Here is a 115,343-nt window from a genome sequence, read left to right on the forward strand (position 1 = left end):
TTACTGAATTGAATTCTCTCTACCCATAAAGAAATAGTAGTATCTAACTTCCCGTTTGGAGTATATACATAATCAGATGTTACAAACTTTTCATTCCTCTTATAAGGAATTTCTTCCATTAAATCTGTAATGTGTATTTTCTCGCTAAAAATCAAATTTTCCTCACTGTAAAAATGAATATTATTAGAGAAGTTCCCATTATTACAAGCTCCTAAAATATAAACATCAGTAAAGTTATTTCTTTCAAAAGAGACCTTTAATTCATCGTCTATTGAAATATTATCTAATATACTATCCAGTTCTATTTTAAAAGGAATATTATTGAAATACATATTTTCTTGAAAGTACTCTTTTGGAAATGACAAATTTGCAAATATATCCAGAGATCCCTTTGATGCCTCATCTAAAGTAGTAATGCCTGTACTATTAAAATACTCTTTCAAATTTAGTTGATAAAACATTTTCTTTTCTCCTTAATTTACGCATGTTTTTAAAAAATTGTTTTTAACAATAAAACAGGTTAATTTAAAGAAATTTATCCAACACTTCAAATAATAAAAAGGTAGTTTATTGATAATAAACTGTAATTTAATCCAATACAAGTAAAATGATTATTTTATCTTCATACATTAATTAGATAGATAAATACCGGCACATTTAGGTAAGCAGAACTACCAACCGCCTTCACAACATATACAGCACCCGTACTAATTTATGAATTCAAAGGAACTAGGCAGTAAGACATTTGAAAAACCTCATCGAACAAGACAATAAACATGCAAAAGCATTTTATCATATCCACAGAATTTCAAAATATTCGCTACTTCGAAAAACATTGAAACCTTTCATTCTATAAATAAGTAACCTTCGCCTTTTCGCCTACAATGTACCTCAATTGCTAGCAATCGTATAATTATACTGCTTTTTATCTGTTAAGAAATAATGCAACTGAGTCCGTTCCTAGTATATCCCTCACACCCGTTTATTTCTCTGCTAGTTTCTTCGTTTTGTAGAGAGACTTCACCAATTTCTATCTATCTAAAAGAAAACAGTAGTGAAGTATCCAGAGCCACAAGGTAAGAACAGCAATATCTTCTTTTTCACGACCGAAACGCTCCTTTTGGTTGCATGAGCAGGTTTTAATTAACTCCATCGTACCTGACCAGTGACACACTGTCAAAATGATTTATAGACGATAACGCGCAATGTCCTGATTCAATCGCATGCTTAGTTCATTGTGTCTTTCTGCTTTCGCCACATTGGAGATAGCTGTCACTTGTTCGTCTGTGGATGCAGTGATCTCTTCGATAGCTGCGGCATTTTCTTGAGAAATATGTGCTGCGGCGAGCATGGCTTTAGTAATGAAGTCGTTTTGCTCCATCAATGTATTCAGCTCTTTTGCCATAGCGTTTGTTTCAACGATGGTTTGTGAAATCAATGTAGAGATAGCATTGATCTCATTTTCTGTTGCATGCACCGCTTCATCTAACTCGGCAAAACGAGCCATTGTGCTCGACATGATACCGGCTGTTGCAGCCATTTCTTCTTTAATGCCTTGGATCATTTGCTGAATTTGAACAGCTGGCAGCTTCGGTTTTATATGTTTTGAAGTAAACACTTGTTAAAAGGAGTTAGTCATATGGCTGTTTTTATTCTATTCATTGTATTTGGCTTTCCTATTATCTCTGTGCTGATTGGCATTTTTGGCACACTCCTTTTGAAGAATGTTTGGATGCCTACTTTGATTGTGCTGTTAGCGAGCATGATCTTCATGTTCACCTCTATTGGCGGGAATAAATCCTTTCTCATTTGGGTTATTGTCTATACCGTCTTTACATTCTTTGCTGGATGGATTACAAAGCGACTCAGCGTGTAGACAAACCCTCGCATTCGGTGTCAGGTCTGCGCTCCGGTGCTCACGAATGTCAAATTCGCTCCGCTCCGGTACTCGTCCTTCCTAGACTTCAAAGGTTTTCTATCACGCTGAAAAAAAGAAGACAAAGGGCTAAAATAAAAATCATTTTAGCCCTTTGTCAACAATTTGAAAGAACAGCATCGCTGTTCTTTTTTTAGATCAAATATCCGCACACCATAGTTCAATTTCAATTTTCAGCTCCGGCCATCCTAAAGCTGATACATAAGCAACCGTCATTGATGGGTAAGCTGTTTTGAAGATCGTATCCCACTGAGGATATAGATGGTCCCAGTCGATTTCTTCTGTTGCCCATATATTGACCTTGATCACATGTTCTTCATTTAATCCTTCTGAATCAAGGATTTTTTTGATGTTTTCAAACGTATTCGTTACTTGGTCTTTTAAGCTTGATGGGATTTGCCCATCTATATCTGTCCCTACCTGACCCGATGTAACAAATAATCCCGCGCCCTTTGGCACCCTTGTGATATGACTGTAGTGACCAACAGGTTTCGGCATACTTTCTGGGTTTTTTCTCGTGATTTTTTCCATGTTATGTCCCTCACTCACGTTTATTTTTCTGCTAGTTTCTTCGTTTTGTAGACAGACTTCACCAATTTCTATCTATCCTAAAAGAAAACAGCAGTGGAGTATCCATAGCCACAAGGTAAGAACATCAATATCTTCTTTTTCATGACCGGAACACTCCTTTTGTTTGCGTGAGCAAGGTTTTGATTAACTTCATCGTACCTGACAAGTGATACATCGTCAAAATGATTTATAGACGATAACGTGCAATGTCCTGATTCAATCGCATGCTTAGTTCATTGAGCCTTTCTGCTGCTTTAGCCACATTAGAGATGGCTGTCACTTGTTCGTCTGTGGACGCAGTGATTTCTTCGATCGCCGCAGCATTTTCTTGAGAAACATGTGCTGCGCCGTGCATGGCTTTTGTGATGAGGTCGTTTTGCTCCAGCAGTGTATTCAGCTCTTTTGCCATCGCGTTTGTTTCAACGATGGTTTGTGAAATCAATGTAGAGATGGCATTGAATTCATGTTCTGTTGCATGCACCGCTTCATCCAGCTCGGCAAAACGATCCATTGTGCTCGACATGATGCCGGCTGTTGCTGTCGTTTCTTCTTTAATGCCTTGAATCATTTGCTGAATTTGAACGGCTGATTGTTTTGTCTGTTCAGCTAAATTCCGCACTTCACTCGCCACAACTGAGAAGCCTTTGCCATGCTCTCCCGCCCGTGCTGCCTCAATACTTGCATTCAGTGCCAGTAAATTCGTCTCATTTGAAATGCTTTCAATCGTATCTGTGATTTGAGAAATATCCTGTACTTTTGTAGTTAACTGCTCGATTCCTGCTCTAATGCCTTGAGACGCCTGAATCGATTGTTCATTCGATTGTTTTAATTGCTGTACGATTTGCTGACCCTGCTGTGATGATTGACTTGATTGGTCGGAAATCCGTTTAATGTGATCACTCTGTTCTTTGACATTCTCAATAGATTGATTAAACTGGATCATTTGTTGATTGGCTACTTCAAGATCAGATGCTTGATGAAGTGTTCCAGTCGAAATGTCTCCGATGGCTCGTCCAATTTCTTCACTGCTGGCTGAGGTTTCTTCAGATATCGCTGATAAATCTGTCGCTGATTCCACAAGCTGACTGCTCGTTTCCTGTAAACCGCTCACCAGTGTTCTGAGCTCTCCTGACATATGGTTAAAGCCTTTTGCCAGCTGGCCGATTTCATCCGTTGTTTCCTTTAAGTTCGTGCGTTCAATATTCCCCGCTGCAATTTCCTTTGAAGCAGCAGTGACTTGCTTCAGCAGTCTGACTTTTCCTCGAGCAGCTAAATAAAAGACGCCTAGACTCAGAAGGGCGACACCTGCTGTAATGAGAATAATATAGAGCTTCATCTGCTCTAATTCTTTATAAAATTCGTCCTGGAAGACAGCGATACCTACACTCCAATTCCACGGCGTAAACTGACTCATATAGGCGAGCTTTTCTTTTTCTTCGCCGGTTGCATCGTCCTTATCCATATAGGTCACATAGTGTGCATCCTCACCTTTTGCATTGGCACCAGCGACCATTTTTTCACGATTGGTCGTGTTATCTGGAATGACGCCGATGTCGTTGACCGGATGGACCTGGGTTGAATAGTCAGTGCCATATGCGATCAGATAGCCTTTATTTTTATAGATAAAATCTGATTTTTGAGATTGGTATCCCTTCCCGTTGTCATTTTTGGGTCCGCTCAAGTAAAGCCGGGCTTGTTCTTGCGCCTGCTCAAGCGTCAGTTCTTTTTTCTCCACACGGTCATTCAACTGTTCAAGTGTGGCCATTGCTCCGCTGACGATATGCTTTAAATCTGCTTTCCCTGCATCAATTAATACATGTTTCGCTAACAAATACCCCGTTGTTCCAACAAGTCCGCCCGTTAAAATCGTGATCACGATAATGGCAGACATTAATTGAAAAAAGACACTTCTTGACGCAAACGCTTTCTTTTTCATGTACAAATTCCCCCTTATTTTATATATCGTCAAGCAGGGAAAAGTATTAAAAAAGTCATAGAAAAAATCCCTTTCGCACGTTGGAAAGGGATTTTCTGATTAATGAGCTGCTTCTTTAAGAATGGCTTGATAAAGATCGTCTGCTGGCGAGAGTCCACATACCTCTTCCAGCACACCTTCAATGCCTTTTTCTTTTCGTAATGCCTGCAGACGAACAGCTTCTTCGTCTCCAGTAAAGTCGTAAGCCAAAGCTGCCACTATGCCTTTAATTAAAAACTCTGGCTGTTTGATCTTTTTCGCTGGACCGATTAAACGGTCATTTGCTCCAAGCTTTCTAAGCGGGGAACGTGCGACGCGCGTGACTTCATCAGAGATAAAGGCATTTTCAAATCGTTTGATGATTTTTTGGATATACGCATCATGTTCTTCTTTTTGAAAACCATATGTGTCGATTAAATAACTGCCCGTTTCGTGAAGTGCACCTTCGACCACTTGACGAATCTCTGGTGTATCGACAGCTTCTTTAATCGTTTGCACGCCTTTCTCATACCCGACATAAGCAGCTAGTGCATGTCCTGTGTTGACAGTAAAGAGCTTACGCTCAATATAAGGCGTCAAATCTTGTACAAAGGTCGCTCCATCGATCTGAGGAACGTCTCCAATAAAGCCTGTCTCATCAATGACCCACTCGAAAAATGGCTCGACTGATACTTTCAAAATGTCCTCATGGTGCTGAATGGGGACAATGCGGTCAACCGCAGCGTTTGGAAAACCAACTGTGTGTGACAGCGCTTCTTGTTCATCAGCTGTTAAATGAGAGAAAACAGCTTCCTTTAAATGAGAGCTGCCGCCAATCATATTTTCACATGCCACAATGTTGATGATATGATCAGGCTTTTTCTGTTTTAAACCTTCAGCAATCGATGAAGCAATGATGTTCAAAACAGCTGGTCCAACAGCTGTTGTAATGAGATCAGCTGTTGCAACTGCCTCTGTTAATGCGGCTGGATCTTTTGCGGAATTGATGGCTGACACAGGACCAACCACTTCTTGCTGCTGCCCTGGTGCTGCGAGTTCAACCGTGTATTCTCCTTTTTCATTCAGCTCGTTGATCACCGCTTCATTTACATCGGTAAAAACGAGCTCAAAGCCTGATGCTTTTAACAAAGATCCGATAAACCCTCTGCCAATATTTCCTGCTCCAAAATGAAGTGCCTTCATGTTAGTTCACCTCGTTAAAGATGGCGATCAGTTCATCCTGATCCTTTGCATGAATGATACGCTCTACGTTTTCTTCCTCTGAACAGACAATCGCAATTTGAGAAAGAATATCGAGATGTTCATTGTTTTTACCAGCGATACCAAAAACAACTTTAGCAATATTCCCCTCGCCATATTCAACGCCATCTGGAATTTGGATAATAGAAATTCCTGAATGAAGGACAGCCGCTTTCGCATCCTCTGTTCCATGAGGAATGGCAATTCCGTTGCCCATAAATGTAGAAGAAATGTTTTCTCTTTCAAACATTTTGTCCACATAATCACTTGTGACATAACCGTTTGCCACTAAGACTTCGCCTGCTTTTTTAATGGCTTCTTCTTTAGAGCCCGCTTGTTCGTTTAGAAAAATATTGTCTTTTGAAAGTACTTGTTTCATGAAAGATCACACACCTTTTTTAGAATGGAAAATCAGAAAACAACCAAAACGGGGAGTTCAATTAGGAAAAATTGGACTCAACCCGTTTCGTCATGTTATTTTTTCAATTTCTCAATCAGCTCATCGTATTTCGGGCTGTTTAAGAAATTATCAACTGAGATATGGATAGCTCCTGGCAGTTTTGCCTTGGCTCTATCTGTTAAATCTTTATGAGTAAAGACCACATCGGCATCATCTGGGATGTTGCTGATGGATGTATTTGTCACATCAATATCAAGCTCTGCCTTTTTGACTTTATTCTTTAAGACGGATGCGCCCATCGCACTTGAACCCATTCCTGCATCACAGGCAAAAATGATTTTGTTCACGTTATCTGGATTGATTTCATCTGGAGATGCTACTTGCTCGCTTGCTTCAGCACCTTCTTTTTGTGCTGTAAGAGCAGCAGCTGCTGCACTTTTCTTGCCTTTCATGTCTTGCATTTTTTCTGTTGCTGCTGTTAAGTCTTCATCCACTTCTTTAGACGCTTTTAAAATGACAGAAGCGACAAGGAACGATACGACCGCTGCCACGACAACACCTGCTAGAACGGCAAGGTGACCGCCTTTTGGTGACATGAGCATAAGAGCGATAATACTTCCTGGTGACGGCACAGCCTTTAAGCCTGCATTTAACAGTGTAAAGGTCAGAACGCCGCTTGCTCCCCCAGCAATAACCGCTAAAATGAGCTTTGGCTTCATTAAGATGTATGGGAAGTAAATCTCATGGATTCCCCCTAAGAATTGAATGACAATCGCACCCGGTGCAGACTGCTTTGCCGTCCCTCTTCCAAAGAACATGTAAGCTAGAAGAACACCGAGACCTGGCCCTGGGTTTGTTTCAAGCAAGAACAGAACGGACTGGCCTGTCTTCGCCGCTTGCTCTACTCCTAATGGACCTAAAATCCCTTGGTTAATGGCATTGTTTAAGAACAATACTTTCGCTGGTTCAATGAAGATACTTGCGAGCGGAAGTAAATGTGCATTGACAATGATATCTACACCTGCCGCAAGGGCTTTATTCAAACCTAGTACCACTGGACCGATGGCGTAGAAAGCAATGGCGACTAAAATGGCACCTAGAATACCTGCACTAAAGTTATTAATCAGCATTTCAAAGCCTGATCTGATTCGGTCTTTAAACAGCTGGTCGATTTTCTTAATGAGATAACCGCCAAGTGGCCCCATGATCATTGCGCCTAGAAACATTGGGATATCCGAACCGACAATAACCCCAATCGTAGCGGTTGCACCGAGTACCCCGCCTCGATGGTCATATACGAGCTTCCCGCCTGTGTAACCGATTAAGAGCGGCAGCAAGTAGTTGATCATTGGTCCAACAAGTGTATTTAATTGTTCATTTGGAAAATAACCACTTGGAATGAACAATGCGGTGATGAGTCCCCAAGCGATAAACGCTCCAATATTCGGCATGATCATACCGCTTAAATAGCTTCCAAAGCGCTGTACTTTTACGCGAAATCCGCTTTTTTCCTGCATTTATGAAAACTCCTTTCTTCTCTCCCTTTATTTAGGGCTTTATAGGTCAAAAGATATAAGAACAAGATTCAGTGAAGCCCTTATGCCTATCGTAAAACGCTTTCACTTTCTCTTCAATTGAAACTAAATGTCACTTTGTCATATAGTGTGTGACAAAATTGAAAAATGATGTGACATCACCTTCAGATCCCAATACAAAAGGGGAGAAAAGGTTGATCTGCCGTTGTTTTGAAGCAAAATTCATGGGAATTTCACAACTTTCAAATGGTCTCTTCTTGTTTCCTCTTCTTAAATCGAATAGGCTTATAATTGATCAAACCTATTCAATTAAGAAATGTCTGCGCAGACATGACACAGAAAAAGTGAACCATCTTGCTGTTTGTTTCGTTTACCTTTTAGAGAGGGCGGTACAATAGGAAGAGCGGTTTTTTCTGTGACTCACAGTTTACTGCCGCTTTCTTTCTGATACATGAGACATTTTCATAGGTAGAAAGGCGGTTATTCACCTTGTTTAAAAATAGTAAGTGGCTTCTGCTTCTTATGGTCATGTTCGCTTTTTTCATTCCAAAGGAAGCATTTGCTCACGCATACGTCGTGAGCTCAAACCCAGCGGCAAATGAAGAACTGGATCAGCAGCCTCCTTCAGTCTCGATCACATTTAGTGAAGGGATTGAAAGCGGATTTCATGCCATTAAGGTGCTAAATGCAAAAGGTGATCGTGTGGATAAAGGAGATACGGTCATTAAAGATCAAAAGATCATGGAAGCGGCTTTGAAAAAGAATTTACCAAAAGGAATTTACACCATCCAGTGGAATGCGGTATCAGCGGACGGACACTCTGTCTCTGGCATGATTCCGTTTAGTATTGGAAAAGCGGATGGCGGTTTTGACCAATTAGAGCAAGGTCAAACGAATGAATCCATTGATGTGGCCTCAACTATTGATAAAGCCTTTCTTTATACGTCATTCAGCTTATTCCTTGGGACCATTTTGTTTGGACTGCTTTGGTTTAAGACTGCGATTTCACCTGTATTGGCGAAACGAATGAAGCGGCTTTTGACCGTGTCATTGATGATGATGGGCGGAGCACTTGTGTTCCAGCTGCCGATTCAGACAAAATCAGCGGCAGATGTGTCCTTTTGGGGGGCATTTCAGCCTTCGCTTTTACAAGAAACGATTGCGTCCACTTCTGGCGGTAGTCTGTGGATGATGCTTATGGCGTCATTTGTTCTTCTCACCATCTGGACGATTGTGGCGGTGAGAAAAGGGGATTTCTCTTCTTTTCGGGTTTGGCTGTTTCCACTGCTCCTCTTCACAGTGCTCCTTTGGCTGAAGGCACAAATCGGACATCCAGCCGCAACAGACAATAGAATACTCACAACATCACTTGATTTCATCCATCTCGTCTCTGCTTCGATTTGGGTCGGTGGTTTAACAGCCATTGTCCTTCTATTGATGAAGAAACTGCCAAATGAAGATCAGCCGCTCATTCGGAGTACGCTAGCAGCATTTCATCCTTGGGCACTGCTCTCTGTTGGACTCATTGTGTTTTCAGGATTTGTGAATGCCATCTTTATTTTGCAATCGTTTGACGCTCTTTTCCAATCAGCATACGGACGCACCTTTTTAATCAAGCTTGGTTTATTTATCATCATGGGCCTTCTTGGGCTTATGCATTACTTGATGCTGAGATGGGAAAAGAAGCAGAAACGCAGCATTTCCTTACGAGTTGAATGGATGATCGGGATCGCCATTTTGTTATTAACAGCTGTCTTTACCAATATTCCGAGCCCTCCTCCGCCTGCACCTGAGCCTTTCTTTGGTGCAAATCAGGTCGAGCATCGTGATATTGTGTCCTTGAGCATTACCCCGAATGCCCCGGGGAAAAACTCATTCGAAGTGGCATTTACAAAGAAGAATGGCGAAACGATCACTGATATTCAATCTGTAACAGCCAAGATCCATAAGGTGGCTTTATTCGGTGATGAGACACCGAGTGAATTCCAGCTGAAACGATTAAAAAATGGTCATTTCTCTGCTGAAAATCTCTTATTAAATGAAAAAGGCACATGGAAAATTGAAATCCATGCGTTAACTGGTTCTTTCAAGAATATCGATACCACATTTATTAGAAGAAACTAAAAGGAGTTCATCACATATGAAAAAATACGTTAAAGCTTTATTACCAATGCTTCTCGCTTCATTTTTATTGGCAATTCCTGTGAGTGCGCACGTAACAGTCAAGCCTGATACTTCTGCGACAAATGCTTGGGAGACCTATACATTAAAGGTTCCTTCTGAGAGTGACAGCCCGACGACAAAGGTTGTCTTGTCAATACCTAAAGGCGTAGAATTCCAGCAATATGAGCCAGTACCTGGCTGGAAAACGTCAACTGAAGAGAAAGATGGCAAGGTAACAAGAGTGACTTGGGAAGCAACAGGTAAAGGTGTGCTTGCTGGACAATTCCAGCAATTCGTTTTTGTAGCGAAAAACCCTGAAAAAGCTGGTGAAGCTGCATGGGATGCATATCAATATTATAAGGATGGAACGGTCGTTGAATGGACTGGCGATAAAGATGCTGATAAACCTCATTCCATCACAAACATTGTGGCATCTAATACTGTAACGGATTCACATGGTCAGGAAAAACCAAAAGAAGAGAAGGCCTCTGAAACAGCCTCTGCTTCTTCCTCACCACTTGTCCTTGGTCTGTCCATTGCTGCTCTAGTCGTGGCACTGATTGCACTTGGACTTGCTTTTAGAAAGAAATAAAAGCTGTATTGAGCGATCGTTTTCTCGGAAACGATCGCTTTTTCTTGCACCACAGACTGTTTACTTTTATTAGAAATCAATTATTTTCCATTTTCCCAACTTGTTATTACCAATATAGGATTGAATAGGATAAAGCCGCGTGACATAATGAGACAGATGACCACATAGGAGGCTATGAGATGAACCATGTAATCATATTTGCTCATCCCCAGCAAAGCTTAAATCAAACTTTATTAGATCTTGTTGTGAGCACTCTATTGAACAATGGTCATAAAGTGACTGTTCGTGATGTCTATGCCCTAGGTTTTTCGCCAGAGCTCACCCTTGCAGAAAAGGCTGCCATCAAATGCGGTGATGTCCCAATCGCTATTCAAAGAGAGCAGATACTGATTCAGCAAGCGGATGTGCTGACGTTTATTTTTCCAATATGGTGGACAGGCTTGCCGGCTATGCTAAAAGGATATGTAGAGCGCGTGTTTTCTGAAGGTTTTGCTTATCAGATCAGTGAGGATGGAGAGATTGAAAATTTGCTTCGGCACAAAAAAGGTGTCATTATCAACACCCACGATGCACCGAGGACTTTTCTTGATTCCAATAAGGTCTTCAGCTCCTCACATCACATGACAACCGATACTGAAGTCTTCAATTTTATTGGCGTTCAGCCTGTCGAACGGCTTTTGTTCAGCAGCATGGAGCAGGCATCTGCAGATTACATACATGAAATTTTGAAAGAAACGAAAGAAACGGTGGATCAGCTTTTTCCGCCGGCTGTTTAACATAAAAAAGACTGCCGAGATTCCTCTGACAGTCTTTTTCACGTTTATTCGTCTAAACCAATGGATACATATTTTGTTTCTAAATAAGGTTCGATTCCTTCGATGCCGCCTTCTCGGCCAATTCCGCTCTCTTTCATACCGCCAAAAGGTGCTTGGACAGCCGATGGACCGCCATCATTCCAGCCAATAATCCCATAATCGAGATGTTCTGAAATGTAGAGTCCGTTCCGATAATTTTCTGTAAAGAAATAAGCTGCAAGGCCAAAAGGTGTATCGTTGGCTAATTCAATTGCCTCGTCTAACGTTTTGAATGTCGTAATTGGTGCCACTGGACCAAATGTCTCTTCATGCATGATGTTCATCGAAGGATCCACATGTGTAAGAACCGTTGGCTGGACAAAATAATATGATTTGTCATCGTCGAAATGCGTATCGCCGCCGACAAGAACTTTCGCCCCTTTATCCACAGCATCTTGAATTTGACCGACAATTTTATCAAAGCCGCGCTTGTTGATAATTGGTCCAATAGATGTACCTTCTTCAAAGCCATTGCCTACTTTCAGCTTTTCTACTTCTTTGCTGAAGCTTTGCGCAAATGCTTCATGAATGTCTTCATGCACAATTAAGCGGTTGGCACAGACACAGGTTTGTCCTGCATTCCGGAACTTAGATGCCACTGCCTGTTTGACAGCTAGTTCAAGATTCGCATCCTTGTCTACGATGAGCGGAGCATGACCGCCAAGCTCCATTGATACGTGTTTGACTGTGCTGGCACTGTTTTTGATCAAATGCTTTCCGACGGGCGTTGAGCCTGTAAACGTGATTTTTCGAATCAATGGACTATCTGTGAAGATTTCACCCACTTCTTTTCCATCTCCCACAACCCATTGCAGTGCATCCTCTGGAATGCCGGCTTCATGACCTAATTTTACTAGTTCAATGGCTGTCAGCGGTGTGTCTTCAGCAGGTTTTACAATAAACGTACAGCCTGCTGCAAGCGCAGGAGCTGCCTTTCTCGTAATCATCGCCGCAGGGAAATTCCACGGAGTAATGGCAGCAACAGGACCAACTGGCTGTTTTGTGACGAAAAGGCGTTTGTTCGTCGTATGTGACGGGATGGTTCTGCCGTAGATTCGCTTTGCTTCTTCCGCGTACCATTCAATATAACCAGCCGCATAGACGATTTCTCCTAATGCTTCTTGATACGGCTTTCCGTTTTCTTCTGTGATGATTTTCGCAAGCCTTTCTTTATGCTCAATCATCAGATCAAACCACTTACGAATGATATTGGCACGTTCATGCGCTGACGTTTTTGCCCATGATTTGAATGCTTTGTGTGAACGAGAAATTGCGTCTTCGATCTGTTCTTTTGTATGCTGAGCAACTGAAGCAATTTCTTCTCCTGTTGCAGGATTATATACTTTGAGTTCGTTTGTCATGCTCTACCGTCTCCTTCGTTCTTGGATTCATTACATATAGTATATACCCAATGAGTACCCAACCTAAAAGCAATATCCATTCAGCTGGCCACGATAAGGAAGCCGGCATTCCTGGAAAGTAAAATGAAAGGAAAAGAAGACTCAGTCCGATGGCTAAAACACCTGTCGTCCGCCAATATTTAATGCTGTATGGACGCTCCAGCTCAGGTTCTGTTTTGCGAAGTCTCATAAAGGCAATGGACACGATTAAGTACCCGACGATGATTCCGACACCGCCTGCATTGACAATCCATACGAGGGCAGGACGCCCTAATAATGGAGCGAAAAAAGCTAAAGCTCCAAGAAATAAAATGGCATTTGTCGGTGTTTTATACTTTGGATGAATATACGCAAACCATTTGGAAATCATACCTCTTTCCGCCATAGCATATAGAATACGGCTTGCACCGATAATAAAAGCATTCCAGCTCGTCACAATTCCTGCTACACCGCCAATAACCAGCACTGTTCCAAACGCTTGATGACCGAGAAGCTGTACCATCGCATCTGCTGTTGCTAATGAAGAAGCTTCGAGCTGTCCTTTTGACAGCCCAGCTGCTACCCCAAAGACAATAAGCAGATAAAAAATGACCGCGCTCACGATGGAGATAATCAAGATTCTCCCAATGATTTTTTTTGGTGCGTTAATCTCCGCCGCTACTTGCGGAATGACATCAAACCCAACGAATAAAAAGGGAATCATGACTAACACCGCCATAAGACCGCCAACCCCGCCTTGAAACATCGGCTCAAGGTTTGCAAAATCTCCATTAAATGTTGCGCCGCCTAAAAGGAGAAAACCTGTCAGAATAATCGCCACTGTGAACACGGATTGAAAAATGGCAGCAGGCTTCGCTCCAATGTAATTCAGCGCAGTTAAAAACAATGCCCCGCCAGATCCAATCAATACCCATGTGAAATAAACGTCCCATCCTCCTATATTCCATAAAAAGCCAGCATGCTGTGTTGGAATCACATAATCAATGACGGTCGGCAAGGCGACTGCTTCAAACGTAATCACAGACACATAACCAAATAATACGCCCCATGCTGAGACGAACGCTGCTTTCATCCCAAATGCCCGCTGGACAAAAACGAGCCCTCCGCCTGTCTCTGGAATCGCAGACGAAAGCTCAGCATACGTAAGTCCGATAAAGATGACGAGAATACCTCCTATAACGAAAGCAATCACACTGCCTAAAAATCCAGCTGTTAAAATCCAATCTCCCGAAAGTACAACCCAGCCCCAGCCAAGCATTGCACCAATGGACAAAAACAGCACGTCAGACTGCGACATCGTTTTTGCCATTTGTTGTTTTTGCATACAACCATCCCCCTTTGTTGTTTAGCGTGCTTTGAAGGCGTCCTCGATAATCCCTAGTCCTTCGTGAAGCAGCTCATCTGTGATGACAAGTGGTGTTAAGAAGCGAATGATATTCCCATTAATCCCTGCCGTTAAAAGAAGCAGCCCGTGCTCATTTGCATATGCTGCAATCGCTGCGGCTGTTTTCTTATCCGGTGTACGCGTTGTTTGATCTTCCACAATTTCAATTGCCGCCATTGCCCCTAACCGGCGGACTTCCCCAATGAATGGATACGCCTGTCTCCATTCATTTGCTTTGTCCTCAATGACTTGCCCAATATGTTCAGATCGTTGATTCAGTTGTTCTGTTTCAATGATATCAAGGACAGCCAGTGCAGCTACACAGCCTAACGGACTTCCTGCATATGTTCCCCCAAGCTCCCCTGGATCTGCCGCATCAAGCAGTTCTTTTCTGCCGACGACACCGCTTAGCGGCAGCCCCGCAGCAAGAGATTTTGATACGGTGATTAAGTCCGGCACCACATCAAAGTGCTCAATCGCAAAATATTTCCCTGTTCTTGCAAAGCCTGTTTGGATTTCATCTGCAACCAAAACAATCCCGTGCTGCTGACAGAAGGAAGCAACATGCTGAACAAAACGCTTCGATGGCACAATGAATCCGCCCTCCCCTTGGACTGGCTCCATGACCACACACGCAACGGTTTCTGGTGCAACGGCAGCGACGAAGAATTGATTGAATTGATCAATGATGTACTCATCGTAGGCTGCATCGCTTAATCCTTCTGGCTTCTGATAGTAGTACGGGTACGGTGCTTGATACACCTCTGACGCAAATGGTCCGAACCCGAATTTATATGGCTTGACCTTGCTTGTCATGCTCATCGTCATATTCGTTCTGCCGTGAAAACCTCTTGTAAACGACACAACGGCCTGTCTTTTCGTATATTTACGTGCAATTTTCACCGCATTTTCAACAGCTTCTGCACCTGAATTAAGAAAAATGGCTTTCTTATCATGATCCCCTGGTGTGAGATGGCACAGCTTCTCTGCCAATTCGATATACGATTCGTACATCATCACGTTGAATCCTGGGTGAATCAGGCTATCTGCCTGTGCTTTGACTGCTTCCACAACCTTTGGATGTGAATGTCCTACGTTTAATGTGCCAATGGCGCCTGCAAAATCGATAAATCGTTTCCCATCAATATCGAACAGCTCGGCTCCTTTCCCCTTCGCTGCAAGATGACGGTTGCCATTACTCACGCCTCTTGCGACGTATTGATCTCTTTTCCCTTGCCATTCTTCGGTTGAAAAACGGTTTGTTGTCGTTTGACTCATTGTCATCCATCCCCTTTATATCCTTTTTTATTATTCTGAATATTTTTTGGTATGATAGAAAGTACCAATATCATTTTTTTCATGGTACCAGAGAGGATGGAATAGTGAGATGCTGACAATTCAATTAGATCAAACAGGACAAAACGGATATATTTATCATCAAATTTATATGAAAATCAAAGAAGAAATCTTAAATCGCAACCTACAGCCGCATGATCAATTACCATCTAAACGAGAGTTAGCCGATACATTAAACGTCAGCGTTAATTCAGTGAATGGCGCCTATCAGCAGCTGCTTGCTGAGGGATATTTATATTCGGTTGAACGCAAAGGTTTTTTCGTGGAATCACTAGAAACATTTCATGAATCTGGTCAGCTGAAACCCTCTTCTCTTCCTGTAGATTTAAAGGAAGAACCGATTGCACGAGACGACTGGTATTCCTTTTCACATATCTCCGTCGATACAGCGAACTTTCCGTTTAAAAGCTGGCTGAAAAGTGAACAAAAGGCGATCCATCTCCACCAAGAAGCCTTCGGTGAGCTTCCGCATCCACAAGGTGTGTATGAACTGCGGGAAACGATTGCCCGATTGATCGGACTTGCACGAGGGGTCAAATGCTACCCAGAACAGCTCATTTTAAGTGCAGGCACACAGTCACTGATCCATTCGTTATCAAGCATTCTTCCGGCCGATCAAATATATGGGTTAGAAAACCCTGGCTACCGCCGGCTCTATCAAATGCTGAAAAACAATCATCATCAAATTGAAACGATTGGCATTGACCAAAAAGGTGTGCGGATGAGCGACATTCATAAGAAACAGCCAAATGTGTTGATCATTACCCCTTCACATCAATTTCCAACAGGGGTGATTATGCCGATTTCCCGGCGTATTCAACTGTTAAACTGGGCAGCTGATCAGCCAGACCGTTATATCATTGAGGATGATTACGACAGTGAATTTAAATATGGCACAGACAGCATTCCGGCGCTGCAAAGTCTTGACCGATATGACAAAGTCATTTATATGGGCACCTTTTCAAAATCATTGCTGCCCGGCTTGCGGCTAAGCTATATGGTGCTGCCTCAGCATTTATTGAGACGCTATAAGGAGGAACAGCATTTTTTCATTCAAACAGCTAATCTTTTTACACAATACACCCTTCTTCATTTTATAAAAGATGGGGCGTATCAACGGCATATTAAAAGAATGAATGGTTTATATGAGGAAAAACGGAAGCAGCTCATTGAAGAGCTCAATACGGTTTTTACTGACAATGTGCGGATTATTGGAGAAAATGCCGGGCTTCATTTTATCGCAGAGTTCCGCTCAAATCGAACGCAGCATGAGATTTTACAGCGAGCGAAAGAAAGAAAGCTGAAAATGTACGGAATGGATCGTTTCACCCTTGATGAGCAATTGCCGGGGCATCAGCCAGGCTTTGTCCCGCTCGTCCTCGGCTTCTCACATATGAGGCGAGAGGATATTCAGCCGGCAGTAAAACGGCTGTATGACGCCATTTTCGGGAAATAAAACAGCCAGCTGCTCTTCACAGACAGCTGGCTTACCACCGTTCTTTATCTATAGCTAGAATCGATGACATGAGTCCAGGAAAAGCGGTCTCGATGTCTTCTTTTCTTAAAGAATAGTAACGGTGCTTCCCGTCAATTCTCACTTTCACGACGCCTGCCTCCCTCAGCACTTTGAAGTGATGGGAAAGCGTGGATTTGGCAATATTCATCTCATACGTGCCGCATGTCCTCTCCCCCGCTTCCGCTAAGCAGCGGACAATTTCTAACCGGATTGGATCAGCCAATGCGTGCAGCACAGAAATCAATCTCATATCTTCTTTGTTTGGATGGTTTGGATTCGTCATACAATAAATGTATCGTATTTTGTGCCAACATACAATCTCATTCACCTGGAGCTGACTAGTCAAGTAACGATATGACTTCACAAACGTCCATTATTCATGAGACTGTCTGAAGGGAAGGAACCCGTTTTGATCGTCGAACTTCACGGCAAAACAAAAATATATACCGCACATGCGGAAGGGTAAAATACCTGTCATGCAGACGGGTATTTTTTTAAGTTCATTTTCTTGTCATGGGTCATTGGTTTTGTTATCATAGCAAAAGTGACCACTCGGTTTCCATTGTGACCATATGGTTTTGCCGATTCGGAAAGGACTTATGAAGATGAACGAAAAGCAAGAAGAGATTTTGCGGGTTTCAAAGAAATTATTTTCTCAAAAAGGCTATATGAGTGTCTCCATGCAGTCAATTGCCGATGCCTGTAAAATATCAAAAGCGTCTATTTATAAACTGTTTGATTCAAAGGAAGCTCTTCTACTAGAACTGATTAAATACAATCAGCGCAAAATGAGAGAGATTTCCCGCATCATTCATTCAGAAACGACGCTGTCCAAAAAGGAAAAATTCACAAAGAAGATCAAGCTTGAGCTTGAAGAGTTTAAAGAGAATCATAAATTTTTGAACATGCTGTCCTTTGAAGCTTTTTCTCAGCATTCGCCTATTGTCATTAAACACTTACGCGAGACACGCTCCATTATCATGCAGCGGCACAAAGACATTATTTTGAGCACCTATGGTGAATCTGTCGCTCCTTATGTCTGGGATCTTGTGATTGTTCTCAATGGATTAATGAGAGAATTCATCTTAATGCTGGCGATTGAGCACAAGAACATCAAATTAGAAAATGCTGCTGAGATGATTATCGGTGTGATGGACCGTGTATCGAAAAAGCCTTGCTCAATTGAGCCTGTGTTAACAGATCAGCTCATGGACTCTTATTTGTTTTCCTCACAGGACGGATATGATGAAGAAAAACTTGTCATCTCGTACTTAACGAAGATCAAACAAGAGCTTCACGCACTGTCAAACGGAGAAGAAAAAGACGATCTCCTCTCTGCTTATGAGCTGCTCAATCAAGAATTATCAAAGGATGAACCGAGAACCTTTTTAGTCAGCTCACTGCTCGATTATTTAGGCAAAAACAGCGTTTTATCACAAAACGTGTCACAGCTGAAAAACATCATTTTATAGATAAAGAAGGGATAACATGAACCAATCAACTACATCGTATAATCGATCTGTGATTGTTGGGATTTTCCTCGTTGGGGCATTCGTTGCGATTTTAAACCAAACGCTTCTCATTCCAGCGATCCCGCATATCATGGAAGATTTCAATATTGAGGTCAGCAAAGGACAGTGGCTTACAACAGCCTTTATGCTGACAAACGGGATTCTCATCCCCATTACGGCTTTCCTCATTGAGAAATTTTCAAGCCGTTCTTTAGTTTTAACGGCACTTAGCATCTTTACAGCCGGTACAATTCTTGCTTCATTTGCAACGAATTTCCCGGTGTTACTTGCAGCGCGTATCGTACAGGCAGCCGGTGCAGGGATTTTAATGCCGCTGATGCAAACGATCTTTTTAACCATTTTCCCGAAAGAAAAACGCGGGCAGGCAATGGGCATGGTCGGACTTGTGATCTCGTTCGCACCTGCGCTTGGGCCAACACTTGGCGGCTGGATTGTTGATTCCTTCAGCTGGAAGTTCTTGTTCTATATTGTTCTGCCAATCGGTATCATTGATCTCATTCTTGCTTTCTTCTTAATGAAAAATGTGACGCAGCAAAGAGAAACACGTATTGATGTTTTATCTGTCATCTTGTCGTCGTTCGGTTTCGGCGGGCTGCTTTACGGATTTTCTAGTGTCGGCACGTATGGATGGACGAGTGCGACTGTTCTCATTTCGCTGATTGTCGGCGCCGTGAGCTTGTTCTTCTTTATCCTGCGCCAGTCGAACTTAACAAGACCGATGCTGGAGTTTGGCGTATTTAAATTTGCGATCTTTAGCTTAACAACCTTCCTCGGCATGCTTGTCTTTGCTTTATTAATTGGGACAGAGACGATTCTGCCGCTTTATACGCAGAATGTCAGAGGACTGTCTGCACTTGATACAGGGCTTATCTTATTGCCAGGTGCTCTCTTCATGGGACTCCTGTCACCGATTATTGGACGGATTTTTGATAAAGTCGGCGGAAAAGGGCTGGCATTAGGCGGATTTACGATACTCACCGTTACCACCCTGCCATTTATGCTGCTCACCCTTGATTCATCGATCGCCCTCATTACGGTCGCCTACACGCTTCGGTTAATCGGGGTTGGGATGATCATGATGCCGCTGACAACCGCAGGTATTAACTCTTTACCGCCTCATTTGATCCCTCATGGGACAGCGATGAATAACACGATGAGACAAATAGGCGGTTCCATTGGAACGGCTGTGCTTGTTTCCATCATGAGCAGCTCTGCTGCAAATGCAGAATTGGCCAATCCATTAAAATCGGCCGTTCATGGAATGAATACGTCATTCTTCATTTCTGGTCTGATTGCGGTCATTGGACTCGTCCTCTCCTTTTTCTTAAAGGAAAAAAAACGTGAGAATAAAGTGATGAAGCAGGAGCTATCTTCCTCCTCATCTTCTTCATAAGAAAAAGAGCTCGGCATATGGCCGGCTCTTTTTTCATATACTCACACAATACCGTCCTCTCTGTAAACACATTTGTATTTCTAGTGAAGAAAAACCTTGATAATTTAAAGAAAAGAGTTGATAATAGGAACTATTCAATTTGTGAGAAAATTTTTACTATAGGAGATGTATGCATTGAAGGTCGTTAAATTTGGTGGCAGTTCACTTGCATCTGGCAAGCAGCTGCAAAAGGTATTTGACATTGTAACAGCAGATCCAACTCGAAAAGCAGTCGTTGTTTCCGCACCAGGAAAACGGCATTCAACGGATACAAAGGTCACCGATCTATTAATTAGCTGCGGTGAACAATATTTACGTTTAGGCGAAGCACATGATTTAAAGGAAGCAGTCATTGAGAGGTATGCCTCAATAGCGGATGAACTCGGATTAGGTCAAGACATTATCGATACCATCAGGCAAGATCTAGACACATTATTACAGGCTGATTCATCCCGCCCTGAGTGCTATCTTGATGCCATTAAAGCAAGCGGTGAAGACAATAACGCTAAGCTCATTGCCGCCTATTTCCGCCACCAAGGTGTGGAAGCTCATTATGTGAATCCAAAGGAAGCTGGTTTGTTTGTGAGCGATGAGCCTGGCCAAGCGCAAGTTCTGCCAGAGTCTTATGATCATTTGTACAAATTAAGAGAGCGCTCTGGCATTATTATATTCCCTGGCTTTTTTGGCTTTAGTCTCGCGGGAGACATCGTCACCTTTTCGCGAAGCGGCTCCGATATTACCGGCTCCATTTTGGCGAACGGTTTGAAGGCAGATGTATATGAAAACTTTACAGATGTCGATGCTGTTTATGCCGTCAATCCAACGATCGTTCATGAACCAAAAGAGATTACAGAGCTGACATACCGGGAAATGCGCGAGCTGTCCTATGCTGGTTTTTCTGTGTTCCATGATGAAGCACTTATTCCAGCCTTCCGTGCAGGCATTCCGGTTCAGATTAAAAACACCAACAACCCGTCAGCAAAAGGGACAAAAATCGTAAATCAGCGGGACCATACAAATGGACCTGTTGTTGGAATCGCCTCAGACAATGGATTTTGCAGTATTTACATTAGTAAATATTTGATGAACAGAGAAGTCGGTTTTGGACGAAAGGTGCTGCAAACACTAGAAGAGTATGGGCTTACGTATGAGCATGTTCCTTCTGGCATTGATGATATGACCATTATTTTACGTCAGGATCAGCTGGAGGAGCAGCATATTGAAGAGGAGCTGCTAGACCGCTTGAAGGTCGTGCTTGATGCAGATGAGGTCGTTTTAGAGCGAAATCTCTCGCTGATTATGGTTGTGGGAGAAGCGATGCGTCATAATGTTGGCACAACGGCAAGAGCGGCAAAGGCGCTGTCAAAAGCGAAGGTCAATATTGAAATGATCAATCAAGGCTCTTCAGAGGTCAGCATGATGTTTGGCGTTAAAGCGGCGCAAGAAAAAGAAGCTGTTCATGCCTTGTATGAGGAATTTTTCTCTATGTCTACTGTCCCTGTCTCTCTTTAATCAGAAGGCTGCCAGATCTTTGGATCGGCAGTCTTTTTTCATCTCGACGATCAGAGTGTTTTTGCGCATTAAAGTGTATCTATTTCTTGTTTGATTTTGTATGATAGAGACAAATCAACTATCCGTTCCGGCCTAAGTTCGGAGCTACAAGGAGTCCTAAAACAATGCCTCGTCAACAACTATTAAAACAGTTTCGCAATTTTCATGATGCTTCTACTAGTATTTTAAACATGATGAGTCAATTCATTGATGTGAATACACTGTTTATTGCTAAAAATGATCAAAACACCAATCAAATTGTAAAGGTGCTAAATCATGACGAGCAGCTTCTTGAAGAAGGAGAAGAACTTCCTTACGAAAAGACATTTTGCAAGCTTGCGGTCGATCATCGGGATACACTTGTGATTCCTGACATTTCGAAGGATGACCGTTTTAAATACTTAGAGGTTACGAAAAATCTTCAAGGCGGCTCGTTTATTGGAGTTCCCATTGATTTCACAGATGGGACGAACTACGGAACGATTTGCGGACTTGATTTGAGGCCGAAGCAGTTCACAGAAGAGCATGTGTATATGTTTGAAACGATGGCTTCATTATTAAGCTATGTACTCGAACTAGACCGTGCCAACCGGCAAATTCGGCAATTGTCTGTACCGATCGTACCAGTTGTTGACGGTGTCGCTGTGCTTCCTCTGCTTGGTGATATCGAAGAGACACGTGCTCAGCATATTTTGGAAACCATTTTACAGGAAAGCTACAGGCTGTCGCTCTCTCATTTGGTTATTGATGTATCGGGAACAAAAAGCCTGAATGAACAAAGCATTCAATATTTGGTCAGCTACGCACAAACGCTGAGACTTTTAGGAATTTCGGCAGTTTTAACAGGTATTAAGCAAGACCTTGCTTTAAGTGCGATTCAATCCAATATATCGTTTAAAGACATCACCATCCGGAAAGACTTGCCGCAGGCACTTGCTCATATTGGGTTGACGTTTACCAAAAATGAATAAGTAGTGATTCACCAAAAAGGGCTAAAATGAATTTCATTTTAGCCCTTTTCTTCTGGAAACGGCAGTCGTATGGTAAATGTCGTTCCATTGTTTTTTTCACTTTTCATATCAATATGCCCTTCATGCAGGTCCACAAGCTGCTTCACGATAGACAAGCCCAATCCGTATTCTCCATACGGTGTATTCGTTCTTGAGATATCCGCTTTATAAAAACGTTCCCATATGTGTTTGACTTCGTCTGGCGCAATGCCAATGCCTGTGTCTTCCACTTCGATGATCGTCTCTTGATTTTCTTGTTTTCCTCTTAAGTAAATACGGCCGTCTTCTGTGAATTGAATCGCGTTCTTTGTGATATTGACAAGTATTTGAATGAGCCTGTCATAATCTGCATAAACCTTTAGCTCGGGATCAACGTCCACGATCAGCTGATTGTTTTTCTCTTCGGCGATTCGGCTCAGCTGCTCTTTCATCACTTCAAATGTGTCAATGAGTGGATAGTGAAATTTCTGAAGGGTAATTTGATTCGATCTAATTTTCTCATAATCCATATTTTCATTGACGAGTCGCAGCATACGTTTTGTCTCGTCAGTGATTAAGGCATAGCATTTCTCTTTCTCTTCTGCTGACACATCCGCAGTGTTCAGCCATTCCACCAGTCCTCGAATGGTGGTCAGCGGTGTTTTCAATTCGTGAGACACATCTGCGATGAATTGACGTCTGCGCTTTTCGAGCCGGTCAATTTCCTCTCTTGATTGCTGAAGACGCTTGGCCATCATATTAAAATCCTCACCAAGTGTGCCAATTTCATCAAGGTGTTTGTTTTCAAGCTTGATGTTGTAATCACCTTGCGCAATTTTTTCAGTCGCCTCTCTCAGCTTTTTGATGCGGTTCACATGAAATTTAGACAGGAACAGGCTGAGAATAAAGGTGATCGTCAGCGCCACAAATACGATGATATACAGATAACGATTCATTTGGGCGATGAGCTGTTCAGCGCCTTGAATCGGGGCAATAAGGACAACTCCGCCCTTTAGCTTTCCATCCTCCATGACAGGGAGCGCCACAAGTGATGCCTCTTGATCAAGGCGGCGTGAATCACTTCGTTTCACAATGATTTGCTCTCCTTTTGAGAGTTTGGCCCATAAATCCTTTGTCAGTAATACTTCATGCGGCGGCATCTCTTGCTGCTGAGACAGAATATCTCCTTTTTCATCAAACACGAAAAAACGAATTTGCCTTGTCGAAAGAATATCTTCAAATGGACGCAGACGAAAGGTCATCTCGCTTTTAGGGAGTCGTTTATAATCTTGCAAGATTTCATTCCCATAGGAGCTCATTTCATTCACTCTGTTTTGATAGGCAATATCTTTCACAAAATGAGATAAAAGGGTGCTGATAATGACAATGGCAATGAGCAATAACCCAAGGTGGCTGATCAGCAGCTGATAAAAATATTTAATCTTCATCGAACTTATACCCTACGCCCCATACTGTATACAAAAAGGGCTTAGGCCCGTCCCCAATTTTTTGACGCAGCCGTTTAATATGAACATCTACCGTTCGTTCATCTCCATAAAATTGGTATCCCCAAATTTGCTCAAGCAATTGTTCTCGTGAAAATACTTGCCGAGGATGCTGAATAAAAAAGCACAGCAGATCGTATTCTTTCGGTGTGAGGTTCTCTATTCGCTCTCCATCCAGGAAAACTTCCCTCGTTTTTTTATCCAACTGAAAATGTGCTGTCTCCAGCCGATCGCCCTCATTCACCTTTTCTTGAGTCGTTGTATGAGCAAAGCGTCGTTTCACCGCTTTAATTCTTGCCATCAAGGTTAGTGGACTAAAGGGCTTGGTCACATAATCATCTGCTCCAAGATCAAAACCAAGTACCTGATCAGATTCGGTTTCCTTGGCTGTCAGCATGATAATCGGAATGTCACTGATCTGGCGCACTTTTTGACAAATGGTCAGACCATCCATCGAAGGAAGCATGACATCTAAAATGAGCAGATCCCAATCCTCCTCTTGCTTAAAGCGATTCAATCCTTCTAATCCATCATGAACGAATTCCGCTTGAAATCCCTCTCGTTGAAAAAACATATCCGTCATTGTACAAACGCTCTGATTATCTTCAATCATTAATATTTTCATGATCAGCCTCCGCTGCTACCATTGTTTTTCTTTATGTAGCTTTATTTTACATGTTCCCTTTCAAATCTCAATTGGATTCCACTGTTTTTATGAACTTATCATCGTTTGGTCATCTTTTATTCATACTTTTTGAAAGAACTAATACTGCAGTGAATCACATGAGGTTTTTTTATGATGGCATTGCAGAAGATGGTAAAGATATTAGTTGAAATAGGACAGCGTCATTTACATATATTTATAGAAAGAACTTCCTGACAGTTATATGATAGATCTATTTAAAAAAGCTCATCACTATATCGATGAGCTTTTTTATCATGTCAGCAACTTCAAATAAGCAGTGTCGTTTTCCTCTTCAACCGCCTGTAAAATCTGCTGTGCCTGTGATGCGCTTGTGACGCTGCTTAACTTTTGTATGATGTCTTCTTTCGATAACGCACAGCCTGGTGCTCCCTGAGGAATATCAACCCGCTTGCTCATGGTGGTGCCGTCAGTTAAGGTGAGCTTCACAATCGTAAAGCGTCCTTTTGGAACAGCATCGGGATGGGGTACTGTCGTTTGATCATATCCTCTGCTTACCCGCTTCATCCATGTCCGCATGTCTGATGGAATGTTTTTTTTCGTAAAGGCATCCAGCGTAAGCGTTCGTCCAAACACTGAAAGTGCGATGACGTATTCGACACTGAATCGTCCTTCTTCCCCGGTTAAAGGTGTCCGCTCAATAAGCGCTGCATCTCCGCCTGGCGGGAATATGACATCGACCTGTTTTACCTGCTCCGGCAAGAAAGACCGCTCTTTTATTAAGGATTGGATCGCATCTGCTGCATGGTGGGCTGCTGAGCAGAATGGATATACTTTGAACCACAGCCCCGGCGAAACGATACGCCATGTAGAACCATAGCCCTCTAGCAAACGGCTTTTCGCAAGTTCCAGATCTCCATAGAGTGAAAAGAAACCAAGCGCGCCATCAAGAACCGAGTCATTCCCGCCAAAACCTAAACAAGCTAAATCAATAGACCAAACGGCTGTTTTAGCAGCTAAGCCGGCTTGTAATGGTTTCATATCAGAACCAAACTGCTTTCGCATTCCGGCTGATTGTGCTCCGGCAAAGCCGATTGCTTTCGTCAGTTCTTCCTGCGAGACTTGTTTCAAATAGCCAATCGCACACACTGCCGCAATGGCTCCGAGTGTTCCTGTATTATGCCAGCCCCGCTCATAATGCGCCTTGCCGATGGATTCGCCAAGTCTTGCCATCACTTCAACACCTGTGATGTAGGCACCTAAAAACCGCTCGCCATACCCTTTGCCTTCTGTCAGCTGTGATAGCAGCGCTGGAATGATGACCGCGCTCGGATGTCCTCTCACATCTGAGTGCACATCATCATAATCCAGGGCATGGATGAGGTAGCCGTTCAGCATCGCTGCGGATTGGCGGCTCACCTTCTTTCCTTGTCCAATGACAGGAATCTGAGCGGCTCCGCCTTCCTGTTCAATAAGCTGCATCAGCTGCTGAATTCCTTCATCCTCTTTCGCAGCAAACGCTGATGCCGCAGCGTCTAACAGGCCATTTCTAGCCATTTGAATGGCCCGCTCATCCTGCATTGGATCAGCAGAAAGCACTGCTTCTGCCAGATGTTTTGTTAATTCCATGATCGAGACTCCAATGCCCGAACGGCAAGCTCAGCAAAGAAGGCAGCGGAAACTGGAAGTGCGTCTTCATTTAATGTAAACGCAGGGTGATGCCACTCCTTCGTACCACTAGTCCCCATCCATACAAAAAAGCCTGGAATGCGTTCTTGATAAAGAGCAAAATCTTCTCCGCCCGGTGACTGCTCTGCCTGCACGACATGTAAGTCAAGTGAGCCAGCCGTTTCTTCTACTACCTTTGTCAGACGCTCATCATTCATGACAGATGGCAAATAAGGATGCCATCTTACTTCAGTCTCTGCTCCAAATCCTTCTGCAATTCCGCTGACGATTTGTTTCATAAGCTCTGGAATCATCGCTCTTACTTCAGGCTCAAACGTCCGAACGGTTCCTTCCATCTCAACACGGTCGGGAATCACATTCCATGACGTACCGCCTTGAATGCGTGTGATACTGACAACCGCATGATGCAAGGAGCTGATGCGGCGACTGACGATTTGCTGAAGGGCGCTTATGATCTGCCCGCTGATGGCTATGGGGTCTACCGTGTGATTTGGAATACCGGCGTGGCCACCCGTTCCTTTAATATCGATTTCAAACCGGTCCACACTCGCCATCAATGCTTTTTCTCTAATGCCAATCGTGCCAACTGACAGGTCAGGCTTGTTGTGCATACCGAAAATCGCATCGACTCCATCTAAAACGCCTGCCTCTATGACGTGTTTCGCCCCTTGAGCAACTTCCTCAGCCGGCTGGAACAAAATACGGACCGTTCCTTTGATCTCGTGTTTCCGCTCTTTTAATAAAAGAGCCGCACCAAAAATAGAAGCTGTATGGAAATCATGACCGCATGCATGCATTTTACCCGGCACCTTTGAAGAAAATGGTTCACCAGATGCTTCTTCAATCGGAAGTGCATCAATATCGGCTCTCAGAGCAATCGTCGGTCCCTCTTGTTCTCCCTTGATTTCACAAACAACACCTGTTTGAAGGGCCGGGATATCAAGCACAGTGATCCCTTCCTCTTCTAACCAGCGGCGCAGTTTCTTTGTCGTTTCATATTCTTCAAACGCCAGCTCTGGATGCTCATGAAGCGCTCGGCGAATGTTGATCAAACGTTTGTTTAAAGCTTCATTTCCTATTGATTTCACTAGACACTCACCCCTCTAAAGAATAAAAAGCAGCTTATGCTTCTTCAGCCGCTGCTTCTTTTTGGATAAATCGTTTCGTCCGTTCATTCTTTGTTTCATCAAATAACTCAGTTGGCGTCCCCTGCTCGATAATATGACCATCCGCCATGAAAATCACATGGTCTGCCACTTCTCTTGCAAACGCCATTTCATGTGTGACGATGATCATCGTTGTTTCTTGGATCGCAATAGATTTAATGACTTGAAGCACACCTGAGACAAGCTCTGGATCAAGTGCTGACGTTGGTTCATCCAGCAAAATCGCATGTGGATCAACCGCTAACGCGCGGGCAATCCCAATCCGCTGCTGCTGTCCGCCAGATAATGTGACTGGATAGCTGTCAGCCTTTTGCTCTAACCCTACCTGCTTCAGCAGTTTCATACCGATTTCATTCGCCTGCTGCTTCGTCATTTTTTTCGTTACTAGCAATGATTCTGTAATGTTTTGCAGTGCTGTCTTGTTTTTAAACAAATTATAGTTTTGAAACACCATGGCCGTTTGTTGACGCAGGTGATGGGCTTCTTTACGTGAATATTTGGACGCATCGAGCTTCGCATCGCCAATTTCAATCGTGCCTTCATCAGGTGTTTCTAATAAATTTAAACAGCGCAGCAAGGTGGATTTACCGGAGCCAGAAGGTCCGATAATGGCCACAACCTGCCCTTTTTTCACGTCGAGATTAATTCCGTCTAAGACGACAAGGTCGCCGAATGATTTCTTCAAATTGGTGAGCTTGATCATGTCCACACCTCCTTAATTCCGGTAAGGTTTGCTGATTTTTCGTTCAAATAGGTCCTGCAGGAAACTATAAATGATCGTCAGCACCCAATACACAATCCCTACGGCTAAATAGGTTTCAAAGTATTTATAGTTCGCCGATGCAATCATCTTCCCTTGTGCAAACATTTCTGCCACACCAATCGTAAAGGCAAGAGATGTTTCTTTTAAAAGACCGATAAAGGTATTCCCTGTCGCTGGAATTGCATTTCTGACGGCCTGCGGGAAAATAATTCTAACGTAAGACTGCCATCTTGTCATACCGACAGATAAGCATGCCTCAAGCTGCCCTTCATCCACTGAGTTCAGAGCCGCTCTGAAAATTTCTGCTAAGTATGCTGAGTTCTTAATACTTAATCCGATAATGACCGCTGTTAAAGCATCCATTGAGGTCATCGCAGGGAATAGCTGCGGGAGACCAAAATAAATGAGAAAGAGCTGAACCAAGGTTGGAACCGCTCTGAAGAAAGAAATATACAGCTTGGCAAATTGGTATAAAACAGGTATCCGGTTTTTCGTAATGAGAGCGAATACCACACCAATGATAATGGCAAATACCATGGAGACAATCGCCATGAAGATCGTTATCGGCAAGTATTGAAGCAATGTCGGAAACACCGTCACCATATACTGCCAATCAATTTTGTTCATGTCTGCTCTTCACCGCCGCTGTCGTTATTTTTTAATTGGCACTGTCACATCGTCTTTGAAATATTTCTCAGACAATTTCTTAAGTGTCCCGTCTTCTCTTAATTCTTTGATGGCTTTGTTAAATTCTTCTCTTAGTTTGTCATGCTTTTTATCTTTCGCAAATGGATAGCCTACTTCTTCATACACAATTGGGTTGCCTACGATTTTCAGCGGCAGACCTGTTTTTTCAATTTGAGCAAGTAATACACTGCGTCCGTTGACATAAGCATCTACGCGGCCATTTGCCACTTCATTTAATACGCCGTCTTGCGTTTCATATGTTTTAATCTTAATTTTCTTGTCAGGGTCTTTGCTCTCTAAGTTTTTAGCATGGTTAGAGCCAAGAACCGCCGCCACTGTTTTTCCTTTTAAATCGTCAAGACCTTTGATGTGGTTGTTGTCTTTTTTCACGATGATTTGTGTTCCTGCGTAAGCGTACGTATCTGTAAAGTTAAATGTTTGTTTACGCTCGTCTGTAACGGCAACTTGGTTTGACACTGTATCGAGCTTACCAGATGTCAGCTGTCCCATTAGTCCGCTGAATTCGCTCAGCTGCCAGTCTAGTTTGTAGCCTAGCTTTTTCGCAATGGCTTCTGTTACTTCAACATCGAATCCGACAAGCTTGCCATTGTCTTTATAAGCAAATGGATAGCTTTGTCCTGTAGCGCCTACTTTTAACACTTTTTCGTCTTTGCCTTCACTCTGATTGTTGCCGCCGCAAGCTGCTAAAACTGCCAGCATTGCTGCAAATAGAACGACTAGCCACTTTTTGTTTTTCATGTTTGTAAACCCTTCTTCCTCTTATGGTTGTGTGATATCTGATCTTAATTGTTTTTTGAAATAAACCGTGATATGACCTTTGCCTAAATCCTTTTCACCTGCTCTGACATAGCCTTTACGCTCATACATCTCTATGAGCCATGGATGCTTATCAGCTGTACCGAGCGACACGTACGGCACCTTCAGTGTATCCCTTAGCACTTCGGTTTCAACCCATTCCAGCAAGGCTGAGCCTGTGCCTTTTTTGGCGGCTGGTTCTGAGGCAAACCACCAGATATGAGGGACGCCGAACGGTCCTGGCTGCTCTCCCCAAGGCATACGGAGTGATAAGGTGGATAGAAGCTCTCCGTTTTCTTCCATCACATAGCAAAGATTCTTTTGTACATTATTCTGAACGAGAGCGAAATCAGCATGTGCTGCTTGGAACTGGATGCCTAGCTCACGAATTGGCTCGTAGGCTCTTGTTGTCAGTTCAAGCAGCGCCTCTATATCTGCCTCTGTTGCCAGACGAAACGTGTATCCCAACGTTAGTCACCTCACCCTTATGTCGTGTAGCGATTTTTTGGCTCTGTTAATCCGAGATTTTCTCGCAAGGTTTGTCCTGTGTAATCGGTTTTGAATAAGCCTCGTTCCTGAAGGATTGGGACGACGCGGTCTACGAACACATCCAGCCCTTCTGGCAAGAGCGGCGGCATGACATTAAAGCCGTCTGCTGCTTCTTCAACCAGCCATGTTTCCATCACGTCTGCCAGCTGCTGCGGCGTTCCAATGAAAATATTATGACCGCGTGAGCCGGCAACTGATTGATAGAGCTGGCGAATGGTCAGATTATCCTTTCTCGCCATATTCATCACGAGATCAAAACGGCTTTTCACCGCATTTGACGTGCTCGGATCAATCTCTGGAAGCGGTCCGTCTAAAGGATACTGAGACAGATCAATCCCGCCTAAGTAATTTTGCAGAATGCTCAGTCCAATCTCAGGAACAATCAGCTCCTGTAATTCTTCATATTTCGCTTGGGCTTCTTCCTCTGTATCAGCAATGATCGGGAAGATACCCGGCATGATGCTGACGTCCTCTCTAGCACGGCCAGCAGCTTCTACTTTCCCCTTCAAGCTTTGATAAAATTCCTTCGCTTTATCGAGATCGTTTTGTGCAGTGAAAATGAGCTCTGCTGTTTTTGCTGCAAGCTTTTGGCCATCTTCAGAAGATCCTGCTTGAATGATCACGGGCTGCCCTTGCGGCGTCCGTGATACGTTGAGAGGACCTCTTACTGAGAAGAACTCACCTTTATGCTGGAGCTCATGAAGCTTACTAGATTCGAAGAATTCTCCCGTTTCCTTGTTTCTGACAAGGGCGTCTTCTTCCCAAGAATCCCAGAGACCTTTGACGACTTCGACGAACTCTTCTGCCCGCTCATATCGTTTATGGTGTGCTAAATGCTCTTCTCCGCTAAAATTTTTCGCTGTTTCTTCAATAGAAGATGTGACCACATTCCATGCCGCTCTTCCGCCTGATAAATGATCAAGGGAGGCAAACTGCCTTGCAATATGGAAAGGCTCACTGTATGTAGTGGAAGCTGTTGCTGCTAAACCAATGGTTGAAGTAGACTCAGCAATGGATGAAAGCAGCGTGAGCGGTTCAAATCTCGTTAATACGTTCGGATGAGAGGTTTGATTAATGGATAAACTGTCGGCTAAAAAGAGCAAATCCAGCTTTCCTTCCTCTGCCTTTTTCGCTAATTGTTTAAAATAATCTAGGTTCATGGCTGCATCTGGTACTGCATTCGGATGTCTCCAAGAGGCAACGTGATGTCCAGTTCCTGCGATGAATACGCCTAACTTGAGCTTCCTTTTCGGCTGTGACACTTGTTCTTCATCCTTTCTATATCCTAAATGTATCAAACCGAAGTCCTTAGAAGATACATTTTTCTGATTGAATTAATCGGTTTTATTAATAAAAAAAGGGCAAATGTTGCGAAAAATGAAAAATAATTATTACTATATGCCCTTTTTACAGGATTGTCAACCGCCTTCTGAACCTCCAAAATAAGGGATTTCAAACGCTCATGACGGTGTATCAATCTCAATATTTCCGATGAGCCGGTCTGTGGTATGTGTCACCAATTGACTGCGTTCCAGCATGTTGTGAGCGATGACAGAATGAGTGGAATTTGCGGTGCGGACAGCAATCGCTTTTTGAGGAGATAGATTGATGATGTTATTGCGCAGCACACGGGCTGAGGCGGCCTGGTCAATAAAGATCGCCGTCGGCTGTCCGATCGATCGATTTAAATAGAAACGGTTATCTCCAATTTGTGGTGAACCATTTTTAATATACATCACCACATATAAGGATGTTTCTTCAAAGGAATTATCTTTAATTTCCAATGCCCCCGTCGTGCTGCTGTATACAGCGTAGTTTTGATAGTGCTTAAAGCGATTCTGCCAGATGAAAGCCTTTGCATTTCCAGTGACACTGATCGTATACGAAGAATCTAGCTCCGGGTGTCCTTCTTGAATAAAGTGGTTGCCGTTGAGCCCAGCTTCCCCTTCCTGCACCCAGATTCCTCTGCTGAATTCTTTGAATTGATTGTGCTGGATGAGAATATTCGTTCCTCTCACCACGGCCGCATCGATAACAGAGTAGACCGTATTGTTTGAAAAGACGACACTATCCGATTGATAGATACGCAACGAGGCGCTTCTTTTTCCGGTATTCGTTCCTGATTCAATATGGTTTCCTTCTATTAGAATACGATTCGCCATATAAACGGACACAGCCGCATCTTCAAAAAGACTAATCTTATTGCCTGTAATGTGAACACTGTCTCCCCTCACATCAATCCCTTTTTCAAACCCCTCAATCATATTGCCAATAATCACCACATTGTTTTCCGTTTGACCAAGTGAGACGCCTAAGCTCGTAATCCCTGCTTTTGTCACACCTCCTCCCACTGCACGAATCATATTGTTGGCAATGATCGTTTCGGTGGAGAAGCCATAGGAGATACTGCTATCTGTATGATTGCCTTCAATGATCACACCATAACCGTTAAAGTTATAGATAGAGCTTGCAGCACCTCCTCTGACGATGTTGTTGCGAATCTGAATATTCAAAGGCTCCTCCATATTAACGGCATTTTCTCCATAGCCTTCAATATCAATGCCCATTCTTGGCTCGACCCCATTTACTCCTGCTCTTTCCAAGAGACAGTCCTCCACAATAACCCCATCACAGCCTGTAATCGAAATATTGTTGCGTCTCGAATCTGTGATGGTGCAGCCAGAAATTTCAATAGATGTAGCAGGCGAGTATGGTTCCCCCTCTGTCAACAAACCGTGGGGACTGACAATGATGCCGTCTCCCGTACAATTTTTTATTTGGACATGATTGACCTCTACATGGGAGGCACCTTCAATACATATCCCAAAGCCCCATTCATGGGTTCTTCGTTCAGCTGGGAGCGGCTTGTATACATGCTCATGTCGATCCCCTTCAATACGCCCGCCTCGAATGGTCACATGCTCTACCTTTCCTATATAAAAAGCTGCATACCCCCATGAATCATTTGGTTTCACCTTTATTACAGCGTCTGACGCCATCTCAATGCATATATGACTTGGCACCCGTATACCTGCACCTCGGAAAGGAAAAAATGGATCACCTCTGTACACCGCATCAACTAAATACGTGCCGCTCGGCAGCCAGATATGGGAATACCCCTGTGCTTTTGTCCACTCTAAACATTCATTGAGCTTAGCTGTGCAATCCGTTTTCCCATCAGCAATTACGCCAAAATCTAGTACATTGACAACTGGTTTTTTCAGATCAGCTTCATTCAATTCCCCCAACCTAATCACTCCTTTTCACACATGTTCTCTCGTCATCCTATGCATGTGGTAAAGGTTTGCTTGTACATTGCTTCAAATTTTAAATAAATTCTTTTGAAATAACTTTCCGATAATTTTCACTTCAATGAATTTTTCATTTTTTTGAGTCTTTACGCCTATTGAACTAACATTTTCCTGTTTTAGAATAGTTTTATATTGACACAAGAACTATACAAGAATATCATTTTTCTCATATCTCTTTTTTTAAGAAAGGATCTATGCCATGTCTACAATTGACCACGATAAAATTGTTAAAAGTGTTCCTCAAAAAGGGTTTTTTGGACATCCTAAAGGACTTTACACACTGTTTTTCACTGAATTTTGGGAGCGTTTCTCCTATTATGGCATGCGTGCACTGCTTATTTATTATATGTACACAGAGGTGACAAAAGGCGGTCTAGGCTTTGACCAGACAACAGCCAATTCGATCATGTCTGTCTATGGTGCACTTGTTTATATGTCAGGCGTTATTGGCGGATGGCTCGCCGACCGGGTATTTGGATCATCCAGTACGGTCTTTTATGGCGGAGTTTTCATTATGCTTGGCCACGTGATTTTGGCTTTGCCAAGCGGAGCAACAGCGCTCTTTATTAGTATGGGACTGATTATTATTGGGACAGGTCTTCTCAAGCCAAACGTTTCAAACATTGTTGGCGACCTGTATACAAAAACAGACCCGCGCAGGGACTCTGGATTTAGTATTTTCTACATGGGGATCAATATGGGTGGCTTTATTTCCCCATTAATTGTCGGAACACTCGGTCAAAAAGTGAATTTCCACCTCGGGTTCTCACTCGCTGCCGTGGGGATGCTTGTTGGACTTATTACATTTGTGGTCACAAAAAAACCGAACCTTGGTCTTGCCGGCACGTATGTGACAAATCCATTATCAGCTGCCGAACGTAAGAACTTCAAAATTTACGGATCATTGGTTGTGATTTTGCTTGCAGTTTTTGCTGTCATTGGCATTCAAACAGGCGCACTCACAATTAATCTATTCACTTGGTTTGTTAGTGCCCTTGGTGTACTCATTCCGATTGTTTATTTCATTGTCATGTATTTCAGTAAAAAGACGAGCGCAGTGGAACAATCCAGGGTTCTCGCTTATATTCCATTGTTCCTTGCTGCCGTGATGTTCTGGGCGATTCAAGAGCAGGGCTCAAACATTTTAGCGACATATGCAGATCAACGAACAAACTTGAATTTCCTTGGGATGACACTAGCGTCTTCATGGTTCCAATCATTGAACCCAATCTTTATTGTGCTGCTGTCTCCAGTGTTTGCTTGGTTATGGGTCAGACTTGGGAAGAAACAGCCGTCTACTCCGATTAAATTCTCACTCGGCCTTCTGTTTGCAGGGTTATCCTTCATCATTATGATCATTCCTGCATACATGTCCGGTCCGAACACACTTGTGAGCCCATTATGGCTCGTTCTGAGCTTCTTCCTCGTTGTGATCGGAGAGCTCTGCTTATCACCAGTTGGACTGTCAGCGACAACAAAGCTGGCCCCTGCTGCCTTCTCAGCGCAAACGATGAGCCTTTGGTTCCTTTCAAATGCAATGGCACAGGCGATCAATGCGCAAGTAGTCAAACTGTTTGATAAAGTGCCGGAAACCGTCTATTTCGGTATCATCGGATTCCTTGCCATCGTTTTATGCGTTGTGATGCTATTACTGACACCAGTGATTAAGAAAGCGATGAAAGGCGTTCATTAATAAAAAACTGGACATGAGTACATCATGTCCAGTTTTTCACTTTATTGATGATCATCCTCCATATAGAAATTTTATATCTTACTGCATGATTCATTCGTTTTCATTGGTACTGTCTCATTTATTTCAATATTAAAATAATTCACGGCATTGTGATAACAAATATCTTTGACTATTTTTCCTATAAATTCGTAATCCCTTGGAAGCTCACCATTTTCTATCCAAGTCCCAAATAAATCACATAAGATTCTTCTGAAATATTCATGGCGAGGGAACGATAAAAAGCTTCTTGAGTCTGTTAGCATCCCTACGAAAGTGCTAAGCAAACCTATATTAGATAATGTTTTCATTTGATCTAGCATGCCGTCTTTTTGATCATTAAACCACCACCCAGACCCAAATTGAATTTTTGCTCTGGCATCAGAAGACTGAAAATTCCCTATAGTAGAGGCCACAATCGCATTATGAGCGGGATTTAAATTATAGATGATGGTTTTAGGTAAAAGGTTGTCTTTGTCTAATTCATTCAAAAAACCATTTAAATGTCTTGCTAGGTGGAAATCAGACATAGAGTCGTACCCACTATCTTTCCCCGTTAACTTGAACATTCGTGTGTTATTATTCCTTAAAGCACCTATGTGTAATTGCATGGTCCAATGAAGAGAATGATATTTTTTACTCAGGTGAAGAAGAGTGTTTGTTTTAAATTTATTGATATCCTCTAGGGATAGTGTTTTTCCTTGCAGAGCACGTACAAATATAGAAGACACTTCTTGTTCAGTAGCTGGTGAAAATGGAAATATTTCAAAACCATGATCAGACATTCTGCATCCATTCGCGTGAAAATAATCAATTCGTGAATGTAATGAAGCGATAAAGTTTTCATATGTTAAAACAGCGCCGTTGATTGAATCACCTAATTTTTCTATATAGTTTACAAAATTTGATTGTTCAATATTTAAAGCATGATCCGGTCTAAATGTAGGTAGGACCCTAGTTTTAATTCCTACATCTTTACGTATGATTTGATGAATTTCTAAAGTATCGATTGGATCATCAGTCGTACACACAACTTTTACATTAAATTTTTCTAAAATTCCATTTGTGGACATGTTCCTTTCATTTAATCTCTCATTACAAATATCCCAAACTTGATGTGCATTTTTTTCTGAGAACAACTCATTTATATTGAAATAACGACTTAATTCTAAATGTGACCAATGATAAAGAGGGTTTCCTATTGTATATGGAACCGTTTGCGCCCAAGCTAAGAATTTTTCCTTGTCACTTGCATTCCCCGTGATCAATCTTTCTTCTACGCCTAACCATCGCATCGCCCTCCATTTATAGTGATCTCCATTAAGCCAAATATCAGTCATATTTTCATATTTTTTGTTAGCAGCAATGTCATCAGCCATTAAATGCGTATGAAAATCATAGATTGGCATATTTTTCGCGTAATCATGATAAAGAACTTTTGAACTTTCATGATTAAGCATCATATCTTCGCTTAGGAATGTAGACAATATCGTCACCTCTATACATTTTATCGTTTCTTTATCCTTCAAACTTAGTTTAGAAAATCTCAATTAAATGAAATAAGGTGTTATTAACAAAAATAACACCTCACTTTTTTAGATCTTACTTAATTCAAACTCCGTATTTACGTAGATTGCGTCTCGTTGTGCAATTAAGCAAAGTTCTGCGGCTTTAAAAGTATGTTCTTGAGTCATAGCATTTTCAGTACCGTTTAAACAATCTAAAATAAGTTCACCAAAGTAAGGGAATCCTACTTCTCCATTTACAGAAAAATGCTGCTCTGTCTGTTGATTTACTAAGTATAAATGGTCTCCTGTTTTATCCCTTGCGATGTCTACGTATTTGCGAATTTCAATATACCCATCTGTTCCAAGAATGAATGTGCGCCCATCCCCCCAAGTGCTAAGGCCATCAGGAGTCAGCCAGTCTACTCTAAAGTAGTTTGTAGCCCCATTATCAGCAATCAAAGTAGCATCACCAAAGTCTTCTAATTCTGGATATTGATGATGCTTATAATTGCCCACTTTACTATGTACAACTTTTGCATCTTTTGCGCCAGAATAGAAAAGGAATTGTTCAATTTGGTGACTGCCAATATCACATAGAATACCTCCATAATATTCCTTTTCAAAAAACCAGCTTGGTCTACTTTCCACATTACTACGATGTGGGCCAGTTCCAAGAACTTGTACCACTTTTCCAATGGCTCCTTGTTCAATCAATTGACCAGCAAATACGGCACTCTCCACGTGCAAACGTTCACTATAATAAACAGCCCATTTAAGTCCCGTTTCAGCTGTTTTTTTACGAGCAAGCTCCAATTGTTCTAACGTTGTAAAAGGTGATTTATCCGTAAAGTAATGCTTACCATGATCTAAAACACGCAGCCCTAAATCACAGCGTTTAGATGTAATGGCTGCGCCTGCCACGAGCCTGACATCTGGATCTTCGAGGATTTCTTTCTCACTTTTGGCTGCCTGTACCTCCGGATAAGCTTTACAAAATTCTTGTACTTTTTTCTGATCATGATCATAAACCCATTTTAATGTAGCCCCAGCCTCAGTTAATCCATTGCACATTGCATAGATGTGTCCATGATCAAGACCTATTGCCGCCATGACGAATTGTCCTTCTGTAACAACAGGGGCACTTTTTCCCTTAGGAGCATAATTCATTCCATCACTTTTCTGCATGATTGTTCCTCCTCTAGCTAGCTTCCAGTTTATTTTTAATAATTTAATAACGTTAGACTCATAGTTTCTCGTAATTTCCTCCAACGGTTATCGTATCGTCTGAAAAATTTTCTACACTGCTTTGTTTTTCATAAAAATGCTTAACGTTCGCGAGCATTCCTTCACGTGTATAAAAAGGATCGTCTGCTGAAAGAGGAAGCTTCACATGAACACCTTGGTTTGCAGATTTATAGATGGCTGTAATAAGTTCTAGTGTTTTTCTTCCTTCTGTTCCATCAATTAAAAGCTTCTGGTTACCCTTGATAGCCATTAAAAAATTATTTATTTGTCCTTTATGCCCTTCAAATAGTAATTCCGGATATTGATGAAAAGCTTCCTGAATACGATTTTCTAAATCCTCATCATTTTTCTCTTGAGGAAACCCATTTTCTTTAGCTATTTGAGCATTTACTTTCCATGGGACAGATACTCTAGCTTTTTCACCTTGAAAAATCAATTGTTGTTCTTCTCCATGATGAACAACAGAACTGGTTACTTGTGCTAAGCTGCCATTTCCATATCGAAGTACAGCAATAGAAAGGTCTTCAACCTCTGCATTATCATGCAAGGTATTACTAGTTGCTGCAAAAATGTCAACCGGCAATCCTAACATCCATTGCAACATATCAATATGATGGACAGCATGATTAAGTGTACAACCTCCACCTTCTTTTTCCCATGTACCGCGCCACCATAAATCATAATAACTATGACCACGCCACCAAAAAGAATCAACTTGAGTATGAGCGATTTTTCCAATTAGGTTTTGATCAAGGACATGTTTTAATCTCATAATGGGCGTCATAAACCTGTTTTGAGCAACAACGGATAAAAGCTTCTGGCTTTCAATAGATGCTTTTATCATTTCGTCACATTCTTTTAGAGAAGAAGCCATAGGTTTTTCTACTAAAACATGTTTGCCTGCTTTAAGAAAATCGATGGCAATGGTTGCGTGCATATAAGGAGGTGTACAAATGGAAACGGCATCAATCGTAGGATCATTCAATAATTCTTGGTAGTTAGCGACAACTCGTGCTTCCAGGTTATATTTTGTTGCTGCAGACATTGCTTTTTCAGGATAAATATCAGCTAAAGCTACAATTTTACTGATTTCAGGCATTGCAAGATAAGCCTCGATATGGGCAGTTGCAATAGATCCAGTTCCTATAATGGCGATGTTGGACATATCAATCTTTCCCTTCTGCAATAAGATAAATTTTCACTTCTAATAATGAGATAGCGCTTTCAAAAAACTGAATGATTCACCTAGCTGATAGATCAGAGTACCGTTCGTTTTATTAATATTCTAGTTATACTAGTATGGTAGCTCAAAAACATTATAACTTAATCTTTTTGAATTTTGTATAGTTTTTGAATTTTCTTTAAGATCCTACACTTTTATGATTGATTATAGCTTACATAGTGGAATCATCAAGAGATGTTCACATTGAAAGTATTCAGAAAAATGAAATTAATGTCTACCATTCTAATCTACTTGTATGGTAGTATGTTAGAGAAAGGAGATTAGAATAATGAATATTGATTTTAAAAACCAAAACCTCTCTACGAGGGAACAAGTTTACAATATGCTAAAAGATCAAATATTAAGCCTGAAGCTTCCACCTGGGACAAATATTTCTGAAAAAGAAATATCCGTTCAATTTAATGTTAGTCGAACTCCTGTAAGAGAAAGCTTTTTAAAATTATCTCAAGAAGGATTATTAAGTATCTATCCTCAACGAGGTACTTTTGTTTCTTTAATTGATTTGAACCTTGTGGAGGAAGCACGATTTATGCGAGAACATCTCGAGAAGGCAGTGATTAAACTAGCCTGTAAGGAATTTTCGGAAGAGCTGATTAATGATTTAGATATGAATTTAAGTATGCAAAAAATTTGCGTTAAGAAAAAAGACTATAAAAAAATGTTTGAATTAGATGAGGAGTTTCATAGAACGATTTTCAAACGGTGTAAAAAAGAAAAAACATGGTTAGTTATTCAACAAATGAATGTACACTTTAATAGGAGTCGCATGTTAAGGCTAGTAACAGATTACAATTGGGATAATATTCTTTCTCAACATGTAAATATCTTCAAAGCTATACAAGATCAAGATGCTGTTAAAGCTGAAAAAATCATGGAAGAGCATTTGAAAATTGCACTTGTTGATAAAGAATTATTGAAGAAAGAATATCCAAATTATTTTAAATAACATTAGGGGTGATGGTAGATGAGGATGACATTCAGATGGTTTGGAGAAGGAAACGACACGATCACACTGGAACAAATAAAGCAGATTCCAGGAGTGGAAGGAATTGTTTGGGCACTGCATGATGTGCCCGTAGGAGAAGAGTGGCCAATAGAAAGAATGTTAGAAATGAAAAAATTAGCTGATAAACATAACCTTCATATTGAAGTAGTTGAAAGCGTGAATGTTCATGAAGACATTAAGCTTGGACTTCCAACTAGAGATCGATACATAGAAAATTATAAGAAAACAATTCAGAAGCTAGCAAAGGTGGGTGTTAAAGTCATATGTTATAACTTTATGCCTGTCTTTGATTGGATCCGTACAGACTTAAATAAAACACTTTCTGATGGATCTACAGCTCTATTTTATGAACATAGTCGAATTAAAGATATTGATCCGAAAGAATTAGTAAATAAAATTAGTGAGAACTCCAATTTAACCATGCCAGGTTGGGAACCAGAGCGGTTAAATCACCTCCACCACCTTTTTGAAGCCTACAAAAATATAACAGAAGATGATTTATGGGCCAACTTGAAATATTTTTTAGATCAGATTATTCCAATTGCAGAACTTCATGATATTAAGATGGCTATTCATCCTGACGATCCACCTTGGCCTGTCTTTGGTTTACCACGAATAGTAACTAACCAAAAAAACATCAGAAAAATTTTACAACTAAATAGCAGCCCATCTCATTGTATCACGCTCTGTACAGGATCTTTAGGAGCAAATTTAGAAAATGATTTAGTTTCTATGATTCACGAATTTATTGATAGAATACCATTTACTCATATAAGAAATGTACGTGTATATGATAACGGGGACTTTGTTGAAACATCGCATCGATCAAAAGATGGATCAGTAGATGTTTCAGCCATTATACATGCTTATTATGAAAGCGGATTCAAAGGTTATTGCAGACCCGATCATGGAAGACACATTTGGGATGAACAATGCAGGCCTGGATATGGTCTTTATGATAGAGCACTTGGAATTATGTATTTGTGGGGAGCTTGGGATGCTTTAAAAAATAAACAGTCTGGACAAAAAAAGCAAAGGAGGAAGCTACATGGTAAACATACAAGAAAATAAACATTTAGCTGGTAAAGTAGCTGTCATCACAGGAGGAAGTGGCGTACTTTGCAGCGCTATGGCAAAGGAACTTGCTAGACATGGCGTGTCTGTGGCTATTTTAAATAGAACAGTCGAAAAGGGCGAAAAGGTAGCCGAAGAAATTAACCTTATGGGCGGGAAAGCGATTGCGATTAAATGTGATGTGATGAATAAAGATAGTGTGGAACAAGCCGAGAAGATTGTAACAGAGGAATTAGGCAATTGTACCATATTGATAAATGGAGCTGGTGGTAACCACTCCAGTGCAAATACAACCAACGAAATATTTCAAACAGAAGACCTTACTAATCCTGAGGTAAATACTTTTTTTCATTTAAGTACAGATAGTGTGCAAAATGTATTTGATTTAAATTTTATGGGGACTTTCATTCCTACACAAATTTTCACTAAACATATGGTTCATCAAAAGGGAGCAGTTGTCATCAACATGTCATCTATGAGTGCCCCTTCTCCAATGACCAAAGTGCCTGCTTATAGCGCCGCAAAAGCCGCAATTGAAAATTTCACCAAATGGTTAGCTGTTCATATGGCCGAGGCAGGAATTAGAGTAAATGCTATTGCACCGGGCTTCTTTTTAACCTCACAAAATAAAAACCTTCTCCTAAATGAAGAAGGAGATTATACAGAAAGGTCTCATAAGATTATTTCGAACACACCAATGAGAAGGTTTGGTACGCCAGAAGATCTTCTTGGAACCCTATTATGGCTTGTTGATGATCATATGTCAGCATTTGTTACCGGCGTGACAATTCCTGTTGATGGAGGTTTTATGGCGTATTCAGGTGTTTAATATTTTTATTTTTTTCCTTGTCATACATCTTTATTTTATATGTTTTTTTAAATTTATAAGTAGGCTTGGAAAGGAGACATAAGAATGCAGAATGAGAACAGGAAACTAACACTCAAAAATTATATTGGTTATGGAACAATGGATTTATTTGGAGGGGGAGCATTCGCTATAATAGGCGCATGGATGTTATATTTTTTCATTACATACTGCGGTCTTACCCCTGTTGAAGCAGGATCTATTATTGCAATTGCACGTATTATTGATGCGATAGCAAGCCCAATTATGGGCCATATCACGGATAATTTCGGTCGTACAAAACTTGGGAAAAAATTTGGAAGACGCAGGTTCTTTTTGCTAGTTGGAAGCCCTTTGATGATTATTTATTCCCTTCTTTGGATTTCTGATATGAATTACTGGTACTATTTAACGGTTTATATTTTGTTAGAATTCCTTGCAGCAATGGTATTAATTCCATTTGAAACTCTTGGAGCTGAAATGACGAATGATTTTAATGCACGGACCAAGCTCTCAACAATAAGATTAATCTATTCAGGACTAGGAACATTTTTAGCTACCTTTATTCCAGGCAGATTATTCGAAATATTCGGAAAAGATTCACCTCAAGTTTTTCTTTACAATGGGATTATCTTCACCTTTATTTTTATGGCTGCATTATTAATTACACATAGAACAACATGGGAACGCAAAATAGAAGAAGACATGATAGAACCTGATGGTGTAGAAAAAGTACCTGCTATAGAATCCATCAAAAAAGTCATCATTGACTTAACATCTACTTTTAGAATAAGAAGTTTCCGTCAGCACCTCACGATGTATATTTGTTCGTTTACGGCCATGGATATTTTAAACGCTGTCTTTGTCTACTTTGTTGTGTTTTCTTTAAATAAAGATGCAGTGCTGGCAGCCGATTTATTATCTATTGGTTCATTACTTCAAATGGTATGTACAATATTGTTTGGTTGGCTCGTGATTAAAATAGGTCCTGCGCCATCTTTGAAAATATCTTATATTGCGATTATTACATGTATCAGCGGTTATATATTTTTATACTTCACACAACCAGCTTATATGATTATAGCGCTGTATGCTTTCTCTGTTATCTTAGGCATCGGAAAGAGTGGATTATATTATATACCATGGAATATTTACACTTTCATTCCTGATGTAGATGAAATGGTCACTCGTAAAAGAAGAGAAGGAATATTTGCAGGTATTATGACGTTTACACGCAAGAGTACTACAGCTTTAGCCACATTTTTGGTAGGAGTTATTTTACAGGAAAGTGGATTCGTTGCAAGCGCGACGACACAGTCTACGACAGCAATAAATGGGATTGTAGGTATTCTATTTTTCGGAACTGTAGGGCTAGTCGGGATTAGTTTAGTTATTTCATTTAAATTTAAATTATCTAAGAAAACTCATTCCATTATGATAAATGAAATTAATAGGTTAAAGAATAATGGTTCAATGGAACAGGCTGATGATGAAACAAGAAGTGTTTTGAAAGCGCTAACAGGATGGGATTACGAGAAGCTTTGGGGTCATAATAACGTAGGATATCAGAATAAGCGCCAACATTTTGAACAACAAGATTTTAAACAGGATATGAACTAACTTTTGTTGTTAGTTGCACTTCAAAAAAAACACCTTCAGATTGATATCAGAGGTGTTTTTAAATATCTTACATTTAGTGTTTTTTGATTTTAAAACCGGATCTCATCATCTCCATGAATTTGCAGCTTCAGCGGTTCACTTTTCGCCTGATGCTTTTTCACATAGCGGTGATAGACTATATACCCAATGATCATGAGCGGTACCCCAACATATAGCCCGATGCGCTGCTCTTGATCAAAGGCAAGGCTGACCAACACGATGGTATTCAGTGTGATTGCAATGATTGGCAGCACCGGATAAAGAGGCGTTTTAAATTTTAAGTTTTCCAGCTTTCCGCCTGCTTTCAAGTATTTTCTACGGAAAAGCAGCTGTGATAATGTAATCGTGATCCAGCCTGTCTGTGCACTCATGCCGGCAATGGACACGATCCAGGCAAATACCGTTTTCTCTGCAAAGAAGCCGGATAACAGCGAAATCCCTGTAAACAGGAACGTGAGCAGTAAGGCATTCATCGGAATACCGCGCTGATTGACGCGTCTAAATGCTTTTCCTGCCATTCCTTCCTTCGATAAGGAATACAGCATTCTCGTTGATGCATACAAGCCAGAGTTCGCAACAGATAATAAAGCAATGATAATGACAAAGTTCATGATGTCTGCCGCAAAAGGAATACCCGTTCTCTCAAACACAGTAACAAATGGGCTTTGCAGCACACTAGCTTCCTTCCAAGGCACCATACCTGCTAAGACGAAAATAGATAAGACGAAAAAGACGAGTGTACGCCATACGGTTTGATGTATCGAACGGGGAACGGTTTTCTCAGGGTTTTCACTTTCTCCTGCCGCAATCCCGATCAGCTCTGTTCCTTGAAACGAAAAATTCACCGTGATCATCGTGACCACAACAGCGAGCAGGCCATTTGGAAACAGCCCGTCACTCACAAAATGGCTGAAGTAAGGGGCGGGTTCACCGCTCGTTGTTTCAATAAACCCAAACATCGCCGCTCCGCCTACGCCAATAAAGAGTAAAATTGCAATAATCTTAATGGTGGAAAAGAAAAACTCCGACTCCCCGAACGCTTTCGCTGACCGGGCATTTAATAAGAAAAGACAGAGTCCGAATATGAGACACCAAATCCACACATCCACTTGCGGGAGCCAGCGCCTCATCAGCTGCCCTGCTGATAAGAACTCAAGGGCGACCGTTGCTGCCCAGCCGAGCCAATAAATCCAGCCAACAGCAAAACCTGCTGCCGGGCTGACAAATTTCGTCGCATACGTATGAAACGACCCCGACACAGGAAGTGCAACCGACAGCTCACCAAGACACAGCATGGTTAAATACATGATCAATCCGCCCACAATATATGAAAGAACAGCTCCGACCGGCCCTGCTTGTCCAATCGTATAGCCCGTTCCTAAGAAAAAGCCTGTCCCAATGACACCGCCAAGTGAAATCATAAATAAATGGCGGGAGGTCATCGCCCTTTTCAATTGTTCAGGCTGATTTTGTCCAACATCCACAATGATGCCCTCCTTCTTCTAAGATGCTCTGTTATCAAAACATGTCTCCATGTGATTCATTCCATTTTCAAAACAACCTACTAATTATACATCTTTTATAATAAATATGCTTCCTTCTATGGTCACTGTCTCAAAGTCTTTATTTTAGTAATGTTCGCACAACTATGTGGTGGATCAAACCATTTGATAGGATGCCATATATCTAAAATATTGCACAAAAAAACCAGCATGAAACTTTATCGTTGCACACTGGTTTCGTTTCATTCTTTTCGAGTCTCATTTTAGACAGTTCTTATGATCACTTTTGTCACAAGTCATTCTGCTTTTAACAAACACACTTTGATAAATTCATCTATTTTCTGAAAGCAGCGCTTTTTAGATTCAGCGTGAAAGGCCGCAGAATATGAATTGGCGAATCCATGCTCACCCTCTACTATTGTCACGCAAAGCTTTTCCTTTTTCTCCAAAACACTCGCAATCTCCCTTGGATGAAAGGATGCTTCGATCTCCGGGAAAAATAACAGCGTTTTGCAGGCGGGCACAAGATCGACGTCATCTCTGATCCTTGAACCATAAAATCCAATAACTCCTCTAAACAGCTGATCATTTTGGCTGCATCGCCAGGCAATTGTTGCCCCCACACTAAAACCTAGCAGAAATATGTCTATCGCGGCATTCTTCGTTTTTAACTCTTTTGCCAGATTCAGTACACTCTTTACCGGCTTATCAAAACCAACTTTATTCATAAAGTAGTCGTAAGCCTCATTTTCACTGACATAAGGGAAGTGCTTCGCCTGTCCCAATAAATGAGGACAATAAACCTCAAAACCAGCTGTGTCGAAATAATGGATCATACTCTTCATATGATCATTTATTCCGTATATTTCGTGTATTAAGATCATGACAGGTTTTTGTTTCGATGTATGCAAATGTTCACACTTCCCTTTTGTTTCTTAGAAGTCAATTGAATCGATTGGAAAATTTCGTTGGGATGATCATAGCATATTTTACCCGAATCGTTTATCTAACGTTCCTCCAATCAAATCATCTTAATCATCTTGAACTTGTGATTGGTTTTATTCACCTTTTAACTTGGGTATAGTTCTATCGTTTGTCCGTTCGACCGTTTGAGGGCATAAAGTTGGTGAGATTCGCTCAAGCTAGTTTCAAATGCTTTACTTTTAGGTTGCTTCTCTGTAAGATCATATGTTGTAAATACCAACAAGAAAAGTGGGGAATAAAATGAAAAAAATGTTCTTTGCCATTATTTTAGGCGTTTGTGTTGCATTGATCACGGCATGTGGATCTGGTGCAAGCGACAACGCGAATAAACAATCTGGGTCTAAGGAATCAGGCGACCTTTGGAAATCCATTCAGGATAAAGGTGTATTAACCATAGGAACAGAGGGAACTTATGCTCCTTTCACCTTCCATGACAAAAAGACAGATAAATTAACTGGCTATGATGTAGAAGTCATCACTGAAGTAGCAAAACGCCTTGACTTAAAACCTGAATTCAAAGAAACACAATGGGACAGTATGTTTGCTGGACTGAATGCAAAACGTTTTGACGTGGTAGCGAACCAAGTTGGGAAAACTGGACGTGAAAATCAATACGATTTCTCTGATAAATACACGACATCTCAAGCTATTGTTGTGACAAAATCAGATAACAACGACATCAAGAAACTATCTGATGTCAAAGGCAAAAAAGCAGCACAATCGTTAACAAGTAACTACAATAAATTAGCAACAGATGCTGGCGCTAAGATTGAAGGCGTTGAAGGTCTTGCACAATCCATTCAATTGATTCAGCAAGGACGTGCTGATCTAACGTTCAATGACAAATTAGCTGTATTGAATTACTTGAAAACAAGCGGTAACAAAAACCTAAAAGTTGCATTTGAAACAGGAGATCCTCAAGAAACGTATTTCGCATTCAGAAAAGGCAGCGGCGAAGTCGTTGACAAAGTGAATGGCGCATTAAAAGAAATGAAGAAAGACGGTACACTTGCTAAGATTTCTAAGAAATGGTTTGGTGAAGATGTTACAAAATAATATCCTAGGAGTCGTCATTCCTTGGGATCTTCTTCAGCAATCTTTTTGGCCAATGGTGATGCAGGGGATTTATTATACAATTCCCCTCGCCATCATTGCCTTTATTATTGGTATTTTTATCGCGCTTGTGACAGCTCTTGCTAGAATGTCTAAGATTAAAGCCCTCAGATGGATTTTCTCCATCTATGTGTCGGCCGTTCGCGGAACGCCGCTTTTTGTGCAATTGTTTATTATTTTCTATTTCTTTCCGACATTTAATATCACACTTGATCCATATCCAAGTGCCATTATTGCTTTTTCTTTAAACGTAGGTGCGTATGCGTCTGAAATTATCCGTGCATCTGTCCTGTCTGTTCCAAAAGGACAATGGGAAGCAGGTTATTCCATTGGGATGACACATCGCAAAACGCTCGTCCGCGTGATTTTACCGCAGGCTGTGCGTGTATCGATTCCACCGCTCTCTAATTCATTTATTAGTTTGGTGAAGGATACATCCCTTGCCTCCCAAATTCTCGTGGCAGAGATGTTCCGTAAATCACAGGAAATTGCTGCGGCGAACTTGGATCAAATCTTGTTTATTTATATGGAAGCAGCCCTCATCTATTGGGTATTCTGCTTCATTCTATCGCTCGTTCAGCATCAAATTGAAAAACGACTTGATCGATATGTCGCAAGGTAAGGAGGGAACGACATGCTAACAGTCAAAGGTCTCAAGAAATCCTTTGGTGAAAATGAGATTTTAAAGTCGATTGATTTTTCGATCAACAAAGGGCAGGTTGTGGCCATTCTCGGTCCATCTGGTTCAGGAAAAACAACGATGCTTCGCTGTTTAAATGCACTTGAAATACCAAATGGTGGCTCCTTTACCTTCGATGATTTCTCGATTGATTTTTCGAAAAAAAATAAATCAGCTGATCTCCTGAAGTTACGCCGGAAATCAGGAATGGTGTTTCAGGATTATCACCTGTTTCCTCACCGTACAGTGCTTGAAAATGTGATGGAAGGTCCTGTCCAGGTGCAGCGCCGTCCAAAGGAAACAGTTCGAAAAGAAGCCATTCAGCTCTTGCAAAAGGTCGGTCTGGAAGATAAAAAGGATCTGTATCCATTCCAGCTCTCAGGCGGTCAAAAGCAGCGTGTCGGGATTGCCCGTGCACTTGCCATTCAGCCAGAGCTTATGCTTTTTGATGAACCAACCTCTGCGCTTGACCCTGAGCTTGTCGGGGAAGTCTTAAAGGTCATGAAGGATCTAGCGAAGGAAGGCTGGACCATGGCAGTTGTCACACATGAAATCAAGTTTGCCCAAGAAGTAGCAGACGAAGTGATTTTTATTGATGGCGGCGTCATCGTCGAACAAGGTCCTCCAGAAGAAATCTTCAAACGACCAAAGGAAGAACGAACAAAACAATTCTTAAACCGGATTTTGAATCCAGTATGATGAAAAAAGGCTGTTCTCACGTGGTGAGGACAGCCTTTTTTTATCTTTTTAAAAGTAAGCGATTACAATTGAACAAAGCCATTTAAAGGGGCGCGGTAGTATGTTACGATGGAACTCGAGTGTTTAAGAAAGAAGGGAATGCTTTTGAAGCGGGAACATCTTTTACGTTGGTTTTTTTATTTTGTTGGATTGATCGTACTAGCTTTTGGACTATCGCTGACAGTGAAAGGGAAGATCCTTGGGATTGGTCCTTGGGACGCTTTCCACTACGGACTGTTTCAGCATTTTGGACTCACAATTGGACAATGGTCCATTATTATTGGTGCACTGATTGTGACACTGACTTCTATTTTTACGAAATCATTTCCAAAGATCGGCGCTTTACTGAATATGGTGCTGATTGGCGTGTTTATTGATTTCTTTAATGCGATATTACCTGCGCCACACGGATATTTACCGGCCTTATATGTATTTATTACAGGTGTTGTTGTTTCTGGATATGGCGTTGGCATTTATGTTTCAGCTAATCTTGGCGCTGGGCCACGTGACTCATTAATGTTGCTCATCTCAGCGAAAACGGGACTGAACGTACAGTGGGTTCGAAATGGTATTGAGTTAACAGTGCTTTTGTTTGCATGGATGCTCGGTGGACCGATCGGCATTGGAACGATTTTGACTGCGATCTTCACAGGTCTTGTCCTTCGTTTCTCCTTGCCGCAATCAACACGGCTTCTGGAGCTGCTTATTACTAAAACAGCCGAAAAACCTGTTCAAACCCTGACTAGATGAGAACAAGCCATTCTATAATTAGAATGGCTTTTCTTGTGCTAAAATAAATAAACAGAATATTCACACACAGGAGATGGAGACTATGCAGCTTTTCCACTATCATTACTGGACACCATTTGTTGAAGAGACAGAGCAAGCATATCGTTCGCTAGGCTTTGAGGTAAAAGGTCGTTTCACAAAAGATGGCTCCTTTCATCCCCCGCTCACTTGGGAAGATTTTAGAGAAGAGCAGCCGACCTTTCGAATCATCGAAATGAGAAAAGGCCAGATCAATATCACTTTTGGCTATAGCAAAAAAGTCATGTTTGATCACATCGGCTTTCTTGTCTCAGACGAAGAATATGATCAACTGCTTGCACAAGCTAAAGAACTAAACTGGCCAATCCAAGCTGGGGAACGAAGAACGTTTCTTTCGACACCTCTTCGTTTAAGGCTTGAGTTACAGCGGCGTACAGATGTCATTGAAACGGGAACCGATGCGCTGCACGCTATGACAATTGCTGCTGCTGATTTGTCACAGACACCTAAAGTAGATCAGCTGCTATCACCTTTGCATCAGCCCATTCACTGGCAAAAAGGAGAACAGCTTTCCTTGCTTAACGTGAACATGACGGATGTTGATGAAATGAATACAATTGATCCGAATGGTGTCCACATCGTGAATCAGACGTAAAAGCAGCGAGGCTCGCTGCCTTTTTACGTTAATGGACCCTTTTACGCGGCACTCTCCAATGGTACAATCAATGTAAAAAATTAGAGGTTCGTTATGAAGATATTTGCTATCCAATTACAACACTTAGATGAAATCAATGCACGACAACAAATAGAGCGTCTGAAACCCTTTGTGTCATCTGAAAAGCGAGCTGCCGCTGAACGCTTTCGTTTTTTGATCGATGCAAGAAGAACCTTATTAGGTGAAGTGCTGGTTCGTCAAACGATCCATGATATGTACGAGCTGCCTATGGATCAGATCGTTTTTGAAACAGAGGGCAATGGAAAGCCTGTCGTCCGGCATCTTCCTTCTTTTCATTTTAATCTTTCTCATTCTGGCAATTGGGTCGTTTGTGCAGTAGATGATGCACCTGTGGGCATTGATATTGAGGAGATCAAACCTATTGATCTGGCGATTGCCAAACGATTTTTTTCAGCGGATGAATATCAGGATTTACTCTCACAGCCAGCAGAACGACAGGAAGCCTATTTCTTTCATTTATGGTCAATGAAGGAGGCCTTTATCAAGCTGACTGGAAAAGGATTATCCTATGGGCTTTCGTCCTTTACAGCCCGTCTGTCAAAGGATGGACAGGCTGCGTTGACATTACCTGATCATGAAGCGCCTTGCCTTGTTCAAACATATTCACTTGACCCTGCCTACCAAATGGCGGTATGCACACGAAAGTCTGCTGCGGCTGAAAGCGTTGAGAGACTTACTTGCAGTGATATACTGTCCCGCCTTTAATAACGCGTACTTTGCTGAATTACCGTCTTTAATAGATCGACTCCCCGTGTGATCTGCTCTTCTTTCACCTGCCAGATATTCAGCTGAAGAATGGGATCCTTTTGATAGGCCTGCAGATAATTACGGTCAATTGGCTGAATGGAAACAGATGCCTTTTTCAGCTGCTGAATGAGCTGGTTCATGGAAATCGATCGATCGACTCGTACATGTGTATGGGTAGCCGGCTCCTGTTCTCCCAGCTGATAAGCGCTCTGATCATTTTTTAAACTTGCCACGAGCTGCTTGGAGCGGTTTCGATAGCTCGCCCGCACCCTGTCTCTATGCCGCTCAAACATCCCGCTTTTTAAATAGATTTCTAAAGCTGCCTGGGACAGCATGGAGCTGTCGATATCAATCAGCCGTTTGTGTTCGCTAAAAGGTGTAATCAGTTCTTCAGGTAAAACGACAGCTCCTGTTCGTAGCCCCGGAAAGATGATTTTAGAAAAGCTTTTCAAATAAATAACCTTTCCTGCCTGATCGTATGAATAGATCGGGTCTCTTTTTGTATCGAATTCTAAATCTGCTAGATAATCATCCTCAACAATGTAGACATCATATTTCTCAGCAAGGGCTGCAATCGCTCTTTTTTCTCGTTTTGATAAACTCGTTCCAAGCGGGTTTTGAAATCTTGGCATCGTATAGAAAAAACGAATCTCCTCTTCTCGAAAGATACGTTCTAATTCGATCAGATCGATCCCTTTTTCCGTCCGTTGAATTCCACGCACAGGCAATTGGTTTTTCTCTAAATATTGGAGATATAAGTGATACCCCGGCTGTTCGACTAGTATGGTTTGTTTTCCATTCGGAAAAGGGATGGTGCTTAAAATGGATAAAGCGAGCTGAATACCAGAGGTCATGACGATCTGTTCTGGATGAGCAAACACTTGATAATCCATTAATCGCTTTGAAATGACTGGCAGCAGGGATGGTAAACCGTTGGATGTGCCATAAATAAATAAGTCATTTTGATACAAATCGATCGCTTGGTTGATACAGTGCTGGAAATCGACATATGGAAACACAACGGGATCAGGTGCAGATGAAGCAAAATCAATCCATGTGCTGTCCTGCTTACCTGCTGATTGCTTCGTTTTCACGACATAATAGCCGCTCCTTTCTACAGAATACAGCAGATGTTCACGCTCCAATGTGTCTAGCGCTTTGATGACAGTGCTTTTACTCACTGCATATTGAGCCGCTAAGTGACGAATGGATGGAATTTTCATCCCAGCACTGTACTCACCAGAATCCATTTTTTCTTTTAAGCTCAAGACAAGCTGATCATATTTCCTCACGCCATTTCCTCCTTGTACCGGTACAGATATCATGTTCTCTTATTGTACACGTTAGATGATCCGATTACGATAGAAGAACAGAACCGGTCAATTCATTTGAAGCATGCATGCTCATGTAAGGAGTCACGTTATGAATATGTCAAAACAAAAAGCGTATGCTGCCGCGATCGCATACGCCTCTATCATTGGTTTTTCCTTTTTGTTTGTCAAAATCGCATTAGAATCAGCAAATCCAATCGATTTATTGGCACACCGCTTTACCGTTTCTTTTGCAGCCGCTCTATTGCTGTATCCGTTTCTACGAAAAAAGTATCGCATATCCATTCAATGGCGTGATCTCATTTATATCGTACCGTTTTCCTTGCTTTACCCTGTTTTGTTCTTTGCTTTTCAAGTGTGGGGATTGATGTATACATCTTCTTCAGAGGCTGGCATCATTCAAGCGACGATTCCCATTTTAACGATGCTGCTGGCAGCCTGGTTTTTAAAGGAACGTGCGACATGGATACAAGTGCTGTTTACCTTCCTTTCTGTGTGCGGGGTAATGCTTCTCTTTGTCATGAAAGGAATTGATGTCCAGCATTCTCACTTCATCGGCTATGTGCTGATTTTACTTTCAGCCTTGTCATCCAGTGCATATAGTGTGTTTGCCAGAGTGATTACAAAACGATTCCATGTGATCGAACTCACCTTTGTGATGACCTTCTTTGGCTTTGTCTTTTTCAATGCCGCCGCGCTTATCCGGCATTCGATCAATGGATCATTGCCTCAGTTTTTCAGTCCATTTACAGAAGCATCCTTTGTATGGTCGATGCTCTTTTTAGGTATTCTTTCATCTCTTCTTACCGCATATTTATCAAACTATGCACTCTCGCAGCTAGAAGCGGCAAAGGTCAGCATCTTTAACAATTTATCCGCGTTTATCACGGTCGCCGCCGGAGTTCTCATTTTACACGAAACGATTGATTGGTACCATCTCCTCGGAGGGGTGCTAGTCATTGGCGGGGTGATTGGCGGGAATGTGGTGAAGAAACAGCATTCATAAGAAAAAGCGGCCTCTTTATAGAGAGCCGCTTTCTTTTTTAATGTCTGATCAATTGCTGCTTGGCTGTAAGCTCAATCACCTGTCTCATCTGCTCTGCAAATGGCTCAAGGTGTGTGTTGATGTACATGTGGCCTCCATCGAAATTGGTGCGTTCGATGGTTTTTGCCCATTTTAACCAGCCGCTTGCATCCTGCATGCATTTCTCATCTTGCTTTCCATTGAATAAATAAACAGGTGTGTCGATAATCGATTGATCTGTGTGCTGGAAGGTTTCTAGTGCCTTGTAGTCTGCACGCAATGACGGTGTAAAGTAATCCATCATTGGTTTGTTCTCTAGTAATTCCTTTGGAATCCCGCCCATTTCGGCAATATGCTGTACAAATGCTTCATTGGATAAATGCGTCAGCATCTGCCGTTTTGTTTGCGGAGGCTGAATGGCTGAGATCACCACTGCTGCAGGATAAATTCCTTCCTTTTCTAGCAGCTGGGTTAGTCTGTATACCACAAGCCCTCCCATTGAATGTCCAAACAGAATAAATGGGCGGTTCAATTTGTCCGTAAGTCCTTCTTTATACAGCTCTGCCAGCCGGTCAATGCTTGATTCAAGCGGCATGAGATTGGTGCCGTGCCCTGGGGGCTCTGCTGCTGTGACTTCGGCCACGTCTTTTAGCTGTTCAAAGAGCGGACGGTATGAGGCGGAATATCCGCCGGCAAAAGGAAAACAAATAAGTTGAATGAGATCTGATTTTTTTTCAAAGGTTTTCAATAACTGATTCATACGTCTTTACCCCTTTATAATCGTTTGAAGAATCCGTGCCAGTTCATCTGCCTGCGGCCTTTTCATCATGGTGACATGATCGCCTTTGATGTGGTAATACGAGCACGACTCTTTCGTATAAGCCTCCCAATCTGCGAACTTCTTCTGGAAATCGCTTGCGTGATCACTGCTTTGGACAATATAAAATGGCACAGGGAATGGTTCTTTTTCTAATTCAATGGCTTGTGACATGATCGTATTATGCGTTTGCATTTGCAAATATTTATCTAAATATTGATCATTCATGAATTGATGAACAACTTCATCCTTTTCTGCCTCTTTGAGTATTTTCTGCTTTACTTCTTGGAAGCTCAATCCTTGTAAAGCTTCTGGCTGAATGCCGACCAGATTCCCCATTCCAAGGACAAGTGCGAGCATTTTTACTTCTTCTTCATTCATATCGGCATGAAGTGCCTGATCTGCCTCATCTCTTAGCACTGGGACCGTATCTAAAATGATGAGTCCTTTCGGCGCTTTTCCTGCATGACAGAGCCGCTGATTCATTCCGTAGGCAAGATGCCCGCCCATTGAATGCCCCGCGAGATAGTCAATCCCCGGACGGTAGAACGTTTCAATGGCTTCTATAAAAAGGGGCACAAGCTCCGTGTAATGGAGGAATTGCGGCTCTTCATCCTCATATAGACCAGGAGACTGCAAGGCATACACAGCACCTTGATGTGTCATGAGCTTAGCAACATCAATATAGCCCATCACCGTTCCACCAGCAGGCGGCGCGAAGAATATGCTCGGTTCGGCTGGATCGCCTTTTTTCAGCTCGATCACGTAGTCCTTCGGAGACCTTTCGACGTTCTCAGCGGCTTCTGGCACTGCATCCAAATGTGCGGCTAATTGCGCAGGCGCCGGGTGCATGAAAATCCATTTTGGATCAACACGAACACCTTTTTCTTTTAATTTGGCCACAGCCTGAATACTCATAATGGAATCGCCGCCCAGATCAAAGAAGGAGTCATGCATACCTACTTGCTTCACACCAAGCACTTCCTTGAAAGCTGCGACAATCCGCTCCTCCGTTTCGGTGACCGGTTTGTCGTCATCATGGGAAAGGGAAATTGTTTCTGTTGGCTCTGGCAGTGCTTTTTGATCAACCTTTCCGTTCGTTGTCACCGGCATTTCATCCAGTACGATAAAGTAACTTGGAATCATATAGCCTGGCAGGCTTTCCTGCAAAAAGGCTTTCCAGCCCGGAACAGGGTTTTCTCCGTTTGTTACAAGGTAGGCCGCCAGCCGTTTTGAGCTGCCATACGTTTTGGCGATGACTGTACATTCTTTGACTTGTGGATGCTTGAGCAGGGCTGTCTCAATTTCTCCGCATTCAATTCGGTAGCCTCTAATTTTCACTAGATGATCTTTTCGGCCGAGATATTCAATGGTGCCATCTGATCGCCATGTACCAAGGTCGCCTGAACGATACAGCTTGTCTCCCTTTAGTTCAGGAAAAGGATTGTCAATAAACCGCTCCTTTGTCTGCTCTGGATCATGAAGGTAGCCTTTCGCAAGACCAGTTCCGCCGATATAAATTTCTCCTTTGACGCCTGCTGGTACTGGGTTGAGCGCATCGTCCAGTATGACGACAGTTGAGTTCGACACCGGCACACCAATTGGAACTGATTTTGCGCCTGCTGGCACGTGTGTGACTTGATGTGTTGTGGCTAATGTCGTATTTTCTGTTGGACCGTAAGCATTGACGAGCGCACCTTCCATATGCGGCAGTGCCTTTCGTGCATGCTCACTAGACATGGCTTCCCCGCCAACGAGTAATGTGCGGTAGCCTGCCACACTTTTCGGATCGTGCTCCACCAGTCGATTAAATAAAGCGGTTGGCAGACAGTTGGCTGTCACTTGATACGTTTTGATGAATTGCGTTAATTCTTCCATATTCAGTGCTGCATATTTTGGGAGGAGAATCAGCTGACCGCCATTCAGCAGCATCCCCCATAATTCAAATGTAAAAGCATCAAAAGCATAGTTTGAGAGCTGAAGCATTTTGTCATCTGGACCGAGCTTGATATAGTTTGTTTCTCTAACTAAGCGGACAACTCCTGCATGAGGAAGCATCACGCCTTTTGGTGTACCTGTTGAGCCTGATGTGTAATTGACATAGGCGATCTGGTCTTCACCTATAATCGATGATTCTCTTTGATAACCTGCATTTGTTTCTGGTATTGGCTTGTCCATGATAATCCTTGTACCTGTAAAGCCTACTAGACGATCTGCAAGATGAGACTGGGTGATGATCACATCGCTTTGCGTATCACGAACGATGAGACGGATGCGTGCATCAGGATATTCAGGTGACATCGGAACATATGCAGCACCAGATTTGATGATTCCTAGGACCGACACAATCATGTCAAAGGAGCGATCAAATAGCATCGGGACAAGGGAGCCTGGTCCAATTCCTTTTGACTGTAAGTAAGCAGCAAGCTTTGTCGCCTTCTTATCCAAAGCTTCATACGTCATATGCTCATCCATATAGGACAAGGCAATACGATGCGGATCACACTTCACCTGTTCTTCAAACAATTCTTGAAGCGTACGTTTTGGATAAGGCGTTTCCGTTTGATTTTTCCCTAGAATCATCGCCGCCTGTTCCGTTTTGTCCATTAAGCAATAATCCGCAAATGTACGCTCAGGCTGTGCCGTCATACCATCTAGCACATGGAGATAATAGTTCATATAACGATGAATGGTCTCTTGATCAAATAAATCCGTATTGTATTCCACATGAATCGACAGCTGCTCTTCCTGTTCAAATACATGCAGGGTGAGATCAAATTTAGATACTGTATGATGGACCATCACATGTTCACTTGTCAGCCCTTTAAGGTTTACATCGAGCGAATCGGTGACATACCCCATGGCCGCCTGAAAAATAGGGGACCGGCTTAAATCTCGATCTAACGAAAGGTCATCGACAAGCTTGTCAAATGGATAATGCTGATGCTCAAACGCTTTTAACGTCATCTCTTTCACGTTTTCCAAAAGATCGGCGAACGTCTCTGCTGTTGAGACGTCCTGTCTCAGCGCAAGTGTATTCACAAACATCCCAACGAGCTGTTCTGATTGCTTGGCATCCCGGCCCGCGATAGGCGATCCAATGATGATATCTGTCTGTCCGGACAGCTTGTGAAGCAGAACGTAGTACGCGGACAGCATCGTCATGAACAATGTCGTGCCCTGCTGCTTGGACAAAGCCTGCAAGCGGCGGATAAGCGGTTCATCCAGTACGATTTGCTCTGTAGCACCGTTAAATGTTTGAACCGGCGGACGAGGACGGTCAAACGGCAGCTCCAGAACTGGAAGTTCACCTTGTAACGTATTGAGCCAATAGGCTTGGTCTTCTTGATGATGCTTTAATTGTTCATTTTCCCAATGTACATAGTCTGTCCATTCGATTTCTAAGGCTGGGAGCTGCGGCGTTTCATCTGCAAGCAGCGCTTCATATGCCACTTCTAATTCCTGAATGAGCAGGCTGAGTGACCATGCATCTGAAATGATGTGGTGCTGCGCGCAAAGGAGATAATACTCCTCCTTGCCCATATCTACTATCGTCCACTGCGCAAGAGGTCCTCTTTCTAAATCATAAACGCGGTCTGCCTCTTGCTGAATGAGCTGCTTGAGTCTTCTCGCTCTTGTTTTTTCATTAAATAACGAGAAATTTGCCACTGTCACAGATGGCGGAAGGTCTTCACGAATGAGTTGAACCGGCTTGCCGCCAAGTGATTTAAATACTGCCCGAAGTGCTTCATGCCGCTTTGTTAAAAGACCAATCGCTTTTGTTAATGCTTGAATGTGTAATGGTCCTGTCAGCTTCCAAGCACCTAATATATTGTAATGATGGCTCTTTTCTAATGTCGATAAGAACCAAATACGCTTCTGAGCATGTGACAGTTCATAGCTTGTTTGCTTTTTAAGCTTTGGAATTTTAGCTTCCTGAACGGCTGGCGCCCCTTTGATGTCATCAACCATTTGCGCCAGATGTGCCAGATGTTTGCTTTCAAATAATATTTTTAAAGGCGCCTTCATTGAAAATTCATGATTGATCCGGGAAATGGTTTGAGTCGCCTTTAGTGAATGTCCGCCAAGGTCGAAGAATTGATCCTCTTTATACACGCGATCTACATCTAAAATGTCCTCCCATATGGCGGCAAGAAGCTGCTCTGTCTTCGTTTCTGGCAATTGCTTTTCAAGGCTTTGTCCATTTTTGTCATGATTCAATTTGAGTGCTTCATGATCAATAGAGCCATCTTGCTTTTTCGGTATTTCCTGTACTTGTTGAATCTCCCATTTGCCTTCTGCGACGCTCTTAATCTCTTCAACATGCACTTCTTTGCCAGGCTGAACGGTGTAAAAAAGCTTTTTCTCAAAGACCGGTATTGGAGCTGGTTGAAGATACCCGGCGATGTCTGGATTTGCTCCGTCCAGACCAATAAATAGATGCGCTTCATTGAGCCGGACACCTAAACATAATGAATGGAGACCTTGTTTCTTTCCAATCAATTGAAATCCCTTGCGAACGGTGAGAGCTGCTCCGGTATGCCCCTTAGACAAACCGAGATTATCCCACATACTGAAGTTCAAAGAGATCGCTCGTCTTCCTTCTTGAAAGGTGAGAGCGTGCGCGAGTCCATCTAAAAAGCTGTTGGCCGCAGAGTATGCCCCAAATGTTGTGCCGCCAAAAAAGCCATTGACCGATCCAAAAAAGACAAACGGTACTGTCGGATCATACTTAAAGGCTTCCTGCAGGACCCATGCCCCGTCTGCTTTCCCTGACATTTCTTTTGTGAAATCCTCTTCTGACGTATGAGCCAGTGTATACTTGTCCGCCTGCTGAAAATGCTCAGACACATGACCAGCACCGGCCAAATGCAGCACACCCCGGATCGATTGTCCAAAATGCTTTTCTGCTTGATAAATCGCCTGTTCAACGTCACGTAAGTTGGTCACATCTGCTTGGATATAAATGACGTCACCAACATCTTTTAGCTGTGAGTAGGCTTCTTTCTTTTCCAAGCTGTCTTCCAGAGATGTCCGTCCAATCAATACGAGCTTTAAGCCAAATTGGAGCATTTGCTTAGACAGCTCAAACCCAATTCCGCCAAGTCCTCCAGTCAATAAATAAAGACCTTCATATTCTAAAAATCCTTCTGTTTGAGGCGCTTCGATCATATTGACTTTTTCCAGCTTTGGTACGAATCTGTCTCCATTTCGGTAAGAAACCTCTGCTTTTATATGAATCGCAGACAATTCTTCCGCAATATGCTTGGCATCCTGTTCTACATTCTCCGCTTCAATATCAAGATGAGACACCTCTGCTCCTTCCCATTCTTGCGGAATGGTTTTTAGCAGACCTGCAAGCGGCGTTTTCTCCACATGAAGATCGTCTTCAGGCTTCACAAATTGACCACCTTTTGTCACAACGACAAGACGGATGGGCTCTTTATTTGCTTGTCTCAATGCTTGATACAAGTACAAAATGGATTGATTGGTGCTGGCATGCAGCTCTTTGAACTGCGCAGGATCAACGATGTCTTCTTTGTCTGACACATTCCACAGATGGAGCATGCGGCCGATCTTTAGTTCATCTGCTTCAAGTGCGGCAACGAGCCTAACGTAATCCCCCTTGATTCTCGGATTTATCTGGTACATCCCTTTGGACAGACGCAAAAATTCATGCCCTTTTCTCACAGAAACATATGGCTGATTCTTTTGCTCAAATTGTGTGTAAAGCGATTGATAAAGACCTTTTTCATCCTCGAAAACGAGTACATGGTCAGCAAAAGGCTGAGTTGGACCGATATGCTCCTTAGTCCAAATGCGTTTGAAAAACCAATCTGGGAGTGTTTGTTCATTTTCAGAAGCAAGATCCAGTGCCTGTTCAATGTCACGGAAGGCTCCATCTTTTAGTGCTGCGCCTAACTGGGCACGCTGAATTTTCCCACTCTCCGTTTTTGGAAATTGGTCTTTTTTCACCGGAATGATGTGATCAGGCTCTATGCCGATTTTTCGAATGATGGCTTCTCTCATCTGTTGAATTATCGTGATTTGTTCCTCTATTGAATCTCTTTGTGAGACAAAAAAGACGGCAAGCGTGTCATTGCTTGATTCGGGATTATAAATGCCGTACGCAGCGGCGAAGGTGACTTCAACCCCGTCCACCTCTTCTACAACCGCTTCAATTTCGTAATTCAAATAGTTAGCGCCGTTGATCACAATGATGTCTTTTTCTCGACCGGTCAGAACGAGACGCCCTTCATGAATAAAACCTAAATCCCCTGTGTGAAACCAGCCGTTTTCCGCAAAAACTTCTTGATTGGCTTCTTCATTTTGATAGTAGCCCATCATAATTGTTGGACTCTTCACCTGCAAGCGCCCAACCTGATCTTCTGGCAGCACCTCGTGATGCTCATCTACAATTCGAATCCATACAGAAGGAATCGGCGTGCCGACTTCTGTAAACGTCATCTTGTTCGGATGATCGTGCGTCACATATTCGATCTCACTTGTTAACGAGGTCTGATCAATCGTCAGCTGTCCATCCTGTTCACTGTTCCGCATAAATTTCTTTGACTGAACAATGGCTGAGGAAGTTTCTGACATACCGTAAGCAGGTACCATCGCATGACGGCTTAATCCGTGCTGCCCCATGATGTGCATGAAGCGCTGCGTGACTTTCGGAACAACCGCTTCGGCTGCATTCATGATATAAGTCAGAGTGGACAGGTCCCAGTTTCCCTTACGAATGTCGTCTTCATATTCATTCATCATGGCAAAGGCAAAGTTTGGTGCCCATGTCCTTGTGACACCGTATGTTTCTACCCAATCCAGCCACACCATCGGCCGCTCGATAAATTGATCGATGGATGGACTTATCTGCTGGCAGCCAAGGTAGACGTCATGTACATGAAACATGACAATTCCACCAACATGATCAAGCGGCATCCAGTTAAGCGACACATCCTCATGTGTAAAGCCGTTTACCTGCTCAAAGGCCATAATTCTAGATAAAATGCTTTGATGATGATGACGGATACACTTTGGTACACCCGTACTTCCTGAAGACAGCAGCTGCAACACAGGCTCATCCGGCTCTGGCTCATAATGCTGTTCATCTGGTTCATACGCCAGCAATGCTTCAATTGTTAAGATAGGCACGACCTTTGCTTCAAATGTCTCACGCAGCCCAGCAATGTCCTCAGCACTTGCTTCATTCGTAATAATGAAAGGTTCATTTTGCAGCTGAAACACGCCCTTCAGCTTATTCACACCTTGATTCACTTCATCATAAACAGGCGGCACAGAGACTGGGGTCGGAATGATTCCTCCGAGAATACAGCCCCAGAACACCGTGATAAAATCTTGATGGTCTTTCAATTGAAGTAACACTTGATCACCGTTTGACAGTCCTGCTGCCCTTAAACCGGACAGAACCCGTTCAGCGCTAGTTAGTAATTCAGGATAGGTTTGGGTCAACGTATGCCCGCCTTCTTTCAAATAAGTCACCCCGCGGTCTGGTGACATAAAGGCTGATCGAATCAGCACCTCTGTCAGCGTGACAGGTGTGCCTGGTTTTTTGATCACATCTCCGCCATACACAAGTGCGGGCGGCTTCTCATGTAGAGATGATGGTTTTGTTTTGCCCGCTTCACTTTTCGAAAGCGGTTCGTTCCCTTGAGTACGCTGTCGATCAGGAAACAGGTCATCTAGGTGATAGGGCGTTTGTTTTTCTGACTGACTTTCAATGAAAGCGGCCGCTTCCGCTACTCCATCTATAGCTTTGGTGCGCTCTTCTATCTTTCTTAATTCCTCTTGATCTATGATTTCAATTGAAAGCAGTACCTCTTTGTCGACTGCTCCACTTTCTGTCTTTGGCAAAGAAGGTAATAAGACGAGAGCGGCTGGCACTTCATGAGGATGAAGCGGACCTTTCTTCAGATCCTCTCTTGTCAACGAAGCGTCCTTCGCCTGTGCAAATAGCACAAGCGATAGACTGCCTTCTTGATTTTTCTTCGGAATGATGGCACATTCCTTAAACGGAAAATGAAGCATCATGACTTGCTCTAATGCTTTGAGATCTATCCGTTTTCCGTTGATTCTGACGATATGATTTGCTGCATGTCCTTTTCGTCTACTCACTAACATCGTTCTTCTCCTCCTACATCCAATCCAAAATCTGAATCTTGTTTTCTTCAGTCCAAACGCCGACATCCCCTGTCGGATAGAGGTATTCGCCAGTTTGATGTTTGAATGGATGCGGAATTTTATGCGTTTCCATCCAATCGGCAAGCTCCCCGCAAATTGCTTTGATGTCCTTTGCACCGATAAAAATATCTCCAGGAAATCCTACCGGCATGAGCTGATGCTCTTCGCTCAGGACATATATTTCCGTCTCACAGGAAGGATCATGCACACCTGAATAGACCTCTTCTTGATCTGGGTACAGCACGCTGACTTGTGCATTTTTCGCCCAATCGGTGATCATCCGCTCTTTTTCTTCATTCGTCACGATCGTGAAAGAAGAGAGGGGTGTCTCCATTTGTTCTGTCATCGCTTCAAGTGTATGGATCAGCTGCTGCATCAGCGCTTGTATTTGCTTTTCTGTATATTGATTAAAGCGATATGTGACCCGAAGCTCCAGCGTATCTCCCGGAACTGCCACAAGGGTCAGGTCATAGTTCGTTTCTTCATGACTCGCAATGTCTAAAATGCGCACTCCGTATGGCTCGATAGATTCAATTGGATAGTTTTCAAACACGACAATGCTGTTAAACAATGAATCTCCATTCGGGATGTGGGTCAGCTGCTGAATATCTGGCAGTACGGTATATTCGAATTCCCGCATCTGAAATACTGTTTCTTGTGTATGTGCCAGCAGCTGGGAAATGGTCCACTCTGGCGTGATCGGCAAACGGAGCGGCAATGTGTTAATAAAGAGCCCTGTCATGCTTTCAACCTGTGGTAAGTCCGCCGGCCGTCCTGATACTGTCACTCCGAACACAACATCCTCTGATCCTGAATGAAGATGCAAAAGCATCCCCCATGCTGTTTGAATCAAGGTGCTCATTGTCACCTTCTGCGTGCCTGTCATCTTTTCGAGTTTCTGCTGCATCTCGGGCGTTAGTTTGATACTTAGCTGATCAACACCTGCTTCTTCATCCGAAGCATGCCCGCCGTCTCCTGGTAGCGGTGTAGCCTCCTCTACTCCTGACATATAACCTTTCCAGAACTCTAGCGCCTTCTCTTGATCCTGCTTTTGCAGCCACTCGATAAAATCTTTATATGGACGGACAGCAGGAAGATCCACCTCCCGTTCATCCACAAGAGAGCGGTACAAAGAAAAGGATTCTTCAATAAAGCTGAACAAGCTCCAGCCATCGATTAAAATATGATGAAAGCTAAAAATAAACGTGCATGTGTTTTCATCACGATGGAATAAAGCAATACGAATCAGCGGTTCATCCGTATCTTCTAGTTTGAAATCCTTTAAACGATCCGTTTGCAAATATTGCTGGATAGCTTCCTTCTGATCCGTTTCACTCAGGTGGCGCACATCGTGCTGAGTGAGATGAATGCTTCCTTCTGATTGAATCAACTGAACAGGCTCCTTTAGCCCTTCCCAAGCAAATGTTGTCCGCAAAATCGAATGACGCTCTACAAGCAGATTCCAGGCTTTTTCATAGGCTGCGCCGTCCGTTAAGCCTTCGAGCGTCATATGCACTTGACCAAAATACGCCTGTGACGCTTGATCTAACAGTGCATGAAACAGCATCCCTTGCTGCATCGGAGATAGTGGGTACACATCCACTACATTGTCTGGAAGCTCATCTATTTGCTTTTGTGTCAGCTGAACCATTGGAAAATCAGATGGTGTAAAGCCGCCTTTTGTCTCTACACAATGCGTCAGAATATTCTCCATTTTTTCTTTGAACCGTTCAGGTAACAGGCGCATCTCTTCATACTGAAGCAGTTCACGATTGATCATAAAATTCATCTGAAGCTGACCGTTCACAACATATCCGTACACATCGATCAAATGCTGTCTTTCTGCTTTTGGATCATGTACAAGTCCATTTCGTTCATCTGCTAAATAAAGATGTGCTTCACCGTCTATTTGATCTAACTGTCCAAGATAATTAAAGCTCATCTGCGGCGCGGCCTTTTTGAGTAAACGAGATGCTGTCATGTATTGAAGCAAGCCATAGCCGATTCCCTTTTGCGGCACAGCTCTTAAGGTTTCTTTGACATCTTTGATTTGTCTCTCAATATCGGTTTGAATAAAAGGAATAAAAATAGGATAAGAGCTTGTAAACCATCCGACTGTTCGTGACAAATCCATCTGTTCAAATAAATCCTCGCGCCCGTGCCCTTCTAACGTGATGAGCAGCGGCTTTCCAACGGCTTGCGTGAGTCCTGATAAGAGTAAATCGTTTACCTCTGTTCGGTACGCTTGTGATGCCTGTCTTAATAAAATATCTGTTTGATCCTTCGTCAATTGAATAGACAGGATCTCTGCATGTTCTTCTATATTGAAAAGCGCAGGTGTTTGAAAAGGAGAACCCTCTTCCTCTTGACTGATGATATTTTGCCAAAAAGGAACCTGCTCTTGTAATTGATCGGTTTGTGCATATTCATAAAGAGCATCTGCCCACTGCTGATAGGACGCAGTTTTCTTTGCAAGCTCGATTTCCTGCCCTGCCGCAAGCTGCTTCAGTCCATTTAATAGGTCTTCCTGTATGATGCGCCATGAGATTCCATCCATCACAAGATGGTGGGCAGCGATAAAGAGTTCTGACGTACCATTACTTGTGTGAAAAATGATGGCTTTGATCACTTCTCCTCGCTCTAATGACAACGTTCCTTGACAAGCGGCGGTCTCCATGCGGATTTGTTCCAGCGCTTCCTTCTGAGAAACACCCGTCAAATCAAAGAAGGAGACACAAGGGGTGATGCCAGGCTGACGAATGGTTTGAATCCACGAGCCATCTTCTGCTTTTGTATATACCGCTCTCAGCATATCGTGATGATCGACAACTTTTGAGAGAACCTGTGTCAGCTGCTTGAGCTGTATGGTTTCCTTGAATTCCATATGCGCTGATAAATTCCAATAATCTTGGTTTGTCATTGATTGCTCAAAGAACCATGATTGGATTGGAAGCAGACGAACAGCTCCTGTGACAGGCGACTGATCATAGAACGCAGCAGCATCTGACCTTTTCATAGCAAGTGCCAGCTGTGAAATCGTCTGTTTTTCAAATACATCTCTCGGCTGAATGACATAGCCTTCCTGTGCTAAGCGCGCCACCATTTGTATGACAATAATTGAATCTCCGCCAAGCTCAAAGTAGTTATCATGTACGCCAATCGAAGGCGTACCGAGCAGCTGAGTCCATACTTTTTCCAGTACACGCTCTTCCTCACTGAGTGCCCTGTCAGCCGGTTTCTCCACTTCTTCCTGTCTCCACTCTGGCGGCGGGAGACGTTTTTGGTCTACCTTGCCATTTGCCGTGAGCGGGAGTTCCTCCAGCTCTATTAATAGGCTTGGCACCATATAATCTGGCAGTATTTCTTTTAATTGATGGCGAATGTCTTGCGTGGTCATGCTGCCCTTTTGGACAAAATAACCGATCAATCGCTTATGACCACTCTCATGCTGATGCGGAATGACCGCACATTCTATGATGTCTTCAAAGCGCAGCATAGCAGCTTCAATTTCTCCGCATTCGACGCGGTGCCCGCGAATTTTCACTTGATGATCGATTCTTCCAAGGCAGTCGATGATGCCGTTTGGCAGCCAGCGGCCCATATCGCCTGTTTTATATAAACGCGCTCCTTCTTGGAAAGGATGCGGGATAAATGATTGCGATGTTTTTTCTTCATCTCCAAGGTATCCGAGTGCAAGCCCTGTACCTCCTACGTAAATCTCTCCAATGACACCTTGCGGAACCGGCTGTAGCTGGTCGTCTAGTACATAGGCCTGAGAATACGCAATTGGTTGACCGATAGGAACCGCCACCTGCCCCTCATCCATTGCCCGAATGTGATGCACACAGGAGAACGTCGTATTCTCAGTTGGTCCATAGCCGTTTAAAAGGCCTTCAGGTAAATACGGCAGCGCTTTACGGATATGAGCAGCTGACAAAGCATCACCGCCGACCAATAAGGCATCGAATCCAGATAAAGCTTCTGGATGTTCCTCTGTTAATCGGTTAAACAGCGGCACTGTCAGAAATCCTGTTGTGATCTTGTAAGATGTCAGCGTGTCAGCGAGTGTATCCATTGATAAGATCGTATTTCGATCAGTCAGTATCAGCCTTCCCCCGTTGAGCAGGGCTCCCCATATTTCATACGTAAAGGCATCAAAGGAAAAGCTCGCGATTTGTAAAATACGCGTTTGTTCATTAAGGGTGACATAATCTGTTTCGCATACAAGCCGGATGACCGCTTGATGTGGAATTAAAACCCCTTTTGGCTGACCGGTTGATCCTGATGTGTAATTGATATAAGCGAGTCCATCAGGTTTTAAAGCAGCAGGTTTGAATTCTGCCTCTGATAAAAACTCTTCATACCCCTGATCAAGACAAATGAGCTCGGTTTGACTGATCGAGACTTGTTTCAGCCATTCATTTTTTGTCAGTAACAGCTGAATACCTGTATCCCTCAGCATATAATCAATGCGTGCATCTGGATATTCAGGATCAATTGGGACGTAGGCCCCGCCTGCTTTCACAATCGCCAGCACCCCAAAAATCATTTCAGGCGACCTGTCGATCAGAAGCCCTACTGGTTCATGCGGCTTCACTCCTCGCTGCTGCAGATAAGCAGCAAGCCGGTCGACTTTCTCTTGTAACTCCTGATACGTCCACTGTTTTCCCCCAGATTCGAGGGCAATCGCATGAGGTGTCTTTTTCACCTGTGCTTCAAACCGTTCTGTGATGAGAAGCGGGCCTGCTGGTTGTTCTGTTTTGCCGCTCCATTCATAGAGCAGCTGCTGCCTCTCTTTCTCTGGCAGATAATTCATTTGTCTGATCGGCTGTGCTGGATTTTCACAAATACATGCAAGCAGCTGCTCGTAGTAACAAAGGAACCGATCCATCGTGTCGTCAGAAAATAAATCTGCATCATACTCCAGTTTTAATTGAAGACCCTCCGCTCCTTCAAAAACAAACAGAGATAGATCAAATTTAGCCGTATCGTTATCCTCAATGGCTAAAACGGATGTCGCCTCACCCATTGGAGAAGCTTCAAGGGGCAGGTTTTGTAGAACGAACATGACCTGAAACAGCGGCTGCTTGCCAGCCTCACGTAAAATATTCAGCTCATCTACGACCATCTCAAACGGCACATCCTGATGCGCATAGGCGCCCATTGTTGTTTCCTTCACTCGCTCTAATAGCTCTGTGAAAGCCGGATTCCCGCTATGATCGATCCGAAGTGCCAGCGTATTCACGAAAAATCCGATAAGCTGCTCCATCTCCGTCCGATTTCTCCCGGCAATGACGGATCCAATAACAAACTCATCCTGTGAAGATAATCGATGCAGCAAGGTAGAGAAAGCCGAAAGTAATGTCATATAGAGGGTGCTGTCTGTATTTTTAGAAAGAACAGCCAGCTGCTCTGATAGCGGCTTCGACAGTCGGTATTTTTTCGTCTTTCCCCTGTAGGATTGGACGGCTGGACGCGTGTAGTCATACGGCAGCATCAACTCTTCCACAGGTACCGCAAATTGCTCCTTCCAATAGGAAAGCTGTTGATACAGTGTTTCTCCCGTCAAATACTCCTTCTGCCATAGTGCGTAATCTGCATATTGAATCGGCAGCGGTGAGAGATCAGGCTCCCTCCCTTCGATCATCGCTGTATACCATTCGGACAGCTCCCTTGCGGCAATGCCAATCGACCAGCCATCTGACACGATGTGGTGAATGGACATCAGCAGCAAATGATCTGTTTCTGACAGTCGAATCAGCTTCGTGCGAAAGAGTGCATCATGCTCTAAGCGGAAAGGCGTGTCCGCTTCTGTTTTCGCCCACTCAGCCGCTTTTTGTTCTTTTTCTTCCTGTGATGCCAAATCTGATACATCGACCACCTCAAGCGCTGGAAGAGTCATATGCTCATGTATGATTTGTACCGGTTCATCGCCGTTCATCGCAAAGGATGTTCTGAGTGATTCATGCCTTTGCACCATTTGCTGCAGGCTGCGCTGAAGCACCTTTACATCTAAAGGTCCATTCATCCGAAAGGAAATCGTATTATTGTATAATGGCAGATCAGGCTGTAATTGATAGAGAAACCACTGTCTTTGCTGGGCATAGGACATCGGAAGCTCCTGTCCCTTTTCTATTTTCCGTATCAGAATCGCTTCATCGGCTTTGGCATGTGAATCAATCCACTCCGCTAACTCTCCAAGTCTCGTATGCTCAAAAAGAACAGCGAGCGGCACGTCAAATCCCGTTTTCTGTCTAACAGCAGACAGCATTTGCGTTGCCTTGAGCGAATGACCTCCGAGTAAAAAGAAGTGATCACCACAGCTGATGTTTGAGACATCAAGCAGTTCGGACCAAATGTGTGCCAAAAGTTTTTCCGTCTCGGTTTGAGGTGCTCTGTCCTCTGAAGCATGTCCACTTTCCTCTATTAATTCATTGAAATGCACTTCGTCCGGCATCCCATCCTCTGTTTCTTTCCAGTATTCTTCAGGATATAGATGGACGGAATATTCACCAGAGAGACGAGACTGTATACACGTATAAATGGACTGATACAGCCTTTCTTCAACAGCCTTTGATGTTTGATCGGTTTTGAAAAAGACATATATGACCTGCTCTGTTTGGGTCTCCCCCTGTATCATCTCTTGAATTTCCTGCTTCGACCGATCCAGCCCGATATAAATGAGTGGAGCTTCTGTCATCATGCATGCAAGCATTGTTTGAATGCCCGCCCGTTTTGGAATCGAGAGATAGCCCCTTTCTTTTAGCATGCCTTTGATCATCGAGCCTTCACTCATTCCGGTCTCATCCCACATGCTAAAGCTAAAGCAATACGGTTTTACTGTAGATGTCAGCCTCTGATAATGAGCAAATTGTTCAACGAACTCATTGGCCGCACAATAAGCGCCAACGGTCATCCCGCCCTTTAACGTTCGAGCTGACGAGCTAGAAAGGAATAAGACATTCTCCCGTTTAGAGGCTGCTTCATGAAGCGCAATCGTGCCATATACCTTCGCTTCGTACATCGCATGTAATGACACAGACGTCATATCACGAAGCAGCTCTTCTTGAATGATGCCAGCGAAATGAATAACGCCATGCAGCCTTTTACCTAATGCCGTCTCCTCTCTTGAGATCAGGGCTTCAATGGCTTGTGCGTCAGTGATGTCCACCTTTTCATATAGAACTGTACCTCCGTGCTTTTCCGCTTGATTCTCAAGTGAAATCAATACGTCTTGCTGCTCCGCAGATAAAGCCTCTCGCGCTTTTCTTCCAACTAGCACTAGATGCGCTTGATAGGATGTCAGCAGGTGCTCACTCAGCAACCGTCCAATGCCGCCAAGGCCGCCTGTCATCACGTAAAGCCCGGATGATTCAAATGGCGGTTTCTTCATCCTTTGTTCTTTTTCCAGATGAAGCGGTGTTAAAAGAGGAGTATAACGAACACCTTCACGATAAGCGGCGATATGATGGCTTGTGTCATGTGTGAGCTCTGTCATGATCGATGATGCATGAGAACGGCCAGCATCCGGTTCTGTCAGAGAAAAATCAAGACACCGCACCTTGATAAACGGCCATTCATGCTGAACAGCTGTCATCAGTCCTGCTGTCGTTGCTTTCTCCACATCATGTGTTTGATCTTCCGGCAAATTCATCGCATGGGCAGAGACAAAGGTGATCTCTACCGGCTCCTCATAGGCAGCGACCGCTTTAGTTACATATAATGCACTCATACTGCCTGTTTTCTGGGCTTCTTTCGCCAACGCTGCATGAAGTGTGTCTTCTTGAGTTGTGTAGTTCCAAAGGTGAATGATTTGTTTCACCGAAACGCCATACGAACGGAGCGTCTCAAAGAGTTGTTCGTAGTCAGACGGCCGATTCGGGTGGATGATGAAGTGTGTTTGTGTGAGTTGTGTGAATGCTTGCCCCGGTTCAACCGTAATATAAGTTTGTTCATTGCTTGAAAGGGATCTCAATTGATCTGCCAGCCCTAATGTGTCTGCAAAGATCACCGTGTCCCCTTCTGTTTGTTTTTCCGCTTCATGAAGCGGAGCAGGTGTCCACTTCTTTTGTAAACTCCAATCAGGCAAGGTGTGCTCATTTTCAAGTCTGATGTCCAGCTCCTTGATGATTTCATCGAATTCGCCTTCCTGCCATCGCTTCTTGAGCTGTGCCCTTTCTATTTTTCCAGAGCTTGTTTTCGGAAAGGCGTGCTTCTGGACAGGGATCACACGCGATGCAGACAACCCCATTTTTGTTGCAATATTGGTTTTGATATTCTGACTTGCCCTCATGATATAAGAAGGTTCATACAGCTTCGGTGTAAAAAAGAGAATCAGCTCGTCGGATGCAGATGCTTCCATCCGGGCGGAACAAGCGGCTACAAAGCTCGTTTCGACGCCGGGTACTTCCTCTGTAATGACTTCTATTTCATAGTTGTGATAATTTTTCCCGTTGATGATGATCATGTCTTTTTCTCTTCCGGTTAATGTCAGCCTTCCTTTGTGCAGAAAACCTAAATCCCCCGTGTGAAACCAGCCGTCTGTTTGAAAGACTTCTTGATTCGCTTCGTCATTCTTGTAATAGCCCTTCATTGTCGTCGGCCCTTTAATTTGCACACTGCCAATATGATCTTCGGGAAGAAGTTCATGCTGATGATTAACGATACGAATCGTGATACCAGGAATTGGTCTTCCCAGCTCTGTAAAGCTGACAGTTCCTGTCTCACGTGCGTCCGCTGGTCTTAGCTGCTCTATGAGTGATGTTTCCTCAAAGGTTAGAACCCCGCTGCTTTCATCTCCCCGCTCTATCGCAAAAGAGAAGACAACGGCTGAAGAGATTTCAGACATGCCGAATGCCGGTCTCATGACGTCTCCCTTTAAGCCGTGCGGAGCCAGCAAGTGTAAAAATCGGTGAATCGTCTTCGGTACGACCGCTTCAGCCCCATTGATCATACAAGTCATAGCAGAAAGATCCCAAGATCCTGATGAAATGTCTTTCTCATAATCATTGATCATCGCAAATGCGAAGTTAGGCGCCCATGTCTTCGTTGCACGGTAGCGGTCCATCCAGTCAAGCCAGCGCAGCGGCTGAGCGATAAAATCATCTGTTCTTGCCCGAACCTGTTCACAGCCCGTGTACACATTGACAAGGTGAAACATCACAATACCGCCAATATGATCTAAAGGCATCCAGTCTAATGACACATCCTCTTGTGTAAACCCATTGGCTGCCACTGTTCCTTTGACATTCGCCAGCACGCTTCGATGAGAATGCTCTACGCATTTGGGCATCCCTGTACTTCCAGACGTTAAGATAAAAAAGACTGAATCATCCGGTGTCGCGGGATAAGCTTTTATATCTCTTGCTAAAGAAAGCATCGGCTCAACGGCTGCGACACGTAACTTGTCTGTATGCCACAATAAAGCTAAGCCTTGCACCTCTTCAATCAGCGAGTCATCTGTTAAAATGAGCGGATGCTCCAGCAGGTTCCACGCATGATGAAGCTTCTTCACAGAGGCATTCATTTCACGATAGGTCGGTGCAGCGGACACTAATGTTGGAACAAATCCGCCTAACACACACGCCCAAAAGGCTGTTACCATTGCATGATTGGATGAAAACTGAAAGAACACTGGATCACCTGGTTCAAGTCCGAGCGCCCTCAAACCTGTCAGAACCCGCTCGGCATCCTCCTTTAACTGCGCGTAGGATTGTGTGAGTTCATTTTCACTATTGACGATATAAGTCAGCCCATTTGTCGTTTTTGCCGCCTCCATTAAGGCGTCCTGCAAAGTTTGGGCTCCTGCCTTAACATCTAGATCCCCTCCATAGGAAAGGGCGGGCGGCATGTCCGCTAAAGCAGGGGAAGCCGTTTGCGTCTGTATCGATTCAGATGCGGCCTCCTGCTCCATGTGATTGTCGAGAAATAAATGAGAGAGGTGATATGGCCGCGGTCGAATGGTTTTTTCACGAGAAAAAACAGCGAAGCGTTCGATTTCGTTGGTTTGTAAAATGGTTCTCTGTACATCTTGTAAAATCGTATCCATTGATTCATGTACATTTGATTGGTTCATAATTGATGGTTTCATATGAGTTCCTTTCCTTTTTTATCAGGCAGGACTGCTAATGTGCACCCCTGCCTGATCTAAAGTTTACAAAACGGCTTCTCTATTTTTTTGATTGACGATCTTTTGGATCAGCTGGGCATTTTGGGCTGCACATTCTTTGTTTTTGAACATGTCAGCATGCTGACCATAGCCTTGATAATAGCGATAAGCACCGGTCGTCGCTTCTTCCCAATGATCCATCCAGTCTGGAATATCAATTTGCTCTTCTGATTGGATGAAATCAATATCTGCTTGTATCTTTCCTTGATTCACCCCCTTAACAAATGTTTCATAATAGGCCCGCGTTTTTTGAGCAAGCGCTTCTTGAACGAGCTCTTCTTTGGCAAGTTCACTTTGCTTTGATTGATGGACAATCGCTGCGATATCGTCATCAATGGATCGTCCTTCTAAATCACTTTCACCAATTTTCTTATAGGAATCGATCATGATGACCTTTTCCACCGTCCGTCCTGCTTGTTCAAGCGATTGAACGAGCTCAAAGGCCAGATAGCACCCGCCAGAGTAACCCATCAAAGTCAGCGGTCCTTCAGGCTGAAGGTGCTGAATATGCTGAACGTATTGCGTCATGCGTTGATCAGCTTCAATAAAGTCAAAGGCGATCAAACGAACGCTATCAAGCGTTTTGGCAGCTTCCTGATAGATAAAGCCGTAGCCCGGTAATGGCGGAAGAGCAAAGACTGTTGGCGTTTGAGATTCATTGAATACAAGATAGCCGGCAGCTTGGTGATCCTGCTGTTGAATATAACGGCTGATGGCTTCGATTGTCGGCGTCTCAAACAGCAAGTGAATAGGCACCTGAACATCGAATTCCTTCGACACCTTTGATAAAAGTGACATCGCTTTTAAAGAATGTCCGCCAAGCTCAAAGAAATGGTCATCTGTACTGATATCATTTCGTTCAAGTACTTCACGCCACATGACAAGCAGCTTTTGTTCTATCTCATTTGCCGGAGGCTTCACATGGCGGTTTCCTTGAGGCGCCTCTGGCTTTGGCAGCTGACGTTTATCAACCTTTCCGTTTGGTGTCAGCGGCATTTTCTCAAGTCTGATCAGCTCATGAGGCTGCATGTAAGCCGGAAGTTTCTCCTTCAGCCCTGACTTGATCACATCAACTTTGTCCTTCCACTCCTCCTCACACGTCATATAGGCGAGCAGCCTTGTATGCTGCGAGCCATGCTGATCAGTTATGAGGGCAGCTTGCTTTACGCCTGGATGCATGAGAAGGTGGGCTTCAATTTCTGTCAGCTCAATTCGGTGGCCGCGAATTTTCACCTGATCGTCCACTCTGCCTGCATACTCAATCAGACCGTCTGCTCGAAAATAAGCCAAATCACCCGTACGATACAGCCTTTCTCCCGCAGCAAATGGATGTGTGATAAAGGCTTCTTTTGTCAGATCAGGACGATTCAAATACCCCTTCGCAAGCCCTTTGCCGCTGAGACAAAGTTCTCCGACCATTCCAATCGGCTGAAGCTGTCCGTGCTGGCTCAATATATAAGCACCCGTTTGGTTAATCGGCTTTCCGATGGGAATAGAATGCGCTTCGATCGGAGGAGCTTCATCTACAGGATAATAGGTGGCGAAAACCGTTGATTCAGTTGGGCCGTAGACATTGATTAGTCTGCCTTTCCCCATAACATCAAAGGCTTTTCTCACATGCTGTACAGATGCACGCTCACCTCCGAACAGCACCTTGCGCACACTGCGCATCCAATCGGTTTCTTCATCAATAAGAAGATTAAATAAAGCAGTTGGAACAAACATGACAGAAATGCTTTCTCTTTTAATCAGCTCCGTCAGCTCATGCATATCTAAAATGGTTTCTTTTTTCGGCAGGACAAGCTTTGCTCCGTTTAAAAGTGCACCGTATACATCAAAGGTAAAGCCATCAAATACGCTGTTGGATAGCGACAGTAGTGTATCTGTTTCTGAAATGGTTAAGTAGTTCGTATTTTTGACCACCCGGGCAATATTGGAATGGGTTGTCATGATGCCTTTTGGCTGACCCGTTGTGCCTGATGTATACATGATATATGCCGTATCGTGTAAACCTGCTTCTAGCGGCAGATTCTCTGAGCTCATTAGTGAAATCTCCTGATCATCTGCAAACAGATACGTGCCAGCAAACCCGAGCCCCTTCGCCTGACCAATAAAGGATGAGTGAGTCAGAAGATGCGTCGCTCCGCTGTCTTTAAGCATGTATTGAATGCGGCTTTCTGGATAGTCAGGATCAATTGGCACATAGGCTGCGCCTGCTTTTAAGACAGCAAGCAGACTGACAATGAGTTCAGGCGTTCGATCGGCTAAAATGGCGATGACCGTTTGATGTTCGGCTCCATTTTTTTGCAAATGTCGTGCCAATCGATTGGCTTGTTCATTCAGCTCAGCATATGTCATCGTTTGCTCTTCTGCTGATAGCGCCACTGCATTTGGCTGTTTGCGGACATTATGCTCAAACCATTTCGATAAATACAGCTGGTCATGCTCAAGCTCAGGTGCATTCCATTCCTCAAGAATCAGCTGTTTTTCCTGATTCGTGACGAGTGGGAGTGTATGAACCGATTGATCGGGATGCTTGACCGCCTCATGTATCAATAGGCTGAGCTGTTCCTTTAACTTATGAACAAATTGAGGATCAAACGCTCTTTGGTTAAAGGCCAGCTTCAATAGTAATTCTTCTCCAGGCGATGCGAGCAGATTCAAATCATAGTTTGATTTTTCATAGACATTCATGTCCTCCACCGTGAACCCTAATCGTGCCTCTTGCTCGTCCTTCTTTGCGGCTGGGACATTTTCAAACACAACAATATGATCAATGAGCTGCTGCTGGCCTGACTTTGCCTGAATATCATAAATCGGAATATATTGGTGCGGCTCGGCTGCAAGAGACTGCTGCTGTGTTTCTGAAAGGAGTGCACGAAATGTCATGTGATCTGTCAGCTGAATTCTTCTTGGGATGACATTGATGAACAATCCAACCATCCTGTCAACGCCAGCCAAGTCTGCCGGACGTCCTGACACAACTGTTCCAAACAGCACATCATTTGACCGTTGATATCTGCTCAGCAGAACCGACCAGACGGATTGAAGCGCACTGCTTAACGTTGCATTTTGCTGCAGCGCTAACTCTGATAAAGCGGCCGTTTCTTCTTTGCTCATGGACCACTCAATTTCGCCTAATTCATGTTCATTCGTTTGTTTCCGCTGCTCTTTAAAGGTCGATTGTCCATCAAACCCTGCTAATGATTGCTGCCAATATTGAAGTGATGCTTGCTTATCTTGTTTTTCCAGCCACTTTATATATTCTTTATATGGTTTGACCGGCTCTAACTTGTAAGGGACGTCATGTAAAAGTGCATGATAAATCGCAAATAACTCCTGCACCACAAGTCCAAAGCACCAGCCATCCAGAAGGATATGATGATAGCTCCATATCCAGCGATAGCTGCCAGGGCCCGTTTGGAAAACAGACGCCCGCATGAGAGAATCCTTCGAAAGGTCAAATCCTCTCAGCTGATCCTGTTGTTTGAATTTCTCTATACGTTCAAGCTGTTCGTCTTCAGAAAGATCTTGCAAGTCCACAACATCAAGTGTAAAAGGACGTTCTTTTAGTACAACTTGGACAGGGCGCTTTACTTTTTCGTGGAGAAACACGGTACGAAAAATATCGTACCGCTCCACGATGATATTCATGCTTTTCTCAAGTAAGTCATAACGCAATGTGCCCTTAACGTTCATATCCATTTGCTCTACATAAAAGCCCTTTTCCTGATGATGGAGGGTATGAAACAGCATTCCTTCTTGCATCGGTGACAGATAATACATGTCTTGAACTTGATCCCTTTTAAATTGACTCATCTATTTCATCCTCCCTTCCTTTTTTATGATTCATCTCGTGTTGTTAAGTCAATTTCTCCTCAAGCATGTCAAAAATGTCGTCCATTTCATCCATTTCAAGGTCAGCCGCAGAGAAGTCACTTGGCGTAAATTCCCGTTCTTGCTGCGCTAAGCAATGGGTGATGATGGATTGAATTTTCCCCTTCAACAATGCCATGAACTGCTGTATCGTCTGTTCTTCATATTCACTTGCACAATAGGAACAAGACAAAATGAATCGATTGTGTTGAACAAGACCACTAAGGTTCAGCTTATAAACAGCTTCCGAATCAGGGCTTGCTTGTCGTCCCATATCATAAGTCGACGGCCCAAAGAGTTCTGTCGTCACTTCCTGATCAATCTGTCCAAGATAGTTCAAACTGATTTCAGGCTGTACGTGCTGCCCTGACGGTTCAGTGGCTGTCATGTATTTTAAGATCCCGTAGCCGATTCCTTTATTTGGCACACGCCGCAGCATTTCTTTCGTTCCTTTAATAGCATCAGCTATGGTCTGATCCGGCTTCGCTTCAAGTACAACTGGATACATACTCGTAAACCAGCCAATCGTGCGAGAGACATCCAGCCCTGATAAAATATCCTCTCTACCATGACCTTCAAGCTGCACATGTACATGGGACTCACCTGTCCACTCTTGAACAGCAAGACCGAGAGCACATAAAAGAATATCGTTCATTTCCGTAGTGTACGGCAGATGAATATCGGTCAAAAGATGTTCAGTTTCTGTTTCTGTCAGCTGCATTTGAACTGATTTGGTTTCGGCAACTTTTCTTTTTGTCACTTCATGATCAACAGGTAATGCGGTTAATGGTTTGCTTTCAATTTCTGCCCAATACTCCTGCTGATTTTTTAATGGCTGTGACTGTGCATAACGTTCAACGGCCTCTGCCCATTCTTTAAAGGAATGAGTTTTCAGCGGCAGGACAAGCTTTTGTCCCTGAGCTGCCTGCTGATATAGAGACATAAAGTCCTCTAGTAAAATTCGGCATGAGACACCGTCAATGACTAAATGATGTGTCACGATGAGTAAATGATCGCCATCTTCTGCATGGAAACAAATCACTTTCATTAACGGACCTGTTTCGAGGTTCAGCTGACGCTGATACTCATTGGCATATGTGGAAATCGCTTTTTTCACATCGTGCTCTTTTGAGACATCATGAGAAATAATCGCCAGCGGTTCCGTGAGCTCCCGCTGGTTGTATTGCAGGATGCCGCCATGTTCCTGCTTGTATACCATACGCAGTGCATCATGATGTGAAAGTAGTTTTTGCATGACTTGTTCTGTAATGGAAAGGTCAAATCCATTTGGCGCATGAAGCATCATCGAGAGATTCCAATGGTGCTGATCGCTGAATGCTCGTTCAAAGAACCAGCGCTGAATTGGTGTTAAAATGACTTCTCCTTCGACAGGTGATTGGTCAGCTGTGAGAAGATCGGCTTCTTCAATATATGGGCGCAGCTCCGCAATCGTTGGGTACTGGAATAGAAGTTTCATATCGAGCTTCCAGCCTGCTTGCGTGAGTCTGCTTGCCATTTGAATGCCTTTAATCGAATCTCCGCCAAGGAAGAAGAAGTGATCGTGAATGCCGACTTGGCTGACGCCAAGGACATCTTCCCAAATGCCGCAAAGCAGTGTTTCCACTTCATCTCTTGGGGCTTCGTATACCGTTTGGTTCGCTTCCATATCAGGAGCTGGCAATGCTTTCAGATCGACCTTTCCATTGGCCGTCATTGGAAATTGGTCTAGTTTTATGATCCATGATGGCACCATGTATTCTGGTAACGTGCGTTTTAGGCTTTCTTTTAAGTCCTCTGTATCGTTCTCCGTAATCACGTAAGCGGCAAGGGCGTCCTGATCACTCGCATCTTTGACCGTTGTCACGACGGCTTCTTTGACCGAATCCAGCGTCAGGAGCTGCGCTTCAATTTCTGACAGCTCAATACGGAAGCCGCGGATGTTGACCTGATGGTCTATTCTGCCGAGATAAATCAGCTCTCCATCCTCTGTCCATTTCACTAGATCGCCTGTGCGGTACATGCGCTCGCCTGGATAAAATGGATCTGGGACAAATCGTTTGTCGGTTTCATCTGGAAGATTCCAGTAGCCTCTTGCCAGTCCTTTTCCTGCAATCACGAGCTCACCTGGTACGCCTGGGGGCGACAGGTCGTATAAAGAACCCATGATGTAAAAACGTGTATTGGCAATCGCTGTTCCAATCGGAATCGTGCCTTGTTCTGGATCGATCATTCCGCTTGTCGCTACGACTGTATTTTCAGTTGGACCGTAGTTATTGACGAGTTTGTATGGAACAGGCTTCACTTGTTTCAGCTTGTCTCCGCCTGTTAGTAAATAGCGTAAAGAATGGTTGTCCATTGACATAAACTGCTCACATAACTGCGTTGGCAGGAAGGCAATGGTGATGTCTTCTTCATTGAAATACGCATTGAGCTTGATCATATCTAAGCGAATTGCCTCATCAATAATGTGCAGCTCTGCGCCGGCGATCCACGTCGGGAACATCTCCCAAATGGAGGCGTCAAAGCCAAAGCCGGCATATTTCGCAGTTCGATCGTCTTTCGTCACTTGGAAGGCTTCATTGTGCCAGAATGCAAGATTCACAAGGGACTGGTGCTCGACCATGACACCCTTCGGCTGTCCCGTCGTCCCAGATGTGTAAATCATATAGGCGAGATCTGTTGGTTTGATATGAACCTGAATCTCGTGAGCATCTCCCTCTACCGCATCTTCTATGAACAGGACATGACCTGTGAATGAAGATGGCGCAGTGAGTCCTTTTTGCATTAGAAGTACTTCTGCCCCGCAGTCTTCCAGCATGTACGCAATACGCTGCGCCGGATAATCTGCATCAATTGGGACGAATGCCGCACCTGCCTTGAGAACGCCAAGAACAGCTGCCGTCATATCAAGGGACGGACGGGTGAGAATACCGACGCGGTCGCCTGGTTTTGTGCCGTTTGCGATGAGTCTTGAAGCGACTACATTCGCCCGGCTGTTCAGTTCTTTATACGTCCAGCTTGTACCGCAGAAGGTCGCTGCTTTTTGGTGCGGTGCTTCATGTGCCTTAGATTCAATCAGGGCATGAACGGTTTCATCTGACGGGACGTCAAGGTCTGGTCCTGACCATTCATTGATCAGCTCTCGTTTTTCCTCTTCAGTTATGAGAGATAGCGCTGAAATCGGCTGATTCAGCTTCGCCAGCATATCGTCTATGATTTTTTCAATATATCGGCTCCAGCGCTGAATGGTGCTCTTTTTAAACAGGGCCGCTGCATACTCAAAGCGCAAGCCCACTTGGTCATTTTCTTCAAATACACCGAGCGTTATATCAAATTTTGCATGAACGGTATCTTGCTGCTTTTGCGACAGCTTGAGTCCATTCAAATCCGGTAACGTCAGGTCACGTTCATCTGTTGTCAGCATGACACTAAACAATGGATTGCGGCTTGTGTCTTTCGGAAGATCTAGCTGAGCCACCAATTCCTCAAACGGGAATTCTTGATGTTCATAGGCTGATAGGCTGCGATCTTTCATTTTTTCAAGCAGCTGTGCTGTCGTTTCTTCTGGCTGCACTTCGTTTCGAAGAGCCAGTGTATTGACAAACATGCCTGGAACCCGCTCGATTGAAGCATGCGTACGTCCTGCGGTCACAGCGCCTATGACGATATCTGTCTGCCCAGTTAACTTGGAAAGGAAAATGGCAAATGCCGTTTGCATCACCATGTTCAAGCTCACACCTTTTTCCGCCATGAGCGTTTTGATGGACTGCACCTTTTCAGCAGACAACCATCTATCGACTCGGCCCCCTTCAAATGACTGAACATGAGGGCGCGGAAAATCAAGAGGCAGCGCTAAGTCTTCCGGCGGCTGTGCATATTGCTCCAGCCAATACTGCCGCTGTTTCTCAAGCAGCGCCTGCTGCTTTTCTTCCTGCTGCCATACCGCAAAATCCTTGTAATGCAGCTGAATTGGCGGTAACGTCTTTTTCTCATACTGCTCTGCGAGTTCTTGAATGAGCAGGCTGCGTGTGACACCATCTGCAATGATATGGTGCATATCCATCATGAATACATATTTCTCATCAGAAAGCTTCGCCACTTTTGCCCTCATTAATGGAGCTTGATGTAATGAGAATGGTGTAATGAATGACTCGATGACAGACTGCTCCTGATCGCCCTCTATTTCATCAACCTCTAATGTAAACGGCACTTGGCGATAGACTTTTTGAACGGGTACGCCGTCAATTTCTACAAAGGCTGTCCGAAGTGATTCATGTCTGTCGATCAAGGCTTGAAGTGCTGCTTCCAGCTGCTTCACATCAAGGCTGCCTTCCATCATTAAAACGGCTGGCATATGATAAGTGACTGCTTCTGGATGCAGCTGCTGCAGTACATACATACGCTTTTGAGCAGAAGAGACGGGATAGAAATCTTGCTTTTCCGCTGGCTGAATGGATGTCACCACCGAAGAATCTGTTTCTTCCAAGTAGGCTGCCATTGCCCGTATGGTTGGTTTTTCAAAAAGGACTTTGAGCGGCACATGCTTGTTCAGCTTTGCCTGCACCTTCGAAATGAGCACCATGCCCTTGAGGGAATGACCTCCCAATTCAAAGAAGTGGTCAAGAACACCTATTTGTTGAACCCCAAGAACTTCTGACCAAATGTCACACAGCGCCTGCTCAAGTTCCGTTTCTGGTGCCACATATGCCGCATGGTTCATATGCACCTCATGCGGAAGCGGCAGAGACTTCGCATCCACCTTTCCGTTTTGGGTGAGTGGAATGTGATCGACTTTCACAAAGTACGTTGGAATCATATAATCCGGCAGTGTCTCCGCAAGATTTTCTCTAAACGTCAGTGTTCCAATGTGTTCAGGCGCTGTGTAATAGAGTGCAAGCTCCGGCAAACGGGACAGGTGCAGGACTTTTACATAGACTTCTTGAATAGATGTCAGAGCACGTGCGGCATGCTCAATTTCCTGTTTCTCAATGCGATAGCCGCGGATTTTTACTTGATCGTCGACTCGTCCAAGAAACTCAATATCTCCATTTGCATGCTGTCTGACCAAATCCCCTGTGCGATACATTCTCTCTTGAGGATCATATGGATTTTCAAGAAAACGTTCTGCTGTTAATTCAGGCTGATTCAAATATCCTCTCGACACGCCTTCTCCAGATATATAAAGCTCTCCCGGCGCGCCATAAGGGACAAGCCGCTGCTGCTGATTGCATACGAGCGCTCTGGTGTGAGCAATTGGCTGTCCGATCAAAGATCGTTCCTTCAAAGCGTCCAGCTCTTGCGGTGTGATCAGCTTGGTCACTGTACCAATGGTTGTCTCAGTCGGACCATAATGGTTCATGACTGCCACGCATGGATGCTGCATCATAAATGTTTCAACATCCTCAGGGATCACCGGTTCTCCTCCAAGTACCACCAGACGTAAAGCATTAAATGAATGTTCCTTAGAATCTGCCATCATATGAAATAAGGATGGTGTCATTTTGATATAAGTCAGCTCTTGTTCATCAATCAACCGCATCAGACGTACAGGGTCTGTATACACGTCTTCATGAGGAACATAGAGTGTCCCCCCTGCTTTTAAAACAGGGAAAATGCTTGTGTAACCAAGATCATATGCATAAGAAGAAAGCAGTGCCGTCCGATCACATTCCTGCAATGTCATTTCATTTATCAGCCAGCTGACATAGTGTGATAGATTACGATGCGTAAGCTGTACACCCTTCGGCTTCCCCGTTGTTCCAGATGTGTAAATGACATAAGCGAGCTGATCAACCGATACTTCCGGCAGTTCTAGTGAGTGGCTTTGATGCACTGCTTGTTCAACCTGCACCACTTGAATCGACTTGTGATTCTGATAGGAATCTGCAAGAGACTCATTTGTGACGATGACTTGTGCATCTGAATCCTCTAATGTGTAGCGGATTCGTTCAGCCGGAAAGGCCGGATCAATCGGGACAAACGCTCCTCCTGCTTTCATCACACCAAGCATGGAGACGATGACATAGATAGAGCGGTCAAGGATCAGTGCCACAGTTTGTTCCTTCTCGACGCCTCGTTTCTTAAGCTCACAGCTAAGTGCATATGACATATCCTCAAGCTCGCGGTAGGTGAGTTTTCTTTGATCATCCATGACAGCGATAGCATCCGGTGTTTCCTTCGCCTGACGTGAAAATTGGACATGGAATGGCTCATGACGATTCGTCTGCCCTTCGGTTTTTTTCTCCAGACGCTCTATTTGTTCATGCTGATCCAGTATATGGAGCAAGCCAATCTGTTCCTCTGGATGACGAACCGCCTCCCGAATAATCGCCAGAAGATGAGTTCCGAACCGGCGGACGGTCTCTTCTTTAAATAACGCCGCTGCATAGTCAAAGCTCAGCTTTAATGCTCCCTCGCGTTCAAATGCTTCTAAAGATAGATCAAATTTGACCGAGTGATGCTGAATGGCATAAGGCGAAATGTGCAGATCGCCGAGCTTTAGCGCTGGTACCTCCATGTTCTGCATGTTAAAAGACACACTAAAAAGCGGGCTCCGAGTTGTATCACGGTCTAATGGAAGATGTGCAATTAACTCTTCGAGCGGATAGCTTTGATGTGCAAAAGCATCAACACTTGTTTCTTTTATTTCTTCAAGCAGCTGTAAAAATGTTTTGGTTTGTTCTGGTTTTCCGCGCATCGCAATGGTGTTGATAAACATCCCCGGCATGTCCTGGATATCAGGGTGTGTCCGTCCAGCAACAGGCGAACCCACAATGATATCTTCCTGCCCGCTATAGGAGGCAAGCAGCACCTGAAAGGCGGATAACAAGAACATATACATGGTCGTATCGGTTTTCTGAAGCAGTTCCTGAATTCGCTGAGTCGTTGCTTGATCACAGCCAAACATGAATCGTTCTCCAGTAAAATCACGTTCTGCTGGACGAGGATAATCAGTTGGCAGCTCTAAAATCGGTAAATCTCCTTCAAATTGCTTCAGCCAATACGCTTCATGCTCCTTCTGTTTCTTCGTTTCTTCTTCACTTAACTGCCAGACAGCGAAATCTTTATAATGAATGGCTCTTTCTGCAAGAGCTTCTCCATCATAGGCTTTCGCCAAATCTTGAATGAATGTCTTCATGGAGCTGCCATCTGTAATGAGATGATGTGCTTCCAAGACGAGAAGGTGACGGTTCTCACTGACTTTCAGCAGCTGAGCTCGCAAAAGGGGTGCCGCTGTTAAATCAAATGGCGATTGACGTTCAGCAAGAAATGCCTCCGCCTCTTCTTCCTTGATGTCATGAACAGGAAGGTCAAATTCAGTCCATTCATGCACCCTTTGGACAATGTCTTCTCCGTTCATATGAAAGCTCGTTCTTAAGATTTCATGTGTTTGGATTAACTGATTAAATGCTGATTTGAGCCGCTGATATTCAAGTGTTCCTTCAAGCGTTAAGACGATCGGAATATGATAATTCGTGCTGTCAGGTTCAAGTGTCTGCAAAATATATAAACGGCGCTGAGCTGGTGATACCGGATATTCGTCCGCCTGCTCTGCTGGCAAAATAGGATGTCCGGTTTCTTCTTGACCATCCTGATCGATGTAAGCCGCTAATGAGCGAATCGTCGGCTTCTCGAAAATCACTTGAATCGGCACTTCCTTTTGAAGCACTTCTTGAACCTTCGCAGACATCATCATCGCCTTGAGCGAGTGCCCGCCAGCCATAAAGAAATGCTCGTCTATCCCAATCGTTTTCCCAAGAAGCTCCTCCCAAATGTCAGCGAGTGCCTTTTCTGTCTCAGTCTCAGGCAGAATGATTTTGATTTCCTCGCGATGCACTTCGTCAGGCTTAGGTAAAGCTTTTCGATCTACCTTCCCGTTCGATGTCAGTGCAAAGGTATCCAGCTTCATCACATGGTGCGGCACCATATAAGCTGGCAGTTTTTGATTGAATACATCTCGTACCTCTTCTTCTGTCAGTGTCCCTGTGAAGTAAGCGATGATTTCCTTTTCATCTGAAGAAAGCTGCTGAACAAGTACAACTGCTTCATCTATGCCCACTTCTTGGTGAAGCACTGATTCAATTTCACCAAGCTCAATACGGAAACCACGAATTTTCACCTGATCATCGGCACGGCCGAGGAATTCAATCTGACCATCTGCACCATATCTAGCCAAGTCCCCTGTTCGATACATCCGTCCTGACGGCTTAAAAGGATCTGCCATGAATACTTGATCAGTCAAATCTGGACGTTTGATGTAGCCTCTTGAAACACCATCTCCGCCAACATACAGCTCTCCCGGTGCTCCAATTGGCTGCAGTCTTTGATAGTCATCTAAAATATAAGCTGACGTATGATTGATCGGCTGACCAATTGGGATCGGGCCCATTTCATCTCCTCTTACTTCGTAAATGGTCGAGATGGTTGTATTTTCAGTTGGGCCATAGACATTCAGCAAGGTAAGTGCTGGATGATGCTTTTTCACAAGCTCCGCACTTTTCACATTGATCACATCACCGCCCGTGAATAATGTTTTTAACCCTTTGAACATTTGCGGCCGCTGCTGAGCGAGCTGATTAAATAAACCAGTCGTTAAAAAGAGCGCTGTGATCTGATGTGTTTGGATAAATTGTTCAAATCGGTGAATATCCAACAAAGTATCACGGTCAACAGGATAAAGCGTCGCCCCATTCAGAAGCGTAGTGAAGATTTCAAGGGTAATCGCATCAAAGCTGACAGCTCCTGTATGCGCCATACGATCCGACGTGTTCAATCCTATTTTCTCCTGAGAGCATGCTAACCTCACAATATGCTGATGCTCAATTTGAACTCCTTTTGGCCGTCCAGTTGATCCCGAAGTGAACATGATATATGCCAATTGAGATGGAGACGTCTCGACTGATAACTCCGCTTGTGAGTGATGAGACATGCCGGTCACATGAACAGCTTTGATGCTTTCATCAACTGGCGGCTGGCTGTCAGCATAGAGCAAAACGGATACGCCGCTGTCTTCAAGCATCCAACGGATTCTCTCCTCAGGCTGAGCTGGATCAATCGGTACATAAGCAGCCCCTGCATGTAAAATGGCTAAAATAGAGATCACCGCATCTGCTGATCGGTTCATATATACCGCGACAGCATCCCCCCGCTGAACGCCGTTTTCTACAAGACTGCTCGCTAAACGACGGATTTCCTGTCCAAGCTCTTCGTATGTGAATGTTCGCTCGCCTTCGACTAATGCCGGATGGTCAGGCTGCGCCTTGATACGTTCATTGAGCAGCTCAGGAATGGAAAGGTGCTTCGGATAATCTCGCTCCGTCTGGTTCCACGCTTCAATCTGCTGCTTTTCTTCTTCTGTAATACATGTCACTTCATGAAGACGTACGTCAGGATTGTGAATGATTTGCTTCATGAGGTTGGTCAGATGTTTTGATATGTTTTCAATGACCTTTTCTTCAAAAGCCATCGCATTGTATTTGAATTTCAATGTCCACGTTTCACCAGGATAGACAAGGACATTGAGATCGAAATTCGTTTGTTCAAATCCGTCCTTTACATCAATGGCAAAACCGAGACGTGCAGACATGGTGTCACCAGACAGCTCCTGATCTAAAGGATAGTTTTCAAACCCAACCAAATGATCAAAGAGTTTTCCTCCAGCAGCTGTTTTCTGCTGAATGTCATAAAGCGGCATAAAATCATAGTTTTCCGCTTCCAGTGCATGCTGCTGAACCGTTTGAAACAGCTGTTTAAAGGTCTGCTCCTGATCTAATGTCACCCGAACAGGTATCGTATTGATAAACAGCCCTGCCATCCGCTCAATCCCAGACACACTTGGAGGTCTGCCTGATACGACTGTTCCGAATGTGACATCATCTGCTGCATGATAGGTGCCTAAAAGAACGGACCAGACAGCCTGAAAAAGGTTCGGTGCTGTCACTTGGCATTGTCTTGCCGCATCTTGAATGGCTTGTACGGTTTGAGCGTCCCATGTAAACGTCCATTCCTGATGGTCATATTGTCCGTTCGCTTCTTTTTGCTGCAGCAGCCCTTGGTGCTGAACAGCACCATCCAGCCGCTCCGTCCAATAGTCTTCCGCTTCTTGTTTGTTTTGCTTTCCAAGCCACTGGATATAGTCCGCATAAGGCTTACCTTGTGAGCGATCCGGCGTTCGGCCGTTCCGATAAGATTCATAGTAATGAAACAGTTTTTTCATTAAAACACCCATGGACCAACCATCCATAATAATGTGATGGTTGCTCCAAATCAGGTGCCAGTTTGTTTCATTTAATTGAAAAACAGCGACTTTCAACAACAGATCATTCGTTAAGTGAAATCCTTGCTTTCTCACTTGCTTTTTATATTGATCCAATACCTTTTTCTGCTCTTCATGATTCAGATGAGATAGATCTTCTCTATACACATCTATATGACGTTCAGCCAGTACAACCTGACGAGGCTTTTGTAATTGCTGATAGACAAAGGCTGTACGCAGAATGTCATATGTCCGTACGAGTTCATTGAGACTCTTTTCAAAAAGATCGAGATCAAAATCTCCGCTTATTCCAAGCTCAAGCTGTGTGAAATAAGAGGAGGAATTAGGGTCTAGCATGGCATGATACAGCATGCCCTCTTGCATTGGTGTTAAAGGATATACCTTTTGAATTTTCTGCTTGCTCATAAGTCCACCTCTTCATTTTTGCTTAAAATAGATCCATTAGCTTTTCAAGTTCGTCCATGGTGAGATCCTCATCCCCCACATCACTAGGTGTGATCTGACTCTCATCCTGTGATAGACAATGTGAGATCAATGCCTTCACATTCTTTTCCAAGAGTTCCTTGAACTGTTCGATCGTACGTTCTTCGAATTCAAGGTGATGATAGGATATCGTCACATGGAGCATGGCTTGTTCTACGAAACCAACAATATCCAGCGCATGAGGTTTCTCAGATTCAGGGCTCAGCGATTGTCCTGCATGCCATGGAGAACGCCTCAATTCACCGCCGCCGATCTGTTCATCAAATTGACCAAGATAGTTAAAGCTGATATCTGGTGTGACTTGAAAATCGATATCGTCCTTCATCTTGTCAGGCGTTAAGTATTTTAAAACGCCATAGCCGATGCCCTTGTTCGGAATGTGTCTGAGTTCCTCTTTTAAATACTTGATCTGATAAGAAAGATCGTCTGCATGCGACATATCCAATAACACAGGATACATACTAGTAAACCAGCCGATGGTCCGTGATACATTGACCGCAGGAAGGATGTCCTCTCTCCCGTGTCCTTCAAGATGAATAAAGTGTCTGTCTTCACCTGTCCACTCTTTCATGGATAACCCTAATGCCGTCAGCAAAATATCATTGATTTCTGTTTGATAGGCTTCATGTACATCCGTCAGCAGACTGCGTGTTTCCTCTTCAGACAATGCAAAACGAATGGTCTGTGTATGAAGCATTCGTTGATCCTCCGTGACATGGTCCTTTTGAAGCGGAGGAACGGAATACGCAAGCACCTTTTTCCAATAATCTCTTTCCGATAGCAGCTCATCTGACACAGCGTATTCAGTCAGCTTCTGGGCATATTCTTGGAAGGAGTGTGTTTTTTCAGGAAGGGTAAGAGTTTCCCCGCGTTTCGACTGTTCATAAAGAGCCATGAAATCTTCAAGGAAAATGCGCCATGACACACCATCAATGACAAGATGATGTACAGCCAGCAATAAATGATCCCCTTGATCGGTTCGGAAAATGGCAGGTCTCACTAAAGGCCCGTCTGCTAGCGATATACTCGCCTGCACTTCATTTGCCAGCTTTTCTACCTGCTGTATCTGCTGTGACAGCTCTCCTTTTACTTCCACCACATCAATTGCCACATTATTTTCCTCGATTCCTCGATGACGTTGGATGACGCTCCCTTCTTCGAGCGGATACACCATTCGCAATGCATCATGATGAATCATGAGCTGTTCCAGTACTTGCTGAACGTTTTTCTCATTTAAACCATTTGGCGCATGAAGCATCATCGATTGGTTCCAGTGATGCTGATTCGTAAAGTTTCGTTCAAAGAACCAGCGCTGAATTGGTGTTAAAATGACTTCTCCTTCGACAGGTGATTGGTCTGCTGTGAGAAGATCGGCTTCTTCAATATATGGGCGAAGCTCCGCAATGGTCGGATACTGGAATAGAAGTTTCATATCGAGCTTCCAGCCTGCTTGCGTGAGTCGGCTTGCCATTTGGATGCCTTTAATGGAATCTCCGCCAAGGAAGAAGAAATGATCGTGAATGCCGACTTGGCTGACGCCAAGGACATCTTCCCAAATGCCGCAAAGCAGTGTTTCCACTTCGTCTCTTGGTGCTTCGTATACCGTTTGGTTCGCTTCGATATCAGGAGCTGGCAATGCTTTCAGATCGACCTTTCCATTGGCCGTCATTGGAAATTGGTCTAGTTTTATGATCCATGATGGCACCATGTATTCTGGTAACGTGCGTTTTAGGCTTTCTTTTAAGTTCTCTGTATCTGTATCGTTCTTCGTGATCACGTAAGCGGCAAGGGCGTCCTGATCACTTGCATCTTTGACCGTGGTCACGACAGCTTCTTTGACCGAATCCAGTGTCAGGAGCTGCGCTTCAATTTCTGACAGCTCAATACGGAAGCCGCGGATGTTGACCTGATGGTCTATTCTGCCGAGATAAATTAGCTCACCAGCGTCTGTCCATTTCACTAGATCGCCTGTGCGGTACATGCGCTCACCTGGATAAAATGGATCTGGGACAAATCGTTTGTCGGTTTCTTCTGGAAGATTCCAGTAGCCTCTTGCCAGTCCTTTTCCTGCAATCACGAGCTCACCAGGTACGCCTGGCGGCGACAGGTCGTATAAAGAACCCATGATGTAAAAACGTGTATTGGCAATGGCTGTTCCTATCGGAATCGTGACTTGTTCTGGATCTATGACTCCACTTGTCGCTACGACAGTATTTTCAGTTGGACCGTAGTTATTGACGAGTTTGTATGGAACAGGCTTCACTTGTTTCAGCTTGTCTCCGCCTGTTAGTAAATAGCGTAAAGAATGGTTGTCCATTGACATAAACTGCTCGCATAACTGAGTCGGCAGGAAGGCAATGGTGATGTTTTCTTTATTGAAATACGCATTGAGTTTGATCATATCGAGACGAATCGCTTCGTCAATAATGTGCAGCTCTGCGCCGGCGATCCACGTTGGGAACATCTCCCAAATGGAGGCGTCAAAGCCAAAGCCGGCATATTTCGCAGTTCGATCGTCTTTCGTCACTTGGAACGCATCATTGTGCCAGAATGCAAGATTCACAAGGGACTGGTGCTCGACCATGACACCCTTCGGCTGTCCTGTCGTCCCGGACGTGTAAATCATATAAGCGAGATCCGTTGGTTTGATATGAACCTGAATCTCGTGAGCATCTCCCTCTACCGCATCTTCTATGAACAGGACATGACCTGTGAATGAAGATGGCGCAGTGAGTCCTTTTTGCATTAGAAGTACTTCTGCCCCGCAGTCTTCCAGCATGTACGCAATACGCTGCGCCGGATAATCTGCATCAATTGGGACGAATGCCGCACCTGCCTTGAGAACGCCAAGAACAGCTGCCGTCATATCAAGGGACGGACGGGTGAGAATACCGACGCGGTCTCCTGGTTTTGTGCCGTTTGCGATGAGTCTCGAAGCGACTACATTCGCCCGGCTGTTCAACTCTTTATACGTCCAGCTCGTTCCGCAGAAGGTTGCTGCTTTTTGGTGCGGTGCGTCTTGTGCCTTAGCCTCAATCAAGGCATGAACGGTTTGATCTGACGGGACGTCTAGAACAGGACCTGACCATTCGTTCAGCTGTTTTTGCTGCTGCTGCGGTGACAATAATTGCATTTGATCTAACGATTGATCTGGCGCTGACACCATTTGTTCCAGCAAATGAAGAAAATATTCTTTCCACTTTTCAATTGACGTCTTTTGAAAGATAGAACAATTAAAATCAAACACGAGTTCAATTTGATCTGCGGATTCGTTTCCAGTTAAGGTCAAATCAAATTTGGCAATATTCTCTTCGAATGGCTGTGGTACAATGTGAAGCCCATCCATTGATAAATCACGAATATCCGCATTTTCCATTGAGAATACCACGTCAAAAATTGGATGACGGCTTGTGTCGCGAACCGTTTGCACCTGATCTACCAATTCTTCAAATGGGTACAGCTGATGCTCATTTGCTTCTAACACAAGCTGATGAACATTTGACGCAAATTCAGCAGCTGTCTGATGTCCTGATGGTCTTGTTCTAAGTGCCAGCGTGTTCACAAACATGCCGATCACAGATTGAATATCAGGATGGGTTCTGCCAACAACCGGAGAACCAATGATGATATCCTCTTGTCTTGAAAGCTTGCTTAAAAGAATACTGTAGCCAGCAAGCAGGACTGTATAGGTCGTACTGTTGAGCGCTCTAACGAGTTCGTCCAATTTCGCTTTAAGCGAACCTTCGATTGTAAATGAGACACGATCTCCTGCGAATGTTTGCACTTTTGGCCTTGGCAGATCTTCTGGCAGTGCCAGCACAGGCAGCTCCCCTTGTAATTGATCCAGCCAGAAAGCCTCTTCAGCTGCTTTTTGCACAGCAGATGCCTCACTTTTTGACCAAACTGCATAATCCTTATATTGAACAGGTAATTCCTCTAGTTTGTCTCCTCGATACAGGGCTGATAGCTCCTCAATTAAAATGCCAACAGACGCACCATCTGAAATGATATGATGCATATCAATCAGTAAATAATGGACATTTACAGAAACGGAAACCAGCCCTATTCTGAGTAAAGGCGCTTTTTCTACATCAAATGGCCTGATAAAGTCATTCATTAATTCCTGTATGTCCCGGCCGTTCTGTTCAATTTTTTCAATGTCTACAGAGACATTTGTTTCAATCCGTTGAACAGGTTCATTCTCAACAAAATCAAAGCTCGTTCGGAAAGCTTCATGACGTTGGACTAGCTGATCAATTGCCTTTTCAAATCGTTTTTCATCAAAGGCGCCTTCTAGCTTTAAGGCAGCCGGCATATGATAGCTTTGCTCCACATCAGTCATTTTCTCCAAAACAAACAGTCTTTTCTGAGCAGATGTCACTGGATAATAGGACGCCTCTTTGGCAACTTCTACTCGATTGATCTCCGTTTGATCCGCTTGATCAACCGCAAGGGCGAACGCTTCTAAAGTTGGGGATTCAAATAAAGACTTCAAAGTGAGCTCCACCTGCATCTCTTCATATAGCCTGTTCAGCATTTTCATGCCGCGCAGCGAATGGCCCCCGCATTCAAAGAAATGATCGCGCCTGCCGATTCGCGGCACTTCAAGAACTTCCTCCCAAATGTTCGCCAGCAGACGCTCTGTTTCTGTTTGAGGAGAGGTGTATTCATTTGCCCCCTGCTCACTGAGATCAGGTGCCGGCAGCGCCCGCCTATCGACCTTGCCATTATTCGTCAAAGGAAGCTCGTCTAATTGCATGAAAAATGCCGGCATCATATATACAGGCAGTTCACGCCCTGCTTGCTCGCGCAAATCAGATAATGAAACAGATCCTTCTGCTGTGAAATACGCACATAAGGTGTCATTCGAAGCAGCAATGACGACAGCTTCCTTCACCTGAGGATGCTGCAGCAGCTGGTGTTCAATTTCCCCAAGCTCGATACGCTGTCCGCGAATCTTCACTTGATGATCGATGCGTCCAATGAATTCAATATCTCCATTCGGCAGCCAGCGTGCAAGATCGCCCGTTTTATACATGGCCTCTCCAGGACGGAAAGGATTGTTGACAAACTTTTCGCTTGTTAGTTCTGGCTGCTTATAATATCCTTTCACCAGTCCATCACCAGCGACACATAGCTCTCCCGCCACACCCGGCGGCTGAACATGTCCAAACTCATCTACAATATAAACAGCCGTTTGACTCACTGGCTTTCCGATTGGGATGGATAACGCCTGCTTCTCAATATGATTCACAGGATAATATGTGGTGAAAATTGTGCTCTCAGAAGGTCCGTACATATGAACAAGTCTGTCTTTCCCAACTGTCTCAAGTGCAGTCACTACATGAGGCACAGAAGCACGTTCTCCGCCAAACAGCACTTTTCTTACGTTTTTCAGGCTGTCTTTTTTCATATCGATGAGTAAGTGAAAAAGAGCTGTTGTGATCATTAAAATACTGACTTTTTCCTTCTCAATCGCTCCCGAGAGCTCATTCATGTTTAAAATATGATCCTTTGGCAGAACAATGAGTTTCGCTCCGTTTAATAATGCACCAAACACATCAAACATAAAGGCATCAAATACATAGTTTGAGAGGCTCATCACCGTGTCTTCATGATGAATGGTGAGATAATTCGATTGCTTCACCGTTCTCAAAATGTTCCGGTGTGTCACCATATTTCCTTTAGGCTTACCGGTTGTACCTGATGTATAGGTCAAATTCGCCAAGTCCTCAGGTAAAATATGAGCATCTATAGGGCTGTCTGACTGCTGAGCAATCGCTTGATCTTCTGTTTCTATGATGGTTCCCTCAAATGCAGTGAGCACCGAGCGATGGCGCAGCACTTGATGTGTCAGTAAGAATTGTGCACCGCTGTCTGTTAAAAAGTGCTTCACGCGCTCATCAGGGAAATCGGGGTCAATTGGTACATAGACACCGCCAGCCTTAAGCACAGCCAAAACAGAGAGCACCATTTCATTGGAACGTTCAAAGAATAAGGCCGCTTTCATCCCTTTTTCAAAACCATTTTCACGCAAATAATGAGCAAGCTGATTCACTCGGTCATTCAGCTCTTGATAAGAAAGAACCACATCTTCACATTTCAATGCAGGCTGATGACCATACTGCTGCACCTGTTTTTCAAACTGCGTCATAATGGTTTCTTCTGCTGGATAAGGCGAAGGTAACGGATTCCACCTATTTAACTGAGCTTCTGCTTCTTGTTCAGACAGTAATCGATAGGATTGAATAGCTTCCTGCGGCGCTTGAACCATCTGCTCCAGCAGATAAACATAATGTTTCATCATCTGCTCTGCCGTACTTCGTTTAAATAGCGCCGTACTGAAATCAAGTACAAAGGATAAACCTTGATCGGACTCCATCGCTTGCAGTGTTAAATCAAATTTCGCAATATGGAAATTGGTTTCTTCAACCTCGACCAGCATGTCTCCAATATGCTGGGCTGCTCCATGATCCGGCGCGAGTGTAAAGACGGTGTCAAACAATGGATGACGGCTAAAATCTCTTGGCACATTCAGCTTTTCAAGCAGCCGTTCAAATGGATATTGCTGATGCTCAAATGCCTGCATTGTCTTTTTCTTTACTTGCTCAATCAGCTCAGACATGGTTCCATTCGGATCTACCTCAGACCGCAAAGCAAGTGTCTGGACAAACATACCGATCATGTCATTCAAATCTGTATGCACACGCCCTGCCGCCGGTGTTCCGACCACGAATTCCTTTTGACCTGTATATTTGGCAAGCAGTGTATAGTAAGCAGAAAGCAAGACTGTATACAGTGTCGTGTGATGGTTTGCTGCAAGCTCCTGTAATTGATTCTTTAACGCTTCATCTATTTCTTTGATGACACGATCACCTGCGAAAGACTGGACAGCTGGACGCTGATAATCAGTCAGCAGCTGTAAAGCCGGAATATCACCCGAAAATTCTTGCAGCCAAAATGTCTCTTCTTTTTGAAAGCCTTGGTGCTGTTGCCAAACAGCATAATCTTGATATTGAAGCTTCAATGGTGCTTTATCCGATCCCTCGTAAGCATCTGACAGCTCACGCAGCATCAAATCGATCGAAAGACCATCTGAAATCAAATGATGCATATCGAAAAAGAGCAAATGCTCCTGATTATGCAATGACTGCAAACCAATTCGAAGAAGCGGCGCACACTCAAGATCAAAAGGTCTGACAAATTGCTGCATGTTTTCTTCCATCGTACCGCCTGTCAGCTGTTCTATTTGAAAGGACACTGATGAAACGATCCGCTGACGAGGAACACCTTTTATCGTATGAAAAGAAGTGCGCAGCATATCGTGACGTGAAATCAGCCTGTCAAAGGCTTCAGTCAGCTTCTCAAGCTGCAGAGTTCCTTTTAACCTCACAACAGCAGGCATATGATATGCAGTGCTTTGCTCCAATTGACTCACCATATAGACGCGCTGCTGTGGAGGCGACAATGGATAATGATCAGCAGCCGGCGCTTTTGGTATCACCGTTTCAGAAGACCTTTCTGCTTGCTCAATATAAGCAGCTAGAGCAGCAATTGTCTGCTGTTCAAATAAAATGGAGAGCGGCACCTCCACTTCAAAGTCTCGCTGAACCTTGGTAAGTACGGTCATTGCTTTGAGCGAATGCCCGCCTCGATCGAAGAAAGAATCATATACACCGATCTTCTCTTGATCAAGAATGTCTTCCCACAAATGAACAAGCTTCGTTTCTATATCGTTTCTAGGTGCCGTAAAAACAGCATGTACCGCTCTATCACCTTTTAACGCAGCAAGTGCACGACGGTCGACTTTGCCGCTGACTGTGAGTGGAAAAGCATCGAGCTCCTTGAAATAAAGAGGCATCATGTACGCTGGAAGCTGATGTTTGATAGCCGCTTGCAGCATGTCAACAGACACACCTTCATGACGAGCTTGATAATAAGCACTTAACGCTTTTTCTCCATCCGCTTCGTCAACCACTAGCACGACTGCCTTATCAACTCCATCTACCTGCTCCATCACAGCTTCAATCTCGCCTGTTTCTATCCGGTAACCCCTTATTTTCACTTGATCGTCCATTCTGCCAAGATAATCAATCGTGCCATCTGGAAGCCATCTGACTAGATCCCCCGTTCGATACATCCGCTCATGTGGAGAAAACGGGTCTGCTGTGAATACCTTCTCCGTCAATTCAGGCTGATTCACATAGCCTCGCCCAACACCTATACCGGCAATGCACAGTTCTCCAGCAGCCCCATGCAGCTGCAATTGATCATGTTCATTTAAAATATAAATGCGATGATGACCAAGCGGTTTTCCAATCGACACATAGCGCTGTTCAGTTGATTCGCTCAGCTCACTGAGATTCAGGCGATGCACCGCCGCATCCACACACGTCTCAGTTGGACCATACACATTCCATAGAGTAAAATCAGGCTGACTCATACGAACTGCTTCAATGAGTGAACGTGCTGCTTTCGCAGGCAGCGCTTCTCCCCCAATCAACATGTGCGTCAATGACAGCCCGTCCAAATCCGCAGCAAGTAAAAGCTGCACATGCGCCGGTGTTCCATCTGCCGCTTCAATTTGATGTTTTCTGTAATAAGCCGCTAGCTGCATGCCATTTCTCGTCGTTTCTCGCGGGATGATATGAAGCGTATGTCCAAATAAAAGGGCAGCAAAGATTTGTTTGACCGATGCATCGAAATGGAATGGGGCTATAAGCGCCATTTGTAGCTCATTCGCCCCTTGATACATCTCATGATGCAAAGCATGGACCAAATGATGAAGCTGAAGATGCTCAATCATGACGCCCTTCGGCTTTCCAGTTGTACCCGATGTATAAATCATGTAGGCTAAATCCTCCGGCTCCGTCTGATCTACAAGCTCAGGCAGCCGTCCATCATCTAATAATATTTGCTGCAGCACGATCAATTTTTCCGAAAGGGCTGGGTACTCTTGAATGAACGATTCCTCTGTTAACACAATAGAAGCACCTGAATCCTCCACAATAAATTGAATGCGCTCCTCAGGTAATGCCGGATCAATTGGTACATATGCCCCGCCAGCCTTTAGTATGCCGAAGACTGCTGCCATGGCATCTGTCTTACGCTCCATCAAAACAGCAACAGGCACATCACGTGAGATACCTTTCATTTGTAAAAAACGAGCCAGCTTTTCTGCCTGTTGTTGCAGCTCTCCATAAGTAATTGTTCCATCTTCCGCTACAACGGCTGTCCGGCCTGCATATTTGTTGGCTGTCTCATCAAACAGGTGATGAACCGGTTTTGCTGCTGGCCTTTCAAACGATTCTCCTTCAGATAATTGCAGCAGCTCCTTTTGTTCACCTGCTGAAAGTAAAGGCAGTGTCCCGATCAGCTGATCAGGCTGAGAGACGGCCGCTTCTAGTAATATCAAGAATCGATCAAACATCTTACTCATTTCTTCTTCTGTGAATACATCTGTACGGTAATCCAAATCAATGGTCAATGTATCAGTATCCCAGCGGTCTTTCACATGTATTGAAATATCATTCATTCCGCTCCCGCTAAAAATCGGTTCAGTAATGAACGACAGATTCTCTTTTTTCTGCCACTGCATCACCTGATACTCTAAAGAAATATCAAAAAGGCGTCCTGTAAACCCTTCTCTTTCCCGCAAATCATTCATGAGCAAATTGTAAGGGTACTTTTGGTGTCGCAAGATCTTCATTTGATCCGCCATGACCTGCTTGACGAAATCAAGAAACGATTGCGACCCTTGTACAGATGCACGCATTGGAATCGTAGATACAAACATCCCAATCATCTTTTTTTCTTTGGCATTCGTCCGGTTGCCCATAAAGGTTCCAAGAACGACATCCTCCATACCGCTAAAGCGATGTAAGTAAATATAGACAGTGGACATAAACATCGAAAGCATACTGACTTTCTGTTCTTCACAAAAAACACGAAGCTTCTCCTTTAAAGAATCTGGAACATCCCCTGAAAATCGCTCCGCATGCAAACTCATCTCGTATCCCTTATGCGGTTTTAAAGATGCGAAGTCTGGAATATGAGCAAATTGCTCATTCCAAAAAGCTTGGTCTTTTTGAAAACGTTTAGAAGATTCATAGGTCTGCTCACTCATGATGTGATCAACGAAGGAGATCTCCTCAACTGGCGAGATGTCTACTCCTTGCAGCATGTCATGATATAAATCAATAATGCGATTTCCCATTAAAATGATGGAAATACCATCCGCGACAATATGATGTGCTTTACAGAACAGCCAGCACTCTTGATCACTGATTTGAAACACCGTAAATTCAATCAAAGGGCTGTCAATCAATGGCATCGGCTCACGAATCTGCTCGTTTGCCCAAACCCTTACTTCCTCTTCACTCCAGCCCTTTTCCATGCGAATCGGCTGTTTTTCATAAGGTTTGATATATTGAACAGGCTCCTCTTCTTCATCTCGATACACGAGCCTCAGCCGAAGAGAGTCAGTTTGTCGAATGTACGCTTGAAGCACATCGACGACCAAAGTCGGATCGAGACCAGATGCTGATCTCAACCTGGCGAATCCACCCAAATTAGAAATACTTGTACCTGGATAAAATCTTTCCGTGTAGAATACTCGCTTTTGCGCATGTGTTAAGGGGTAATAAACTATATTCATTCTCATCCTCCGCCTCTTCTATGTTTTCTCCACCAATTTCACCCTGCACCCTCTATATCAAAAGAACCAAGTCTATTTCATTAAAATAGACGGTTAAACAGAAAAGGAGCCCACCCCGAATAAAACGGAGGGACTCCCATTTTCATTCGGTAGCCTGCCGACCTTAGCAAAAAAAGAATCATTTACCTTAGGACATGGCTTTGCGTCTCTATGTTTCCATAGATTTGCCTTTTTCTTCTTTTCTTTTAGATATTTTCTATTTACGTCCACTTTATATGAAAATATTGTTTTTTTCACCGAAAAATGGGTGTAAAGATTCATGCGTTATACCGAAGGGATCCTGTGAGAATTGACGATATTTACCGAAAATAACTAATAATAGTTGCGTTCAACCGAAAATAATCGACTAAATACCGCAAAAATTTCATATTTTCCCTTAAATTTTGAAAATATGACCGAAAATGTAGGATAGAGGTCTCCTTGCGTTCCCCGCAAATTCTTAAATCTTAAGAACTATATTCCCTAAAAAAATGAATTTTTTTACTGTAAAAACAACAAAAAAAAGAGTTGTCATTTCAAATGACAACTCCTTGTTTCTTCATTATATTTACATCACCTTAGACAGACCAATCGTTTTTTCAATAATGAGCAGCGCAATGATAGAAATGATAATAAATATGACAGATATCGCATTGACACTTGGATCAAAGGTCTGCTCAATGTAATTAAAGGTCCTGACAGGAATTGTAATGGTTTGAGGAGAGGAAACGAACAAACTGATCGATATTTCCCCAAATGACGTCACAGCTGAAAACACCCCTCCTGCAATGATTCCCGGCTTAATCAAAGGTAATGTGACTCGAAAAAACGTGCGAATGGGTCCTGCGCCAAGATTCATCGAAGCCAGCTCAAGCCGCGGATCTAAATTCGAAACACTCACGCCTACTGTTCGAACCACATAAGGAAAACCAATGATGACGTGACCAATGACGAGCGCCCACAAAGACCCTGTAAAGCCCATAGCCGTAAACAAGTAAAGCATTGCAATCCCTAACACCACCTGAGGAATCATGAGAGGTGACAGAATGAAAGCTTGGACAGCCTCCTTTCCCTTAAAGGAAAGCCTTGCTAAAGCATACGATGCCATTGTCCCTAAAAGAACCGTGAGAGGCGTCACGATGAACAGCAGAAACACACTGATCCGAAGAGATTCCATCCATTCTGGATTTGACACGACCTCATGAAACCAGCGCACAGAGAACGAAGTCGGTGGAAATTCAGGAAAGGCATTTGGACTAAAAGCAGATAGGACGATCACAAGAACAGGTATGGTTAAAAAAAGATAAACCAATGACCCAGCAGTCCAAATCAGGATGGAAAGCAAGCGGTCACCTATTGACTTATTACGCATGCATCCTCGCCTCCCAACGCTTCAATAAATAGCTTAATAGACTGACTACCACAAGCACACAAACCAATAATGTAAAGGACATAGCCGCAGCAAGAGGCAGATTATACACCTGCATGACCTGCTGATAAATTGACAGCGGCAGCAGCGGCTGCATCCGTCCGCCGACTAACAGCGGGGTGATATAACTTCCTGCTGCCAGTGAGAAGACGATGATCGCGCCAGTCACCATGCCTGGAATGGTCAGTGGTAAGGTGACATGAAAAAAGGTTCGAATCCGGCCAGCTCCAAGACTCATAGAAGCCGGTCTTAAGTGACGATCCATATCGGTTAAGCTTGTTGCGATCGGCAGTACTGCAAATGGCAGCATGACTTGGACATAGGCAATAATGACCGCATTCATATTCCACAGCATCGAGAGCGGCTTCTCAATCACCTGTAAATCTAATAACATGCCATTGATCAGACCATTTTGCGAAAGAAGAACAATCCATGCAAATGTCCGAATCACAACACTTGTCAAAAGCGGCGACACAAGTAGGATATAGAAAAATGCCCGCAGACGCGGATTAGGTGCTTTGACGAGCACGTATGCTGCGGGGTATGCCATCAATAAACAAATCACCGTTGTCTGCAAAGCCACCCACACAGTACTTCCAATCGCCTTTACATATGCATCTGTCGTGAACACATGAATATATTGAGAAAAGCTATACGTTTGTAATGTATTCATCATCGAATCGACATCGCGAAAACTGAGAACGAGCATCATCACCAGAGGAGCTAGTAAAAATACTACAAGAAACAAACAGGCTGGCAGCAGCATAAACCAATGAAATCGTTGATTCTTTTTCTTGATTCGCATCACGTATGCACCTTCGAATCTAAGAAAACGATATCTTCAGGCTGCCAATGGATATGGACGGTTTCTCCAACTTCAGGCAGTTCGGGAAATGCCGCATCAGAAGCATGGACAATGATTTCACCATTATCAAGCCCCACAACCAAACGTAATGAATGCCCAATATAGCTCACATCTGACAGCACGCCTGATACATGGTTCGGCTTTACTTCCTCCCGCTCAGAAGAGATGCTAATTCTTTCAGGACGCAGCATAAGCAGTTGCTTTTCCCTCTTCTCTTGATGTGCAGCAGCCTGCAGCTGAAGATGCTGACCGCTTGAATGGGTTACATGCGGAACTGTAAATGCCGCATCAGCTTCATTGTACACGGCCTCAAAGATGTTCACCTGTCCGATGAATTCAGCTACAAATCGATTGTTTGGCTGGCGGTACACCTCTAAAGGCGTCCCAATCTGCTGAATTCTTCCCTCTCCTAAAATTCCAACCCGATCAGAAAGGCTTAAGGCTTCCTCTTGATCATGTGTCACAAGAATGGTTGTAATCCCGACATCCCTTTGAATATTTCGCAGCTCTGTCTGCATGTTTTTTCTTAGTTTGGCATCTAGGTTGCTGAGCGGTTCATCAAGAAGGAGAACAGACGGCTGAATCGCCAGCGCTCTTGCAATCGCTACCCGCTGCTGCTGACCACCGCTTAATTGGTGGGGCATCCGTTTCGCAAATGCCTCTAATTGAACAAGAGACAAGCTTTCCATCACCTTCTCTTTAATTTCCGCCTTCTTTTTCTTTTGAACCTTTAGCCCGTACGCCACATTATCAAATACAGTCAGATGTGGAAAAAGTGCATAGCTTTGAAAAACCATACCTGTTTTTCTTTGGTAAGGCGGCAAAGCTGTCACATCCTGATCGCCAATATAGACGACGCCTTTTGTTGGTTCTAAAAAACCGCCAATGATGTTTAATAATGTTGATTTTCCGCAGCCGCTAGGACCAAGAAGGGAGAAAAACTCTCCCTCATTCACCGTAAGACTGACATCGTTGAGAGCAATCTGCTCACCGAAGTGCTGACTGATGTGTTCTAAATGAATTCCACTCATGCGATCACCTATTTTCCTCCGCCTAATACTTCGTTCCATCGATTTGTCCAATTGCCAAGCTCAGAGGTCGCTGTTTCATAATCTACCCACGTCAGCTTGCTGTAATAATTTTCTCCAACTTTCACTTTCCCCTTAATCTTGTCATCGTATTTCACATCAGAATTCGACATGCCATAATAAGATTTTTCCGAGAAAGCCTCCTGAGCTTCTTTTCCACTTAAGTAGTTTAATAGTTTGTACGCCGCTTCTTCATGCGGACTTCCCTTCGTTAAAGCCCAGCTCGCAACAGCTGCAACAGCACCTTCTTTCGGATATGAAAAACCAATATCCATGCCTTCTTCTTCAAGTGCAAATACTCGTCCGTCCCAATATGGAACAGCCGCAACATCCCCACGTTCTAACAAGGTTTGAATCGATCCTGGGTTATCTGGAAAAGCAGCAACATGACCTTTTAACTGCGCGAGACTTTTAAATGCTTTATCAATATCCTTAGGATTTGATTCTGTCCCCCCTTGCGCATGAACAAGTGCAGAGAAAAATTGCAAACCGGCTGAATAAGTCGGAGATGAAATGGCTACCTTCCCTTTCAGCTGACTGCTCCATAGGTCAGTCCAGCTGTTTGGTTCCTGCTTGACGAGGTCTTTTCTATAAGCAATACCAAGCTGCCCCATACTAAAACCTGCTGCATATTGTTTTCCATTCACAGTAAGCTTCTTTTGGACAGAACGGTAAAGCTTTTTGACGTTCGGCGCTTGATCTTCATCAATAGGCGCAAGAACGTTTGCCGCGATACCTCTTTGAATCGTATCAGGCTGTAAGATTAGTAAGTCATATGGTGGATTTTTCCCATTTGACGCTTTTAATTTTGTAAACCATTCAGAATCCGCCCCAGAGACGGTTTGCACTTTAATTCCTGTATCTTTTTCAAACTTTTCGAGGATTGGTTTGATATTCTTTTCCCAATCGCCTCCATATACGCCAACAATCACAGTCTGCTGCTGTTTGCCTTGATCCTTTCCATTTCCACCACAAGCGGTCAGCAGTACAACGATTGATAGGATGCCTGCAAAAATAGCGATTAATCTTCTTTTCATGATTCATTTCCCCCTTTTTGTCCATTCATTTGACGAAGTGCTTGAGTAATATCTTTCGTTGTTAACGGCTCTTTTCTATGACTGAAATGTTGATGAACTGCATGTTTATAGTGCGTACGTTCATTAGCCGGATAGGAACGAAGCTTAACGGCTAGCTCACTGCTGGCTTCGTCCGTCCATACTTTCTCATAAGCTGCTCTTTGTTCTCCGAAATCCCACACGTCAGTAGATGGAGAATGATTAACCTTTTCACGTACCCTGCTCGTCTGCTCCTCATCAATCTTCCATTCATTTTGGTCTAAATATATTTTCACACCATATTGCTGCAGCGCTCTTTCTTCACTTAATAGACCTGCTTCCACTTCCTGAAGGACTTTTTCTTTCTTCCTGTCAAATGGATTCCCCCAGCCGCCTCCACTTGGTGAAATCAATTGAACGATATCGCCTTTATCAAGTCGCAAGACATCTATTTTGGGCTGGTCTTGTTTCTCACCATTAGCTGTGATCAGCTTGACCTCACCAACCGCTCCTGCTCGGCCGCCCATTAATCCCCAAGGCTGAAACTTCATCCGTTCCATTCCTCGTGCTGTCACCATCGATTCAGGCTTCATCATTTCAAATTCCAAACCAATCGCATGTCCGCCTCGATTTTCACCAGCTCCACCTGTATTCGGCAGAAGCTCATATCGGTGAACATGAATATCAATATGCTGTTCCAAACTCTCAATTGGGGTATTCTTCAAAAAGCCTGACGAATGATCAATACCGTCCACTCCATCAGTACCATTTTGAGCACCTCCGCCTCCGCCTAATGGTTCGACAACGGACATTTTCTTGCCACCCGTTTGATCATCAGGTACAGAGAGAACCACAATGGCAGATTGACCTGCACCTGCTGCCGGCACTGCTTCAGGTAACAGCTTACCAATGGCGCCTAGCACGACATTGTACAGCCTCATCGTAATCGAATGACGAATCCCGACAGAAGCTGGGTATTCTGGATGCACCAGCGTTCCTTTAGGAGAGATCACGTCAATTGGATACGTTATTCCACCATTAATCGGTATAAAAGGGTCCTTACTAATGATGTAATTAATCAACCCTTGATAAAGAAAGGAATGCTTCTGACCATTTGTAACAAGGTTAAAGGCTGTTTTTACTTGCGGGTCACACTCAGAAAAATCGAGCGTCAGCCTTTTTCCTTTGATCGTTAGCTTGATTTTCAACCGAATAGGGACGTCTGAAATCATATCATCATCTAAATAATCAGCAAATTCACTCGTTCCATCCGGAATAGCTTCAATGACCTTTCCAGCACGATCCTCGGCTTGCTTCAGCAAGTCTATCATTCCTTGTTTCACTTCGTTTTTTCCGAATTTCTCAATCATTTCTTTTAACCGAATATCTGCTGTATTCACTGCAGCAATCATCGCATTGATATCACCATCATTTAGATGACTAGCACGGCTGTTAGCTCTTAAAAAGGTACGTACGACCTGATTCTCTTTTCCGCCTTCATAAATTTTTACTGGCGGAATTCTTAATCCTTCTTGATGAACATCCGTTGCTGTCGGTGAAATACTCGAAGGCACAAGTCCACCCACATCACTGACATGAACAAAAGACCAAGCATAGCTTACGATTTCATCATCTACAAAAATCGGCTTAATGATATGGACATCTGGCAGGTGAGTCGCCAAACCATCTGTCGTATAAGGATCATTAGTGATGATAATGTCTCCTGGCTGCATCGGTCCGCTTTCTTCAATCGCTTTTTTTAGACTCAGCCCTAAAAAGATCGTCACACCCACTGTCTTCGGATAAACAAAGAAATCTCCAGAAGGCGTGGCTAATGCTGTCGCAAAGTCAGCAGATTCTTTGACGAAGGTCGTAAATGACGTTCGTTCAATGACATGTCCCATGCCTGATGCAATCGCATTAAAATAACTGCGCATCATCTCAAGCTTTGCTGGATCAGTTCTCATAAAGCTGCCTCCTTTGAAATCACTAAGTTACCTGATGGATCAATGCTGCCTGCCCAGTTTGGCAAAATTAATGTTGTTGTATCATCCTGCTCAATAACAGCTGGTCCATTTACAATAGAACCTACTGACAGAGTATCCCGGTTATAAACCGATGCTTCGTATTCTTTTTCCTCTATAAAGATTCGTCTATATTCATATGGTTTCAAAGACTGTCCGCCGCTTTCATGAACAGGTGAAAAAGGCAGCGGAGGCGTCTCGCCTATGACTCGAACGCGTAAATGAGTAAACTCGATGTTTGCCTGATCATCCCTATGACCATATTGTCGTTGATGCAGTTTGTGAAAGGCTTCAATGAGTTGGTGGATGTCTTGTTCTTGTTTTAGCCAATCAATCGATAATGGCAATTCAATCTCAAATGCCTGTCCTTGATAACGTGCGTCTGCTAATAATAGAATGGATGTCTGATTGATATGCTGAATGTCCTGCTGGCTGACCCAATCAGCCGCTTTTCGCGACAGCTTCTCATAATCTTGTTTTAGTTGGTTGATCGAATAGTCTTGTAAGCATATTTTCTTCGACAGCACCGCATCATGAATAAAGTCAGCGGTCAGAGCACCTAATGCACATAATGTACCCGGACTCGGAGGAACAACCACATTTTTCGCATGAATTTCTCTCGCAAGAAAATTCGCCACAACCGGCCCTGCTCCGCCAAACGCCAGCAAACTAAAATCTCTAGGGTCAAATCCTTGCTGCTCCATCACATTGCTTAATTCTGTGTACATATTGGCTACGGCTACTTGAATGAGCTGGTCAGCCGCCTCTTCAACCGTTTTGTTGAGCTGATCAGCAATTGGCTGAAAGGCCTTTTTCGCCGCAGACAACTGTAATTGTAAATGTCCTCCGGCAAAACGTTCTTGATTGAGATAACCGCATATAAGAAACGCATCAGTTAAAGCTGCTTTTTCTCCCTTTCCATACGAAGCTGGTCCCGGATTTGAGCCAACTGATTCTGGCCCCGCTTTTAGAAGTCCGCCCTGATCAATCCATGCTACCGAACCTCCTCCTGCTCCTATTGAATACATCGCAACAGATGGGAGAATAATCGGAAAGCCTGAAAGCTGATTGGATTGCGCCATTGTAGGCTGTCCATTTTGAATAATCGAGATATCTGCACTCGTCCCCCCGACATCAAAAGTGATCAGGTTGGGTTCACTAGCTGATGCTGCAATTCTCGCCGCACCGATGACACCAGCTGCCGGACCAGAAAAGAGAGTCTTAACAGGCGAAGTTGCCGCACTTTCTGCATCCATTAAACCACCATTTGATTGTGTAATGTATGGAGAAATTGGTACACCTTCTTCCTTCAAACGACTTTTCAGTGTTTGTAAATACTGTTTCACCTTTGGTTGAATGTACAAATTAACAACAGACATCACTGTACGCTCGTATTCCCTCATTTGAGGCCATAATTCAGATGAAGTAAGGACTTCTAACTGTGGATAATGATGATTGATATAGGCTTTTGCCTGTAATTCATGAACTGGGTTTTGATAACTATGTAAAAAAGAAATGACGATGCCTGCTAGATTTTTAGATATAACATGCTGGACTGCATCATCTAACTGCTGCAGATAGAGAGGGTTTTTGATCGTACCATCGTGTATCAACCTTTCAGAGATTGGATATACATGCTTCCGAGGTATCAATGGTTCTGGCAAACGAGAATTGAAGTCATAAGGAATGGGTAGTCGTAAACGTTGAAGTGACAATATATCTTGAAATCCTTCTGTCACAAAAAGGGCTAAATCTGCTCCTTTTCGCTGCAATAATGTATTAAGACCGATTGTCATTCCGTGAACGAGGTATTGGATGTTGGATAAATCAACACCTCTTTTTTTTAGAAGATTTAACCCATTGATAATACCTTGGGCTGGGTCATCAGTCACTGTGGGTGTCTTGAGTTCAGTCAGCTCCCCTGTTGCTTCATTTATCAACGATAAATCAGTAAATGTTCCGCCTATGTCTATTCCGAGCCGGTATGAGACATCCGCCATTTGTACTTCCCTCCTACAATGTAATTAGAATCATATTTTGATAAATTACGACATTTTTTGATATTTGACTCCATATTATTAAAGCAGATCGGTCTAGTCAATTTTATTTTTTTGAAATTTCTGTGTGTTAAATTCTTGAAATTAGCTCAAAAAGCAGTGATAAAGCCATTTTGGATGAGCATAATCGTTTTATGATCTACAAAATTAAAATTTTTATGAATTTCTACAAAAATGAAAAACAAGAAATCAAGTAAAATCTGTTTTTTGAATTTTAAAAGGCGTTTTTTCAAAACCAGGAGAAATTGGTAAGTAATTCTGCTATACTTCTGTTTACAAAATACGCAAACAAGAAAGAGAGCCAGCACCTATGAAACTTCTTAAAATGATTCTCTTGCTTTTATTGATTGTTATTGGTGTAGCAACAGGCTATATCCAGCTGGAGCAAGGGAAACAAGAGACAGCGAATTCATCTTATGACAAAACGATTCATTTTCCATCAGACCGCTATCCCGAAACAGCCAAGCACATAGAAGAAGCCATTGATGAAGGTCATTCATCCATTTGTACAATTGACCGTAAACATAGTGATGAGCAGAGGGATCGATCATTACATGGCGTTCCAACAAAGCGCGGGTATGATCGTGACGAATGGCCAATGGCAATGTGCAAAGAAGGAGGCACAGGAGCTTCTGTCAAATATGTACGCCCTTCTGATAATAGAGGCGCAGGCTCGTGGGTAAGTCATCAATTATCGGATGATCCTGACGGCACAAGAATTCAATTTATCATCGATTAGCAGCCTTTCCCTTTTCTATATTAAAAAAATTTTCACATGACTGCATGGAGGTATTTTAAACACTTTTTTCATGCCGATAATCCTTAAGGAGGGATATCCTACCTTATACCTAAAGGAGTTAAAAAGCATGAAGAAAAAGGGAAAACTGAGGCTTGGCGCCAAAATTTTGCTGATCTTTTTAAGTGTCCTCATCATCTTTTCAGCAGTTGTTGGTTATGTGGTGAATCGCGAGATGACAGAAAACATCAAGCAAATGGCAACTGAAAAAGCAAAAGGTGATTTAAAACTAGGCTACGCCTACCTGAATGAAAAAGTAGAAGGCGCGTGGCAGATTAAAGAGGACAAGCTATTCAAAGGAAATACGCAAATGAATGATCATGACACATTGGTTGACCAATTAGCCGAATATACCGGTGATACAATCACGATTTTTCAAGGAAATACCCGCGTTGCTACGAATGTCATGTTAAACGGGAAACGAGCTGTAGGTACAGAAGTCTCTCCTGAAGTGAAGACCACTGTTTTAGATAAAGGAGAAAACTATTACGGCACTGCAAATGTTGCCGGGAAAGACTATCAAACGGCTTATATGCCGATCAAAAATGAAGCAGGCGAAACAATTGGTATTTTTTATACTGGCGCCAATCAAAGCATGATTTCACAAATGCTTCAGTCATTCTATATACAATTTGTCATCGTCCTTTTGTTAAGTCTGATCGTTTCGGTCATCATTATTTCTATTTTCACTAAACGGATTCAGGCACGCCTCAAGCATATGGCTTCTGCGATTAAGATTGCAGGCGAAGGTGATTTAACCATCAATGTGACGGATACTGCTGGTGATGAATTGTCTGATCTGGCTGGCCATTTCAATAAGATGCGTGAAAAACTAAATCAAACCATTCTAAATGTCATGAACACGTCTGAATTAGTGGCCACATCCTCTGAGCAGCTGTCAGCTAGCGCAGAAGAAACGAGTGCAGCATCAGAAAAAATCACCTACACGATTCAAGAAGTGGCACAATCTTCAGAAGAACAGTCCACTCAAATGACAGCCAGTGAGCACACGATGATTCAAGTATCAAACGAGCTGGCAAACATCACTGAAAATGCAGGACAAATGGCTTCAAGAAGTCACTCCGCACAAGAAGTGGCCCAAAAAGGTGTACACAATATCAGTGAAGTTCATTCACAAATGACGTCTATTGCAAAATCAATTGAAGAAAACGGTACAGCGATTCAAGCGTTGGAAACACGTTCAGCTGAAATTGATCATATTTCCAAAGTCATTACAGATATCGCCAGCCAAACTAACCTGCTTGCTCTTAATGCAGCAATTGAAGCAGCACGGGCAGGTGAGCATGGAAAAGGGTTTGCTGTAGTCGCAGACGAAGTGAGAAAGCTCGCTGAAGAATCTCAAGCATCATCAAACATGATTTCCCATCTCATTTCTGAAATTCAAAAAGAGATGACTCATTCGACGAATGCCATCAAACGAGTAAGAGAGGAAGCGGCTCAAGGGGCTGTACTTATCTCTCATACAGAGGAATCATTTCATGATATCCAGCAGTCGATGAGAGAAATGGCGAATGGCATTAAGCATTTATCAAGTGCATCACAAAAAATCGCAGCTTATACAAACGATGCGAAACAGTCTTTTGCGTCTATTACAGAAGGCGTGAAACGAACGAGTGAACATTCACAGCAAGTAGCCGGTTTAACAGAAGAACAATTTGCTGCAATGGAAGAAGTAACAGCTTCATCAGAAGCGCTTGCCCATTTAGCAGGAGATTTAAAAGCAATGGTCTCGCAATTTCACATCTAGATCCCACACCAAATAGCGCAAGACGGCGACAATCGTCTTGCTGCCTAACTTTCTCCTCAAGAATCACTCTTTAACCATTCACGTTCCAACGAAAATCCATAAATAAAGGAGTTTTTTATATGAATCACTTAAATCAAGCCTATTCCCTATCTATCTCCTACCACCAAATCACGGTATACACCGGAAGCGAAACACCACCTGTTATTGATTGGACAGATGAGGACATTCTTCAAGGATTTGCAACAGGAGATCAAGGAGTTTCCTTTGAAGGGATCAATAATGGAAAGGCGTCTATTATTGTGACATTAAATAGCGATGAGCCCCAAGTCTCGGTTGATAGAGCCATAACAGTTCCCTTTACGCTTACAAGTGACCAAGTTTATATCACAAGCGTCATGGCCAATGTGCTGTCTTTTTCCATTCCAAAAGGAAACTATCAGCTTACCTGCTACACCTCACAGCAGCCTGATCAAGACGTTTATTATGTAAATTTCCAAACAGTGTAGATTACGACTGATCGTATAGATCAAGCCACTGTTCCGCATAGTCTACCGATTCTCTCATGGGCAGTAAATATGAACTGGCAAGTCCAATTTGATTGTGCTGATGGATGCCTCCTGATTGCAGAAAATCACGGCCAATCTGTTCAAATAGTTCTTCTCTTGTGATGATATCTTGGTACTCTTTCCATACCCTCCACCCATTCTCTAAAATAGGGGCTCCTCTTGTCATGAGGTCCTGCTGAGGGATTCGGTATTCAGCTAGATGAAAAGCTGTCATGCTCTCAAATGATGCGCCAAGCAGCAGCACTTGAGCATGAAGATCATACATGCGGCCAAGAGGCGACTGCTCTCCTAATCCAAAGGAAAGTGCATGGTGTTTCAGAATTTCATGTTTTCTTTTCCCCCAGGCGGTGAATGAAAAATGGGGATGATTGCTTCTCGCCACGCCTGGGTATTTCCAAAATGTTTCCGCCACCTTTCCCATTGCTGCTGGTGTCGTGTAAGCTGGGTCAAATGCGGGCATTGTTTCTTTGATCGATTTCCACCATGAATAAGGAACAGGCGGATCGATCCAATCGGCGGGATCAGAAAGCTCTAACGTTTGTGCCGGCATAATCAGTGTCCCTTCTTCTGTTAAGGTTTCCATCAATGCTTGTATGACGGCTACAGCGCCTCCGTTTACCCAGCCGATTGATGATAAAGATGAATGAACACATAAAATCATGCCCTTTTTCACACCAAGTTGAACCAAGTCTGCTTTGATTCTTTCCTTTGTCATCGGTTCAGCTTGATTTTCGATTAATTTTTGCATCGTTCCTTTTCCTCCTGCGTCTCTTCTATTACTGATGAATGAGACGTTTAACCGCAATTGACAGTTTGTAATTTGCGTAATTCGTCAGCTCCGTTAAAAACTGATCAAGTTCATCATGACTGGAGAAATGTCCTTCAGCCATATAACAGCCTTCACCACTTATTTTGAACAAATTTTTGATTTCTTCCTTTTTATAAAGAAACGACAGAAGTGGTTCATGATGATGACTACGGGTATATAGCTGCAAAAAGGTTTGAATCGTCTTTTGTGTCTGCCAATCAATTGAAATGGTATATGCTTCAATCACGCCTTCTTCTTCTAGCTTTAACACCCGATTTGCAACAGCTTGGCCGGTTAAATGAACTTTTTCACCTAGAGCTTTCATCGTTAATCGGCTGTTCTTTGATAGTTCTTTTAAAATATTCATATCTGTTTGGTCTAGCATTGGCTCACCTCTTTCAAAAATCAAGCCCTTCTGCCAAAAGACTTTCATAATCCTCTGTCACGTAGAACTCTTTTAATATACTGTAAACTTAATCAGAAAAAAAGGAGGCCTTTTTATGAAAATTACACTCATTCGCAATGCTACTTTATACCTTCACTATGGTCATGCAACTTTTTTAATCGATCCCTTTTTAGCAGCAAAAGGAACATATCCACCGTTCCCTCATACAGCCAATCAACATTTGAACAATCCTATTGTGGAGCTTCCTGTAAATATAGATTTAGACAGTCTGTTACACCCAGATGCTGTCTTACTCTCTCATTTACATGTGGATCACTTTGACGACGAGGCCAAAAGGAAATTAGCTCAGGATCAACCAATTTATACTCAATCGGAGAAGGATCGAAAAGAAGTTGAAGAAGCTGGATTTCAGCATGTCACGTGCATTGAAGATGAAATGGACATTTGCGGCGTTCATATTAAACGTACAGGCGGACAGCATGGGACGGGAGAAACGGCGAAGCGGATGGGGCAGGTGAGCGGTTTTGTTTTCTCTCACCCTGATGAACCTACCCTTTATATTGCAGGTGATACCATTTGGTGTGATGAACCGAAAGAGGTTGTGAATACAAGCAAGCCAGACGTCATTGTGGTCAATAGCGGGGCTGCTCAATTTTTAGAAGGCGATCCTATTACAATGACCAAGGAAGAGATTCTAGACATTCACCGTTCTCAGCCAAAAGCTCAAATTGTCGTCTGTCATCTTGAAGCAGTGAATCATTGCCTGTTAACAAGAGCTGCTTTAGAAGCTTACGTTCAAGAGCATCATGCAGATCAAGCCATTTTTGTCCCTCAAGATGGGGAAAGTCTCACCTTCTGATCGACAATAAAAAACCGGCACTTAAAGCTGCCGGTTTCATCATTATCATGGGCGATGGTGCTGTGGTTTTTTCAGCAATGGAACAAATCCGTTCTTTTTCAAATGAGTGTAATGCTCATCCATTCGTTTCGTGATGTGTGTGCCTTGTTCCTTTGTTAACACGCCGTACTGTACATATTTCTCAATGACTTCTTTTCGCTTAGAAAGAATTTGCTGCTCAAGGATTTCAATTTGTTTTTGTTGTTCTGCTGTTAATTTCACTTGATGTGTCACCGGGCGCTTTTCCATTTGAGGTGTTTCTCCATGAGCCGTTTCTATATGAAAACCAAATAACAGCATCATCGACAAGATGATCAAACTACTTATTTTTTTCATCATTGTTGTTCCCTCCTTTATTCGCCTTTATTTTGCGCTCGCTTTCCTTTTTTATACATTATTTCTAACACGCAAATTGCTTATAATATTCTTACTTTTTCACTTTTCTTCTGAAAACGTTGTCCTTATAGAGAAAGCGTGCTATGTTTTGTTTTGTATAAAAAATAGAGGAGGATTCTTAAATGAGTCGTTTTTATCATAAAAAACCTATATGGTTCATGCTTGTTGTATCTGCTTTCATCCTTATCATGTCTGCTTGCAGTCAATCAGGCTCATCTCAATCTGAAGACACAAAGTGGGATCAGATTAAAAAGAAAGGGAAAATCGTGGTTGCAACTTCAGGCACCCTTTATCCAACTTCTTATCATGATACTTCTAATGGCAAGGATCAATTAACTGGCTATGAAGTAGAAGTCGTCAAAGAAGCGTTTAAACGTCTTGATGTGAAAGTAGAATTTAAAGAAATGGGCTATGATGGGATGCTGAGCGCCATTAATTCTGGTCAAGTGGATGCCGCTGCAAATGATATCGACATCACAGATGACAGAAAAGACAAGTTTGCCTTTTCAACCCCTTATAAATATTCCTACGGAACGGCTATCGTTCGGAAAGATGATTTATCTGGCATTAAAACTTTAAAAGATTTAAAAGGAAAGAAAGCAGCAGGGGCTGCCACAACGATTTATATGGATGTTGCTCGTAAGTACGGTGCAAAGGAAGTCATTTATGATAATGCGACAAACGAGCAATACCTAAAGGATGTTGCAAACGGCCGTACAGATGTCATTCTAAATGATTATTACTTGCAGACACTGGCTCTTGCTGCATTTCCTAAACTAAATATTACGATTCACCCTGACTTGAAGTACATGCCGAATGAACAAGGTTTTGTTATGAAGAAGGACAACAAAGAGCTTCAAAAAGAATTAAATCGTGTATTAGGCGACATGAAAAAAGACGGAACAATGAAAAAGATTTCTGAGAAATTCTTTAATCATGCAGACGTCTCTAAGAAAATTGATGCTGATGTCGAAGATGTCGACATTTCCAAATAAGGAGCTGCAATCGTGGGAGATATTCATTTAGAATATATATTTAATCCTGCACTGGCAAAGGCGTCATTTCCGTTTGTTATGAAAGGCATCTGGCTGACGCTGCTCATTTCCTTTGTGAGCATGTTTTTTGGTACCATTCTTGGCTTTTTTATCGCTCTTGCCAGGATGGCGAATTCATGGATTCTTCGGCTGCCTGCACGACTGTATATCTCATTCATGCGAGGCGTGCCCATTCTGGTGATTTTGTTTATTCTCTATTTTGGATTCCCCTATATCGGCATTGAGTTCACAGCGGTCACTGCCGCCATTATTGGGTTCAGCTTTAATAGTGCTGCCTATATTGCAGAAATTAACCGGGCGGCTCTCTCCTCTGTTCCAAGTGGACAGGTGGAAGCTGCTAAATCATTAGGTCTCAGCTATTGGCAAACGATGCGTGGTGTCATTTTGCCTCAATCCGTCCGCATCGCCCTGCCGCCATTGACCAATGTCATGCTCGATTTAATCAAAGCTTCCTCACTGGCAGCAATGATTACTGTACCAGAGCTCTTCCAGCAAGCAAAAATTGTAGGCGGACGAGAATTCGATTATATGACCATGTATATTTTGGTCGCACTCATTTACTGGGGCATTTGCAGTGTCGTCTCATTGCTTCAGGACTTTTTAGAAAAACGCTATGCGAAATATCTGTAGCAAAAAAAGAGCAGATCTCATGGATCTGCTCTTTTTCAGCGTGATAGAAAACCTTTGCAGCCCTAAGCACCGGAGCGCAGACCTGCGGGCGAATGCGAGGATTTGTCTGCACGATAATTAATGAATAAGCCATAACCATACATATAACCCGAGTAATGTGAGAATCAAGGTTGGGATGGTCAGGATGATCCCGGCTTTCATGTACGCCCCCCAAGAGATATGGACGCCTTTTTTCTTTAAGACATGAAGCCACAGCAATGTCGCCAATGAGCCGATTGGGGTCATTTTCGGTCCAAGGTTGGAGCCGATGACATTGGCATAAATCAGTCCGTCTCTCATGACACCTGCTGTATCTGTATGTCCAATGGCAATCGCATCAATTAAAACGGTCGGCAGATTGTTCATCACAGAGGACAGCACTGCGGCAAGCACGCCCATAAACATCGTTCCTGCAAGCAAGCCATGTGAAGCCCCTTGTTCAATCCATGCCGCCAATATTTCTGTAAGACCGACATTTTTCAGTCCATATACGACGACATACATACCGATCGAGAAAAACACAATGGACCACGGCGCTTCTTTGATCACTCGCTTTGTCGCTACTTGTGGACTTCTTCTCGCCAGCCACAAGAAAGCAAGGGCAATCCCGCCTACGATGATGGACACTGGAATACCGATCAGCTCCCCCGCAAAATAACCCACAAGCAGACAGCCGAGCACATACCAAGACAAGCGGAACATACGGATATCTCGAATAGCTGACGCCGGTTCCTTTGCCTGTGACAGATCGTAGGTTTTTGGGATAAGCTTTCGGTAAAATACATACAGAACCAGCATGCTCGCTCCAAGCGACACAAGGTTTGGCACGAACATATTCGCTGTATATTCTAGAAAACCAATATGAAAATAGTCGGCTGATACGATATTGACCAGGTTACTAATGACAAATGGCAAGGAGGTTGTGTCTGCAATAAAACCGCTTGCCATCACAAAAGGCAGCACCATGCGCTCATCCAGCTTCAACGCTCTCACCACAGATAAAACGATTGGGGTCAAGATCAATGCCGCTCCATCGTTGGCAAAAAAAGCAGCTACAACAGCGCCGAGCAATGTTAAGTAAATAAACATGCGGACACCGTTGCCTCTTGCGGCTTTTGCCATATGCAGTGCAGCCCATTCAAAAAAACCGATCTCATCTAAAATTAACGAAATGATAATAATGCCAATAAAGGCAAAGGTCGCGTTCCATACAATTTGCGTGACTTCCCACACATCGCCTAGATGAACGACACCAAAGGCAAGTGCAAGAATGGCGCCTCCACACGCTGACCATCCTATGGTGACACGTCCTGGCTGCCAAATGACAAGGACGAGGGTCATGATGAAAATCAAAATGGCTAAGGTGACTGATCCCAAAGGTGGCCCCCCTTTCACTTTTCTCATAAAATCTTTATCTATCATACAACGAAATGCATCAGTTGTATGCCATTTTCGCATG

General features: G+C 43.4%; 70 protein-coding genes and 1 riboswitch. Of the genes, 27 read left to right on the plus strand and 43 right to left on the minus strand.

From position 1 onward, the window contains the following. Positions 1-461, minus strand: a 461-nt coding sequence (locus tag JJ692_RS00005; protein WP_206534092.1) for a hypothetical protein, incomplete at its 3' end; no start/stop codon positions are given. Positions 462-1,186: 725 nt separating this feature from the next. Further along, positions 1,187-1,618 carry a methyl-accepting chemotaxis domain-containing protein gene (locus JJ692_RS00010; protein ID WP_241258004.1) on the minus strand — a complete coding sequence of 144 codons (432 nt, stop codon included), beginning with the start codon at positions 1,616-1,618 and terminating at the stop codon, positions 1,187-1,189. Between the two features lie 21 nt (positions 1,619-1,639). Between JJ692_RS00010 and JJ692_RS00015 the strand changes: the two genes are divergently transcribed. Then, on the plus strand, positions 1,640-1,876 hold the full coding sequence (locus JJ692_RS00015) for a DUF2651 family protein (RefSeq protein ID WP_206534093.1): 237 nt from the start codon (positions 1,640-1,642) through the stop codon (positions 1,874-1,876). A gap of 198 nt (positions 1,877-2,074) precedes the next feature. Here the strand turns inward: JJ692_RS00015 and JJ692_RS00020 are convergent, their stop codons facing one another. The 5 genes from JJ692_RS00020 to JJ692_RS00040 form a co-directional block, all read right to left on the minus strand. Beyond that, the gene (locus tag JJ692_RS00020) at positions 2,075-2,467 is read right to left on the minus strand and encodes a RidA family protein (protein ID WP_206534094.1); all 393 of its coding nucleotides are present in this window, start codon (positions 2,465-2,467) and stop codon (positions 2,075-2,077) included. Between the two features lie 226 nt (positions 2,468-2,693). After that, positions 2,694-4,442 (minus strand): methyl-accepting chemotaxis protein, encoded by a 1,749-nt coding sequence (locus JJ692_RS00025; RefSeq protein WP_206534095.1) that lies wholly within the window; start codon positions 4,440-4,442, stop codon positions 2,694-2,696. A 99-nt stretch (positions 4,443-4,541) separates the two neighbouring features. Beyond that, positions 4,542-5,663: a mannitol-1-phosphate 5-dehydrogenase gene (locus tag JJ692_RS00030; RefSeq protein WP_206534096.1), complete on the minus strand. Its 1,122-nt coding sequence runs from the start codon at positions 5,661-5,663 to the stop codon at positions 4,542-4,544. Between the two features lies 1 nt (position 5,664). Then, positions 5,665-6,099 (minus strand): PTS mannitol transporter subunit IIA, encoded by a 435-nt coding sequence (locus JJ692_RS00035; protein WP_012008933.1) that lies wholly within the window; start codon positions 6,097-6,099, stop codon positions 5,665-5,667. A gap of 95 nt (positions 6,100-6,194) precedes the next feature. Further along, on the minus strand, positions 6,195-7,637 hold the full coding sequence (locus tag JJ692_RS00040; RefSeq protein WP_103132450.1) for a PTS mannitol transporter subunit IIBC: 1,443 nt from the start codon (positions 7,635-7,637) through the stop codon (positions 6,195-6,197). Positions 7,638-8,144: 507 nt separating this feature from the next. Between JJ692_RS00040 and JJ692_RS00045 the strand changes: the two genes are divergently transcribed. The 3 genes from JJ692_RS00045 to JJ692_RS00055 all read left to right on the plus strand — a co-directional run bounded on the left by JJ692_RS00045 (position 8,145) and on the right by JJ692_RS00055 (position 11,186). Beyond that, positions 8,145-9,779: a copper resistance CopC/CopD family protein gene (locus tag JJ692_RS00045; protein WP_024425542.1), complete on the plus strand. Its 1,635-nt coding sequence runs from the start codon at positions 8,145-8,147 to the stop codon at positions 9,777-9,779. Positions 9,780-9,795: 16 nt separating this feature from the next. After that, positions 9,796-10,410 carry a YcnI family copper-binding membrane protein gene (locus JJ692_RS00050; RefSeq protein WP_024425541.1) on the plus strand — a complete coding sequence of 205 codons (615 nt, stop codon included), beginning with the start codon at positions 9,796-9,798 and terminating at the stop codon, positions 10,408-10,410. A 179-nt stretch (positions 10,411-10,589) separates the two neighbouring features. Continuing rightward, positions 10,590-11,186, plus strand: coding sequence for an NAD(P)H-dependent oxidoreductase (locus JJ692_RS00055; protein WP_024425540.1), 597 nt, complete (start codon positions 10,590-10,592; stop codon positions 11,184-11,186). 44 nt (positions 11,187-11,230) lie between these two features. On the opposite strand, the gene JJ692_RS00060 is transcribed toward JJ692_RS00055, so the two are convergent. From JJ692_RS00060 to gabT, 3 genes are read right to left on the minus strand one after another with little or no spacing between them, the layout of a single operon-like run. Further along, positions 11,231-12,625 carry an NAD-dependent succinate-semialdehyde dehydrogenase gene (locus JJ692_RS00060; protein WP_024425539.1) on the minus strand — a complete coding sequence of 465 codons (1,395 nt, stop codon included), beginning with the start codon at positions 12,623-12,625 and terminating at the stop codon, positions 11,231-11,233. Further along, a complete protein-coding gene (locus tag JJ692_RS00065) occupies positions 12,600-13,988 on the minus strand; it encodes an APC family permease (protein ID WP_044335515.1) in 1,389 nt (462 codons plus the stop codon). Before JJ692_RS00065 ends, JJ692_RS00060 begins: the two co-directional genes overlap by 26 nt. Positions 13,989-14,009: 21 nt before the next feature. Then, positions 14,010-15,326, minus strand: coding sequence for a 4-aminobutyrate--2-oxoglutarate transaminase (gene gabT, locus JJ692_RS00070; RefSeq protein ID WP_073203811.1), 1,317 nt, complete (start codon positions 15,324-15,326; stop codon positions 14,010-14,012). A 109-nt stretch (positions 15,327-15,435) separates the two neighbouring features. On the opposite strand from gabT, the gene gabR reads away from it, so the two are divergent. Beyond that, on the plus strand, positions 15,436-16,860 hold the full coding sequence (gene gabR, locus JJ692_RS00075; RefSeq protein WP_206534097.1) for a MocR-like transcriptional regulator GabR: 1,425 nt from the start codon (positions 15,436-15,438) through the stop codon (positions 16,858-16,860). Positions 16,861-16,891: 31 nt separating this feature from the next. Here gabR and JJ692_RS00080 read toward each other — a convergent pair whose 3' ends face one another. After that, positions 16,892-17,203 (minus strand): ArsR/SmtB family transcription factor, encoded by a 312-nt coding sequence (locus JJ692_RS00080; protein WP_024425536.1) that lies wholly within the window; start codon positions 17,201-17,203, stop codon positions 16,892-16,894. Positions 17,204-17,525: 322 nt separating this feature from the next. Between JJ692_RS00080 and JJ692_RS00085 the strand changes: the two genes are divergently transcribed. From JJ692_RS00085 to JJ692_RS00100, 4 genes are all read left to right on the plus strand, one after another. After that, the gene (locus JJ692_RS00085; RefSeq protein ID WP_225315557.1) at positions 17,526-18,392 is read left to right on the plus strand and encodes a TetR/AcrR family transcriptional regulator; all 867 of its coding nucleotides are present in this window, start codon (positions 17,526-17,528) and stop codon (positions 18,390-18,392) included. 16 nt (positions 18,393-18,408) lie between these two features. Then, positions 18,409-19,845, plus strand: a complete 1,437-nt coding sequence (locus JJ692_RS00090) for an MDR family MFS transporter (protein WP_024425533.1) — start codon at positions 18,409-18,411, stop codon at positions 19,843-19,845. Positions 19,846-20,019: 174 nt separating this feature from the next. Then, positions 20,020-21,396 carry an aspartate kinase gene (locus JJ692_RS00095; RefSeq protein ID WP_073203806.1) on the plus strand — a complete coding sequence of 459 codons (1,377 nt, stop codon included), beginning with the start codon at positions 20,020-20,022 and terminating at the stop codon, positions 21,394-21,396. Between the two features lie 164 nt (positions 21,397-21,560). Further along, a complete protein-coding gene (locus tag JJ692_RS00100) occupies positions 21,561-22,406 on the plus strand; it encodes a GAF domain-containing protein (RefSeq protein WP_073203804.1) in 846 nt (281 codons plus the stop codon). 38 nt (positions 22,407-22,444) lie between these two features. On the opposite strand, the gene JJ692_RS00105 is transcribed toward JJ692_RS00100, so the two are convergent. The 10 genes from JJ692_RS00105 to JJ692_RS00150 all read right to left on the minus strand — a co-directional run bounded on the left by JJ692_RS00105 (position 22,445) and on the right by JJ692_RS00150 (position 33,490). Further along, positions 22,445-23,872 carry a sensor histidine kinase gene (locus JJ692_RS00105; protein WP_041106553.1) on the minus strand — a complete coding sequence of 476 codons (1,428 nt, stop codon included), beginning with the start codon at positions 23,870-23,872 and terminating at the stop codon, positions 22,445-22,447. Then, a complete protein-coding gene (locus tag JJ692_RS00110; RefSeq protein ID WP_073203801.1) occupies positions 23,862-24,554 on the minus strand; it encodes a response regulator transcription factor in 693 nt (230 codons plus the stop codon). The genes JJ692_RS00105 and JJ692_RS00110 overlap by 11 nt, the downstream gene beginning before the upstream one ends. Positions 24,555-24,866: 312 nt before the next feature. Next, positions 24,867-26,201 (minus strand): MmgE/PrpD family protein, encoded by a 1,335-nt coding sequence (locus JJ692_RS00115; protein ID WP_073203800.1) that lies wholly within the window; start codon positions 26,199-26,201, stop codon positions 24,867-24,869. Further along, positions 26,192-27,349, minus strand: a complete 1,158-nt coding sequence (locus JJ692_RS00120; protein WP_073203797.1) for an amidohydrolase — start codon at positions 27,347-27,349, stop codon at positions 26,192-26,194. The genes JJ692_RS00115 and JJ692_RS00120 overlap by 10 nt, the downstream gene beginning before the upstream one ends. Positions 27,350-27,383: 34 nt before the next feature. Further along, positions 27,384-28,130, minus strand: a complete 747-nt coding sequence (locus tag JJ692_RS00125; protein WP_073203794.1) for an amino acid ABC transporter ATP-binding protein — start codon at positions 28,128-28,130, stop codon at positions 27,384-27,386. Between the two features lie 12 nt (positions 28,131-28,142). Beyond that, positions 28,143-28,817 carry an amino acid ABC transporter permease gene (locus tag JJ692_RS00130; RefSeq protein WP_024425525.1) on the minus strand — a complete coding sequence of 225 codons (675 nt, stop codon included), beginning with the start codon at positions 28,815-28,817 and terminating at the stop codon, positions 28,143-28,145. A gap of 24 nt (positions 28,818-28,841) precedes the next feature. Next, positions 28,842-29,636, minus strand: coding sequence for an amino acid ABC transporter substrate-binding protein (locus JJ692_RS00135; protein WP_073203792.1), 795 nt, complete (start codon positions 29,634-29,636; stop codon positions 28,842-28,844). Between the two features lie 21 nt (positions 29,637-29,657). Continuing rightward, positions 29,658-30,161 (minus strand): GNAT family N-acetyltransferase, encoded by a 504-nt coding sequence (locus JJ692_RS00140; RefSeq protein WP_024425523.1) that lies wholly within the window; start codon positions 30,159-30,161, stop codon positions 29,658-29,660. Positions 30,162-30,178: 17 nt separating this feature from the next. Beyond that, the gene (locus tag JJ692_RS00145) at positions 30,179-31,504 is read right to left on the minus strand and encodes an LLM class flavin-dependent oxidoreductase (RefSeq protein ID WP_073203789.1); all 1,326 of its coding nucleotides are present in this window, start codon (positions 31,502-31,504) and stop codon (positions 30,179-30,181) included. A 198-nt stretch (positions 31,505-31,702) separates the two neighbouring features. Next, positions 31,703-33,490 (minus strand): right-handed parallel beta-helix repeat-containing protein, encoded by a 1,788-nt coding sequence (locus JJ692_RS00150; protein WP_052503018.1) that lies wholly within the window; start codon positions 33,488-33,490, stop codon positions 31,703-31,705. Between the two features lie 262 nt (positions 33,491-33,752). Here JJ692_RS00150 and JJ692_RS00155 point away from each other — a divergent pair, with 262 nt between their 5' ends. Then, the gene (locus tag JJ692_RS00155) at positions 33,753-35,246 is read left to right on the plus strand and encodes a peptide MFS transporter (RefSeq protein WP_056765124.1); all 1,494 of its coding nucleotides are present in this window, start codon (positions 33,753-33,755) and stop codon (positions 35,244-35,246) included. Positions 35,247-35,317: 71 nt separating this feature from the next. On the opposite strand, the gene uxaC is transcribed toward JJ692_RS00155, so the two are convergent. The 3 genes from uxaC to JJ692_RS00170 form a co-directional block, all read right to left on the minus strand. Beyond that, positions 35,318-36,769, minus strand: a complete 1,452-nt coding sequence (gene uxaC / locus JJ692_RS00160; RefSeq protein ID WP_073203786.1) for a glucuronate isomerase — start codon at positions 36,767-36,769, stop codon at positions 35,318-35,320. A 108-nt stretch (positions 36,770-36,877) separates the two neighbouring features. Further along, positions 36,878-37,975, minus strand: coding sequence for a Gfo/Idh/MocA family protein (locus JJ692_RS00165; RefSeq protein ID WP_073203784.1), 1,098 nt, complete (start codon positions 37,973-37,975; stop codon positions 36,878-36,880). 58 nt (positions 37,976-38,033) lie between these two features. Beyond that, on the minus strand, positions 38,034-39,200 hold the full coding sequence (locus tag JJ692_RS00170; protein WP_073203781.1) for a Gfo/Idh/MocA family protein: 1,167 nt from the start codon (positions 39,198-39,200) through the stop codon (positions 38,034-38,036). A gap of 346 nt (positions 39,201-39,546) precedes the next feature. Here JJ692_RS00170 and JJ692_RS00175 point away from each other — a divergent pair, with 346 nt between their 5' ends. The 4 genes from JJ692_RS00175 to JJ692_RS00190 all read left to right on the plus strand — a co-directional run bounded on the left by JJ692_RS00175 (position 39,547) and on the right by JJ692_RS00190 (position 43,822). After that, positions 39,547-40,224 (plus strand): GntR family transcriptional regulator, encoded by a 678-nt coding sequence (locus JJ692_RS00175; protein ID WP_206534098.1) that lies wholly within the window; start codon positions 39,547-39,549, stop codon positions 40,222-40,224. Between the two features lie 18 nt (positions 40,225-40,242). Continuing rightward, positions 40,243-41,355 carry a mannonate dehydratase gene (gene uxuA / locus JJ692_RS00180; RefSeq protein ID WP_206534099.1) on the plus strand — a complete coding sequence of 371 codons (1,113 nt, stop codon included), beginning with the start codon at positions 40,243-40,245 and terminating at the stop codon, positions 41,353-41,355. Then, positions 41,333-42,187, plus strand: a complete 855-nt coding sequence (locus tag JJ692_RS00185) for an SDR family oxidoreductase (protein WP_206534100.1) — start codon at positions 41,333-41,335, stop codon at positions 42,185-42,187. Before uxuA ends, JJ692_RS00185 begins: the two co-directional genes overlap by 23 nt. A gap of 84 nt (positions 42,188-42,271) precedes the next feature. Continuing rightward, the gene (locus JJ692_RS00190; protein WP_206534101.1) at positions 42,272-43,822 is read left to right on the plus strand and encodes an MFS transporter; all 1,551 of its coding nucleotides are present in this window, start codon (positions 42,272-42,274) and stop codon (positions 43,820-43,822) included. A gap of 89 nt (positions 43,823-43,911) precedes the next feature. On the opposite strand, the gene JJ692_RS00195 is transcribed toward JJ692_RS00190, so the two are convergent. Together JJ692_RS00195 and JJ692_RS00200 are read right to left on the minus strand one after the other, a co-directional pair. Beyond that, entirely contained in the window at positions 43,912-45,345 is a 1,434-nt protein-coding gene (locus tag JJ692_RS00195; RefSeq protein ID WP_025093653.1) for an amino acid permease, read from the minus strand. Between the two features lie 314 nt (positions 45,346-45,659). After that, the gene (locus JJ692_RS00200) at positions 45,660-46,274 is read right to left on the minus strand and encodes a dienelactone hydrolase family protein (protein ID WP_024424284.1); all 615 of its coding nucleotides are present in this window, start codon (positions 46,272-46,274) and stop codon (positions 45,660-45,662) included. A gap of 313 nt (positions 46,275-46,587) precedes the next feature. Between JJ692_RS00200 and tcyA the strand changes: the two genes are divergently transcribed. The 6 genes from tcyA (at position 46,588) to JJ692_RS00230 (ending at position 51,086) form a co-directional block, all read left to right on the plus strand. Beyond that, on the plus strand, positions 46,588-47,403 hold the full coding sequence (tcyA, locus tag JJ692_RS00205; protein ID WP_024424285.1) for a cystine ABC transporter substrate-binding lipoprotein TcyA: 816 nt from the start codon (positions 46,588-46,590) through the stop codon (positions 47,401-47,403). Further along, entirely contained in the window at positions 47,390-48,082 is a 693-nt protein-coding gene (locus JJ692_RS00210; RefSeq protein WP_024424286.1) for an amino acid ABC transporter permease, read from the plus strand. Before tcyA ends, JJ692_RS00210 begins: the two co-directional genes overlap by 14 nt. 12 nt (positions 48,083-48,094) lie before the next feature. Continuing rightward, positions 48,095-48,838 (plus strand): amino acid ABC transporter ATP-binding protein, encoded by a 744-nt coding sequence (locus tag JJ692_RS00215; RefSeq protein ID WP_024424287.1) that lies wholly within the window; start codon positions 48,095-48,097, stop codon positions 48,836-48,838. Between the two features lie 144 nt (positions 48,839-48,982). After that, positions 48,983-49,627, plus strand: coding sequence for a YczE/YyaS/YitT family protein (locus JJ692_RS00220; RefSeq protein WP_024427289.1), 645 nt, complete (start codon positions 48,983-48,985; stop codon positions 49,625-49,627). A gap of 82 nt (positions 49,628-49,709) precedes the next feature. Then, positions 49,710-50,300: a hypothetical protein gene (locus tag JJ692_RS00225; RefSeq protein ID WP_044332655.1), complete on the plus strand. Its 591-nt coding sequence runs from the start codon at positions 49,710-49,712 to the stop codon at positions 50,298-50,300. A 93-nt stretch (positions 50,301-50,393) separates the two neighbouring features. Next, positions 50,394-51,086, plus strand: coding sequence for a 4'-phosphopantetheinyl transferase family protein (locus JJ692_RS00230; RefSeq protein ID WP_073203763.1), 693 nt, complete (start codon positions 50,394-50,396; stop codon positions 51,084-51,086). On the opposite strand, the gene JJ692_RS00235 is transcribed toward JJ692_RS00230, so the two are convergent. Continuing rightward, positions 51,083-52,420, minus strand: a complete 1,338-nt coding sequence (locus JJ692_RS00235; protein ID WP_206534102.1) for an aminotransferase-like domain-containing protein — start codon at positions 52,418-52,420, stop codon at positions 51,083-51,085. The two genes, JJ692_RS00230 and JJ692_RS00235, sit on opposite strands and share 4 nt — an antisense overlap. 130 nt (positions 52,421-52,550) lie before the next feature. Between JJ692_RS00235 and JJ692_RS00240 the strand changes: the two genes are divergently transcribed. Beyond that, positions 52,551-53,465 carry a DMT family transporter gene (locus tag JJ692_RS00240; protein ID WP_044332660.1) on the plus strand — a complete coding sequence of 305 codons (915 nt, stop codon included), beginning with the start codon at positions 52,551-52,553 and terminating at the stop codon, positions 53,463-53,465. Between the two features lie 37 nt (positions 53,466-53,502). Here JJ692_RS00240 and JJ692_RS00245 read toward each other — a convergent pair whose 3' ends face one another. From JJ692_RS00245 to JJ692_RS00300, 12 genes are all read right to left on the minus strand, one after another. After that, positions 53,503-54,243 (minus strand): thioesterase II family protein, encoded by a 741-nt coding sequence (locus JJ692_RS00245; protein WP_073203758.1) that lies wholly within the window; start codon positions 54,241-54,243, stop codon positions 53,503-53,505. Between the two features lie 6 nt (positions 54,244-54,249). Continuing rightward, positions 54,250-62,445, minus strand: a complete 8,196-nt coding sequence (locus JJ692_RS00250; RefSeq protein WP_206534103.1) for a non-ribosomal peptide synthetase — start codon at positions 62,443-62,445, stop codon at positions 54,250-54,252. 13 nt (positions 62,446-62,458) lie between these two features. After that, positions 62,459-72,595 (minus strand): non-ribosomal peptide synthetase, encoded by a 10,137-nt coding sequence (locus tag JJ692_RS00255; protein ID WP_206534104.1) that lies wholly within the window; start codon positions 72,593-72,595, stop codon positions 62,459-62,461. A 63-nt stretch (positions 72,596-72,658) separates the two neighbouring features. After that, entirely contained in the window at positions 72,659-76,492 is a 3,834-nt protein-coding gene (locus JJ692_RS00260) for a non-ribosomal peptide synthetase (protein WP_206534105.1), read from the minus strand. Positions 76,493-76,535: 43 nt separating this feature from the next. Further along, positions 76,536-87,230, minus strand: coding sequence for a non-ribosomal peptide synthetase (locus JJ692_RS00265; protein WP_206534106.1), 10,695 nt, complete (start codon positions 87,228-87,230; stop codon positions 76,536-76,538). A 22-nt stretch (positions 87,231-87,252) separates the two neighbouring features. Further along, positions 87,253-97,965, minus strand: coding sequence for a non-ribosomal peptide synthetase (locus JJ692_RS00270; RefSeq protein ID WP_206534107.1), 10,713 nt, complete (start codon positions 97,963-97,965; stop codon positions 87,253-87,255). A gap of 145 nt (positions 97,966-98,110) precedes the next feature. Continuing rightward, a riboswitch (cyclic di-GMP riboswitch) is annotated at positions 98,111-98,204 on the minus strand. A gap of 368 nt (positions 98,205-98,572) precedes the next feature. Further along, positions 98,573-99,376, minus strand: coding sequence for an ABC transporter permease (locus tag JJ692_RS00275; protein ID WP_133744740.1), 804 nt, complete (start codon positions 99,374-99,376; stop codon positions 98,573-98,575). Further along, positions 99,369-100,238 (minus strand): ABC transporter permease, encoded by an 870-nt coding sequence (locus JJ692_RS00280; RefSeq protein WP_024424299.1) that lies wholly within the window; start codon positions 100,236-100,238, stop codon positions 99,369-99,371. Before JJ692_RS00280 ends, JJ692_RS00275 begins: the two co-directional genes overlap by 8 nt. Next, positions 100,238-101,329, minus strand: coding sequence for an ABC transporter ATP-binding protein (locus JJ692_RS00285; RefSeq protein ID WP_206534108.1), 1,092 nt, complete (start codon positions 101,327-101,329; stop codon positions 100,238-100,240). The genes JJ692_RS00280 and JJ692_RS00285 overlap by 1 nt, the downstream gene beginning before the upstream one ends. A gap of 8 nt (positions 101,330-101,337) precedes the next feature. Then, entirely contained in the window at positions 101,338-102,423 is a 1,086-nt protein-coding gene (locus JJ692_RS00290; RefSeq protein ID WP_024427273.1) for an ABC transporter substrate-binding protein, read from the minus strand. Further along, complete coding sequence (locus tag JJ692_RS00295) at positions 102,420-104,408, minus strand: hydantoinase B/oxoprolinase family protein (protein ID WP_206534109.1); 1,989 nt, start codon at positions 104,406-104,408, stop codon at positions 102,420-102,422. The genes JJ692_RS00290 and JJ692_RS00295 overlap by 4 nt, the downstream gene beginning before the upstream one ends. After that, on the minus strand, positions 104,405-106,465 hold the full coding sequence (locus JJ692_RS00300; RefSeq protein ID WP_206534110.1) for a hydantoinase/oxoprolinase family protein: 2,061 nt from the start codon (positions 106,463-106,465) through the stop codon (positions 104,405-104,407). The genes JJ692_RS00295 and JJ692_RS00300 overlap by 4 nt, the downstream gene beginning before the upstream one ends. A gap of 367 nt (positions 106,466-106,832) precedes the next feature. Between JJ692_RS00300 and JJ692_RS00305 the strand changes: the two genes are divergently transcribed. The 3 genes from JJ692_RS00305 (at position 106,833) to JJ692_RS00315 (ending at position 109,592) form a co-directional block, all read left to right on the plus strand. After that, complete coding sequence (locus JJ692_RS00305; RefSeq protein ID WP_024424305.1) at positions 106,833-107,261, plus strand: NucA/NucB deoxyribonuclease domain-containing protein; 429 nt, start codon at positions 106,833-106,835, stop codon at positions 107,259-107,261. Positions 107,262-107,388: 127 nt separating this feature from the next. After that, complete coding sequence (locus JJ692_RS00310) at positions 107,389-109,086, plus strand: methyl-accepting chemotaxis protein (RefSeq protein WP_206534111.1); 1,698 nt, start codon at positions 107,389-107,391, stop codon at positions 109,084-109,086. Positions 109,087-109,205: 119 nt separating this feature from the next. Further along, the gene (locus tag JJ692_RS00315; RefSeq protein WP_024427268.1) at positions 109,206-109,592 is read left to right on the plus strand and encodes a competence protein ComJ; all 387 of its coding nucleotides are present in this window, start codon (positions 109,206-109,208) and stop codon (positions 109,590-109,592) included. Between the two features lies 1 nt (position 109,593). Here JJ692_RS00315 and JJ692_RS00320 read toward each other — a convergent pair whose 3' ends face one another. Continuing rightward, positions 109,594-110,400 (minus strand): AAC(3) family N-acetyltransferase, encoded by an 807-nt coding sequence (locus JJ692_RS00320; RefSeq protein ID WP_185854078.1) that lies wholly within the window; start codon positions 110,398-110,400, stop codon positions 109,594-109,596. Between the two features lie 28 nt (positions 110,401-110,428). Next, positions 110,429-110,845 (minus strand): Lrp/AsnC family transcriptional regulator, encoded by a 417-nt coding sequence (locus tag JJ692_RS00325; protein ID WP_025092811.1) that lies wholly within the window; start codon positions 110,843-110,845, stop codon positions 110,429-110,431. Positions 110,846-110,960: 115 nt separating this feature from the next. Here JJ692_RS00325 and JJ692_RS00330 point away from each other — a divergent pair, with 115 nt between their 5' ends. Then, on the plus strand, positions 110,961-111,725 hold the full coding sequence (locus JJ692_RS00330; protein WP_103132585.1) for an MBL fold metallo-hydrolase: 765 nt from the start codon (positions 110,961-110,963) through the stop codon (positions 111,723-111,725). 45 nt (positions 111,726-111,770) lie between these two features. On the opposite strand, the gene JJ692_RS00335 is transcribed toward JJ692_RS00330, so the two are convergent. Continuing rightward, complete coding sequence (locus JJ692_RS00335) at positions 111,771-112,100, minus strand: YckD family protein (protein ID WP_024424311.1); 330 nt, start codon at positions 112,098-112,100, stop codon at positions 111,771-111,773. 182 nt (positions 112,101-112,282) lie between these two features. Here JJ692_RS00335 and JJ692_RS00340 point away from each other — a divergent pair, with 182 nt between their 5' ends. Both JJ692_RS00340 and JJ692_RS00345 read left to right on the plus strand, forming a co-directional pair. Continuing rightward, entirely contained in the window at positions 112,283-113,155 is an 873-nt protein-coding gene (locus JJ692_RS00340; protein WP_206534112.1) for a transporter substrate-binding domain-containing protein, read from the plus strand. 12 nt (positions 113,156-113,167) lie between these two features. Continuing rightward, complete coding sequence (locus JJ692_RS00345) at positions 113,168-113,845, plus strand: amino acid ABC transporter permease (RefSeq protein ID WP_034283291.1); 678 nt, start codon at positions 113,168-113,170, stop codon at positions 113,843-113,845. A 117-nt stretch (positions 113,846-113,962) separates the two neighbouring features. On the opposite strand, the gene JJ692_RS00350 is transcribed toward JJ692_RS00345, so the two are convergent. Beyond that, positions 113,963-115,261, minus strand: a complete 1,299-nt coding sequence (locus JJ692_RS00350; RefSeq protein ID WP_025092808.1) for an arsenic transporter — start codon at positions 115,259-115,261, stop codon at positions 113,963-113,965. Between the last annotated feature and the right edge of the window lie 82 nt (positions 115,262-115,343).

The sequence above is a fragment of the Bacillus sp. 3a genome, from assembly GCF_017161885.1.
Lineage (GTDB): Bacteria > Bacillota > Bacilli > Bacillales > Bacillaceae > Bacillus > Bacillus safensis.

Coding starts and splice junctions, on each gene's coding strand:
- JJ692_RS00015 (WP_206534093.1), top strand. CDS start 1,640: ATGGCTGTTTTTATTCTATTCATTGTATTTGGCTTTCCTATTATCTCT.
- JJ692_RS00020 (WP_206534094.1), bottom strand. CDS start 2,467: ATGGAAAAAATCACGAGAAAAAACCCAGAAAGTATGCCGAAACCTGTT.
- JJ692_RS00025 (WP_206534095.1), bottom strand. CDS start 4,442: ATGAAAAAGAAAGCGTTTGCGTCAAGAAGTGTCTTTTTTCAATTAATG.
- JJ692_RS00030 (WP_206534096.1), bottom strand. CDS start 5,663: ATGAAGGCACTTCATTTTGGAGCAGGAAATATTGGCAGAGGGTTTATC.
- JJ692_RS00035 (WP_012008933.1), bottom strand. CDS start 6,099: ATGAAACAAGTACTTTCAAAAGACAATATTTTTCTAAACGAACAAGCG.
- JJ692_RS00040 (WP_103132450.1), bottom strand. CDS start 7,637: ATGCAGGAAAAAAGCGGATTTCGCGTAAAAGTACAGCGCTTTGGAAGC.
- JJ692_RS00050 (WP_024425541.1), top strand. CDS start 9,796: ATGAAAAAATACGTTAAAGCTTTATTACCAATGCTTCTCGCTTCATTT.
- JJ692_RS00055 (WP_024425540.1), top strand. CDS start 10,590: ATGAACCATGTAATCATATTTGCTCATCCCCAGCAAAGCTTAAATCAA.
- JJ692_RS00060 (WP_024425539.1), bottom strand. CDS start 12,625: ATGACAAACGAACTCAAAGTATATAATCCTGCAACAGGAGAAGAAATT.
- JJ692_RS00065 (WP_044335515.1), bottom strand. CDS start 13,988: ATGCAAAAACAACAAATGGCAAAAACGATGTCGCAGTCTGACGTGCTG.
- gabT (WP_073203811.1), bottom strand. CDS start 15,326: ATGAGTCAAACGACAACAAACCGTTTTTCAACCGAAGAATGGCAAGGG.
- gabR (WP_206534097.1), top strand. CDS start 15,436: ATGCTGACAATTCAATTAGATCAAACAGGACAAAACGGATATATTTAT.
- JJ692_RS00080 (WP_024425536.1), bottom strand. CDS start 17,203: ATGACGAATCCAAACCATCCAAACAAAGAAGATATGAGATTGATTTCT.
- JJ692_RS00085 (WP_225315557.1), top strand. CDS start 17,526: ATGAACGAAAAGCAAGAAGAGATTTTGCGGGTTTCAAAGAAATTATTT.
- JJ692_RS00090 (WP_024425533.1), top strand. CDS start 18,409: ATGAACCAATCAACTACATCGTATAATCGATCTGTGATTGTTGGGATT.
- JJ692_RS00100 (WP_073203804.1), top strand. CDS start 21,561: ATGCCTCGTCAACAACTATTAAAACAGTTTCGCAATTTTCATGATGCT.
- JJ692_RS00105 (WP_041106553.1), bottom strand. CDS start 23,872: ATGAAGATTAAATATTTTTATCAGCTGCTGATCAGCCACCTTGGGTTA.
- JJ692_RS00110 (WP_073203801.1), bottom strand. CDS start 24,554: ATGAAAATATTAATGATTGAAGATAATCAGAGCGTTTGTACAATGACG.
- JJ692_RS00115 (WP_073203800.1), bottom strand. CDS start 26,201: ATGGAATTAACAAAACATCTGGCAGAAGCAGTGCTTTCTGCTGATCCA.
- JJ692_RS00125 (WP_073203794.1), bottom strand. CDS start 28,130: ATGATCAAGCTCACCAATTTGAAGAAATCATTCGGCGACCTTGTCGTC.
- JJ692_RS00130 (WP_024425525.1), bottom strand. CDS start 28,817: ATGAACAAAATTGATTGGCAGTATATGGTGACGGTGTTTCCGACATTG.
- JJ692_RS00135 (WP_073203792.1), bottom strand. CDS start 29,636: ATGAAAAACAAAAAGTGGCTAGTCGTTCTATTTGCAGCAATGCTGGCA.
- JJ692_RS00155 (WP_056765124.1), top strand. CDS start 33,753: ATGTCTACAATTGACCACGATAAAATTGTTAAAAGTGTTCCTCAAAAA.
- JJ692_RS00165 (WP_073203784.1), bottom strand. CDS start 37,975: ATGCAGAAAAGTGATGGAATGAATTATGCTCCTAAGGGAAAAAGTGCC.
- JJ692_RS00170 (WP_073203781.1), bottom strand. CDS start 39,200: ATGTCCAACATCGCCATTATAGGAACTGGATCTATTGCAACTGCCCAT.
- JJ692_RS00175 (WP_206534098.1), top strand. CDS start 39,547: ATGAATATTGATTTTAAAAACCAAAACCTCTCTACGAGGGAACAAGTT.
- uxuA (WP_206534099.1), top strand. CDS start 40,243: ATGAGGATGACATTCAGATGGTTTGGAGAAGGAAACGACACGATCACA.
- JJ692_RS00185 (WP_206534100.1), top strand. CDS start 41,333: ATGGTAAACATACAAGAAAATAAACATTTAGCTGGTAAAGTAGCTGTC.
- JJ692_RS00190 (WP_206534101.1), top strand. CDS start 42,272: ATGCAGAATGAGAACAGGAAACTAACACTCAAAAATTATATTGGTTAT.
- tcyA (WP_024424285.1), top strand. CDS start 46,588: ATGAAAAAAATGTTCTTTGCCATTATTTTAGGCGTTTGTGTTGCATTG.
- JJ692_RS00210 (WP_024424286.1), top strand. CDS start 47,390: ATGTTACAAAATAATATCCTAGGAGTCGTCATTCCTTGGGATCTTCTT.
- JJ692_RS00215 (WP_024424287.1), top strand. CDS start 48,095: ATGCTAACAGTCAAAGGTCTCAAGAAATCCTTTGGTGAAAATGAGATT.
- JJ692_RS00225 (WP_044332655.1), top strand. CDS start 49,710: ATGCAGCTTTTCCACTATCATTACTGGACACCATTTGTTGAAGAGACA.
- JJ692_RS00230 (WP_073203763.1), top strand. CDS start 50,394: ATGAAGATATTTGCTATCCAATTACAACACTTAGATGAAATCAATGCA.
- JJ692_RS00240 (WP_044332660.1), top strand. CDS start 52,551: ATGAATATGTCAAAACAAAAAGCGTATGCTGCCGCGATCGCATACGCC.
- JJ692_RS00245 (WP_073203758.1), bottom strand. CDS start 54,243: ATGAATCAGTTATTGAAAACCTTTGAAAAAAAATCAGATCTCATTCAA.
- JJ692_RS00250 (WP_206534103.1), bottom strand. CDS start 62,445: ATGTTAGTGAGTAGACGAAAAGGACATGCAGCAAATCATATCGTCAGA.
- JJ692_RS00255 (WP_206534104.1), bottom strand. CDS start 72,595: ATGAAACCATCAATTATGAACCAATCAAATGTACATGAATCAATGGAT.
- JJ692_RS00260 (WP_206534105.1), bottom strand. CDS start 76,492: ATGAGTCAATTTAAAAGGGATCAAGTTCAAGACATGTATTATCTGTCA.
- JJ692_RS00265 (WP_206534106.1), bottom strand. CDS start 87,230: ATGAGCAAGCAGAAAATTCAAAAGGTATATCCTTTAACACCAATGCAA.
- JJ692_RS00270 (WP_206534107.1), bottom strand. CDS start 97,965: ATGAATATAGTTTATTACCCCTTAACACATGCGCAAAAGCGAGTATTC.
- JJ692_RS00275 (WP_133744740.1), bottom strand. CDS start 99,376: ATGCGTAATAAGTCAATAGGTGACCGCTTGCTTTCCATCCTGATTTGG.
- JJ692_RS00280 (WP_024424299.1), bottom strand. CDS start 100,238: ATGCGAATCAAGAAAAAGAATCAACGATTTCATTGGTTTATGCTGCTG.
- JJ692_RS00285 (WP_206534108.1), bottom strand. CDS start 101,329: ATGAGTGGAATTCATTTAGAACACATCAGTCAGCACTTCGGTGAGCAG.
- JJ692_RS00290 (WP_024427273.1), bottom strand. CDS start 102,423: ATGAAAAGAAGATTAATCGCTATTTTTGCAGGCATCCTATCAATCGTT.
- JJ692_RS00295 (WP_206534109.1), bottom strand. CDS start 104,408: ATGAGAACTGATCCAGCAAAGCTTGAGATGATGCGCAGTTATTTTAAT.
- JJ692_RS00300 (WP_206534110.1), bottom strand. CDS start 106,465: ATGGCGGATGTCTCATACCGGCTCGGAATAGACATAGGCGGAACATTT.
- JJ692_RS00305 (WP_024424305.1), top strand. CDS start 106,833: ATGAAACTTCTTAAAATGATTCTCTTGCTTTTATTGATTGTTATTGGT.
- JJ692_RS00310 (WP_206534111.1), top strand. CDS start 107,389: ATGAAGAAAAAGGGAAAACTGAGGCTTGGCGCCAAAATTTTGCTGATC.
- JJ692_RS00315 (WP_024427268.1), top strand. CDS start 109,206: ATGAATCACTTAAATCAAGCCTATTCCCTATCTATCTCCTACCACCAA.
- JJ692_RS00320 (WP_185854078.1), bottom strand. CDS start 110,400: ATGCAAAAATTAATCGAAAATCAAGCTGAACCGATGACAAAGGAAAGA.
- JJ692_RS00325 (WP_025092811.1), bottom strand. CDS start 110,845: ATGCTAGACCAAACAGATATGAATATTTTAAAAGAACTATCAAAGAAC.
- JJ692_RS00330 (WP_103132585.1), top strand. CDS start 110,961: ATGAAAATTACACTCATTCGCAATGCTACTTTATACCTTCACTATGGT.
- JJ692_RS00335 (WP_024424311.1), bottom strand. CDS start 112,100: ATGAAAAAAATAAGTAGTTTGATCATCTTGTCGATGATGCTGTTATTT.
- JJ692_RS00340 (WP_206534112.1), top strand. CDS start 112,283: ATGAGTCGTTTTTATCATAAAAAACCTATATGGTTCATGCTTGTTGTA.